Source organism: Mycobacterium paraffinicum, assembly GCF_001907675.1.
Lineage (GTDB): Bacteria > Actinomycetota > Actinomycetes > Mycobacteriales > Mycobacteriaceae > Mycobacterium > Mycobacterium paraffinicum_A.
In genome coordinates this window covers 56,289-167,329 of record NZ_MPNT01000002.1, presented here as the reverse complement: position 1 = coordinate 167,329, position 111,041 = coordinate 56,289, and the positions used below count along the sequence as shown (strand labels likewise).

General features: G+C 67.6%; 116 protein-coding genes, 1 tRNA gene and 3 pseudogenes (2 of these 120 cut by a window edge). 64 read left to right on the top strand and 56 right to left on the bottom strand.

Going from position 1 to position 111,041, the window contains the following annotated elements:
• Both BRW65_RS03480 and BRW65_RS03475 read left to right on the top strand, forming a co-directional pair.
• Positions 1-162: the end of an acyl-CoA dehydrogenase gene (locus BRW65_RS03480; RefSeq protein ID WP_073871340.1), read on the top strand. The gene continues 1,956 nt to the left of window position 1, outside the view; 162 of the gene's 2,118 nt are visible here — the last part of the coding sequence; its start codon lies beyond the left edge, outside the window; the stop codon is at positions 160-162.
• A gap of 142 nt (positions 163-304) precedes the next feature.
• Complete coding sequence (locus BRW65_RS03475; protein ID WP_073871336.1) at positions 305-1,180, top strand: endonuclease domain-containing protein; 876 nt, start codon at positions 305-307, stop codon at positions 1,178-1,180.
• An 89-nt stretch (positions 1,181-1,269) separates the two neighbouring features.
• Here the strand turns inward: BRW65_RS03475 and BRW65_RS03470 are convergent, their stop codons facing one another.
• Together BRW65_RS03470 and BRW65_RS03465 are read right to left on the bottom strand one after the other, a co-directional pair.
• Entirely contained in the window at positions 1,270-1,803 is a 534-nt protein-coding gene (locus tag BRW65_RS03470; protein WP_073871334.1) for a hypothetical protein, read from the bottom strand.
• A 50-nt stretch (positions 1,804-1,853) separates the two neighbouring features.
• The gene (locus BRW65_RS03465) at positions 1,854-2,936 is read right to left on the bottom strand and encodes a ferredoxin--NADP reductase (RefSeq protein ID WP_073871332.1); all 1,083 of its coding nucleotides are present in this window, start codon (positions 2,934-2,936) and stop codon (positions 1,854-1,856) included.
• Positions 2,937-3,084: 148 nt separating this feature from the next.
• Between BRW65_RS03465 and hsaA the strand changes: the two genes are divergently transcribed.
• The 4 genes from hsaA to hsaB all read left to right on the top strand — a co-directional run bounded on the left by hsaA (position 3,085) and on the right by hsaB (position 6,714).
• A complete protein-coding gene (gene hsaA / locus BRW65_RS03460; protein ID WP_073871330.1) occupies positions 3,085-4,269 on the top strand; it encodes a 3-hydroxy-9,10-secoandrosta-1,3,5(10)-triene-9,17-dione monooxygenase oxygenase subunit in 1,185 nt (394 codons plus the stop codon).
• Positions 4,270-4,370: 101 nt separating this feature from the next.
• Complete coding sequence (gene hsaD / locus BRW65_RS03455; RefSeq protein ID WP_073871328.1) at positions 4,371-5,246, top strand: 4,5:9,10-diseco-3-hydroxy-5,9,17-trioxoandrosta-1(10),2-diene-4-oate hydrolase; 876 nt, start codon at positions 4,371-4,373, stop codon at positions 5,244-5,246.
• Positions 5,246-6,148 (top strand): iron-dependent extradiol dioxygenase HsaC, encoded by a 903-nt coding sequence (gene hsaC / locus BRW65_RS03450; RefSeq protein ID WP_073871326.1) that lies wholly within the window; start codon positions 5,246-5,248, stop codon positions 6,146-6,148. The genes hsaD and hsaC overlap by 1 nt, the downstream gene beginning before the upstream one ends.
• Before the next feature lie 2 nt (positions 6,149-6,150).
• Entirely contained in the window at positions 6,151-6,714 is a 564-nt protein-coding gene (hsaB, locus tag BRW65_RS03445; protein WP_073871324.1) for a 3-hydroxy-9,10-secoandrosta-1,3,5(10)-triene-9,17-dione monooxygenase reductase subunit, read from the top strand.
• Here hsaB and BRW65_RS03440 read toward each other — a convergent pair.
• Positions 6,711-7,163: a hypothetical protein gene (locus BRW65_RS03440; protein ID WP_244167974.1), complete on the bottom strand. Its 453-nt coding sequence runs from the start codon at positions 7,161-7,163 to the stop codon at positions 6,711-6,713. The two genes, hsaB and BRW65_RS03440, sit on opposite strands and share 4 nt — an antisense overlap.
• A gap of 207 nt (positions 7,164-7,370) precedes the next feature.
• On the opposite strand from BRW65_RS03440, the gene BRW65_RS03435 reads away from it, so the two are divergent.
• Positions 7,371-7,781: a hypothetical protein gene (locus BRW65_RS03435; RefSeq protein ID WP_139272838.1), complete on the top strand. Its 411-nt coding sequence runs from the start codon at positions 7,371-7,373 to the stop codon at positions 7,779-7,781.
• On the opposite strand, the gene BRW65_RS03430 is transcribed toward BRW65_RS03435, so the two are convergent.
• The 3 genes from BRW65_RS03430 to BRW65_RS03420 all read right to left on the bottom strand — a co-directional run bounded on the left by BRW65_RS03430 (position 7,726) and on the right by BRW65_RS03420 (position 12,147).
• Complete coding sequence (locus BRW65_RS03430; protein WP_073871318.1) at positions 7,726-8,259, bottom strand: nitroreductase family deazaflavin-dependent oxidoreductase; 534 nt, start codon at positions 8,257-8,259, stop codon at positions 7,726-7,728. The genes BRW65_RS03435 and BRW65_RS03430 overlap by 56 nt on opposite strands.
• A gap of 11 nt (positions 8,260-8,270) precedes the next feature.
• Entirely contained in the window at positions 8,271-11,420 is a 3,150-nt protein-coding gene (locus BRW65_RS03425) for a serine/threonine-protein kinase (protein WP_073871316.1), read from the bottom strand.
• Between the two features lie 124 nt (positions 11,421-11,544).
• On the bottom strand, positions 11,545-12,147 hold the full coding sequence (locus BRW65_RS03420) for a disulfide bond formation protein DsbA (RefSeq protein WP_073871314.1): 603 nt from the start codon (positions 12,145-12,147) through the stop codon (positions 11,545-11,547).
• A 95-nt stretch (positions 12,148-12,242) separates the two neighbouring features.
• Here BRW65_RS03420 and BRW65_RS03415 point away from each other — a divergent pair, with 95 nt between their 5' ends.
• Entirely contained in the window at positions 12,243-13,076 is an 834-nt protein-coding gene (locus BRW65_RS03415) for an arylamine N-acetyltransferase family protein (protein ID WP_073871727.1), read from the top strand.
• Here BRW65_RS03415 and BRW65_RS03410 read toward each other — a convergent pair.
• Genes BRW65_RS03410 through fadD3 form a run of 5 tightly spaced genes read right to left on the bottom strand, consistent with a single transcriptional unit; the run spans position 13,073 to position 18,814 of the window.
• A complete protein-coding gene (locus BRW65_RS03410) occupies positions 13,073-14,230 on the bottom strand; it encodes a pyridoxal phosphate-dependent aminotransferase (RefSeq protein WP_073871312.1) in 1,158 nt (385 codons plus the stop codon). The genes BRW65_RS03415 and BRW65_RS03410 overlap by 4 nt on opposite strands.
• Complete coding sequence (ipdE2, locus tag BRW65_RS03405; RefSeq protein WP_139272837.1) at positions 14,227-15,183, bottom strand: acyl-CoA dehydrogenase IpdE2; 957 nt, start codon at positions 15,181-15,183, stop codon at positions 14,227-14,229. The genes BRW65_RS03410 and ipdE2 overlap by 4 nt, the downstream gene beginning before the upstream one ends.
• Entirely contained in the window at positions 15,180-16,127 is a 948-nt protein-coding gene (locus BRW65_RS03400) for an acyl-CoA dehydrogenase family protein (RefSeq protein ID WP_073871310.1), read from the bottom strand. Before BRW65_RS03400 ends, ipdE2 begins: the two co-directional genes overlap by 4 nt.
• Entirely contained in the window at positions 16,124-17,269 is a 1,146-nt protein-coding gene (locus tag BRW65_RS03395) for an acyl-CoA dehydrogenase family protein (RefSeq protein WP_073871308.1), read from the bottom strand. The genes BRW65_RS03400 and BRW65_RS03395 overlap by 4 nt, the downstream gene beginning before the upstream one ends.
• The gene (gene fadD3, locus BRW65_RS03390; protein ID WP_073871306.1) at positions 17,270-18,814 is read right to left on the bottom strand and encodes a 3-((3aS,4S,7aS)-7a-methyl-1,5-dioxo-octahydro-1H-inden-4-yl)propanoate--CoA ligase FadD3; all 1,545 of its coding nucleotides are present in this window, start codon (positions 18,812-18,814) and stop codon (positions 17,270-17,272) included.
• A gap of 106 nt (positions 18,815-18,920) precedes the next feature.
• On the opposite strand from fadD3, the gene ipdE1 reads away from it, so the two are divergent.
• The 4 genes from ipdE1 to fadA6 are packed head-to-tail and all read left to right on the top strand — an operon-like array spanning position 18,921 to position 22,675.
• Complete coding sequence (gene ipdE1 / locus BRW65_RS03385; RefSeq protein ID WP_073871304.1) at positions 18,921-20,081, top strand: acyl-CoA dehydrogenase IpdE1; 1,161 nt, start codon at positions 18,921-18,923, stop codon at positions 20,079-20,081.
• Complete coding sequence (gene ipdF, locus BRW65_RS03380) at positions 20,078-20,866, top strand: (5R,7aS)-5-hydroxy-7a-methyl-1-oxo-2,3,5,6,7,7a-hexahydro-1H-indene-carboxyl-CoA reductase (protein ID WP_073871302.1); 789 nt, start codon at positions 20,078-20,080, stop codon at positions 20,864-20,866. The genes ipdE1 and ipdF overlap by 4 nt, the downstream gene beginning before the upstream one ends.
• 44 nt (positions 20,867-20,910) lie before the next feature.
• Positions 20,911-21,513 (top strand): TetR family transcriptional regulator KstR2, encoded by a 603-nt coding sequence (gene kstR2, locus BRW65_RS03375; protein ID WP_139272836.1) that lies wholly within the window; start codon positions 20,911-20,913, stop codon positions 21,511-21,513.
• A 1-nt stretch (position 21,514) separates the two neighbouring features.
• A complete protein-coding gene (gene fadA6 / locus BRW65_RS03370; protein WP_073871300.1) occupies positions 21,515-22,675 on the top strand; it encodes a steroid 3-ketoacyl-CoA thiolase FadA6 in 1,161 nt (386 codons plus the stop codon).
• Between the two features lie 93 nt (positions 22,676-22,768).
• Here the strand turns inward: fadA6 and BRW65_RS03365 are convergent, their stop codons facing one another.
• From BRW65_RS03365 to echA20, 7 genes are read right to left on the bottom strand one after another with little or no spacing between them, the layout of a single operon-like run.
• Positions 22,769-23,509, bottom strand: coding sequence for a hypothetical protein (locus tag BRW65_RS03365; protein WP_073871298.1), 741 nt, complete (start codon positions 23,507-23,509; stop codon positions 22,769-22,771).
• Positions 23,506-24,153 carry a SatD family protein gene (locus tag BRW65_RS03360; protein ID WP_073871296.1) on the bottom strand — a complete coding sequence of 216 codons (648 nt, stop codon included), beginning with the start codon at positions 24,151-24,153 and terminating at the stop codon, positions 23,506-23,508. The genes BRW65_RS03365 and BRW65_RS03360 overlap by 4 nt, the downstream gene beginning before the upstream one ends.
• A 14-nt stretch (positions 24,154-24,167) precedes the next feature.
• Complete coding sequence (locus BRW65_RS03355) at positions 24,168-24,599, bottom strand: nitroreductase family deazaflavin-dependent oxidoreductase (RefSeq protein WP_084187690.1); 432 nt, start codon at positions 24,597-24,599, stop codon at positions 24,168-24,170.
• A gap of 42 nt (positions 24,600-24,641) precedes the next feature.
• Positions 24,642-25,718, bottom strand: coding sequence for a (3aS,4S,5R,7aS)-5-hydroxy-7a-methyl-1-oxo-octahydro-1H-indene-4-carboxyl-CoA dehydrogenase (ipdC, locus tag BRW65_RS03350; protein WP_073871294.1), 1,077 nt, complete (start codon positions 25,716-25,718; stop codon positions 24,642-24,644).
• On the bottom strand, positions 25,718-26,461 hold the full coding sequence (gene ipdB / locus BRW65_RS03345; RefSeq protein ID WP_073871292.1) for a cholesterol ring-cleaving hydrolase subunit IpdB: 744 nt from the start codon (positions 26,459-26,461) through the stop codon (positions 25,718-25,720). Before ipdB ends, ipdC begins: the two co-directional genes overlap by 1 nt.
• The gene (ipdA, locus tag BRW65_RS03340) at positions 26,458-27,342 is read right to left on the bottom strand and encodes a cholesterol ring-cleaving hydrolase subunit IpdA (protein ID WP_073871290.1); all 885 of its coding nucleotides are present in this window, start codon (positions 27,340-27,342) and stop codon (positions 26,458-26,460) included. Before ipdA ends, ipdB begins: the two co-directional genes overlap by 4 nt.
• Positions 27,339-28,097, bottom strand: coding sequence for a (7aS)-7a-methyl-1,5-dioxo-2,3,5,6,7,7a-hexahydro-1H-indene-carboxyl-CoA hydrolase (gene echA20, locus BRW65_RS03335; RefSeq protein WP_073871288.1), 759 nt, complete (start codon positions 28,095-28,097; stop codon positions 27,339-27,341). Before echA20 ends, ipdA begins: the two co-directional genes overlap by 4 nt.
• 86 nt (positions 28,098-28,183) lie before the next feature.
• Between echA20 and BRW65_RS03330 the strand changes: the two genes are divergently transcribed.
• Together BRW65_RS03330 and BRW65_RS03325 are read left to right on the top strand one after the other, a co-directional pair.
• On the top strand, positions 28,184-28,942 hold the full coding sequence (locus tag BRW65_RS03330; protein ID WP_073871721.1) for an SDR family oxidoreductase: 759 nt from the start codon (positions 28,184-28,186) through the stop codon (positions 28,940-28,942).
• A gap of 14 nt (positions 28,943-28,956) precedes the next feature.
• Positions 28,957-29,862 (top strand): SDR family oxidoreductase, encoded by a 906-nt coding sequence (locus BRW65_RS03325; protein WP_073871286.1) that lies wholly within the window; start codon positions 28,957-28,959, stop codon positions 29,860-29,862.
• Positions 29,863-29,912: 50 nt separating this feature from the next.
• Here BRW65_RS03325 and BRW65_RS03320 read toward each other — a convergent pair whose 3' ends face one another.
• The 4 genes from BRW65_RS03320 to BRW65_RS03300 all read right to left on the bottom strand — a co-directional run bounded on the left by BRW65_RS03320 (position 29,913) and on the right by BRW65_RS03300 (position 33,551).
• Entirely contained in the window at positions 29,913-31,103 is a 1,191-nt protein-coding gene (locus tag BRW65_RS03320) for a cytochrome P450 (RefSeq protein WP_073871284.1), read from the bottom strand.
• Between the two features lie 371 nt (positions 31,104-31,474).
• Entirely contained in the window at positions 31,475-31,927 is a 453-nt protein-coding gene (locus BRW65_RS03310) for a nitroreductase family deazaflavin-dependent oxidoreductase (protein ID WP_073871282.1), read from the bottom strand.
• A 60-nt stretch (positions 31,928-31,987) separates the two neighbouring features.
• Positions 31,988-32,380, bottom strand: coding sequence for a hypothetical protein (locus BRW65_RS03305; RefSeq protein ID WP_073871280.1), 393 nt, complete (start codon positions 32,378-32,380; stop codon positions 31,988-31,990).
• A gap of 7 nt (positions 32,381-32,387) precedes the next feature.
• Positions 32,388-33,551, bottom strand: coding sequence for a steroid 3-ketoacyl-CoA thiolase (locus BRW65_RS03300; RefSeq protein ID WP_073871278.1), 1,164 nt, complete (start codon positions 33,549-33,551; stop codon positions 32,388-32,390).
• Positions 33,552-33,685: 134 nt separating this feature from the next.
• On the opposite strand from BRW65_RS03300, the gene BRW65_RS03295 reads away from it, so the two are divergent.
• The 7 genes from BRW65_RS03295 to BRW65_RS03265 all read left to right on the top strand — a co-directional run bounded on the left by BRW65_RS03295 (position 33,686) and on the right by BRW65_RS03265 (position 40,598).
• Positions 33,686-34,936 carry a cytochrome P450 gene (locus BRW65_RS03295; RefSeq protein WP_073871275.1) on the top strand — a complete coding sequence of 417 codons (1,251 nt, stop codon included), beginning with the start codon at positions 33,686-33,688 and terminating at the stop codon, positions 34,934-34,936.
• Complete coding sequence (locus BRW65_RS03290) at positions 34,936-35,949, top strand: acyl-CoA dehydrogenase family protein (protein ID WP_073871271.1); 1,014 nt, start codon at positions 34,936-34,938, stop codon at positions 35,947-35,949. The genes BRW65_RS03295 and BRW65_RS03290 overlap by 1 nt, the downstream gene beginning before the upstream one ends.
• Complete coding sequence (gene fadE29 / locus BRW65_RS03285; protein WP_073871269.1) at positions 35,940-37,103, top strand: acyl-CoA dehydrogenase FadE29; 1,164 nt, start codon at positions 35,940-35,942, stop codon at positions 37,101-37,103. Before BRW65_RS03290 ends, fadE29 begins: the two co-directional genes overlap by 10 nt.
• Entirely contained in the window at positions 37,100-38,050 is a 951-nt protein-coding gene (locus BRW65_RS03280) for a bifunctional MaoC family dehydratase N-terminal/OB-fold nucleic acid binding domain-containing protein (RefSeq protein ID WP_073871267.1), read from the top strand. Before fadE29 ends, BRW65_RS03280 begins: the two co-directional genes overlap by 4 nt.
• A complete protein-coding gene (locus tag BRW65_RS03275) occupies positions 38,047-38,448 on the top strand; it encodes a MaoC family dehydratase (protein ID WP_073871265.1) in 402 nt (133 codons plus the stop codon). The genes BRW65_RS03280 and BRW65_RS03275 overlap by 4 nt, the downstream gene beginning before the upstream one ends.
• Positions 38,448-39,617, top strand: coding sequence for a lipid-transfer protein (locus tag BRW65_RS03270; RefSeq protein ID WP_073871263.1), 1,170 nt, complete (start codon positions 38,448-38,450; stop codon positions 39,615-39,617). Before BRW65_RS03275 ends, BRW65_RS03270 begins: the two co-directional genes overlap by 1 nt.
• A gap of 135 nt (positions 39,618-39,752) precedes the next feature.
• Entirely contained in the window at positions 39,753-40,598 is an 846-nt protein-coding gene (locus BRW65_RS03265) for an endonuclease domain-containing protein (protein WP_073871261.1), read from the top strand.
• A gap of 54 nt (positions 40,599-40,652) precedes the next feature.
• Here BRW65_RS03265 and BRW65_RS03260 read toward each other — a convergent pair whose 3' ends face one another.
• From BRW65_RS03260 to kstD, 4 genes are all read right to left on the bottom strand, one after another.
• Positions 40,653-41,558: an adenylate/guanylate cyclase domain-containing protein gene (locus BRW65_RS03260; RefSeq protein WP_244167973.1), complete on the bottom strand. Its 906-nt coding sequence runs from the start codon at positions 41,556-41,558 to the stop codon at positions 40,653-40,655.
• 195 nt (positions 41,559-41,753) lie between these two features.
• On the bottom strand, positions 41,754-43,508 hold the full coding sequence (locus tag BRW65_RS03255; RefSeq protein ID WP_073871258.1) for a patatin-like phospholipase family protein: 1,755 nt from the start codon (positions 43,506-43,508) through the stop codon (positions 41,754-41,756).
• Between the two features lie 55 nt (positions 43,509-43,563).
• Positions 43,564-44,424: a MaoC/PaaZ C-terminal domain-containing protein gene (locus tag BRW65_RS03250; RefSeq protein WP_073871256.1), complete on the bottom strand. Its 861-nt coding sequence runs from the start codon at positions 44,422-44,424 to the stop codon at positions 43,564-43,566.
• The gene (gene kstD, locus BRW65_RS03245; RefSeq protein ID WP_073871719.1) at positions 44,424-46,106 is read right to left on the bottom strand and encodes a 3-oxosteroid 1-dehydrogenase; all 1,683 of its coding nucleotides are present in this window, start codon (positions 46,104-46,106) and stop codon (positions 44,424-44,426) included. Before kstD ends, BRW65_RS03250 begins: the two co-directional genes overlap by 1 nt.
• A gap of 72 nt (positions 46,107-46,178) precedes the next feature.
• Here kstD and BRW65_RS03240 point away from each other — a divergent pair, with 72 nt between their 5' ends.
• The 8 genes and pseudogenes from BRW65_RS03240 to BRW65_RS03210 all read left to right on the top strand — a co-directional run bounded on the left by BRW65_RS03240 (position 46,179) and on the right by BRW65_RS03210 (position 52,599).
• Entirely contained in the window at positions 46,179-46,964 is a 786-nt protein-coding gene (locus BRW65_RS03240) for a 2-keto-4-pentenoate hydratase (RefSeq protein WP_073871254.1), read from the top strand.
• A gap of 52 nt (positions 46,965-47,016) precedes the next feature.
• A complete protein-coding gene (locus tag BRW65_RS03235; RefSeq protein ID WP_073871252.1) occupies positions 47,017-47,949 on the top strand; it encodes an acetaldehyde dehydrogenase (acetylating) in 933 nt (310 codons plus the stop codon).
• Entirely contained in the window at positions 47,946-49,025 is a 1,080-nt protein-coding gene (dmpG, locus tag BRW65_RS03230; protein ID WP_073871250.1) for a 4-hydroxy-2-oxovalerate aldolase, read from the top strand. The genes BRW65_RS03235 and dmpG overlap by 4 nt, the downstream gene beginning before the upstream one ends.
• 52 nt (positions 49,026-49,077) lie before the next feature.
• Positions 49,078-49,377: a hypothetical protein gene (locus BRW65_RS03225; protein WP_073871248.1), complete on the top strand. Its 300-nt coding sequence runs from the start codon at positions 49,078-49,080 to the stop codon at positions 49,375-49,377.
• Between the two features lie 88 nt (positions 49,378-49,465).
• Positions 49,466-50,593 carry a hypothetical protein gene (locus BRW65_RS03220; protein ID WP_073871246.1) on the top strand — a complete coding sequence of 376 codons (1,128 nt, stop codon included), beginning with the start codon at positions 49,466-49,468 and terminating at the stop codon, positions 50,591-50,593.
• Positions 50,594-50,595: 2 nt separating this feature from the next.
• Positions 50,596-51,378: an SDR family oxidoreductase gene (locus BRW65_RS03215; RefSeq protein WP_073871244.1), complete on the top strand. Its 783-nt coding sequence runs from the start codon at positions 50,596-50,598 to the stop codon at positions 51,376-51,378.
• Positions 51,344-51,514: pseudogene (locus BRW65_RS32860) on the top strand (hypothetical protein); the annotation flags it as partial. The gene BRW65_RS03215 and the pseudogene BRW65_RS32860, both read left to right, overlap by 35 nt.
• Entirely contained in the window at positions 51,451-52,599 is a 1,149-nt protein-coding gene (locus BRW65_RS03210) for a sulfotransferase family protein (protein WP_073871242.1), read from the top strand. The pseudogene BRW65_RS32860 and the gene BRW65_RS03210, both read left to right, overlap by 64 nt.
• A 1-nt stretch (position 52,600) precedes the next feature.
• Here BRW65_RS03210 and BRW65_RS03205 read toward each other — a convergent pair whose 3' ends face one another.
• Entirely contained in the window at positions 52,601-52,891 is a 291-nt protein-coding gene (locus BRW65_RS03205) for a hypothetical protein (protein WP_244167972.1), read from the bottom strand.
• Between the two features lie 108 nt (positions 52,892-52,999).
• Between BRW65_RS03205 and BRW65_RS03200 the strand changes: the two genes are divergently transcribed.
• Positions 53,000-53,572, top strand: coding sequence for a TetR/AcrR family transcriptional regulator (locus tag BRW65_RS03200; protein WP_244167971.1), 573 nt, complete (start codon positions 53,000-53,002; stop codon positions 53,570-53,572).
• Position 53,573: 1 nt separating this feature from the next.
• Here the strand turns inward: BRW65_RS03200 and BRW65_RS03195 are convergent, their stop codons facing one another.
• Both BRW65_RS03195 and BRW65_RS03190 read right to left on the bottom strand, forming a co-directional pair.
• Positions 53,574-54,029, bottom strand: a complete 456-nt coding sequence (locus BRW65_RS03195; protein WP_073871240.1) for a hypothetical protein — start codon at positions 54,027-54,029, stop codon at positions 53,574-53,576.
• Positions 54,030-54,033: 4 nt separating this feature from the next.
• A complete protein-coding gene (locus BRW65_RS03190) occupies positions 54,034-55,188 on the bottom strand; it encodes a Rieske 2Fe-2S domain-containing protein (protein WP_073871238.1) in 1,155 nt (384 codons plus the stop codon).
• 127 nt (positions 55,189-55,315) lie between these two features.
• On the opposite strand from BRW65_RS03190, the gene BRW65_RS03185 reads away from it, so the two are divergent.
• Positions 55,316-55,840 (top strand): gamma carbonic anhydrase family protein, encoded by a 525-nt coding sequence (locus BRW65_RS03185; RefSeq protein WP_073871236.1) that lies wholly within the window; start codon positions 55,316-55,318, stop codon positions 55,838-55,840.
• Here BRW65_RS03185 and BRW65_RS03180 read toward each other — a convergent pair.
• The 4 genes from BRW65_RS03180 to BRW65_RS03165 are packed head-to-tail and all read right to left on the bottom strand — an operon-like array spanning position 55,837 to position 59,516.
• Positions 55,837-56,244 (bottom strand): nuclear transport factor 2 family protein, encoded by a 408-nt coding sequence (locus tag BRW65_RS03180; protein WP_073871234.1) that lies wholly within the window; start codon positions 56,242-56,244, stop codon positions 55,837-55,839. The two genes, BRW65_RS03185 and BRW65_RS03180, sit on opposite strands and share 4 nt — an antisense overlap.
• Complete coding sequence (locus tag BRW65_RS03175; protein WP_073871232.1) at positions 56,241-57,440, bottom strand: thiolase domain-containing protein; 1,200 nt, start codon at positions 57,438-57,440, stop codon at positions 56,241-56,243. Before BRW65_RS03175 ends, BRW65_RS03180 begins: the two co-directional genes overlap by 4 nt.
• Positions 57,440-58,504 carry a thiolase domain-containing protein gene (locus tag BRW65_RS03170; protein ID WP_073871230.1) on the bottom strand — a complete coding sequence of 355 codons (1,065 nt, stop codon included), beginning with the start codon at positions 58,502-58,504 and terminating at the stop codon, positions 57,440-57,442. The genes BRW65_RS03175 and BRW65_RS03170 overlap by 1 nt, the downstream gene beginning before the upstream one ends.
• Before the next feature lie 16 nt (positions 58,505-58,520).
• Complete coding sequence (locus tag BRW65_RS03165) at positions 58,521-59,516, bottom strand: Zn-ribbon domain-containing OB-fold protein (protein WP_073871228.1); 996 nt, start codon at positions 59,514-59,516, stop codon at positions 58,521-58,523.
• 67 nt (positions 59,517-59,583) lie between these two features.
• Between BRW65_RS03165 and BRW65_RS03160 the strand changes: the two genes are divergently transcribed.
• The 3 genes from BRW65_RS03160 to BRW65_RS03150 all read left to right on the top strand — a co-directional run bounded on the left by BRW65_RS03160 (position 59,584) and on the right by BRW65_RS03150 (position 62,643).
• Positions 59,584-60,615 (top strand): LLM class F420-dependent oxidoreductase, encoded by a 1,032-nt coding sequence (locus BRW65_RS03160; protein ID WP_073871226.1) that lies wholly within the window; start codon positions 59,584-59,586, stop codon positions 60,613-60,615.
• Positions 60,616-60,736: 121 nt separating this feature from the next.
• Complete coding sequence (locus tag BRW65_RS03155) at positions 60,737-61,453, top strand: acetoacetate decarboxylase family protein (RefSeq protein WP_073871224.1); 717 nt, start codon at positions 60,737-60,739, stop codon at positions 61,451-61,453.
• Positions 61,454-61,455: 2 nt separating this feature from the next.
• Entirely contained in the window at positions 61,456-62,643 is a 1,188-nt protein-coding gene (locus BRW65_RS03150) for a cytochrome P450 (RefSeq protein WP_167373993.1), read from the top strand.
• A 60-nt stretch (positions 62,644-62,703) separates the two neighbouring features.
• On the opposite strand, the gene BRW65_RS03145 is transcribed toward BRW65_RS03150, so the two are convergent.
• A complete protein-coding gene (locus tag BRW65_RS03145; RefSeq protein WP_073871220.1) occupies positions 62,704-63,543 on the bottom strand; it encodes a hypothetical protein in 840 nt (279 codons plus the stop codon).
• Positions 63,544-63,648: 105 nt separating this feature from the next.
• Entirely contained in the window at positions 63,649-64,470 is an 822-nt protein-coding gene (locus BRW65_RS03140) for a crotonase/enoyl-CoA hydratase family protein (protein ID WP_073871713.1), read from the bottom strand.
• A gap of 64 nt (positions 64,471-64,534) precedes the next feature.
• Between BRW65_RS03140 and BRW65_RS03135 the strand changes: the two genes are divergently transcribed.
• From BRW65_RS03135 to BRW65_RS03120, 4 genes are read left to right on the top strand one after another with little or no spacing between them, the layout of a single operon-like run.
• Positions 64,535-66,187 (top strand): acyl-CoA synthetase, encoded by a 1,653-nt coding sequence (locus BRW65_RS03135; RefSeq protein ID WP_073871218.1) that lies wholly within the window; start codon positions 64,535-64,537, stop codon positions 66,185-66,187.
• Positions 66,184-66,951, top strand: coding sequence for a fructosamine kinase family protein (locus BRW65_RS03130; protein ID WP_073871216.1), 768 nt, complete (start codon positions 66,184-66,186; stop codon positions 66,949-66,951). Before BRW65_RS03135 ends, BRW65_RS03130 begins: the two co-directional genes overlap by 4 nt.
• A gap of 24 nt (positions 66,952-66,975) precedes the next feature.
• Complete coding sequence (locus tag BRW65_RS03125; protein ID WP_073871214.1) at positions 66,976-67,800, top strand: amidohydrolase family protein; 825 nt, start codon at positions 66,976-66,978, stop codon at positions 67,798-67,800.
• On the top strand, positions 67,797-69,347 hold the full coding sequence (locus BRW65_RS03120; protein ID WP_073871212.1) for an acetolactate synthase large subunit: 1,551 nt from the start codon (positions 67,797-67,799) through the stop codon (positions 69,345-69,347). Before BRW65_RS03125 ends, BRW65_RS03120 begins: the two co-directional genes overlap by 4 nt.
• Here BRW65_RS03120 and BRW65_RS03115 read toward each other — a convergent pair.
• The 5 genes from BRW65_RS03115 to BRW65_RS03095 all read right to left on the bottom strand — a co-directional run bounded on the left by BRW65_RS03115 (position 69,333) and on the right by BRW65_RS03095 (position 74,220).
• Positions 69,333-70,046, bottom strand: coding sequence for a serine hydrolase (locus BRW65_RS03115; RefSeq protein WP_073871210.1), 714 nt, complete (start codon positions 70,044-70,046; stop codon positions 69,333-69,335). The genes BRW65_RS03120 and BRW65_RS03115 overlap by 15 nt on opposite strands.
• Positions 70,047-70,158: 112 nt before the next feature.
• On the bottom strand, positions 70,159-70,377 hold the full coding sequence (locus tag BRW65_RS03110) for a hypothetical protein (RefSeq protein WP_073871208.1): 219 nt from the start codon (positions 70,375-70,377) through the stop codon (positions 70,159-70,161).
• Positions 70,361-71,908, bottom strand: a complete 1,548-nt coding sequence (gene fadD17, locus BRW65_RS03105; protein WP_073871205.1) for a long-chain-fatty-acid--CoA ligase FadD17 — start codon at positions 71,906-71,908, stop codon at positions 70,361-70,363. Before fadD17 ends, BRW65_RS03110 begins: the two co-directional genes overlap by 17 nt.
• Positions 71,909-71,912: 4 nt before the next feature.
• Positions 71,913-73,010: an acyl-CoA dehydrogenase family protein gene (locus BRW65_RS03100; RefSeq protein WP_073871203.1), complete on the bottom strand. Its 1,098-nt coding sequence runs from the start codon at positions 73,008-73,010 to the stop codon at positions 71,913-71,915.
• A 28-nt stretch (positions 73,011-73,038) separates the two neighbouring features.
• Positions 73,039-74,220, bottom strand: a complete 1,182-nt coding sequence (locus BRW65_RS03095) for an acyl-CoA dehydrogenase (protein ID WP_067280827.1) — start codon at positions 74,218-74,220, stop codon at positions 73,039-73,041.
• A 201-nt stretch (positions 74,221-74,421) separates the two neighbouring features.
• Between BRW65_RS03095 and BRW65_RS03090 the strand changes: the two genes are divergently transcribed.
• From BRW65_RS03090 to BRW65_RS03035, 12 genes are all read left to right on the top strand, one after another.
• Positions 74,422-74,613: a ferredoxin gene (locus BRW65_RS03090; RefSeq protein ID WP_067280870.1), complete on the top strand. Its 192-nt coding sequence runs from the start codon at positions 74,422-74,424 to the stop codon at positions 74,611-74,613.
• Positions 74,614-74,656: 43 nt separating this feature from the next.
• Positions 74,657-75,571, top strand: a complete 915-nt coding sequence (locus BRW65_RS03085; protein WP_073871201.1) for a 3-oxoacyl-ACP reductase — start codon at positions 74,657-74,659, stop codon at positions 75,569-75,571.
• Between the two features lie 237 nt (positions 75,572-75,808).
• A complete protein-coding gene (locus BRW65_RS03080; RefSeq protein ID WP_073871199.1) occupies positions 75,809-76,573 on the top strand; it encodes an MlaE family ABC transporter permease in 765 nt (254 codons plus the stop codon).
• A gap of 7 nt (positions 76,574-76,580) precedes the next feature.
• Complete coding sequence (locus BRW65_RS03075; protein WP_073871197.1) at positions 76,581-77,423, top strand: MlaE family ABC transporter permease; 843 nt, start codon at positions 76,581-76,583, stop codon at positions 77,421-77,423.
• 20 nt (positions 77,424-77,443) lie between these two features.
• On the top strand, positions 77,444-78,646 hold the full coding sequence (locus tag BRW65_RS03070; RefSeq protein ID WP_073871195.1) for an MCE family protein: 1,203 nt from the start codon (positions 77,444-77,446) through the stop codon (positions 78,644-78,646).
• Positions 78,646-79,698, top strand: coding sequence for a virulence factor Mce family protein (locus BRW65_RS03065; RefSeq protein WP_073871193.1), 1,053 nt, complete (start codon positions 78,646-78,648; stop codon positions 79,696-79,698). Before BRW65_RS03070 ends, BRW65_RS03065 begins: the two co-directional genes overlap by 1 nt.
• Entirely contained in the window at positions 79,688-80,752 is a 1,065-nt protein-coding gene (locus tag BRW65_RS03060; RefSeq protein ID WP_073871191.1) for a virulence factor Mce family protein, read from the top strand. Before BRW65_RS03065 ends, BRW65_RS03060 begins: the two co-directional genes overlap by 11 nt.
• Entirely contained in the window at positions 80,749-82,188 is a 1,440-nt protein-coding gene (locus BRW65_RS03055; protein WP_073871189.1) for a virulence factor Mce family protein, read from the top strand. Before BRW65_RS03060 ends, BRW65_RS03055 begins: the two co-directional genes overlap by 4 nt.
• Positions 82,189-83,343, top strand: a complete 1,155-nt coding sequence (locus tag BRW65_RS03050; protein WP_073871187.1) for a virulence factor Mce family protein — start codon at positions 82,189-82,191, stop codon at positions 83,341-83,343.
• Between the two features lie 12 nt (positions 83,344-83,355).
• Positions 83,356-85,080, top strand: a complete 1,725-nt coding sequence (locus BRW65_RS03045; RefSeq protein ID WP_073871185.1) for a virulence factor Mce family protein — start codon at positions 83,356-83,358, stop codon at positions 85,078-85,080.
• Positions 85,080-85,769 carry a mammalian cell entry protein gene (locus BRW65_RS03040; protein WP_073871183.1) on the top strand — a complete coding sequence of 230 codons (690 nt, stop codon included), beginning with the start codon at positions 85,080-85,082 and terminating at the stop codon, positions 85,767-85,769. The genes BRW65_RS03045 and BRW65_RS03040 overlap by 1 nt, the downstream gene beginning before the upstream one ends.
• On the top strand, positions 85,769-86,260 hold the full coding sequence (locus tag BRW65_RS03035) for a mammalian cell entry protein (RefSeq protein WP_073871181.1): 492 nt from the start codon (positions 85,769-85,771) through the stop codon (positions 86,258-86,260). The genes BRW65_RS03040 and BRW65_RS03035 overlap by 1 nt, the downstream gene beginning before the upstream one ends.
• Here the strand turns inward: BRW65_RS03035 and BRW65_RS03030 are convergent.
• The 3 genes from BRW65_RS03030 to BRW65_RS31150 form a co-directional block, all read right to left on the bottom strand.
• Positions 86,257-86,835, bottom strand: a complete 579-nt coding sequence (locus tag BRW65_RS03030) for a hypothetical protein (RefSeq protein WP_073871179.1) — start codon at positions 86,833-86,835, stop codon at positions 86,257-86,259. The genes BRW65_RS03035 and BRW65_RS03030 overlap by 4 nt on opposite strands.
• 84 nt (positions 86,836-86,919) lie before the next feature.
• Entirely contained in the window at positions 86,920-88,386 is a 1,467-nt protein-coding gene (locus BRW65_RS03025; RefSeq protein ID WP_073871177.1) for an alpha,alpha-trehalose-phosphate synthase (UDP-forming), read from the bottom strand.
• A complete protein-coding gene (locus BRW65_RS31150) occupies positions 88,387-88,551 on the bottom strand; it encodes a hypothetical protein (protein WP_102419489.1) in 165 nt (54 codons plus the stop codon).
• 144 nt (positions 88,552-88,695) lie between these two features.
• Between BRW65_RS31150 and BRW65_RS03020 the strand changes: the two genes are divergently transcribed.
• Together BRW65_RS03020 and BRW65_RS03015 are read left to right on the top strand one after the other, a co-directional pair.
• Positions 88,696-89,619: an enoyl-CoA hydratase gene (locus tag BRW65_RS03020; RefSeq protein ID WP_073871175.1), complete on the top strand. Its 924-nt coding sequence runs from the start codon at positions 88,696-88,698 to the stop codon at positions 89,617-89,619.
• A gap of 159 nt (positions 89,620-89,778) precedes the next feature.
• Positions 89,779-90,609 carry an SDR family oxidoreductase gene (locus BRW65_RS03015; protein WP_073871173.1) on the top strand — a complete coding sequence of 277 codons (831 nt, stop codon included), beginning with the start codon at positions 89,779-89,781 and terminating at the stop codon, positions 90,607-90,609.
• Here the strand turns inward: BRW65_RS03015 and BRW65_RS03010 are convergent.
• Positions 90,592-91,488, bottom strand: a complete 897-nt coding sequence (locus BRW65_RS03010; protein WP_073871171.1) for an NAD(P)-dependent oxidoreductase — start codon at positions 91,486-91,488, stop codon at positions 90,592-90,594. The genes BRW65_RS03015 and BRW65_RS03010 overlap by 18 nt on opposite strands.
• A gap of 95 nt (positions 91,489-91,583) precedes the next feature.
• Between BRW65_RS03010 and BRW65_RS03005 the strand changes: the two genes are divergently transcribed.
• The gene (locus BRW65_RS03005) at positions 91,584-92,375 is read left to right on the top strand and encodes an SDR family NAD(P)-dependent oxidoreductase (RefSeq protein WP_073871169.1); all 792 of its coding nucleotides are present in this window, start codon (positions 91,584-91,586) and stop codon (positions 92,373-92,375) included.
• A gap of 37 nt (positions 92,376-92,412) precedes the next feature.
• Here BRW65_RS03005 and BRW65_RS03000 read toward each other — a convergent pair whose 3' ends face one another.
• Together BRW65_RS03000 and BRW65_RS02995 are read right to left on the bottom strand one after the other, a co-directional pair.
• Positions 92,413-93,969 (bottom strand): LCP family protein, encoded by a 1,557-nt coding sequence (locus tag BRW65_RS03000; protein WP_073871167.1) that lies wholly within the window; start codon positions 93,967-93,969, stop codon positions 92,413-92,415.
• A 278-nt stretch (positions 93,970-94,247) separates the two neighbouring features.
• Positions 94,248-94,520 (bottom strand): hypothetical protein, encoded by a 273-nt coding sequence (locus BRW65_RS02995; protein ID WP_073871165.1) that lies wholly within the window; start codon positions 94,518-94,520, stop codon positions 94,248-94,250.
• Positions 94,521-94,583: 63 nt separating this feature from the next.
• Between BRW65_RS02995 and BRW65_RS02990 the strand changes: the two genes are divergently transcribed.
• On the top strand, positions 94,584-95,732 hold the full coding sequence (locus tag BRW65_RS02990) for a TDT family transporter (RefSeq protein ID WP_073871163.1): 1,149 nt from the start codon (positions 94,584-94,586) through the stop codon (positions 95,730-95,732).
• 248 nt (positions 95,733-95,980) lie between these two features.
• Positions 95,981-96,160: a hypothetical protein gene (locus BRW65_RS02980; RefSeq protein WP_073871159.1), complete on the top strand. Its 180-nt coding sequence runs from the start codon at positions 95,981-95,983 to the stop codon at positions 96,158-96,160.
• On the opposite strand, the gene BRW65_RS02975 is transcribed toward BRW65_RS02980, so the two are convergent.
• A complete protein-coding gene (locus BRW65_RS02975) occupies positions 96,161-97,645 on the bottom strand; it encodes an amidase (RefSeq protein WP_073871157.1) in 1,485 nt (494 codons plus the stop codon).
• 62 nt (positions 97,646-97,707) lie between these two features.
• On the opposite strand from BRW65_RS02975, the gene BRW65_RS02970 reads away from it, so the two are divergent.
• The 5 genes from BRW65_RS02970 to BRW65_RS02950 all read left to right on the top strand — a co-directional run bounded on the left by BRW65_RS02970 (position 97,708) and on the right by BRW65_RS02950 (position 101,291).
• Positions 97,708-98,574 carry an alpha/beta fold hydrolase gene (locus BRW65_RS02970; RefSeq protein ID WP_208611752.1) on the top strand — a complete coding sequence of 289 codons (867 nt, stop codon included), beginning with the start codon at positions 97,708-97,710 and terminating at the stop codon, positions 98,572-98,574.
• Between the two features lie 165 nt (positions 98,575-98,739).
• Positions 98,740-99,387 carry a trypsin gene (locus tag BRW65_RS02965; protein ID WP_073871155.1) on the top strand — a complete coding sequence of 216 codons (648 nt, stop codon included), beginning with the start codon at positions 98,740-98,742 and terminating at the stop codon, positions 99,385-99,387.
• Between the two features lie 149 nt (positions 99,388-99,536).
• A complete protein-coding gene (locus BRW65_RS02960; protein WP_073871153.1) occupies positions 99,537-100,004 on the top strand; it encodes a lipoprotein LpqH in 468 nt (155 codons plus the stop codon).
• A 40-nt stretch (positions 100,005-100,044) separates the two neighbouring features.
• Positions 100,045-101,007 (top strand): MAP_0585 family protein, encoded by a 963-nt coding sequence (locus BRW65_RS02955; protein ID WP_073871151.1) that lies wholly within the window; start codon positions 100,045-100,047, stop codon positions 101,005-101,007.
• A 44-nt stretch (positions 101,008-101,051) separates the two neighbouring features.
• Positions 101,052-101,291 (top strand): hypothetical protein, encoded by a 240-nt coding sequence (locus BRW65_RS02950; RefSeq protein ID WP_046185545.1) that lies wholly within the window; start codon positions 101,052-101,054, stop codon positions 101,289-101,291.
• 11 nt (positions 101,292-101,302) lie between these two features.
• On the opposite strand, the gene BRW65_RS02945 is transcribed toward BRW65_RS02950, so the two are convergent.
• The 5 genes and pseudogenes from BRW65_RS02945 to BRW65_RS02930 form a co-directional block, all read right to left on the bottom strand.
• A complete protein-coding gene (locus BRW65_RS02945) occupies positions 101,303-102,103 on the bottom strand; it encodes a transglycosylase SLT domain-containing protein (RefSeq protein WP_432206395.1) in 801 nt (266 codons plus the stop codon).
• Positions 102,104-102,814: 711 nt separating this feature from the next.
• Positions 102,815-102,949, bottom strand: a complete 135-nt coding sequence (locus BRW65_RS32605) for a hypothetical protein (RefSeq protein ID WP_279627619.1) — start codon at positions 102,947-102,949, stop codon at positions 102,815-102,817.
• 181 nt (positions 102,950-103,130) lie between these two features.
• Complete coding sequence (locus BRW65_RS02940) at positions 103,131-103,328, bottom strand: hypothetical protein (RefSeq protein WP_073871149.1); 198 nt, start codon at positions 103,326-103,328, stop codon at positions 103,131-103,133.
• A gap of 128 nt (positions 103,329-103,456) precedes the next feature.
• Positions 103,457-103,660 (bottom strand): annotated as a pseudogene (locus tag BRW65_RS32125) (DUF5994 family protein); the annotation flags it as partial.
• Positions 103,661-104,050: 390 nt separating this feature from the next.
• Entirely contained in the window at positions 104,051-104,254 is a 204-nt protein-coding gene (locus BRW65_RS02930) for a cold-shock protein (RefSeq protein WP_073871147.1), read from the bottom strand.
• Positions 104,255-104,629: 375 nt separating this feature from the next.
• Here BRW65_RS02930 and BRW65_RS02925 point away from each other — a divergent pair, with 375 nt between their 5' ends.
• Positions 104,630-105,412 (top strand): DUF732 domain-containing protein, encoded by a 783-nt coding sequence (locus BRW65_RS02925; protein ID WP_073871145.1) that lies wholly within the window; start codon positions 104,630-104,632, stop codon positions 105,410-105,412.
• 410 nt (positions 105,413-105,822) lie between these two features.
• On the opposite strand, the gene BRW65_RS31620 is transcribed toward BRW65_RS02925, so the two are convergent.
• The gene (locus BRW65_RS31620; RefSeq protein ID WP_167373990.1) at positions 105,823-106,545 is read right to left on the bottom strand and encodes a DUF4383 domain-containing protein; all 723 of its coding nucleotides are present in this window, start codon (positions 106,543-106,545) and stop codon (positions 105,823-105,825) included.
• Positions 106,546-107,050: 505 nt separating this feature from the next.
• Between BRW65_RS31620 and BRW65_RS02915 the strand changes: the two genes are divergently transcribed.
• Entirely contained in the window at positions 107,051-107,659 is a 609-nt protein-coding gene (locus BRW65_RS02915) for an LGFP repeat-containing protein (RefSeq protein ID WP_073871141.1), read from the top strand.
• A gap of 135 nt (positions 107,660-107,794) precedes the next feature.
• Here the strand turns inward: BRW65_RS02915 and BRW65_RS02910 are convergent.
• Both BRW65_RS02910 and BRW65_RS02905 read right to left on the bottom strand, forming a co-directional pair.
• A tRNA-Thr gene (locus tag BRW65_RS02910) sits at positions 107,795-107,866 on the bottom strand.
• A 28-nt stretch (positions 107,867-107,894) separates the two neighbouring features.
• A complete protein-coding gene (locus BRW65_RS02905) occupies positions 107,895-108,611 on the bottom strand; it encodes a hypothetical protein (RefSeq protein ID WP_073871139.1) in 717 nt (238 codons plus the stop codon).
• A gap of 156 nt (positions 108,612-108,767) precedes the next feature.
• Here BRW65_RS02905 and phoP point away from each other — a divergent pair, with 156 nt between their 5' ends.
• On the top strand, positions 108,768-109,487 hold the full coding sequence (gene phoP / locus BRW65_RS02900; protein WP_073871137.1) for a two-component system response regulator PhoP: 720 nt from the start codon (positions 108,768-108,770) through the stop codon (positions 109,485-109,487).
• 40 nt (positions 109,488-109,527) lie between these two features.
• Positions 109,528-110,986, top strand: a pseudogene (locus BRW65_RS02895) (sensor histidine kinase).
• Here BRW65_RS02895 and BRW65_RS02890 read toward each other — a convergent pair.
• A protein-coding gene (locus BRW65_RS02890) for an HIT family protein (RefSeq protein ID WP_073871133.1) crosses the window boundary here: on the bottom strand, positions 110,958-111,041 show its 3' portion. Its footprint extends 321 nt past the window's final position; only the last 84 of its 405 coding nucleotides appear in the window; the start codon falls outside the window, past its right edge; its stop codon occupies positions 110,958-110,960. The pseudogene BRW65_RS02895 and the gene BRW65_RS02890 overlap by 29 nt on opposite strands.

Here is a 111,041-nt window from a genome sequence, read left to right as displayed (position 1 = left end):
GCGCTGGCCGAGTACATGATGGACGTCTCCGAGGGCGGCGGGCTGGTCCGCAACCACGCGGTGTACGACTTCCTCAACACCCGCTGCCTCACCATCGCCGGTGGCACCGAGCAGATCCTGCTCACCGTGGCCGCCGAGCGGCTCCTCGGCCTGCCGCGCTAGGGGCTCTCGTCGAGCCTGACCGCCTTTCGCCGAGCCTGACGGGCTTTCGTCGAGCCTGTAATTTTGCAGTCCCTTACTCGCACTTTGTCTGCAGATTTACCGGCTCGCCGAGTTGTCGGTGCCCTGGGCCACCATTCGGCCCATGGGCGGGGTGTTGATCGGTAGCGAAGCCGTGGCGCGCGGAGTGGTGACGCGCCATGAACTGCGACGTTGGTATGCGCCGATCTACCCGGGCGTGTATGCCCCGAAGCGGCAACAACTTTGGCTGCGGGACAGGACCGAAGGTGCCTGGTTGTGGTCCCGGCGCAGGGCGACGATAGCGGGCGTCGCGGCTTCGGCCTTGCACGGTGCTCGGTGGGTTGACGACGACGTCCCCATCGAGTTGGTCTGGTCAAATACGCGGCCGCCGCGCGGAGTGGTCGCGCGCGAGCAGTCGCTGGCCGACGACGAGACCGCTTGTATCGCAGGGTTACCGGTGACCACCGCCGTGCGAACGGCGTACGACCTGGGCCGGTATCTGCCCCACGGGCAGGCGGTCGCCCGTCTCGACGCATTGATGCGCGCGACGCCGTACTCCACGAACGATGTGCTGCTGCTCGCCGAGCGATATCCCGCTGCTCGCGGGTTGCGCCGGCTGCGCTCGGTCCTGCCCCTTGTCGACGGCGGTGCCGCGTCGCCGAAGGAGACCTGGCTGAGGCTTCTGCTCAACGATGCCGGCTTGCCCACCGTGATCACCCAGGTACCGGTGGTCGACGGGTACCGGCCTGTGGCCATGCTCGACATGGGCTGGCCGGAGTTCGGCGTGGCCGTCGAGTATGACGGTGACCATCACCGCAGCGATCGGCGTCAATACGTCAAGGACCAGTGGCGGCTACGAAAGCTTGCGGACATCGGCTGGGTCGTTATTCGGGTGATCGCCGAGGACAAGCCACAGGACATCATCGCGCAGGTCAGGCGGGCGCTCATCGCTCGAGGTTGGCGGCTCGAAGGAGCGGCCCAAGCCCCGTTGGCGGGATGACCGCGGATGGCCGTTCATCGAGCCTGTAGTTCCGCAGCCCCTTACTCGCACTTTGTCTGCGAATTTACCGGCTCGGCGCGATGAGAAGCTCAGGAGAACGTGGTGACCGCGCAGGTGCTGGGCGAGGTGATGTTGACCCCGGGATAGACCACCTGGATGTGGGTGCAGACGATGACGTTGTTGTCGGTCTTGGGCTGACCGGTCTGCCAGTCGGTGGAGTCGATGCGCCCGGTCGTCTGGTACTTCTCCGGCGGGCCCTCGCCGAAGTAGACGGTGGTGATCTCGTCGGAGCCCATCGACTTCATCACCCGCTCGTGCTCACCGTTGGCATGCGCGTCCAGGTAGGCCAGCCGGTTCGACGAGCGGATCTCGGTGGTCTGTCGGGCCCAGAGGCCGTTCGGGAAGCCGGTCACCCCGTCGGGCGTCAGCATGTCCGCCCCGGCCGTGAAGTCGCAGTGGCCGTCGGCCTTGAAGCAGTTCAGGATGGTGCGCGTCTCGAGCTGGTTGGGCCCGTCGAGCGGGAACAACGTGGTGGCGGTGTTGCTGGCCGCTCCCGCGACCGGGGCGGCCAGGAACGTCAATGCCGATCCGATGACCGCACACCCGGTGATCAGTCGCTTCATGTTGCTCCCCTTTCGGTTCGCCAACCCTCAAGGTGAACCCAACCCCGCGACTATTCGTCGTAGGTGACTTCTACCGAATCAGATTCCGGGTGAGATTGACAGGCCAGGATCAGGCCGTCGTCGAGGTCCTGCTGCTCGAGCACATCGTTGACCTCCATGTTCACCTTCCCGCTGCGCAGGGTGCACGCGCAGGCGCCGCAGTGGCCCTCGCGGCAGGAGAACGGCGCGTCGAGGCCCTTGGCCAGCAGGACGTCGAGCAACTTGGCGTTGCGCGGCCACGACACGGTGTGGGTTTCGCCGTCGAGCTGCACCACCGCGGTGGCCGGCGGCGAGTCGCCCGGGGCGGTGTCGTCGATCTTCACCGCCGCGAACGGGTCAGAGTCCAGCGACTTGAACACCTCGATATGCACCTGCGCCGCAGGCACTTTCAGCGATTCCAGCGCCTCGCGTGCCGCGTCCATGAAGGGTCCGGGCCCGCAGATGTACACCGGCCGGCCGGTATACGGGGAGGCGAGCCTCGCCAGAGCGGCCACGCTCGGCATCCCCTGCAGCGATTCCAGCCAGTGCAGCACGGTGAGCCGGTCGGGGTACTTGGCGGACAGTTCGCGCAGCGCGTCGGCGAAGATCACCGACCTTTCGTCGCGGTTGGCGTAGAGCAGGGTCACCTGGCCGCTGCCCTCGGCGAGGGCCGACTTGGCGATCGACATGATGGGGGTGATCCCGCTGCCCGCGGCCATCAACAGGAAGTCGTCGTCGAGCGTTTTCGGCACGAAGTTGCCCGACGGGGCCAGCACGTGGATCCGCATGCCCTCCCGCGCGTGCTCGCACAGCCAGTTGGACGCGTAGCCGTCCGCGGTCCGCTTGACCGTGACGGTCAGCGCGTCGTCGGTGAATGGCGAGCTGCACAGCGAATAGCAGCGCGCGACCGACCCGGTGCGCTCGCTGGGAACGCGCAACGTCAAGAACTGGCCGGGTGCGTAGCGCAGCCGCTCGGGCGGGACGGCGGGATCGCCGGGCTCGTCGGGTACGGCGAACACCAGAGACCGCGCGTCGTCGGTTTCGGCGACGACCTTGGCGATCTGCAGTTCCAGTACGTGGTCACCGAGCGGCTCGTCGAGGTTGGCCTCGGCCAAGACCCCATCCTCCCTTTCGTTACAACTAGAACATGTTACAGAAAAGCGGATTCGTATCGCTACCAGCCGCAGGAATACCCTGCTCGACACAAATCGGAACGTGTTCTAGTCTCTGGTGTAAGCCCGCACTCTCAGGAGGCAAACTTAAGTGACGTCCATTAAACAACGTGACGCGCAGTCGGTGTTGGCCGGCATCGACGATCTGCTGCCGCAGATTCGGGAGCGTGCGCAGGCAACGGAGGATTTGCGGCGGCTGCCCGACGAGACCGTTCAGCAACTGCAGGACGTCGGGTTCTTTACCCTGCTTCAGCCCGAGCAGTGGGGCGGCCTGCAATGCGATCCGGCCCTGTTCTACGAGGCGGTGCGGCGGCTGGCCAGCGCGTGCGGGTCCACCGGCTGGGTGAGCTCGATCATCGGGGTGCACAACTGGCATCTGGCGCTGTTCGACCAGCAGGCGCAGGAGGAAGTGTGGGGCGACGACCCGAACGTGCGTGTCTCGTCGTCATACGCGCCGATGGGCGCCGGCGTGGTGACCGATGGCGGTTATCTGGTCAACGGTTCCTGGAACTGGTCGTCGGGGTGTGACCACGCCACGTGGGCGTTCCTGGGCGGCCCGGTGATCAAGGACGGCCGCCCGGTCGACTTCGGCAGCTTCTTGATCCCGCGCAGCGAGTACCGCATCGACGACGTGTGGCATGTCGTCGGCCTGCGCGGCACCGGCAGCAACACCGTGGTGGTCAAGGACGTCTTCGTGCCCCGGCACCGGTTCCTGTCCTACAAGGCGATGAACGACGGCACCGCCGGCGGGTACCAGACCAACACCGCCCCCGTCTACAAAATGCCATGGGGCACAATGCATCCCACCACCATCTCCGCGCCGATCGTCGGCATGGCCTACGGCGCGTACGACGCGCACGTGGAGCACCAGGGCAAGCGGGTGCGCGCGGCGTTCGCCGGGGAGAAGGCCAAGGACGACCCGTTCGCCAAGGTGCGCATCGCCGAGGCGGCCAGCGACATCGACGCCGCGTGGCGCCAGTTGAGCGGCAACGTCGCCGACGAGTACGCGTTGCTGTCCGCCGGCAAGGAGATCCCGTTCGAGCTGCGCGCCCGCGCCCGTCGCGACCAGGTCCGCGCGACCGGGCGGGCGATCGCATCCATCGACCGGCTGTTCGAGGCCTCGGGTGCCACCGCGCTGGGCAACGACCAACCGGTGCAACGCTTCTGGCGTGACGCGCACGCCGGCCGGGTGCACGCGGCCAACGACCCCGAGCGGGCGTACCAGATCTTCGGGAACAACGAGTTCGGGTTGCCGCCGGGCGACACGATGGTCTAGCCGTGCTCGCCGGCGACGATGCAGAGCCAGGGAGCGATGCGGGGGCACTCCCCAACTCCGCGGGGGCCCCACCCGCTTGCGGGGGAGAGGAGCGGCGCTGAATGACGGCCACAACGGGGGAGTTGACGTTCGAGTCAACCTCGCGCTTCGCCGAAGTCGACGTCGACGGGCCGCTGAAGCTGCACTATCACGAGGCCGGGGTCGGCAACGACCAGACCGTGGTGCTGCTGCACGGCGGGGGTCCCGGCGCGGCGAGCTGGACGAACTTCTCGCGCAACATCCCGGTGCTGGCGCGGCGATTTCATGTGCTGGCCGTCGATCAGCCCGGCTATGGGCTTTCGGACAAGCGCGCCGAACACGGGCAGTTCAATCACTACGCCGCGCGGGCGCTCAAGGGGCTTTTCGATCAACTCGGCCTGGGACGCGTTCCCCTGGTGGGCAATTCGCTGGGCGGGGGCACCGCGGTCCGGTTCGCCCTCGACTACCCGGACCGGGCCGGCCGGCTGGTGTTGATGGGGCCGGGCGGGCTGAGCATCAACCTGTTCGCCCCCGATCCGACCGAGGGCGTCAAGCGGCTGGGGAAGTTCTCCGTCGAACCCACCCGGGAAAACCTCGAGTCGTTCCTGCGGGTCATGGTCTACGACCAGAAGCTGATCACGCCCGAGCTGATCGACGAGCGGTTCGCGCTGGCCAGCACGCCGGAATCGCTGACCGCGACCCGGGCGATGGGAATGTCCTTCGCGGGGGCCGACTTCGAGCTCGGCATGATGTGGCGCGAGGTGCACCGGCTGCGCCAGCCCGTGTTGTTGATCTGGGGTCGCGAGGACCGGGTCAACCCGCTGGACGGCGCGCTGGTCGCGCTGAAGACCATTCCGCGTGCGCAGCTCCACGTCTTCGGGCAATGTGGGCACTGGGCGCAGGTGGAGAAGTTCGACGAGTTCAACAAGTTGACCGTTGATTTCCTGGGAGGCGCGTGATGAGCATCCGTTCGCTGGGCTATCTGCGCATCGAGGCCACCGACATGGCGGCCTGGCGTGACTACGGCCTGAAGGTGCTCGGCATGGTCGAGGGCAAAGGCAACACCGAGGGCGCGCTATACCTGCGCATGGACGATTTCCCGGCGCGGCTGGTGATCGTGCCCGGCGAGCGGGACCACCTCATGGAGGCCGGCTGGGAATGCGCCAACGCCGAAGGGCTGCAAGAGATCCGAAACCGGCTCGACGTCGAGGGCGTGCCCTACAAGGAGGCCACCGCCGCCGAACTGGCGGACCGCCGGGTGGCCGAGATGATCCGGTTCTCCGACCCGTCCGGCAACTGCCTGGAGGTGTTCCACGGCGTCGCGCTGGAGCACCGGCGCGTGGTCAGCCCGTACGGGCACAAGTTCGTCACCGGTGAGCAGGGTCTGGGACACGTGGTGTTGTCCACCCGCGACGACGACGAGGCGTTGCACTTCTACCGGGACGTGCTCGGCTTCAAGCTGCGCGACTCGATGCGGATGCCGCCGCAAGTGGTGGGCCGGCCCGCGGACGGCGCGCCCGCGTGGCTGCGGTTCTTCGGCTGCAACCCGCGTCACCACAGCCTGGCCTTCCTGCCGCTGCCGACGCCGAGTGGCATCGTGCACCTGATGATGGAGGTCGAGAACGCCGACGACGTGGGCTTGTGCCTGGACCGGGCGCTGCGCCGCAAGGTGCCGATGTCGGCCACCCTGGGCCGGCACGTCAACGACCTGATGCTGTCCTTCTACATGAAGACACCCGGTGGGTTCGACGTCGAATTCGGTTGTGAGGGAAGGCAAGTCGAGGACGACGACTGGGTCGCCCGGGAAAGCACCGCCGTGAGTTTGTGGGGCCACGACTTCACGGTCGGCGCCCGCGGGTAGTCATGTCGGCGCCGATCGATCCCCGGGCCTTCCGGCAGGTGCTGGGCCAGTTCTGCACCGGCATCACGATCATCACCACGGTGCACGACGAGGTCCCGGTCGGCTTCGCCTGCCAGTCTTTCGCCGCCCTGTCGCTGGACCCGCCGCTGGTGTTGTTCTGCCCGACCAAGGTGTCGCGATCCTGGCAGGCCATCGAGGCCAGCGGCCGGTTCTGCGTCAACGTGTTGACCGAGAAGCAGAAGCACGTTTCCGCGCGCTTCGGCTCGAAGGAGCCGGACAAGTTCGCCGGAATCGACTGGCACGCCTCCGAACTCGGCTCGCCGATCATCGACGGTTCGCTGGCCTACATCGACTGCACGGTGGCATCCGTGCACGACGGTGGCGACCATTTCGTGGTGTTCGGCGCGGTGCAGTCGTTGTCGGAGGCGCCCAAGATCAAGCCGCGCCCCCTGCTGTTCTATCGCGGGGAGTACACCGGGATCGAACCGGACAAGACGACGCCGGCGCAGTGGCGCGACGACCTGGAGGCGTTTCTCACCGCCACCACTCAAGACACCTGGCTCTAGGGCGTCCCGCGATACGTTTCCTGACGCGTGGCCTCGACGTCGGTCCTGGGGCCGTGCGTCGCCGCGGAAGTGTCGGGATCGTCGTGTTCGCCGGCCGGCTTCGCGTCGCCGGCCGGGTGCAGCTCGTCGGCGCGCTGAAGCTGCTCGTGCAGTTGTTCGCGCGATGCCGCGACCTCGCTTTGATGGTTGGCCGCCCGTTCCTGCAGGCGGGCGGCCTCGGCCGCTTTGGCCTCCGCCTCGGCCTGGGCGGCGCGGGCTTTGGCGGCCGTCTCCTGCGCGAGGGCTTCGCGGCGTTCGACCTTCGCCGTCTCCAGCTTGGCCTGTTCGCGAATCTCCTCCGCGTGCCGTTGCCGGCGCCGGCTCCTCGTCCTGCTGACCGCCAGCAGCGCGGCGACCACCAGTACTGCCGCGACGACGGCGACCACGATCCAGATAGCGCTGGTATTCATCATGGGCTCCCATCAGATCGGTTTCCGCCTGGCGCTGGCTCATAGGGGGTCCCCGTATTTGGCGCAAGTAAAACAACCGGGACGGATCGGTGGACCCCGGACCGGAGTGACCTTGTCCCCTACCCGTCGCGGCGGACGTCAGAAATCATCGGATCGCCTAATCGGATGGGCAGGCGGGCGGCAGAGCCGCTCAGATAGGTGGGGTTGATGGCGCTGTTGCGGTTCGCCTACTGGGCCGGTGCCGTGGTGGATGCCGTCATGGTGGTGCCACTTCTGGTGCCCCGCGTCGCCGCCGCGATGCTGGGTCTGCACGGGTTCGCCCCGGGCCCCGATTACCGCTACGCCGCCGCATTGGGTGCAGCCCTGATGGGCGGGTGGACGGCGCTGCTCGTATGGGCCGGCTGCGCACCGGTCGACCGGCGAGGGGTACTGCTGCTCACGGTGTTCCCGGTGCTTGCGGGTCTCGCGGCCGCGGGTGCTTACGCGATCGGCAGCGGCCTCGTGCGCGCCGGCTACATGGCGCCGGTCTTCGCGGTCCAGTTGGGCCTGACGGTGCTGTTCCTCACTGCCTACCGGCGTGCCCGTGCCCTTGCCGACGAGGCGGACCGTCAGCGGTGATCCGAAAGACCGGGTAGCTGTCGGCGATCCGCTCGAATGCTGTCAGCGGTGCGTCGCTGGCGAGGGGGATGTGGGGGCGCGCCCCGGGGGCGACCGCAACGTAGCGACGCAAGACGGGCGCACGGTCCTTGCTGGCGACCTCGACCAGTCGCACCGCTTCACGGTGCCCGCGGCGCACGACGGCCCGCCCGCCGGCAGCGCGGACATTGCGCACCCAATTCACCTCATTGCCGAGCGTCGATACGAGGTAACGCCCGCCGTCATGATCGACGACCACCACGGGGACCGACACCGTTCGTCCGGACCGCCGCCCCCGCACCTCGAGGGTCATCGCCCGCGCCGGGGACAGGACACCGGCCGAGTACTGCACCGCGGAAAGCCGATTCAACACCCGGGCCGGAAAGCCCGGTCTGCCACCGCGATACATCCACCGCTTGGCGCCGTACAAACAGCCGGCGGCCCATCGCAGGGCGCTCATGGTCTCGGTGGCTACATGAAGTCCAGCGCCTCGACCGTCGCGATCGGGCCCTCGTGGGTCGGGCGGTTCGCGCCGCCGATGCAGTAGATGGTGTTGCCGACCGTCGCCACCACCTCGGCGTGCCGCGCGGTGGGCATCGGGGGCAAGGTGCTCCACTTCGCGTCGGCGATGTCGTACATCTCGACCACGTTCAGCACCATCGTCGGTTCCTCGCCGCCGACCACCACGATGCGGCCGTCGATGTAGGTCGCGCCGTAGCTGCCGCGCGGGGTCGGCATGCCCACCAACTTGGTCCAGTTGCCCGATTGGGGATCGAACCGCTCGTTCGCCGCGGAATTCTTGTCGGCGGACAGGAACCGGCCGCCGATCGCATACACGTAGGTGCCATCCGATACGGCGGCCAGGTGTTCGCGCGGCGTCGGCATGTCGGCGGCGTCCGTCCACGAGTTGCCGTCGAAGACCTCGGTCTGCGGGACGAGCTGTTTGGCGTTCTGCCCGCCCACCGCGACGAGTTTGTCCCCCACCACCGCCGCGGCCGGCGCCGCGCGGGGGTGCGTGAGATGTGGCAGCTCAACCCAATTGCCGCCGCGCAGGGCGAACACCTTGTCGGACGCGTTGGCGAGCTGGTCGCTCGCTCCGCCGAGCACCACCACCTCGCCGCGGTAGGTCGCCGCCGCCGCGTGATGCAGCGGGATGGGCAGTGGCGGCCCGGTCTGCCAGACGCCGGTGTGCGGGTCGTAGCTCTCCACGGTCTGCAAGGCGGTGCCGTTGCGCAGACCGCCCAGGATCCAGATCTTGTCGTCCTGCACGGCCCAGGCCATCATCAGCCGGGGGGTCGGCGCGTCCGGCAGCGTGCGCCACTGCGACGCCGGCTGGATCCGGCGGGCCGGCAGCTTCAGGGCTTCGGCCGACGAGGTGAGCTGCCCGTCGCCGACGGCGGTCGACCCGCCGATGGCGTACACGGACTTCTCCACCGCGTCGACGGCCATGCCGTGCCGCGCGGTCATCATGTCGGGCAATCCGGACCACGCCTTGGTCATCAGGTCGAGCGCGGAAACGCTCTTGAGCACCTGCCCCGCGGACACCCCCCCGGCGGCGACCAGGCGCCCGTCGACGATCGCGACCCCGAGGTCGCTGCGCGGCTGGCTCAGCGGGGGCAGCGGCGACCAACCCTTCGCGGCCGGGTCGTAGGCCTCCACCGTCGGTAGGTCGGCGGTCCCATTGGTGCCACCGACCGCGTACACCAGCTTCCCGTCCGAGGCCGCCGCCAGCATCTGCCGCGGTGTCGGGATCGGCGCGCCGAGGCTCCAGGCGTTGCCGTCGAACACCTCGGTGGTGTTCAGCAGCGCGCCGGACGCGTCGACACCGCCCGTCACGACCAGGCGGTCGCCGACCACCGCCGCCGCCGCGGCCGCGCGCGGCTGCAGCAGATGCGGAAGCTCCACCCAGCGGCTGTTGATGACCCGCCAAACCTGTTCGGAGGCAACGTTTTTGCCGCCCTCGGACTTCCACCCGCCGAGCACGACGGGGTTTCCCTGCCAAGTCACCGCCATCGCGTGTGAGACCGGGACGGGGAGATCGTCGCCGCCCTTCCAGCTGTCGATGACGGGGTCGTAACCCTCCTGCAGTCCGGTGAAGGCGCCGTCGCTGCGGATCCCGCCGAAGATCCAGATCGTGCCGTCGGCCTGCGTGGTGGCCGCCGCGTCCCGCGAAATCCGGGCGTTGGTGATCGGTTTCCATTGCATGGGCGGCTGCGCGGTCGGTTGGCCGGATGCGCCTTTGGAACCGGCTTTGTTGTCGGGCGAAAGCGCGAAATAGATGCCGCCGACGACCAGGAGCAGGACCGCCGCCAGCGCGCCGGCCGTCAGCGCGATGCGGTTCCGCTTCTTGCCCGGCTCCGCGAACCACGCGGCCGCCCGTGCCCTGGGACCCCGTGGCGGGCCCTGGGCGCCGCCGTTCGGCCCCGACGGCCCGGCGGCTTGGGGTGGCCGCGCCGTAGGCTGCGTCGACGACGCTTGCGCGGCGCGCAGCAGGTTGGCCGCCGCGGGCAACTCGGCGGGCCCCTGCGGAAACGCCGCTGTCTGCAGCGCGTGTTCGCTCGCGATGGGGGCGCTGATCGCGGAGGTCGGGTCGTCGTGCCCGGCCGGTCCCCGCGTCGGTGGGGGCATGCTCGCGGTGTGCAAGCCGGACGGCCGCGCCACCTCACTGTGTCCCCCGGTGGGTGCGGCATAGGGCGCGTCGGTCGCGACGGCCGACGGGCGCCCGGTGATGGCCATCGCGTCGGGCTTCAGACCGTTGGCGCGCTGGGCGGCCTGCAGCTCGCGGCCGAACTCCTCGGCCGAGGCGGGCCGCTCGGCCGGGTCGATGGACATGGCCCTCTCGATCGCCGTGCACACCGCGTCCGGGATGCCGTCGGGACGCATGTCGGGGATCCCCGTGGTGCTGATCCGCAGATACTGGGCGATCAGGTCCTCGCCCTTCTTGCGCTCGTGCGCGGCGTTGCCGGCGATGAGCGCGTAGAGCGTGGCGCCCAGTGAATACATGTCGGAGGCCACCGTGGCGGGATTGCCCGTCATCACCTCGGGCGCGGTGAAGTCGATGGTGCCGGAGAAGAACCCGGTCGCCGTCTCGTATCCGCCTTCGATGTGGGCGATGCCGAAATCACTGAGCTGCGGCTCGCCGTAATCGTTCACGAGGATGTTCGCGGGCTTGATGTCGCGGTGCAGCGTGCCGGTCCGGTGCGCGGTTTCCAGCGCGCCGCAAAGCTTTACGCCGATGTGCAACGCCTCGGGCCAGGACACCGGACCCTCCCGGCGCAGCCGGACGGCCAGCGAATCCGCTGAGTGGTAAGGCATCACGATGTAAGGTTTGCCGGTCGGGGTGACGCCGACCCGCAGGATGTTGACGATGTTCGGGTGCCCGGAGAGTCCGCCCATCGCATAGCCCTCGCGAAGGAACCGCTCGCGGCTGTCCTCGTCGATGTGCGACGGCAGCACCTTCACCGCCACGCTTCGCCCGAGAGCTGTCTCGTAGCAGCAGTAAATGACCCCGGCCCCGCCGCGGGCCACTTGCCGGGCATCCTCGAATCCCGCGGCCGCCAGCTCCGCGGCGATGCCGCTCGGTACCGGTGCGACACTGTCGGGCCGGGGCTCTTCAGGCATTTGCTGGCGCTCAACCCTCCGCGAATATGATCTTGGCGAGCTCAGATTAGCGCTCAGAACCTCACGGATGTGCTTTTCCGGAAACCTTCGTTCGCCCGGTGGTGATCCGGGGCGATGGCCGCGATCAGGCCTCGATGGTCGGGGGGCCTTCATACGGCCGTTGCAGCGCGGCGAATTCGGGAACGGCGGCCATGGTGAGCACGGCCTCGAGCAGCCGAACCCCGGCTGGGGTCTTGAGCGTTCGGGTCAGGACCGGTCCGGAGAACGCGCGGCCGTCGACCGCGATGATCGGGCTGCCGGCCTCGTCGCCCAGGGCGTCCTGGCTGGCTTCGTGCGCCTGCTTGACCGCCTGGTCAAAGCCGGCGTCGTCCTGCGCTTCGGCGAGTCCTTGCGCCAGGCCGTTCTCGGCCAGGGCTGCGCGGACCGCGGATGCGGTCAGGTCGTCGCCGTCCACGTGGATGCGCCGGCCGATCGAGGCGTAGAGGGCCGCGAACGCTTCCGGCCCCCGCTCGTCGACGGCGGCGGCGAACAGGCGTCCCAGCCGCGTCGACCGCTCCATCATGCGCCGCTGTTTCCCGTCGGTGTCCTGGCCCTCGTTGAGGACCGCCAGGCTCATCTGCCGCAGGGTGACGGGCGTGCCCGTCGCCTCCCCGGCGTCCAGCAACCAGCGCGCGGTCACCCAGGAGAACGGACAGACAGGGTCGAGGTAAAGGTCGACATCGGCCATGAGCTCCTCCTTCGGTCCCGGGCTTGGGCTACCGGGCGGCATACCCGCTGCCGGCCGTCGCACGCCTGCCGATGACGTGGCCGCAGAATGGCCGTATGACGCTGAACCTGGGCGAGTACTTCGAACGGATCGGTTACCGCGGAGCCACGGCACCGGACCTCCAGGTCCTGCAGGGATTGGTGAGCGCGCACACCCAAGCGATTCCCTTCGAGAACCTCGATCCGGTGATGGGGGTGCCGGTCGACGACCTCGGCCCGCAGGCCCTCGCCCGCAAGCTGGTTCAGCGGGGCCGCGGCGGCTTTTGCTACGAGCACAACGGCCTGATGGGCTACGTGCTGACCGAGCTCGGCTTTCGGGTGCGCCGCCTGGCCGGCCGGGTGGTGTGGATGCGGCCGCGCGACGCGCCGTCACCGCCGCCGCAGACACACACCGTGTTGGCGGTGACGTTCCCCGGCTCCCGCGGTTCATACCTGGTCGACGTCGGCTTCGGCGGGCAGACACCCACCTCGCCGCTGCGGATCGAGACCGGCACCATGCAGCAGACGACGCACGAGCCCTACCGGCTGGAGGACCGCGGCGACGGGCTGGTCCTGCAGGCCCAGGTTCGCGGGGAGTGGCAGCCGCTCTACGAATTCAGCACCCGGACCGCGCCGGACATCGACCTGGCGGTGGGCAGCTGGTACGTCTCGACGCACCCCTCGTCGCATTTCGTCACCGGACTGACGGCCGCGCGCGTCACCGACGACGCCCGGCTGAACCTGGCCGGCCGGAACCTGGCCGTGCACCGCGCCGACGTCAGCGAGAAGATCCGCCTCGACGACGCCGCCGCGGTGGTGGACACCCTCAGGGACCGGTTCGGCATCAACGTGTCCGACGTCGCCGATCGCGGCGCGCTCGAGGCTCGCCTCGACAAGATCCTGGACGCTTAGATCCAGGACCCGATGCGACGCAGGGCCTCTTCGATGTCGTTCGTAGGCCCGGCGAACGACAGCCGGACGAACGAATCGCCGTGTGTGGTGTCGAAATCGATACCCGGCGCGATGGCAACGCCGGTGTCGCTCAACAGTTTCGAGCAGAACGCGGTCGAGTCGGTGGTGAGTTCGGAGACGTCGGCGTACACGTAGAACGCTCCGTCGGTGGGCGCGAGCCGGTCGATGCCGATCCGGCGCAGCCCGTCGAGCAGCAGTGTCCGATTGGTCGCGTAGTGGTGCAGGTTGCCGTCGGCCTCGGCCGTCGACTCCGGTGTGAAGGCCGCGACCGCGGCGAGCTGTGACAGCACCGGCGGGCAAATGGTGAAGTTGCCGGTCAGGCGATCCACGGCGCGCAGCAGTGCGGGCGGTACCAGCATCCAGCCCAGCCGCCAGCCCGTCATCGCGTAGTACTTGGAAAAGCTGTTGACCACCACCGCGTCTCGCGACGTCTGCCAGGCGCAGCTGGTCTGCGGCGCCCCCTCGTAGACCAGGCCGTGGTAAACCTCGTCGCTGATCAGCCGAACCCCGGACGCCTCGCACCACGAGGCGATCGCGGCCAGCTCGGCCGGCGCTATCACGGTCCCGGTGGGATTGGCCGGGCTGGCGACGATCACGCCGTGGGGCGGCGGGTCGAGTCCTTCGAGCATCTGCACGGTGGGCTGGAAGCGGGTCTGCGGTCCACACGGGATCTCGACCACCTCGCAGCCCAAGGCGGACAAGATGTTTCGATAGCACGGGTAGCCGGGGCTGGCCAATGCCACCCGGTCGCCGGCGTCGAAGCATGCCAGGAACGCGAGCAGGAACCCGCCGGACGAGCCGGTGGTCAACACGACCTCGTCGGCTGTGACCCGAAGCCCGTGCTGGCGTTGGTAGTCCGCGGCGATCGCCGCGCGCAGCTGCGGAATGCCCAGCGTGACGGTGTAACCGAGCTCGTTGGAATGCAGGGCGGCGGCCGCCGCCGCACGCACCGGCTCGGGCGCCCCGACGCTCGGCTGGCCGGCCGACAGGTTCACCAGGTCGCCGTGGCTGCGCTGGCGCTCGGCGGCGGCCAGCCACACGTCCATCACATAGAACGGCGGGATGGCGGCGCGCCGGGCGACATGGTCGTTCACGACGGTTCGAGCACCTCGGATTCCAGTCGCCCGAGGATTTCCTGCGTCGTGCTCAGCAGGTGGGCGCTGCCGTGGGCGCGCTTGAAGTACAGGTGCATGTCGTGTTCCCAGGTGATCGCGATGCCGCCGTGCAATTGGATGCCCTCGGCGGCCGCGCTGCACAGCGCCTCGGTGGCGGCGAGCCGCGCGGTGGCCGCATTCGTCGGGGTGGGGTCGTCGCAGGCCTCGGCTACCACCGCCTTCGCCGCGGCGATCATGACGTACAGATCGGCCATCCGGTGTTTGAGCGCCTGGAAACTGCCGATGGGCCGGCCGAATTGCACTCTGTTCTTGGCGTATTCGACGGTCAGCTCGAGGCAGCGTTCGGCGGCGCCGATCTGCTCGGCCGCGAGCAGGATGGCCGCCGTGTCGGCGAGACCGGGGTCGGCGCCGACCGTCGCGGTGCCCTCGGGCGTGACCCGCGCGAGCCGCCGGGTCGGGTCCATGGTGACGGCCGGCTCCGCGGTGAAGCCGGTCCACCGGGCCAGCTGGCCGTCGGTGGTGGCGACGACGACGTCGGCGGTGTCCCCGTTGACGACGTAGTCGGCGTCGAAAACCAACGCGCCGATCGAGGTGCCGTCGGCGAGGCCGCCCAGCGTCTCGGCATCGGGCTCGGGCGCGCTGAGCAGTGCCAGCTCCGCCAGCGTGGTGCCCAGCAGCGGGGAGGGCACCAGCGCCCGGCCCAGCTCCTGCAAAACCGTTGCGGCGTCAGCTAATTCGCCACCCGCGCCGCCCAGCTCCTCGGGGATGACCAGGGCGGCGGCCCCCACCTGCTCACACAGCAGCTTCCAGAGCGACTCGTCGTAGCCGCGCTCGGAGTCCATCGCGGCGCGCACCGCGGCCGGGTTGGCGTGCTTGGCCACCAGGGCCGCGACGGTCTCCCGCAGCATCTCCCGCTCTTCGTTCACGGTCATAGCGCCTCCAGCACCCGCCGCCGGTGAGCCTCGGGAGTACCCCAGGCCGAACGCAATGCTTGCACGCGCAGCAACCAAAGCGACAAGTCATTTTCCTGGGTGAAGCCGATCGCGCCATGGGTCTGCAGCGCGGACCGCGCCGCCAGCAGGCCCGCCTCCGAGGCCGCCGCCTTGGCCGCGCTGACGTCGCGAGGCTCCAGCGACAGCGCCGCGCCGTACAGCAGCGGCCGGGCGAGTTCGATCGCGATGTGCACGTCGGCGAGCTTGTGCTTGATCGCCTGATACGAACCGATCACCCGGCCGAATTGTGCGCGCTGCTTGGCGTAGTCGACGGTGTCGCGCACGAGGGCCTCGGCGGCGCCGACCAACTGCGCGGCGGTGGCCAGCGCGCCGAACTCGAAGGCGCGGCCGACGTCCGCCCGCCAGGGTTGGCCGGTGGGGGCCACGTCGTAGAGGGGCCGGCTCGGATCGACCGACTCGTGTCGGTCACCGGACCCCCCAACCAGCTCGGCCTCGGCGACGCCGTCGTCGGTGACCAGCAGCACCAGCCCGGCCGAGTCGGCGTCCACCGCGCGCGGCGCATGCGGCGGGAACGCGACGGTGGCGACCAGCTCACCGGAGGCCAGCGCCGCGCACCGTTCGTCGGCGGCGAGCAAAACCGGTGCGACGGCAATGGATTCGGCGACCGGCCCCGGCACACACCAGCGTCCCAGGCGTTCGAGCGCGACCACCAGGTCCACCGGGTGCGCCTCGATGCCGTCGAACTTTTCGGGAACCGCCAGGGCGGTGACGCCGAGATCGGTCAGCTGCTCCCACACTTTGCGGCCGGGCCCGGTGTCGCCCGCGGACCAGGCGCGGATCGCGCCGGGCAGGTCGGCCGCGCCGAGCGCGGCGTCGATGCTGGCCGCGAAGTCGCGTTGCTGTTCGTCTAGCGCAAATTTCATTTCTTGCCCCCGGACTTCTCGCGGGGCAGGCCCAACAGCCGCTCCGAGATGATGTTGCGCTGAATCTCGTTGGTGCCGGCGTAGATCGGGCCGCCCAGGGCGAACAGCAGGCCATCCGTCCAGCTGCCGGCGAGCTCGCCGTCGGCGGCGAGGATGTCCAGCGCGGTCTGGTGCAGGTCCACGTCGAGGTCGGACCAGAACACCTTCGTCACCGACGATTCGGCGCCCAGCTCGCCGCCGTCGGCCAGCCGGGTCACCGTGCCGAAGGTCTGCAGGCGGTAGGCCTGCGCCTTGATCCAGCCGTCGGCCACCCGGTCGGCGAACGCGGGGGGTGAGCCGCTGTCCTGCCACAGTCGCACCAGTCGCTCGGCGGTCGCCAGGAACCGGGCCGGGCTGCGCAGCGACATGCCCCGCTCATTGCTCGACGTGCTCATGGCCGCCCGCCAACCCTCGTTCGGGGTGCCGATCACGTCGTGGTCGGGCACGAAGACGTCGTCGAGGAAGATCTCACCGAATCCGGTATCGCCGCCCAACTGCACGATGGGCCGCACGGTGACGCCCTTGGCCTTCAGGTCGAACATGAAGTACGTCAGGCCGTTGTGCCGCTCGGCTTGTGGGTCCGACCGGAAGAGCCCGAAGCCCATCTCGGCGAACGGCGCCCGCGAACTCCAGATCTTCTGCCCGTTGAGCAGCCAGCCGCCGTCGGTCTTGGTCGCGGTGGACCGCAGCGAGGCCAGGTCGCTGCCGGATTCCGGCTCCGACCATGCCTGTGCCCAGATCTGTTCGCCGCTGGCCATTTTCGGCAGGATGCGGTCCAGCTGTTCTTGGGTGCCGTGCGCGAACAACGTGGGCGCCAGCATCGAGGTGCCGTTGGCGCTGGCCCGGCCCGGCGCGCCGGCGCGAAAATACTCCTCCTCGAACACCACCCAGTGCAACAGCGGCGCGTCGCGGCCACCGTATTTCTTCGGCCAGGTGATCACCGACAACCCGGCGTCGAAGAGCACCCGGTCCCACCGCCGGTGCTGCGCGAAACCTTCGGCGTTGTCGTAGGACTTCGTCGGGATCGACTCGCCGTTGGCGGACAAGAATTCACGGACCTCGGCCGCAAACGCCAGGGTCTCCTCGTCTAACTCCAGATCCATTCAGGCCAGCTCTCGCAGTTGTGGTTTGACCACCTTGCCGCCCGGATTGCGCGGCAACGCGTCGACGAACCGCACCGAACGCGGTGCCTTGAAGTTCGCCAAATGTTCACGGGTATAAGCGATCACGGACTCCTCGTCGAGGTCCGCGCCGGGCCTGGTCACCACGAACGCCCGGCCGACCTCGCCGAGGCGCTCGTCGGGGACCCCGATCACCGCGGCGTCGGCGATCCCGGCCATTCGCGCGAGCACCTGTTCGACCTCGGCGGGGTAGACGTTGAACCCGCCGCAGATGTACATGTCCTTGAGCCGGTCGGTGATGCGCAGGTTGCCAGCCGCGTCGACGGCGCCGATGTCACCGGTGTGCAGCCAACCGTCGGCGTCGATGGCCGCCGCCGTGGCCTCCGGGTCGTCGAGGTAGCCCAGCATGACGTTCGGCCCGCGCAGCAACACCTCGCCGGCATCGCCCGGAGCGCTTGCGTCGATCCGCAATTCGAAGTCGGCGAACGGGCGCCCGCAGGTGGTGGCGACGGTGACGGCGTCGTCCTCGGCCCGGCACATCGTGCCCATCCCGTTGGCCTCCGTGAGTCCGTACGCCGTCAGCACGATGTCGATGTCGAGTTCGGACTGCATGCGCTCCACCAGCACGACGGGCACGGTGGCCGCCCCGGTCACCGCGAACCGCAGCGAACTCAGGTCGTAGTCGTCGCGCCGCGGATGGTCGAGCAGGGTCTGGTAGATGGTGGGCGGTCCCGGCAACACGGTGATGCGGTGCCGTTCGATCGCCTGCAGCGCGCGCAGCGGGTCGAACGTCAGGTGCGGGATCAGCGTCGCGCCGGTCTGCAGGCAGGCCAGGATGCCCGCCTTGTAGCCGAAGTTGTGGAAGAACGGGTTGATGCACAGGTAGCGGTCGTCGCTGGTGATCTTGCCGTTGGCCGCCCACGACGCCGACGCCGACAACGACTGCCGATGCGCGCAGAGCACGCCTTTGCTGCGGCCGGTGGTGCCCGAGGTGAACAGGATGTCGCTGACGTCGTCGGGCGTGACGGCGGCGGCGCGGGCGCCGACCGCCTCCAGGTCGGAGCCGCGCGCGACGAAGTCGTCCCACGTCCCTTGAACAGGATCGTCCGCCTCGATCGGGATGCGCACGATGTGGCGCAGCGCCGGCAAGGCATCCCGATTCAAGTCGGCGACGCGGTCGTGGCCGAGGAACTTGCCCATCCCGAACAGCACGGGCGCCCCGGTGCGGGCCAGGATGTCGCCGGCTTCTTCGGCGGTGTAGCGGGTGTTCAGGGGCACCATCGCCGCGCCGGCGTGGTGAATGGCCAGGCAGGCGACCACCCAGTGCCAGGTGTTGGGCGACCAGATGGCCACCCGGTCGCCCGCCCGCACGCCGAGGGCGATCAGCGCGGCCGCCCCGCGGTGCACCTCCCCGCGCAGCGCGGCCGCCGTGAACGACCGCTCGTCGGTGATCAAGGCGTCGTGGTCGGGAAACCGACTCGCAAAACGGTCCAGCGCCGCGGGAATGGTGCGGACATCGCCGGTCATCGAGACTGCTCCTACCTGGATTGCTCGGCTGCTCCTCACGCCGCTGCGCGGGGCGCATCGTCACCGAGCCGACAAAGCAAGTGCTTGGTAGGTTAGCCTACAGGGCATGCAGGACGTCGAGGAGTTCCGGGCGGAGGTCCGGCAGTGGCTCGCCGACAATCTGGTCGGCGAATTCGCAGCTCTCAAGGGTCTTGGCGGACCGGGTCGCGAGCACGAGGCGTTCGAAGAGCGCCGGGCGTGGAACCAGCATCTCGCCAAGGCCGGTCTCACCTGCCTGGGCTGGCCCGTCGAGCACGGCGGGCGCGGGCTCTCGACCGCGCACCGGGTGGCGTTCTACGAGGAGTACGCGAAAGCCGACGCGCCGGACAAGGTCAACCACTTCGGCGAGGAGCTGCTCGGCCCGACGCTGATCGCCTTCGGGACGCCCGAGCAACAACAGCGGTTCCTGCCCAAGATCCTCGACGTCACCGAACTGTGGTGCCAGGGCTATTCCGAACCCGGCGCCGGCAGCGACCTGGCCAACGTGTCCACCACCGCCGAGCTGGACGGCGACCAGTGGGTGATCAACGGTCAGAAGGTGTGGACCTCGTTGGCGCACTGGGCGCAGTGGTGCTTCGTGGTCGCGCGCACGGAGAAGGGCTCCAAGCGGCACGCCGGGCTCTCCTACCTGCTGGTGCCGCTGGACCAGCCCGGGGTGCAGGTCCGCCCGATCATCCAGCTGACCGGCGACTCGGAATTCAACGAGGTCTTCTTCGACGACGCCCGCACCGACGCCAACCTGGTGGTCGGCCAGCCCGGCGACGGCTGGCGGGTCGCGATGGGAACGCTGACCTTCGAGCGCGGGGTTTCGACGCTTGGCCAGCAGATCCGTTACGCCCGTGAGCTTTCCAATCTCGCCGAAGTGGCGCGCCGCAACGGCGCCGCCGACGACCCCTTCATCCGCGAGCGGCTGACCCGCGCGTGGACCGGGTTGCGCGCGATGCGCAGCTACGCGCTGGCCACGATGGATGTCGAGGGAGGCGGCCAGGCCGCCGGGAAAGATAACGTGTCGAAGTTGTTGTGGGCGAACTGGCATCGTGCGCTGGGGGAGCTGGCGATGGACGTGATCGGCAAACCGGGGCTGACCCTGTCCGACGGCGAATTCGACGAATGGCAGCGGCTGTTCCTGTTCACCCGCGCCGACACCATCTACGGCGGATCCAACGAGATCCAGCGCAACATCATCGCCGAGCGCGTGCTCGGCCTGCCCAGGGAGGTAAAGGGATGAGCCTGTCCGAAGCTCCGAAAGAGGTTGCCGGGCATGGGCTTTTGCAGGGTAAGGTCGTTGTCGTCACGGCGGCGGCGGGGACCGGAATCGGTTCGGCGACCGCCAAGCGCGCGCTGGCCGAGGGTGCCGACGTGGTGGTGTCCGACCACCACGAACGCCGGCTGGGCGAGACCGCCGAGGAGCTGTCCGCGCTGGGGTTGGGCCGGGTCGAGAGCGTGCTGTGTGACGTGACGTCCACCGCGCAGGTGGACGCGCTCATCGCGTCCACCACGGCCCGGATGGGCCGGCTCGACGTGCTGGTCAACAACGCCGGACTGGGCGGCCAGACCCCGGTGGTGGACATGACCGACGACGAGTGGGACCGCGTGCTGGACGTGACCCTGTCGTCGGTGTTCCGGGCCACCCGGGCGGCGCTGCGGTACTTCCGCGAGGCCGCGCACGGGGGGGTGATCGTCAACAACGCAAGCGTTTTGGGTTGGCGCGCACAGCACTCGCAGTCGCACTACGCGGCCGCCAAGGCGGGCGTGATGGCGTTAACCCGCTGCAGCGCAATCGAAGCCGTCGAATACGGGGTGCGGATCAACGCGGTGTCGCCGAGCATTGCCCGGCACAAATTCCTCGACAAGACCACCTCGCCCGACTTGCTCGACCGGCTGTCCGCCGGTGAGGCGTTCGGGCGGGCCGCCGAGCCGTGGGAGGTGGCGGCCACGATCGCTTTCCTGGCCAGTGACTACTCCAGCTACCTCACCGGCGAGGTCATCTCGGTGTCCAGCCAGCACCCATGAGCGCATAGCTGGCCAAGCAAGCGCTTGGTTGATATCCTGGCCGAGTGGATCGAGTGGCCGGTCAGGCGAACAGTCGCCGCGACGAGTTGTTGGACCTCGCCGCGACGATGTTCGCCGAGCGGGGCCTGCGCGCCACCACCGTGCGCGACATCGCCGACAGCGCCGGCATCCTGTCGGGCAGCCTCTATCACCACTTCTCCTCCAAAGAGGAGATGGTCGACGAGCTGCTGCGCAGCTTCCTGGACTGGTTGTTCGCCCGGTACCGCGAGATCGTGGACAGCGAGGCCAATCCGCTCGAGCGGCTCAAGGGGCTGTTCATGGCCTCGTTCGAGGCGATCGAACATCGGCACGCGCAGGTCGTCATCTATCAGGACGAGGCCCAACGGTTGTTGTCACAGCCCCGGTTCTCCTACATCGAGGACATGAACCGACAGCAGCGCAAGATGTGGGTCGAGGTGATCAACCAGGGCATCGACGAGGGCTATTTCCAGCCCGACCTCAACGTCGACCTCGTCTACCGTTTTATCCGTGACACCACCTGGGTGTCGGTGCGCTGGTATCAGCCCGGTGGACCGCTGACGGCTCAGCAGGTGGGCCAGCAATATCTCGCCATCGTTCTTGGTGGGATTACCAAAGAAGGAGTCTGAAATGGCTGAGGCGTACGTCATCGACGCTGTGCGCACCGCGATTGGCAAGCGGGGCGGGGCGCTGTCCGGCATACACCCCGTGGACCTCGGCGCGCTGGGATGGCGCGGACTGCTCGACCGGGTCGACGTCGACCCCGCCGCCGTCGAGGACGTGATCGCCGGCTGCGTCGACGCGATCGGCGCGCAGGCGGGCAACATCGCCCGGCTCTCGTGGCTGGCGGCGGGCTATCCCGAGGAGGTTCCCGGTGTCACCGTGGACCGGCAGTGCGGTTCTAGCCAGCAGGCGATTTCCTTTGGCGCACAGGCGATCATGGCCGGCACCGCTGACCTCATCGTGGCTGGCGGCGTGCAGAACATGAGCCAGATCCCGATCTCGTCGGCCATGACGGTCGGCGAGCAGTTCGGGTTCACCTCGCCCACCAACGAGTCCAAGCAGTGGCTGCACCGGTACGGCGACCAGGAGATCTCCCAGTTCCGCGGCTCGGAGCTGATCGCCGAGAAGTGGAACCTGTCGCGTGAGGAGATGGAGCGGTACGCGCTGACCAGCCACGAGCGCGCGTTCGCCGCGATCCACGCCGGTCACTTCGACAACGAAATCATCACCGTCGAAACGGAATCCGGGCCGTTCCGGGTTGATGAGGGCCCCCGCGAGTCGTCGCTGGAGAAGATGGCCGGCCTCAAGACGCTCGTCGAGGGCGGCCGATTGACGGCGGCGATGGCCAGCCAGATCTCCGACGGCGCCAGCGCGGTGCTGCTGGCCTCCGAGCAGGCCGTCAAGGACCACAACCTGACGCCGCGGGCCCGCATCCACCACATCAGTGCCCGCGCCGCGGACCCGGTGTTCATGTTGACCGGGCCCATCCCGGCCACCCGCTACGCGCTGGAGAAGACCGGGCTCTCCATCGACGACATCGACACCGTCGAGATCAACGAGGCGTTCGCGCCGGTGGTTTTGGCTTGGCTCAAGGAGATCAAGGCCGACCCGGAAAAGGTCAACCCCAACGGTGGTGCGATCGCGCTCGGTCACCCGCTGGGGGCCACCGGCGCCAAGCTGTTCGCCACCATGCTCAATGAACTCGAGCGCGTCGGCGGCCGCTATGGCCTGCAGACGATGTGTGAGGGCGGGGGCACCGCGAACGTCACCATCATCGAGCGGCTGTAGCTCTTCTACTCTTCGCGCCGCCTGTCGCGACACTGAAACTACGCACACGACACGCCGATTCGGGTGTGCATAGTTTCAGTCTCGGCGCGGCGGCTACGGCGTCGCGAGCACCAGCGCGATACCGCCGAGGGCCAGCAGCCAGCTGGTGAAGCTGCCCACCAGGAAATACTCGGTGACCTCGTCGATGCCGACGTCGCCGTTGCTGTTCTTCTGGGCGCTCAACTCCGGAAACCGGATGATGCCCTTGGCGGCGATGACGGCGCTGGCCGCGGCCACCTGTCCGCCGACGCCCAGGCTCAGGATCAGCAGGCGCTCCATGGGACCCAGCAGCCGTCCGCCTTTGAGCCGGTCGGATGGCTGTGGCTCGCCCAGCGGACGCACGGCTCCCACCGCCCGAAGTATCAGGCGCACAAGCTGATTCGCGGTGGCGAACTGCACCAGTACCACGCCGACGACCATCAGCAGCCGCGTCGGGGTGATGTGGCTGAGAGGCAGCTGCACCCAGCCCGACCACCGGCCGACGAGGCCATGGACAGCCGAAGACCACCCGGACGACACGATCAATAGCGTCAGCGCGGCCACGAACACGGCCAGGGGCGCGGCCTGCCGCCCGCCCCGCAGCTCGCTGCGCCGACACAACCACTCCCAGGCGACCGACGCCGCGGCCGCGATCACGAGGAGGGCGATGTCCCCGGCACGCCACAGCCTCGCCAGCGCCGCGCACACCACCACGACGAGGGGGCCGATCGCCAGCGCGGGCCACGCCGCGCGCACCGCGTGCCGGCACAGGTCGGCGACGCCGAGCGCTATCAGCAGGACCGCCACGGCGCTCACGGCAGGCTCCGAAGGTACTGGCTGGCAAGAACAATCAGGTCCAGGCCGTCGCGGGCCGCCCGCTGGGACACCGCCGACGGGCTGATGCCTTCGCCCGCAGCAAGCTCCTTTTTGGTCCGGCCAGTCATCAAGCCCTCCAGAATCCGCAACGATCTTTCATCCAGCGATCCAAGCAGATGGTCCCGACAAATCAGGGCAGCGTTGACGGCGGCGACGTCGGTACGGGTGCCCTCGGCCGCCGCAAACGTCGTGCGGATCAGGGCGAGGCCGGGCTGGCGCTGTGCCCGGGCGGTCTGCTGGATCGCCTCGCGCGCGGCCCACCAGCCGGGGCCGTCCTGGATTCGCGTCTCGGGGTCGAGGATGGTGACCTGTCCCCAGCCGATGCCGAACCGGACATCGATTTCGGGGCCGACGGCAAGCCGGAGCGTGAGGGCGGCGTCGATCGCGGCCCCGACGGTCGGATAGCTGCCTTGGAATTCGTCGCCGACGGTGAAGGCCGGCGGCTCCAGCGCGTCCGAGTCGACCTGGCGCAACGCAGCGGCAACGCGCCGATGCAGGGCGGCGCGGTCGCTGGCCCGCCTTGAGCCCACCACGTCACCGATCAGCGTCGCGCACAGTGAAGGTAAAGCCTTCACTCTAGCCATGTAAAGATAATAGCTTAATTATCTGATAATGTAGCCGATAGCTTCACTCGCAGGAACTTTTCGATTCCGGCGCGTTGGAAGGTGCGGCGGCGCGGGGCCGACAGCAGCGGAACGACCGACTCGGCGTCGACGATATCCGGCCGCACCACGTCGAAAGTTTCGCCGTGGACCGAAATGTTCGCTCGCCCGGCGGCCAGGATGTTCTGCAACCAGTCAACTTTTGTGCCGTAGGGCAACGGTATGACGAAGCCGTCGTCGATGCGCTCGGCGACGACCGGTGCGGTGTACGCCTTGCCCGACCGCCGCCCGGTGTGCTCGATCGCCGCCGCATACCAGTTCTTGCGGCCGGCCAGCCGCAGCATGAGGGGGTTGAGCAGGTATCGGTTCGAGGTGCGAACCGCGTTCAAAAGCGGAGCGGGCCAGGTCCCGGGCGCCAGCGTCATCATTCATCCAGGGTGACGCGGCGCCGTGGGCCGCGGCCAGGGTCCTTAGTCGTCGGATTCGACGAGCGCGGACGCGGCCTTCAGGTGCGCGATCGCATCGCGCACGACCGAGTCGATCAGCTCGGCGCACGACGGCAGGTCCTCGAGGATGCCGGCCACCTGGCCGGAGGCGAGCACCCCGGCGTCGGTGTTGCCCTCGACCAGGCCGGCCTTCAGCAGCATCGGGGTGTTGGCGGCCATCACCACCTGGGACCAGGTCAGCTCCTTGCCGTGGCGCATCGCCAGGCCGTCGCGGATCATCGACCGCCAGGTCATCTGCGACATGTGCTTGAACTTCGCCGCATTGCGCACGGCCGCGGTGAGACCCCTGACCGGGGAACCGCTTTCGAGCCTCTCGACCAGGCCGGTGCGCAGCACCCGGTGCGGCATGCCGTCGACGCGCGTGGTGACCACGGTGCCGTCGAGCGCGGCCTCCAGATAGCGCCGCTTGACCGAATCGGGCACGGTCGAGTCGGAGGTCAGCAGAAAACGCGTGCCCATCGCCACGCCGGCGGCCCCGTAGCTCAGCGCGGCCGCGAGCCCGCGTCCGTCGAAGAAGCCCCCCGCCGCGATCACCGGAATCCCGGTGCCCTGCACGGCATCCAGAACCGACGGCAGCAGCAGCGTCGTGGCCACGGGTCCGGTGTGTCCGCCGCCCTCGCCGCCCTGCACGATCATCGCGTCGGCCCCCCAGGCCGCCACCTTTTTGGCGTGCTTGGCGGCGCCGATCGACGGAATCACCACCGCGCCCGCCTCTTTCAGCCGGGCGATCAGCTCCTGTTTGGGCGCCAGGGCGAAGGACGCCACCTTCACGCCCTCGCGGATCATCAGGTCGACGCGGTCGCCGGCGTCCGCGGCGTCGGCGCGGATGTTCACGCCGAACGGCTTGTCGGTGGCCGCCTTGACCTTGCCGATGGCCGTCGCCAATTCGTCCAGCGTCATGGTGGCCGACGCCAGGATGCCCAGCCCGCCCGCGTTGGCCGTGGCGGCCACCAGGCGCGCGCCGGCCACCCACCCCATCCCGGTCTGCACCACCGGGTGCTCGACGCCGACCAGCTCGGTCAGCGGCGTGCGCAGCTTCATCAACGTATCTCCTTGTCGCGCAGCGACTTCGGATCGATGACCTCGCGAATCAGGCGGAGCTCCTCGTCCGTCGGCAGCCGGGTCTCGCCGGCCTCGTCCACGCCATGCACCTCGAACGATGTGGCCTCGCGGACGTCGTCGGGGGATACGCCGGGATGCAGGGAGACCGCGCGCATGGTGTGGTCCGGGCCGCCGAAGTCGAACACTCCGAGGTTGGACACGACCCGGTGCGTGTTGGCGAAGCGGAACGCCGGGTTGCCCGGGTCCACCTTGTCCCAGCCGATGCCGCAGACCACGTCGACCGCCTCGCAGAACACCCGCTTCGAATGGTTGCCCACCCAATAACTGGTCGCGTGGTTGATCGCGTTGCCGGGCGCGCCCCGCAGCCCGAACATCTGGCGGGTCGGGTGTTGCAGCGGACCGAACGCCGAGATGTTCTGATTGCCGAAGCGGTCAACCTGATTGGCGCCCATTACCACATGCCGCCGGCCCCAGGCCAGCGTCTCGAACACCCGGCCGAACGGCATCCAGCCCTCGACGGGTCCGGTCTTGCCCAGGGCCGGGGTGTCCGCCAGCAGTTGCGCCTCGCCGTCGGTCAGCACGATGTCCGGTGAGAAGGTCAATCGGGCCAGCCGCGCGCCGACCGATGCCATGTTCGTCATCGGGCTGACCATGATTTCGCCTGCGTCCCTGAAGAGTTCGGCGCACGCGACTGCGCACACTTCGGCGCGGGTGGTGCTCACTTGGCCGCCTCCTCTGCGAATGCGCGAACCGCCGCCTGGTAATCGTCCTCGCTGCCCGATAGGTAGGTCTGGACGAAGGTCTGCCACCCCTCTTCGGTTGAGGCGGCCTCGGCGTAATGCCGCTGGAATCTCTCATCGCGACCGTAATCCGGTGCGGCGGTGGTGAAGTGGGCGCCGCCGGGAGCTTCCACCACGGAGTCGACCATCATCCGGTTCACCAGCAGCGCCTGCGGGGGAACGGATTTCACCAGCTCCTCGGTGGACACGACGCGCTCCACCGACAGGAAGCGCTTGTCGGCGGCCATCAGGAACAGGTCGTCGAAGTACGGATCGATGCCGGTGTAGGCCGCATTGCCCCGGCTGTCACCGAGATTGAGGTGCACGAAGGCGGCGTCCAGGCGCAGCGCCGGCATGGCGATCAGCGTCTCGTGCCCGCCCTCCGGGGCGGGGTACGGGCTGGTCACCGTCCGCAACTCGCCCTCCCAAAAGTCGGGGACCGAGCTGCCGAGCCCGGCGCGGATGGGCAGGAACGGGAGGCGCTGCGAGGCGGCTTGCAGGCCGCAGCGCAGCATGCCCTCATCCATTTCCCGGGCCTCGATGGCGCCGCTGGTGCGGGCCTTGGCGAACCAGGGGTCGTAGAACGGCGGGGAGTCCAGGGAGACGAAGCCGTAGTAGACGCGCTTGACCTTGCCGGCCGAGCACAGCAACCCCAGGTCGGGTCCGCCGTAGGTGACCACCGTGAGATCCGTGACGTCGGAGCGCAGCATCGCGCGCACGAACGCCATCGGCTTGCGCCGCGAGCCCCAGCCGCCGATGCCGATCGTCATGCCGCTGCGCAGCTGCGCGACGGCGTCGTCCAAAGTCGTTCTCTTGTCGGTCACTTGTCCTTGCCCTTCGCCGTACCGGCGAACGCGTCGCGGTGCTCATCGGCGACTCCGGCCAGGTTGAGCTCGAACGTAAAACCTTGTTCCATGCGGTAGCTCGAGTTGACCCGCTGCACGTCGATCAGGTTGAGCGCCTCCTTGGCCGCGCGGATGACCCGGGTGTCCTTGGCGGCGATGTCGCGGGCCACCTTCAACGCGGCTTCATCCAGCTGATCGCGCGGCACCACCTCGTGCACCGACCCGAAGTGGTGCAGGGTGGCCGCGTCCACGGTGGCGGCGGTGAAGAACAGCCGCCGCATCATGTGCTGCGGAACCAGCCGGGACAGGTGGGTGGCCGCGCCGAGTGCTCCGCGCTCCACCTCGGGCAGCCCGAAGGTGGCGTCCTCGGAGGCCACGATGACGTCGGAGTTGCCGACCAGGCCGATTCCGCCGCCGACGCAGAAGCCGTTCACGGCGGCGACGACGGGCACCGCGCACTCATAGACCGCGCGGAAGGCGGCGAAGCAACCGCGGTTGGCGTCGATCAGCGCGGTGAATCCTTCGGTGCGCTGCATCTCCTTGATGTCGACCCCGGCGTTGAAGCCGCGGCCCTCCGCCCGCAGGATGACCACGTGGGTCTCGGGGTCATGGCCGGCGGCCGTGATGACGTCGGCCAGTTCGAACCAGCCGCGTGACGGGATGGCGTTGACCGGGGGGAAGTCGACGGTAACCGCGACGATGCCCGGTTCGGTGGTGGTGGATGTGATGGGCACGGTGCCACTTCCTTGTGGGGTAACTACCTAAGCAAGCACTTGCTTGGTACGCTAGCACAGTGACTCGCGCCGAAGCACCCGACGTCGTGCACTTGGGGCTGGCCGGGCGGGTGGTTCTGGTCACCGGCGGCGTCCGCGGAGTGGGCGCCGGTATCAGCTCGGTGTTCGCCGGGCAGGGCGCGACCGTCATCACCTGCGCACGGCGGCCCGTCGAGGGCCTGCCCTATGAATTCCATTCCTGCGACGTCCGCGAGGACGACGCGGTCAAGGCGCTCATCGACGGCATCGTCGACAGCCACGGCCGGCTCGACGTCGTGGTCAACAATGCCGGCGGTTCGCCGTACGTGCTGACCGCGGAGTCCAGCGCCAAGTTCAATCGCAAGATCATCGAACTCAATCTCATTGGCGCGCTGTCAGTTTCGCAACACGCGAACGACAAGATGCAGCAGCAGGACCGCGGTGGGTCGATCATCAACATCTGCAGTCTGTCCGGTCGACGGCCATCGCCCGGCACCGGCGCGTACGGGGCGGCGAAGGCCGGCCTGGAAAGCCTCACGCAGACGCTCGCGGTGGAATGGGGGCCGAAGGTCCGGGTGAACGCCTGCGTCGTCGGCATGGTGGAGACCGAGCAATCCGAGCTGTTCTACGGCGACGCCGAGTCCATCGCCGCCATCTCGAAAAACGTGCCACTGGGCCGACTTGCCAAGCCCGACGACGTCGGCTGGGCCGCAGCGTTTTTGGCCTCGGACGCGGCGTCCTACATCAGCGGCGCCTCGCTAGAGGTGCACGGCGGCGGCGAGCCGCCGCACTATCTGTCCACAACGACCGCCAGCTCGGTCAAGTAGAGGAGACAACGACTATGGGAGTGGTTGACGGCCGCGTCGTCATCGTCACCGGAGCGGGCGGCGGCATCGGTCGCGCGCATGCGCTGGCCTTCGCGGCCGAAGGCGCGCGCGTGGTGGTCAACGACATCGGCGTGGGCCTGGACGGTTCGCCGGCCGGTGGCGGCAGCGCCGCCCAGGGCGTGGTCGACGAAATCACCGCCGCCGGTGGAAAAGCCGTTGCTAACGGATCCAACGTCGCCGACTGGGACGAGGCGGCCGCCCTGATCCAGACCGCCGTCGACCATTTCGGTGGGCTGGACGTTCTGGTCAACAACGCCGGCATCGTCCGCGACAGGATGATGGCCAACACCAGCGAGGAGGAGTTCGACGCCGTCATCGCCGTGCACCTCAAGGGCCACTTCGCCACGATGCGGCACGCCGCGTCGTACTGGCGGGGGCTGTCCAAGGAGGGCACAGCCGTCGACGCGCGAATCATCAACACCAGTTCGGCTGCCGGGCTACAGGGCAGCGTCGGGCAGGGCAACTACAGCGCGGCCAAGGCCGGCATCGCGGCGATGACGCTCGTCGGCGCCGCGGAAATGGGCCGCTACGGCGTCACCGTCAACGCCATCGCGCCGTCGGCCCGCACCCGCATGACCGAGACGGTCTTCGCCGAGATGATGGCAACGCAGGACCAGGATTTCGACGCCATGGCGCCCGAGAACGTCTCGCCGCTGGTGGTGTGGCTGGGCAGCGCCGAATCCAGCGACGTCACCGGGAAGGTGTTCGAGGTCGAGGGCGGCAAGATCCGGGTCGCGGAGGGCTGGGCCCACGGGCCGCAGATCGACAAGGGCGCAAGGTGGGACCCCGCGGAACTGGGACCCGTGGTCGCCGACCTGCTGGCCAAGGCGCGCCCGCCGGTCCCGGTCTACGGTGCCTGATTCAGAAATACAGCACCCGGCGTGACAACCGAATTCTGTTGGGCCGCACTCTATGCGGGAACCAGCTTGAGCGGCAGGGCTTCGTGACGGCGGATGATGTTGTTAATCGCCCATTTCGGTGTGCCGGTGACCTCGATGCGGTCGACGCGCTCAATCAGCGCCCGCAGCATGGCTGCCGTTTCCAAGCGCGCCAGACCTTGGCCGGCGCAGGCATGCGCACCCTGCCCGAAGCCGATTTGACGGCTGGCGTCGCGGCGGATATCGAAGACCTCGGGTTCCTCCCACTCGCGTTCGTCTCGGTTGGCCGAGGCGTACATCACGAGGACGCGAGCACCGGACGGCAGTGCCGCGCAGGAAATTTCAGTATGCCGGCCCACCCAGCGCGCGAATGCACGCAGCGGTGATTCGTACCGGACCACCTCATTGACGGCGTTCGTCATGAGGGCCGGGTCCTCTTTCAGGAGCCGCCATTGCTCGGGATGGCTGGCGAACAGATGCAACGCATTGGAGATGGCGCTCATGGTGGTGTCGATCGACGGCGCGAGATAGTCGACCATTAGCGGTGGACACTCGCGGTGCGACAGCTTGCCTTCGTCGGCGGCGATCAGAAGCTCGTCTGCCATGCTGCCGTCGAGAACGGCGCGCCGGCGAACCACGCGGCGCGCGAACCCCAGCATTCGCAATGCTCGGGGCGTCGATTTAATCGCTTGCCAGTTCAGCGGACCGAGGACATCGAAAGTGGCTCCGCCCCACTCGATGAGGTGATCACGATGATCCCGCGGCCAACCGATGAGGTCAGGCACCACGGCCAGTGGCAGGGCGGCTGCCAGGCTGGTCACGCCATCGACCGCACCCTCGGCGAGCGCGGCATCGACGACCGCCGCGGCGGTAGCGTCCACGTTGTCGCTGATGGCACGCAGCACGCGGGGCAACAGCCGGTGCGCGACCAGCTTGCGTCGCCGGTCGTGCTCGTCGCCGTCGCTGTTGAGGGTCGTGCCTCGCGATAAGCGATTGGCGAGCGGATTCAGGGAGACGCCCCTGCCCGAAAGGAACGTCTTGTCGTCACGCAACACCGCCTTGCTCTCTGCGTACCGAGGGAGCGCGTACGCCTTCTGCTTGGCCAGCCAGACGACCGGGCCGAGGGCGCGCAAGCGCCGGTAATGCGGATAAGGATCGACGATTGCGTCGGTGGAGTAGATGTCCGGCTTGTATACCGGGACACCGGCCGGTGTGCGACGCATCGTTCTCCTCACAGCGCGCTGCCCTAGGCGCACGCTTTCTGACGAAATCGTCACATACGTCGATATGCTCAGTCAAGGCTTGACTGACGGGCCACCACCATTGATCGGCATTGTGAATCGGAGCGAGTGGCTGTGCCCGGGTGGAAAACGACGGGTCTTCGTCGCGCCCGCCGAGAGAAGCCGGCAGGACCACCCTTTCGCCGTCGCGCAGGTACAGCGTCGCGGTGCTCCGCGGACTGGTCCGACTTGCGGCCCGTGGTCGTCAGCAGCTCGGCGGGGAAGCGCAGCGGGGCCCGATCCTGGCGTTGGTTCGGCGGTACACCGAAACGTGCCCGCGCGCGAAGTATTCGAGCGGCGGCGCGGGGAGGACGTTATGGATCGCAGATGACGATCGGAATGACCCGATCCGTCCACGATCGGTAGTCGCCGAACGACGGGTACATGGCGTCCAGCTTTGGCCAGTACTCCGCACGCTCGGCCTCGGTGGCGTCACGGGCCTGCAAGTTCAGCACCTCGTCCTTGATCTGTACGGAGACTTTGGGGTTGGCTTTGAGGTTGAGGTACCACAGCGGGTGCTTGTCGCTGCCGCCCTTCGATGCGACCAATACCACCCGGTTCCCTTCGCGTAGGTAGAGCAGCGGGCTCACCCGCGGTTCACCGGTCTTGCGGCCCGTAGTGGTGAGCAGCGCGACGGGGGCGTTGCCGAAGGTGCCGCCGAATCTTCCGTTGCTGCGTCGGTAGATCCACGAGTTGCCCTTGGCCATCCACTTGATGATGAAGCCGACCCAGGGCGCATTCAAAGAGCGTGGCTTCGGTTTGGGCATGTTTTTCCCCTGTGCTGGATCTAGCCGGCGCCTCCGCACCCCGCTTTGCGGGCTGCGTCGTTACCGGCGCTGCTGGATGAACGGTTGGAAGCGAACCTTGATGTGGTGAATTTCGGCCTTGCCGCTTGAGCTTTCGCCCGGAATCACGAACGTCTCGTTGACTCGTGCGGCCAGCCGACGGGCGCCGAAAGCCGCCTTGGTCAGCACGGTGTAGGCCGCATGCACCAGATCCCCGTCGACCCGGTAATCCGGCGGCGTCGTGTCCACCAAAAATCGGTACTGCGGACCGCGATTCATGCTGCGGCGCAGGTGGTTTCCGGAGAACCCGTTCTTGATCCCTTGCTCGACGCGGGTGCACCGGGCGGCGAACGGAACGGAGTCGCCGTCATGGCTGACGAGCGCGTCGATGTAGGACTGCGCCGCGGCGATGCGGCTCTCTTCGGGGACGAGCACCGAGGGGCTAGATGCGTTCGATGATGGTGCCGGTGGACAGGGCACCACCGGCGCACATGGTGATCAACGCGGTGCTCTGGTCGGTGCGCTCCAGTTCGTGCAGCGCCGTGGTGATCAGGCGGCTGCCGGTGCTGCCGACGGGGTGGCCCAACGCGATCGCCCCACCGTTGACGTTCACCTTGTCCATGTCCGGGTTGTGCACTCGCGCCCAGGACAGCACCACCGACGCGAAGGCCTCGTTGATCTCGGTGATGTCGATGTCGCCCATCTTCATGCCAGCCTTCTCCAGCACCTTGGCGGTGGACTGCACGGGGCCGTCGAGGTGGTAGTACGGCTCGGCGCCGACCAGCGCCTGGCTGACGATGCGGGCCCGCGGCCTAAGCCCGAGCGCCTTGGCCTTGTCCTCATCCATCCAGAGCACTGCCGCGGCCCCATCGGAGATCTGCGACGACGTTCCCGCCGTGTGGATCCCGCCCTCGAGGACCGGCTTCAGGGAGCTCAGCCCCGAAAGGCTGGTTTCGCGCAGGCCCTGGTCGCGGGAGATGGTGACCCGCTCGGACGTCGGTTGCTTGTTCTCGTCCAGCGCCGGCGCCTCGATCGGGGAGATCTCGCGGTCGAAGCGTCCTTCCTCCCAGGCCCGCTTGGCCTTGGCCTGCGACTGATAGCCGAACTGGTCGATGTCGTCGCGGGTGATGCCCCGCCGCTTGGCGATCCGCTCGGCCGCGGTGAACTGGTCGGGCAGATCGATGTCCCACGACGCGGGACGCAGGATGCTGCGGTCGGGGCCCGCGTTGGCGCCGAGCCCGACGCGGCTCATGGCCTCGATTCCGCAGGCGATCCCGACGTCGATGGCGCCCGCCGCGATCAACCCGGCCACCAGACCGTTGGCCTGCTGACTGCTGCCGCACTGGCAGTCCACGGTCACGGCGCCGACATGCTCCGGCAACCCGGCCACCAGCCAGCTGACCCGCGTGATGTTGTTGGACTGTTCGCCGTACTGCGTCACACAGCCGCCGATGACCTGTTCGACATCGCCGGCGTCGATCCCGGCCTTCTCCACCAGTGCCCGCTGCACCGCACCGAGCAGCTCGGTGGCGTGCAGCCCTGACAGCCATCCATTGCGCTTGCCGATCGGGCTGCGGGTGGCTTCGACGATTACCGGGTTACCCATTCCGTCAGGCTAGAACACGTTTCATTAGTCTGACAAGCGACGATGATGACCTGCCTTTTATCTGCGTAGGAGCCGTGTTTTACTGGAACTAGAACACGTTGCAATTGTTCGTGCAATCAAGGAGCGCACCCTACATGGCACCCCCAAGCATTCCCGCCGACTTCGACTTTCTCGACCCGGACGTCAACCTCGCGGGGTTGCCCGTCGCGGAACTCGCCGAGCTGCGCAAGGCGGAGCCGATCCACTGGGTCGACATCCCCAACGGTGCGGGCGGGTTCGAGGACCACGGTTATTGGCTCGTCACCAAGCACGCCGACGTCAAGGAGGTGTCCAAGCGCAGCGACATCTTCTCGAGCTGGATGAACGGCGCCATCCCGACCTGGCCGCCGGAGATGAAGCGCGAGCAGGTCGAACTGCAGCGCAGCGTCATGCTCAACATGGACGCTCCGCATCACACTCGGCTACGCAAGATCATCTCCCGCGGGTTCACGCCGCGGGCCATCGGACGGCTGGAGGCCGAACTGGCCCAGCGCGCCCAGAACATCGCCAAGACCGCGGCGACCGAGGGTAGCGGCGACTTCGTCGAGCAGGTCTCGTGCGAACTGCCGCTGCAAGCCATCGCCGGCCTGCTCGGCGTTCCGCAGGAGGACCGCGACAAGCTCTTCCGCTGGTCCAACGAGATGACCGGTGGCACCGACCCCGAGTACGCCCACGTCGATCCTGCGCAGTCGTCGATGGAACTGATCACCTACGCGATGGCGATGGCCGCGGAGCGGAGCAAGAACCCCACCGACGACATCGTCACCACGCTCGTCCAGGCCGACATCGACGGCGAGAAGCTCTCCGACGACGAGTTCGGTTTCTTCGTGGTGATGCTCGCGGTGGCGGGCAACGAGACCACCCGCAACTCGATCACCCACGGCATGATCGCGATGGCGAACAACCCCGAGCAATGGGAGCTGTTCAAGAAGGAGCGGCCGTCGACCGCCGCCGACGAGATCATCCGGTGGGCCACCCCGGTCTCGGCGTTCCAGCGGACCGCCAACGAGGACACCGAGTTGTCCGGCGTGCTGATCAAGAAGGGCCAGCGGGTGGTGATGTCCTACCGGTCGGCCAACTTCGACGAAGAGGTCTTCGAGGACCCGCACACCTTCAACATCCTGCGCGACCCGAACCCCCATGTCGGCTTCGGCGGTACGGGCGCCCACTACTGCATCGGCGCGAACCTGGCCCGCATGACCATCAACCTGATCTTCAACGCGGTCGCCGATCACATGCCGGATCTCAAGCCGATCGGTGAGCCCGAGCGGCTGCGGTCGGGCTGGCTCAACGGAATCAAGCATTGGCAGGTGGACTACACCGGCAAGACCGCGGTGACGTCCTGATGGACTTCAATCTCACTGCGACGCAACAAGCCGTCGCGGATGTGGTGACGTCCGTTCTGGATCGGGACCTCGGCTGGGACGCGATGGTCAGCGGCGGCGTGACGGCGCTGCCGGTGCCCGAACGCCTCGGCGGCGACGGTGTGGGCCTGCCCGAGGTCGCCACGGTGCTCACCGAGATCGGCCGCCGCGGCGCCATCACGCCGGCGCTGGCCAGCCTCGGTTTCGGCGTGGTGCCGCTGCTTGACCTGGCGTCCGACGAACAGCAGGACCGGTTCCTGGCTGGCTCGATCAAGGGCGGCATCTTGACCGCGGCACTCAACGAGCCCGGTGCCGCGCTGCCGGACCGGCCGTCGACCACCTTCGTCAATGGCCGGCTGTCGGGGACCAAAGTGGCTGTGCCGTATGCCGGATCGGCCGACTGGATCGTCGTGACCGCCGACAGCGCGGTGGTGGTGGTGTCGCCGAAGGCCGACGGCGTGGCCGTGGTTGCGACGCCGACGTCGAACGGCTCGGACGAGTACACGGTGACGTTCGCCGACGTGGCGGTCGGTGACTCCGACGTGCTTGCGGGCGCGACGGCGCATCGGGTCAATCAGCTGGCGCTGGCGATGGTCGGCGCCTACGCCGACGGGCTGGTCGCCGGCGCGCTGCGCCTGACCGCGGATTACGTGGCCAACCGCAAGCAGTTCGGCAAGCCGCTGTCGACGTTTCAGACCGTGGCCGCGCAGCTCGCCGAGGTGTACATCGCCTCGCGCACCATCGATTTGGCGGCGAAGTCGGTCACCTGGCGGTTATCCGAGGGACGGGATGCCGACGATGACTTGGATGTCCTCGGCTACTGGGTCACCTCGCAGGCGCCGCCGGTGATGCAGCTCTGCCATCACCTGCACGGCGGCATGGGGATGGACATCACCTACCCGATGCACCGGTACTACTCCACGATCAAAGATCTGTCCCGACTGCTGGGCGGTTCTTCTCATCGGCTCGACTTGGTGGGAGCGCAATGTTCATAGACCTGACTCCGGAGCAGCGCCAGCTGCAAGCGGAACTGCGGGAGTACTTTTCGAACCTGATCTCGTCGGACGAGATGAAGGCGATGGAGCAGGACCGGCACAACGAGGCCTACCGCGCGGTGATCCGGCGGATGGGCCGCGACGGCAAGCTCGGGGTCGGGTGGCCAAAGGAGTTCGGCGGCTTGGGCTTTGGTCCCATCGAGCAGTCGATCTTCGTCAACGAGGCGCATCGGGCCGACGTTCCGCTACCCGCGGTCACGCTGCAGACCGTCGGTCCGACGCTGCAGCAGTTCGGCAGCGAGGCGCAGAAGAAGAAGTTCCTGCCGGCGATCCTGGCCGGCGAGGTGCACTTCGCGATCGGCTACACGGAGCCCGAAGCGGGGACCGACCTGGCCTCCCTGCGGACGAGCGCCGTCCGTCACGGTGACGAGTACATCGTCAACGGGCAGAAGATCTTTACCACCGGCGCGCACGACGCGGACTACATCTGGCTGGCCTGCCGCACCGATCCCGAAGCCGTGAAGCACAAGGGCATCTCGATCCTGATCGTCGACACCAAGGATCCCGGCTACTCGTGGACGCCGATCATCCTGTCCGACGGCGCGCACCACACCAACGCCACCTACTACAACGACGTGCGGGTGCCCGCCGACATGCTGGTCGGCGAGGAGAACGGCGGCTGGCGGCTGATCACCACCCAGCTCAACAACGAGCGGGTAATGCTGGGCCCCGCTGGCCGCACGGCCGGCATCTACGACCGCTTGCACGCCTGGGCATCCAAGCCGGGCAGCGACGGCGTCACCCCGATCGACCACCAGGACGTCAAGCGGGCGCTCGGCGAGATCCACGCGATGTGGCGGATCAACGAGCTGCTCAACTGGCAGGTGGCAGCGGCCGGTGAAGACATCAACATGGCCGATGCCGCGGCCACGAAAGTCTTTGGCACCGAGCGCATTCAGTACATCGGCCGGCTCGCAGAGGAAATCGTCGGCAAATACGGCAACCCGGCCGACTCGGACACCGCCGAGCTGCTGCGTTGGCTGGACTCGCAAACCAAGCGCAACCTGGTCATCACCTTCGGTGGAGGCGTCAACGAAGTCATGCGGGAAATGATCGCGGCGGCGGGTCTCAAAGTGCCGAGGGTGCCCCGATGACCGACATCCACGAAGCCGTCGCTGAGATCAAGGCGGCCGGCGGTCCCAAGCCGCGCGCCGGCCGCGACCCGGTGAACCAGCCGATGGTCAACAACTGGGTGGAGGCCATCGGCGACCGAAACCCGATCTACGTCGACGAGGCCGCGGCGCGGGCCGCCGGCCATCCGGGAATCGTGGCCCCGCCGGCCATGATTCAGGTCTGGACCATGTTCGGCCTGAGTGGGGAGCGTCCGAAGGACGACCCCATGGGCCCCATCATGGAGCTGTTCGACAACGCCGGCTACATCGGCGTCGTCGCCACCAACTGCGAACAGACCTATCACCGCTACCTGAGGCCCGGCGAGCAGGTCAGCATCACCTCGGAGATGGGTGACGTGATCGGGCCCAAGCAGACCGGCTTGGGTGAGGGTTACTTCATCAACCAGCACATCATCTGGCGGGTCGGGGACGAGGACGTCGCCGAGATGAACTGGCGCATCCTGAAATTCAAGCCGCGGGAGGCCGCATCCGGGCCTGCGGTGCCCGAGGACCTGGATCCCGACGCCATGATGCGCCCCGCGTCGTCGCGGGACACCGCCTTCTTCTGGGAGGGCGTCAAGGCGCACGAGCTGCGGATCCAGCGGCGGCCCGACGGCAGCCTGCAGCACCCGCCGGTGCCCGCGGTGTGGCAGGACAAGGCCGCGCCCATCGATTACGTGGTGGCCAGTGGCCGCGGTGAGGTGTTCAGCTTCGTCGTGCACCATGCGCCAAAGGTGCCGGGCCGCACGCTGCCCTTCGTCATCGCCCTGGTCGAGCTCGAGGAGGGCGTGCGGATGCTGGGCGAGCTGCGCGGGGCGGACCCAGCCGAGGTGAGGATCGGAATGCCCGTGCGCGCAACGTATATCGACTTCCCCGCCAGTGACACCGGCCCTGAGTGGACCCTCTACGCCTGGGAGCCTGACGCATGAGCGCCCCGACCGTGGAAGTGGGTACGACGCTGCCCGAGCTCAAGCTCTACGGCGACCCCACCTTCATCATCTCGACCGCCATCGCCACCCGCGACTTCCAAGACGTCCACCATGACCGTGACTTGGCGCAGGCCAAAGGGTCGAAGGATATCTTCGTCAACATCCTCACCGACACCGGTCTGGTGCAGCGCTACGTCACCGACTGGGCCGGCCCGTCGGCGCTGATCAAGTCCATCGGTCTGCGGCTCGGGGTGCCGTGGTACGCGTACGACACCGTGACCTTCTCCGGTGAGGTGACCGCCGTACAGGCCGGTCTGATCACCGTGAAGGTGTTCGGCCGCAACAGCCTTGGCGATCACGTCATCGCGACCGTGACGCTGACGATGGGAGACTCTTGATGTTGTCGGGTAAGGCTGCGATCGTCGGCATCGGCGCCACCGACTTCTCGAAGGACTCCGGCCGAAGTGAATTACGGTTGGCAGCCGAGGCGGTGCTGGACGCGTTGAACGATGCGGGCCTTTCGCCGTCGGACGTCGACGGGCTGACCACCTTCACGATGGACACCAACAACGAGACGGCGGTGGCCCGAGCGGTCGGGATCGGTGAGCTGAAGTTCTTCTCGCAGATCGGCTACGGCGGCGGCGCCGCGTGCGCGACCGTCCAACAAGCCGCGATGGCCGTCGCCACCGGGGTGGCCGATGTCGTGGTCGCGTACCGGGCGTTCAACGAGCGGTCAGGCATGCGGTTCGGTCAGGTGCAGACCCGGTTGGCGGGAGACGCTCGCGCGCAGGCGGATTCGACGGCCGCCGACAATTCGTTCTCCTACCCGCATGGCCTTTCCACACCGGCCGCGCAGGTCGCGATGATCGCTCAGCGCTACATGCACCTGTCCGGTGCGACGAGTCGCGACTTCGGAGTCATCTCGGTGGCTGACCGCAAGCACGCCGCCAAAAACCCGAAGGCGTACTTCTACGAGAAGCCGATAACCATTGAAGACCACCAGAATTCGCGGTGGATCGCCGAGCCGCTGCGGCTGCTGGACTGCTGCCAGGAGACCGACGGCGCGGTGGCGATCGTCGTGACCTCGCCCGAGCGCGCCCGGGACCTCAAGCAGCGACCGGCCGTCATCGAGGCCGCGTCACAGGGTTCGAGCCCCGACCAGTACACGATGGTCAGCTACTACCGGCCCGAGCTCGGCCTGCCCGAGATGGGCGTGGTGGGGCAGCAACTGTGGCAGCAGTCCGGCCTTTCGCCGTCGGATATCCAGACCGCCATCCTGTACGACCACTTCACCCCCTTCACGCTGATTCAGTTGGAGGAGTTGGGATTCTGCGGTAAGGGTGAGGCCAAGGACTTCATCGCCGACGGCGCGATCGAGGTCGGTGGCCGGCTGCCCATCAACACGCACGGCGGCCAGCTCGGCGAGGCCTACATCCACGGAATGAACGGCATCGCGGAGGGTGTGCGGCAATTGCGTGGGACCTCGGTCAACCCGGTCCCCGACGTCGAGCATGTGCTCGTCACCGCGGGAACCGGCGTCCCCACGTCGGGTTTGATCCTGGGCTAACCAAACCCCCTTCCCTGTCTGCCGAGCGTGCGGCTGGCCGCACGTTCGCGTACGAGTGTGCGGCCAGCCGCACGTTCGGCGAACTGTGGATAGCCGACGTGACGGCAACGGCGCCCTGTGCGAAGCTGCGGGGCCATGATGGAGCCGATCATTGGCAGCGAGGCCATCTCGGCGGGGGTGATGTCTAAGTCGCAGCTGGCTACTCGCTTTCGTCCATTGTTCCCGGACGTCTACGTGGAGCGTGACGTCGGCATCACTGCCGAACTACGTGCCAAAGCCGGGTGGCTGTGGAGCGGGCGCCGAGGTGTTGTCGCAGGGTTCGCCGCGTCCGCTCTGCACGGCAGCAGATGGGTCGATGATTCGCATGTCGTGGAGTTGCTTCACGACAATCGGCGCAGTCCACCGGGGATCCAGGCACACGGGGACCGTTTCGAGGAGGACGAGATCGAGCTGGTGGCCGGTATGCGGGTCACCTCGCCGGTCAGGACGGCACTGGACTTCGGCTGTTGGTACCCGACCATGACCGCCGTGGCGGGGATCGACGCCCTCGCCAGGGCAACGGAAATCAAAGCGGCTGACGTCGAGCTGCTGGCCCGGAGATACGTCGGACGCAGAGGCATCGCGCGAGCACGCCTAGCGGTAAGCCTGTTCGATCCGGGTGCACAGTCGCCCAAGGAGTCCTGGTTGCGCGTCGTCCTGATCCAGGCGGGCCTGCAGAGACCGCAGACACAGATTCCGGTGCGTGACGAGGTCGGCAATGTCTTCGCTTACCTCGATATGGGGTGGGAGGACGTCAAGGTCGCCGTCGAATACGACGGCGACCAGCACCGCAGCGATCGCCGGCAATACGGCTGGGACGTCAGGCGATTGGAAAGGCTACAGCGTTGTGGCTGGTTCGTCGTCCGAGTGGTGTCGGGCGACCGGCGCGCTGAGATCGTCGACCGTGTTCGCGCGGCATTGGCCCGGCGAACGTGCGGCTAGCCGCACAGTCGAGCCCGAACGTGCAGCCAGCCGCACGCTCGGCGCAGGGGAGAGCTACTTGCGTGCGACAACCGGGAAGACGGTCTCCATCCCGCGCCGGCCCTTGATCTCCACCTGCTCCGAGTCGCCCCAAACGTATTGCGTCTCGGCGGCGGTGTGAACGCTGGTGCTGACCATCACGGCCGGGCGCCCGGCGCGCCCGGCGATGCCGGCCAGCCGGAACGCCACGTTGGTCGCGTCGCCGATCACGGCCGTGACCGTTCTCGTCATCGCGGCGATCGCGGCCCGGCCCTGCACCACCCCCCAGCCCATGCGGATCGGCGAGCCGTCCGGGCTGCGTAGCGGGAGGGTGGGCCCGAGCTCCTCGACCCTGCGGTTCGCGGCGAGCGCGAAGTCGATCGCGAGCTCGTTGGCCTGTGGAATCGTCCGCAGCTCCCAGACGGCATACAGCGCATCGCCGGCGTAATGGTTGAGCGTGCCGCGATGGGCGCGCAGCACCTGGTTGAGGTCGTGCCACAGATAGTTCAGGCTCTGGGCGATCACCCGGTTGTCGGTGACCTCCGAGATCGTCGAGTAGTTGGTGATATCGCCGACGACCATCACCATGGTCTCCTCGGCGATCCGGGTCAGGGTCGGGCTGGTGTTGGTAAACCCCGCGGCATTGAACCGGTCCGACCGGAAGATCAGCACGACGTCGCCGATCGAGATCTGGTCGTCGGGCTTGATGGGGACCTGCACGGCGCGTTCCAGCGGCATGCCGTTGAGCAACGTTCCGTTGGTGCTGGTGTCGATGAGGTAGGCCCGGTCGGTGACGACGTCCAGACGGATCTCGAGGTGGTTACGGGAGATGTTCGGGTCCGGGATAACCAGCCGGCGCGCTTCGTCGATGCCCGCGCACTGACGGCCGACGAATAGTTGATCGAAGATCGGCACGAGCTTCTCGCCGCCGTTCAAGTGCATGACCAGATTGGCAAGCGGCCTGTTCAACCAATCGGAGCGCATGGCCTAACGACCTCGCCGCACTCGAACGGCCGGGTGTGCGAGCGAGACCCGTCGTTGTCTGTCCCGCCCGCCCTGACCACTCTGTGCACACACTAAGCGTCTGCCATCTGAAGATGCTGGGCTGTTAGCTGCAGGGGTAATCGTATCCGACGCTCAGCGAACGAGCGCCGGCTGCGCTTCGAGAGCCGCCCGGGCCGCTTTGCGCCCGGCTTGCAGGGCGGCGTCGATGTTTTTGAAGTCCAACGGACCGATCGCCGAGACGTCCGGCTCGATGATCGCCGTGACCCGAGGGAGCTCGCGCAGGTTCCACTTGGGGGCCGCGAGTTCGACGCTGCGAAGCAACGTGTCTTGCAGCGGAGGCAGGGCCACGTCCGTGCCGGTCACCAACCGCCGGACGAACGCGGGAGGCTGAAGCTTCGCCGGCAGCGGGCCAAAACCCTTCGACGGCACCCACGTCGTGCGCAGATCGACGCATATCACTTCGCCGTCGGGGTCGGCACACATCACGTCGGCCGGGAGGATGTTCATCAGTCCGCCGTCGACGAGGAGCCGCTCGTGATGTTGCACCGGCGGCAGAAGCCCGGGTATCGAGATCGATGCGCGCACGGCGACCCACAGCAGCCCGCGGCGATGGATGATCTGATCGCCCGTGATGATGTCGGTGGAGACGGAGAAGAACTCCCTTGGCAGGTGCTCGATCAGGGTGGTGCTGCCGAAGAATCCCTCGATCAGACGGTCGACACGGCGACCTCGCGTGAGGGCTATCGCAGGGATGGTGTAGTCGCTGACCGGCCTGGTCTCCGCAATGTACTTTCGTGCCGCCGCGGTGCAATCCCGCGCGTCCAGGCCCAGCGCGAAGGTGGCGGCGGCGAGGGCACCGGAACTGGTTCCGCCGAACCGGTCGATGACGACGCCCGCCCGGGTGAGCTCTTCGTAGACGCCGTAATGCGCGAGGCCCCGCGCGCCCCCGCCCCCCAGCACGAGACCGAGGGATCGCCCCGTGATTCTGCGGGCCAGCGCGCCGATGCCGTCGTCGTCGGCGGGGTGATGCGAGACCGGATGCAGCAGATCCCACCAGCTGGGGTCCGGCACGACGCCGCAAGTGACCAGGTGGACCGGCCCTTGGGTCACGGGTGGCTCGAGCGTGTCCGGCGGATGGGTTTGATCGGCAAGGACCACGACGCGGTCGCTTTGCGCGGTGACATAGCGTCGCCAGTTGTCGCCCGAGCCCCGATCGGCCACCAGCAAGACCCAATCGTTGCTCCGCTCGACGCGGTCGAGGGTCTCGCTGAACGCTTCGACGAGCTCGCCGTAATGGTTGGCCGCCGCCGTCGTTTCGACGCGCGGCGCGACGACGGCGGCCCGACCGTGCGATCTCAGCCGGGTGGCGATCGCCTCGATGATCGGCATGGCGACCGCATCCCCGGTCGACACCACGCCGACGACCCGGCGACCGCGGGAGACGGTGGCGGCTCGTGACTCGCGAAGCATTACCGCCATCGCGCGGAACATCGCCGATTGCAGTTGCGGCGCCTTGGCGAGCACCTCGCTGAACGTGTCGGCGGCGATCCTCCAGACGACGCCGTCGCGAAGTGCTCGTACTCCGGCCGAGCGAGCGGCGCCGGTGATCACGCCCAGGTCTCCGATCGAGTCACCGGACGCCATCTCACGAAGCACCTGTCCGTCGAGGCCGATGGCCGCGAATCGTCCCGAGGCGATTACATAGATGGCGTCCGACGGGTCCCCCAGGTGAAAGAGCCACTCGTTGGCGGGGACGTGCTGGCGACCTACGGTCTTCGTGAGCAGGTCGAGTTGTTCGTCGTCGATCTCGGCGAATATCGGAATGCTCCGCAGTGCGGTTCGCTCGTCGGCCGCACGCGGCTCGGGCGACTGCCCTTCAGCGACCATGAGAGGACGAAAGCACATTGCGCCGCTTAGCGGTAGTCCGCACGGCGCAAAGCCGCTACGCGGGGACCAGCTCGACGCCGCTCAGCACGACGGCGTTGTCGCGCGACGGCGCGACAACGCTGGCCACGAAACGGCCATCCTCTTTCCACACGTTCACGCGCAGCGTCTCGCCGGGGAACGCCACGCCCGCGAAGCGGGCGCCATAGGCGGCAACGGCCGATGCGTCGCCGTCCAGCAGCGTGTCGACGATGGCCTTGCAGGTCATCCCGTAGGTGCACAGGCCGTGCAGGATGGGCTGCGAAAACCCCGCGGCCGCAGCGAATTCCGGGTCGGAGTGCAGCGGGTTACGGTCGCCGCACAGCCGGTAGAGCAGCGCCTGCTGCGGCAGGATTGGCACCGCCACCTCCACATCGGGCGCCCGGTCGGGCGCCGCGTCCGACGTCGATGGCCCACGCTCCCCGCCGAATCCGCCCTCACCGCGAGCGAAGATCGACCGCCGCTGCGTCCACAGCAGCGTGCCGTCGGGCGCGCTGACGGTCGTCTCACTCCAGATCACCGCGGCCTTGCCCTTGTCCCAGATGTCGGTGAACCGGGTGACGGCGCGGGCCGAACCCGACGGCGGCAGCGGACCGGGCACCTCCACCCGCTCGCTGGCGTGCAGCACCTTGCCCAGCTCGATATCGATGCCGGGGAATTGCACGGCAGGCGGCTTGGTCATGTGGAAGGACGCCGCCACATTGGCGAACGTCGGCAAGACCTGCGGTGTGTCGTCAACCAGGTAGCGCAGCTCGCGTGGATCCATCGGATCCTTGCCGGCGCCCAACGCCAGGTGGTAGAGCTGCACATCGCTGCTCGTCCACGAGAAATCGATGGGGTCAAGCTCGGCGGCCAGTGCGACGTCTACATCGATGGGCATCAGCGTTCCCCCGCAATGTGCAGTGCGGCCAGGTATCCGAAGGTCATCGCCGGGCCGATGGTGCCGCCCGGACCGGGGTAGGTGTGGCCCATCACCGGGGCGCTGACATTGCCTGCGGCGTAAAGGCCTTCGATGATCGAGCCGTCGTCGCGCAGCGCACGGCCGTGGACGTCGGTGCGGACGCCGCCCTTGGTGCCCAGGTCGCCGGGCACCATCTTGGCGGCGTAGTACGGCGCGTGCGCGAGCTCGCCCAGGTTGGGGTTCGGCTTGTTGGTCGGGTCGCCGTAGTAGCGGTCGTACGCGCTCTCGCCCCGGTGGAAATCCTGGTCGACGCCCGACCGGGCGAAGCCGTTGAACCGCGCCACCGTCGCGGTGAAGTCCGCAACCGGCAGGCCGGCTTTCTGGGCCAGCTCTTCGAGCGTGTCGGCGGAGATGATGACACCGGACTCGAGCCACTTGCGGGGAATGCGTTGTCCCGGCTGCAATCCCGCGAAGATGTAGCGGTCGCGGTATTGCTGGTCGAACACCAGCCACGCCGGAATGTTCTCGCCCGGCCCGGGACCCTGGCCGAATTCTCCGCCGTACATGTGGTGACAGGCCTCGACGTAGGGCATCGACTCGTTCATGAACCGCTTGCCCGACATGTTGACGATGATCGACCCCGGCGAATTGCGCTCCGACAACGCGAACCACGGCGCACCTACCAGCGGCACGGTCGGCCCCCACCAGGCGTCTTCCATCAGTTCGAGTGCGGCGCCGAGCTTTTCGGCGGCGACGATGCCGTCGCCGGTGTTGGCCTTGGCGCCGACGGTCCACTCGGTGGTGATCGGTGCGCGCTGATACTTCACCCGCATCTGTTCGTTGTGTTCGAAACCGCCCGAGGCCAGGATCACCCCGCGCCGGGCCCGGATCAGCCGCGGCTCGGAAGACTCCGACGCGCCGCTGTCGCGCACGTAGACGCCGCGCACCACGCCGTCCTCGACGTACAGGTCGGTCAGCGCGGTGTTGAGCAGCACCGGGACGCCGGCCTGCTGCAGCCCGATCCGCAGCGGGCCGATCAACGCCCGGCCCATGCCGACGAGATTCTTGCCGGTCGCCTTCGCCCACATGGTGCGGGCGCCGACCTTCAGGCTGCGGGCCACGCCCCGCGGGTGCCGCTTCAGCTGGTTCAGCCGCACGTAGTCCTGTTGCATCACAACGACGTTGAGCGGCACCTTGCCGTATGCCGGTTCGAGCCCGGGCATGTCGGCGCCCAGCTTGCGCGCGTCGAATGGCTTCGGCTCGATCGAACGCCCTTCGGCGCGACCGCCCGGCGCCTCCGGGTAGTAGTCGGAGTAGCGCGGAACCCAGCACATCTTCAGCGGGGTGTGCTTCAGCACGAACGAGAGCATCTCGGGTCCGCGGTCGAGGTAGGTGTCGATGCGTTCGGGGTCGACGACGTTGCCGACGATGCCGTGCAGGTAGGTCCGGGCCGCCTCGGGGTCATCCCGGACGCCGTCACGCTTGAGCACCTCGTTGTTGGGAATCCAGACGCCCCCACCCGACCGCGCTGTCGAACCGCCGAAGTGCGCAGCCTTCTCGATGACTACTGTGGCAAGGCCCCGGTGAGCGGCCGTCAGGGCAGCCACCATGCCGGCTCCGCCGCTCCCGACCACGACGACGTCGAGCTCCTGTGCTGTCATGTAGAACACGTTATAGAATTGCCCGGGCCGGGCGCTACTGGGCCGGTCACACGAACGAGGGGACTTCTGCAGATGCTCAGTGTTGCGACACGAGACGAGCTTGCTGCCGACTTGGCGCAGGCTGAGCGGAGCCGCTCACCGATCGCTCCGCTGACCACCGCTCACCCGGACATCGACGTCGTAGACGCCTATGAGATCCAGCTGATCAACATCCGCCAGCGGGTAGCCGAGGGAGCGCGTGTGCTGGGCCACAAGGTGGGCCTGTCATCGAAGGCGATCCAGCAGATGATGGGGGTGGACGAGCCGGACTACGGGCATTTGCTCGACGAGATGCAATTGTTCGAAGACACCCCCGTGAAGGCGAGCCGCTACCTGTGGCCGCGGGTCGAGGTCGAGGTCGGTTTCATCCTCAACGACGACCTGCCGGGAGCCGACTGCACGGAGGACGACGTAATGGCGGCCACCGAGGCGCTGGTGCCGTCGATCGAGTTGATCGACACCCGGATCACCGACTGGAAGATCGAGTTGTGCGACACCATCGCCGACAATGCGTCGTCGGCGGGCTTCGTGCTGGGGAAGGCGCGCGTCTCCCCGCGCGACGTCGACATCAAAGGCATCGATGCGGTGCTGAGCTGCAACGGTGAGGTCGTCGCCAAGGGCCGCACCGACGCGGTGCTGGGCAACCCACTGACCGCGGTGGCCTGGCTGGCCCGCAAGGTGGAGGGCTTCGGTGTGCGGTTACGCAAAGGCGACTTGGTACTTCCGGGGTCCTGCACGCGCGCGATCGACGCGCACGCCGGCGACGATTTCGTCGCCGACTTCACGGGCCTGGGATCTGTTCATTTGTCATTCGAATAGTCTCGAATTAAATCGTCGGACTTAAATAGCGAGCTTCGCGAAGGAGCGTCACATGCCGGCTAAGGCGAGTGTGGCCATTGTCGGGTCGGGAAACATCAGCACTGACCTGCTCTACAAGTTGCTGCGGTCGGAGTGGCTGGAGCCGCGCTGGATGGTGGGCATCGACCCGGATAGTGAGGGCTTGGCGCGGGCCCGCAAGCTGGGCTTGGAGACCACGCACGAGGGTGTCGACTGGTTGCTGGCCCAGTCGGAGAAGCCCGACCTGGTGTTCGAGGCCACCAGCGCCTACGTGCACAGGGACGCGGCGCCGAAATACGAAGCCGCCGGGATTCGGGCCATTGACCTGACCCCGGCCGCCGTCGGTCCGGCGGTCATCCCCCCGGCCAATTTGCGCCAGCACCTGGATGCGCCGAACGTCAACATGATCACCTGTGGCGGGCAGGCCACCATTCCGATCGTCTACGCGGTGAGTCGCGCCTTGGTCGAAAAAGGGGGAGTGCCCTACGCCGAGATCGTCGCGTCAGTGGCATCGGTATCGGCCGGGCCGGGCACGCGCGCCAACATCGACGAGTTCACCAAGACCACCAGCAAGGGCGTGGAAACGATCGGCGGCGCCAAGCGGGGCAAGGCGATCATCATCCTCAACCCGGCCGATCCGCCGATGATCATGCGCGACACCATCTTCTGCGCCATCCCCGAAGATGCCGACCGCGACGCGATCGCGAAGTCCATCCAGGACGTGGTGGCCGAGGTGCAGACCTACGTGCCGGGCTACCGGCTGCTCAACGAGCCGCAGTTCGACGAGCCGTCACTCAACTCCGGTGGCCAGGCGGTGGTCACCACGTTCGTCGAAGTCGAGGGCGCCGGCGATTACCTGCCGCCGTATGCGGGCAACCTGGACATCATGACCGCCGCGGCCACCAAGGTGGGCGAGGAAATCGCAAAGGAATCCCTATCCGCGACGGCGCCAGGAGCGCAAGCATGAGTACCGACATCTTCTTCGACCCGATCTGGGACGTGCGGTTGACCGACACGTCATTGCGCGACGGCTCGCACCACAAACGCCACCAATTCACCAAAGAAGAGGTCGGCGCGATCGTGGCCGCCCTGGACACCGCCGGGGTTCCGGTCATCGAGGTCACCCACGGGGACGGCCTGGGTGGCTCCAGCTTCAACTACGGGTTCTCCAAGACGCCCGAGCAGGAACTGATCAAGCTGGCCGCCCAGACGGCCAAGGAAGCCAAGATCGCCTTCCTGATGCTGCCCGGGGTGGGCACCAAGGAGGACATCAAGGAGGCCCAGAACAACGGCGGATCGATCTGCCGGATCGCCACCCACTGCACCGAAGCCGACGTGTCCATCCAGCACTTCGGGCTGGCCCGCGAGCTCGGCCTGGAGACCGTCGGCTTCCTGATGATGAGCCACACCGTTCCGCCGGAGAAGCTGGCCGCCCAGGCCCGCATCATGGCCGACGCGGGTTGCCAGTGCGTCTACGTGGTCGACTCGGCCGGCGCGCTGGTCCTCGAAGGGGTGCGCGACCGGGTGGCGGCGCTGGTCGCCGAGCTCGGCGACGACGCCCAGGTCGGTTTCCACGGGCACGAGAATCTCGGGTTGGGCGTCGCCAACTCCGTCGAGGCCGTCCGCGCGGGCGCCAAGCAGATCGACGGCTCGTGTCGGCGATTCGGCGCCGGGGCCGGCAACGCCCCCGTCGAGGCCCTGATCGGGGTCTTCGACAAGATCGGTGTCAAGACCGGCATCGACTTCTTCGACATCGCCGACGCCGCCGAAGAAGTGGTCGCCCCGGCCATGCCCGCCGAGTGCCTGCTGGACCGCAACGCCCTGATCATGGGCTACTCCGGGGTCTACTCGAGCTTCCTCAAGCACGCCATCCGCCAGTCCGAGCGCTACGGCGTGCCCGCCCACCAGCTGCTGCACCGCGCCGGTCAGCGCAAACTCATCGGCGGTCAAGAGGACCAACTCATCGACATCGCACTGGAGATCAAGCGCGAGCAGGGGGCACCTCCCGCTCGCGGGGGAGAGAGCGCTGCCGCCGCCCAGTAACCGGCGTCGCGCGCACAGGCTAAACAAAGCTACCCGGAGTAACCTGGCGCGCATGAGCGTGACACCCAGGAAAACTCGTGGCCGCGGACTGCACGGCGTGCTCGCCGGGAGTTTGCTGGCCGCCACCGCCGCGACGGTGATCGCCCTCCCGGTCGCCGGCGCCGCGCCTCAGTGCGATCAGACCGTGGGCAACTCCATCGACCAGTACCTGCAGCGGCATCCCGACCTGCATGCGCAGCTGCAGGCCAAGTCGGAGGCGGAAGGCGGCGGCCCCAACGTCATCGACTATCTGAACCGGCATCCGGACGTGCGGCAGCATCTGATCGACCTGTCGCAGCAGTGCGCACCCTAGTGAGTCGGCCTCGTCGGTGAACGCCCCGGCGGACGCGCGGGAATGTTCGCCATTGACGAAAAAGTAGAACACGTTCTAGCGTCTATGCGTGTTCACAGATCCCCTCACCGCCGCGATCGCCGAAGCCGAGAAACTGGTTACCGACGCCCCCTTCATCGAGACCGAGGCAGACCTGCTCGAAGGGCTGCAGTACCTGGCGGGCTGCGTTTCGGCCTGTATCCACCTCGCCTTCGACTACGAGCGGGACCACCCGTTCCTGCAATCCGGAACCGGGCCCTTCACCAAGATGGGCCTGGACAACCCCGACACCCTCTACTTCGGTACCCGGGTGCACGCCAACCACGACTACGTCGTCACCGGCCGGCGCGGCACCACGACCGACCTGAGCTTCCAGTTGCTCGGCGGTGAATACACCGACGACAACGTGCCGGCCAGCCAGGCGGCGTTCGACGACCGCGAACTCGAGATCGCGGCCGACGGCAGCTTCGAGTGGCGGGTGCGGCCCACCAGCAACGGGCAGCTGGTCATCCGCGAGGTCTACGGCGACTGGGCGGCACAGCGCGGCACGCTGACGATTTCGCGGCTGGACACCGCGGGCACCGCACCCCCACCGCTGACCCGCGAGACCATCGAAAAGCGTTACGCCACAGCGGGAAAGCAGCTCGTCAACCGGGTGAAGACGTGGCTGCAGTTCCCCCAGTGGTTCTATCTCGACCTTCCGGTCAACACCATGGTCGCGCCCCGGCTCACGCCGGGCGGACTCGCGACCCAGTATTCGTCGGTCGGCCACTACGACCTGCGGCCCGATCAGGCGCTGGTGATCACCATCCCGGTTTCGGACGCGCCCTACCTCGGCTTCCAGCTGGGCAGCCTGTGGTACATCTCGCTGGACTACATCAACCACCAAACATCGCTGAACAACACTCAGGCGCAAGCGGATCCGGATGGCAAGGTGCGCATCGTCGTCGCCGAGGAGAATCCGGGAGTGACAAACTGGGTGGAGACGCTGGCGCATCGGCGCGGCTTCCTGCAGTTCCGTTGGCAGCGGGTGTCGCGTCAGCTCACCGAGGCGGACGGCCCCACCGTCGAGTTGGTCGACTTCGACGCCGTACCCGCCGCGTTGCCCTACTTCGAGCACAATAAGATCTCCGACGACGAATGGCGTGCGCGAATAGCTCTGCGCCAACAACAAATTGCGGCCAGGATGCTGGGGTGACGATGTCAGGCTTGCTCAACGAAAAGGTCGTCGTCATCAGCGGCGTCGGGCCGGGGCTCGGTACCACCCTCGCGCACCGATGCTCCCAGGACGGCGCCGACCTGGTGCTGGCGGCGCGGACGGTGGAACGGCTGGAAAGCGTCGCCAAACAGGTCAACGACACCGGGCACAAGGCGTTGGCGGTGCGCGCCGACATCACCGACGACGACGAGGTGAACTACCTCGTCGAGACCACCATGGCGACCTACGGCAAGGTCGACGTGCTGATCAACAACGCATTCCGCGTGCCATCCATGAAGCCCTTGGCCGGCACGAGCTTTCAGCACATCCGCGACGCGATCGAGCTCAGCGCGCTGGGCGCGTTGCGTCTCATCCAGGCTTTCACGCCCGCACTGGAGAAATCGCACGGATCGATCGTGAACGTCAACTCGATGGTGTTGCGCCACTCCCAGGCCAAGTACGGCGCCTACAAGATGGCCAAGTCGGCGCTGCTGTCGATGTCGCAATCCCTGGCCACCGAGCTCGGCGAGAAGGGGATCCGCGTCAATTCCGTTGCCCCGGGCTATATCTGGGGCGACACCCTGCAGGCCTACTTCGAGCACCAGGCGGTCAAATACGGCACCACGGTGGACCAGATCTATGCCGCCACCGCGGCGAACTCCGACCTGAAGCGCCTGCCCACCGAAGACGAGGTGGCCTCGGCGATCCTTTTCCTGGCCAGCGACTTGTCCAGCGGCATCACCGGGCAGACGCTGGACGTCAACTGCGGGGAGTACCACACGTAATGCCGCCATCGACGATGCAGTGGGGGTGCCGCCCGCTTGCGGGGGACGAAGCGATGAGGAGGAGATGGCGACATGGGAGCTGATCGCACCGATATCGGCACCGTCGACGAGCTGCACGCCTCGGCAACCAAGCTGACCGGGCTCGACGACTTCGGCGCCAACGACGACAACTATCTCGAGGCGCTGGAGGTGCTGCTGGACTCCTACCGGCGAGAGGCCGGCCTTACGGTGTTGGGCAGCAAGATGAATCGCTTCTTCCTGCGGGGTGCCCTGGTGGCCCGGCTGCTGTCCGAGGCGTCGTGGAAGCAGTACCCGCAACACGCCGACGTCGTGATCGAACGCCCGATCTTCGTCACCGGGCTGGTGCGCACCGGCACCACCGCGCTGCACCGGCTGCTGGGCGCCGACCCCGCGCATCAGGGCCTGCACATGTGGCTGGCCGAGTTTCCGCAGCCGCGTCCGCCGCGCGAAACCTGGGAGTCGCATCCTCTCTACCGCCAGCTCGACGAGCAATTCAATCGGCACCACCGAGAGAATCCCGGCTACACGGGCCTGCACTTCATGGCCGCATACGAGCTCGAGGAGTGCTGGCAGCTGCTTAGGCAGTCGCTGCACTCGGTGTCCTACGAGACCCTGGCGCACCTACCCAGTTACGCGCAATGGCTGTCGGAGCAGGACTGGACGCCGTCCTACCGGCGGCACCGCAAGAACCTTCAGCTGATCGGGCTCAACGACGCCGAAAAGCGTTGGGTGCTCAAGAATCCCAGTCACCTGTTTGCGCTGGACGCCTTGATGGCGACCTACCCCGACGCGCTGGTGATTCAGACCCACCGGCCCGTCGAGACGATCATGGCCTCGATGTGCTCGCTGGCCCAGCACACCGCCGAGGCATGGTCCACGACGTTCGACGGCGCCCAGATCGGCGCCGACGCGATGGATACCTGGTCGCGTGGGCTGGAGCGCTTCAACAGCGCCCGTGCCAAGTATTCGCCGGCCCAGTTCTACGACGTCGACTACAAGGAACTGATCGCCGACCCGATCGGCACGGTGGCCGACATCTATCGGCAGTTCGGGCTGACGCTGACCGACGACGCACGGGCGGCGATGGAGAAGGCGCACGCCGACAGCCAGTCCGGCGAGCGGGCGCCGAAACACCGTTACTCGCTGGCCGATTACGGCCTGACCGTCGAAACCGTCAAGGAGCGCTTCGCCGGGCTGTAGATCAGTCGTCGACCCGCCGCGGCCCTAACCACACACCGTCTGGAGGCCCGATGGCGCCTGCTCGTTCGCGCGCCGAGGCAAGCTCCGCCGATGCCGCGAACCGTCTCGCGGCAACGATATTCGCCATTTCCATGACCACAATGACGGTGTTGGATTCGTCGCCGTCGATGTAGGTTCCCGTCACCACCAAGCCATGGTGGCGGCGGATTGCGTCGAGTTTCGGGTCGCGAAATACGGCGTTCCATTGGTCGACGCTGACGACTCGCTGTTTGACAAGCATGACTCCGGCCATGGCGACCTCCGCTCTGCTCCCATTATGTCTACATGTGTGGACATAATGGCCAGCCTAGCGGCGCCGCGGCAGATATGTCTACAGTTGTGGACGATGCGAAGGAGTGACATGAACACCGTGACGCCCCGGCGCCGCGACGCGGGCGCCACCCGGGCCCGCCTGCTGGGAGCGGCTCGCGAGCTCTTTCTTGCCAGGGGATATAGCGCGATCGGTCTACGCGAGGTGGCATCGAAGGCCGGTGTGGACGTCACGCTGGTTCGCCGCTACTTCGGTTCCAAGGAACGGCTTTTCGCGGAGGCGACGGAGGTTTCAGAGAACGTAGCGGAGGTGCTGGACGCCGCCGACGACGCGCTGGGACAGCGGTTGATTGCCCGCGTCCTGGGCGCCCGTCGCGACGTCGATGCGCCGCTATTTGCGCTCTTGCGGTCCAGTGGCGACCCCGCGGTGGTGGCGCGCCTCAATGCCCAGCTTGACGCGGGCCTCACGCGCAACCTGGCGAAGCGGATAACCGCGGACCGCCCCAGGATTCGCGCGGACATGGTCACCGCCCTGCTGTTGGGCATCGGCGTGCAGCGCGTCCTCTTACGGAAGAAGCCGATGGCCAGCGCTCGCGACGGTGACATCGCCGAGGTGTTCCTCGAGGCGTTCGAGGCGATAACCAAGCTGCCCCAAGGGCTGTGATTCAGTCGGCGTCCGGATCGTCGGGCTCACCCAGATAGCCCTCCGCGACGGCGTGCTCGATGCTGTCGCTCAATTTGGGGCACGACCGGGTGCGCGCGGTATCGCCACCGGAGTTACGTACCTCGGTGAAGTGCGCACAGCGCTGCCATGCTTCGGTGTTCCATTGCACGGCGGTGTGACCCGGGCCCAGCCTTCGGACGGTGACCGTGACGTGGCAGAACCGGCAGTCCACCGGAAGGAGTCCCGAGCTGAGGTAGCGCTCCCGGTCCGCGCGACTGGCCTCGGCGACGGCGGCGGCGCGTTGCGGATCGTTGGCGAAATCCCTTGACTTCGACCAGGATCCCGAGCCGCCGTTGCGGGCGGGCGCGTCGTCGTGGTCGTGATGGTCGCCGTGCAGCATCAGCATCGACCGGGCGAGCCGGTCGACGTCGGGGACCGCCGGTTGATCCTGGGTCATGGAGTCAGTGTTGCTCCGCGGGCACTTCGTCGCCGGCCGCCTTGAGGTTCTCCTCCACCTCGGCGTTCCAGTACTCGTTGGCGCGTGTGGTGTCCACCTCGATCTCGAAGCGCTCCACCATTTCCGGCTGGATGTCGGCCACGTCGACGTAGAACTGCTGATACCAGCGGCGCAGCTGATAGACGGCGCCGTCCTCCTCGACCAGCAGCGGGTTGTCGATGCGCGTCTTGTGCTTCCAGATCTCGACGTCCTGCAGGAAGCCCTTGCTGACACCCTCGGTGAACACTCGCGAGAGCTTGTCGGTCATCGCTTCGTCCATGCCCTTGGGCTTTTCGACGATGACGCCCCACTGCAACATGAACGAGTTCTGGGTCACCGGGTAGTGGCAGTTGATCAGGATCGACTCGGCCTTGTAGCCGCCGTAGCTGTTGTGTAGCCAGTTGATCATGAACGACGGCCCGAAGTACGACGCCTCCGAGTCGAGGTGCGCCTCGCCGTACGAGGTGCCCAGGTCGTTGACGTCCGGCCGGCCCACGTTGTGCAGGTACTGGGATGCGATGTGGCCCTCGAACACGTTCTTGAAGTACGTCGGCAACCCGAAATGGATGTAGAAGAAGTGCGCCATGTCGGTGACGTTGTCGATGATGTCGCGGCAGTTCGAGCCCTCGATGAGGATGCGGTTCCACCGCCATTCGGTCCACTCGTCGCTGGCGGCTTCCGGGATGTCGGGGATCCGGACCGCGGGGTCGGGTGGGTTCTGTTCGTGGTCGTGCCAGACAAACAACAGGCCGCCGCGCACATCGGTCGTCCACGAACGGGTGCGCGCCGTCTTGGGTGTGCGCTTGGCGTAGGGAACCAGCTTGCAGCGGCCATCACCGCCCCAGCGCCAGTCGTGGAACGGGCAGGCCACCTCGTCGCCCTTGATGGTGCCCTCCGAGAGGTCGCCGCCCATGTGCCGGCAGTAGCCGTCCAGCACCTTCAGGTCGCCCTGTGAGTCGGCGAAGACCACCAGCTTGGTGCCGAACGCCTCGATCGAGTGCGGCTTGCCGTCCTGGAAGTCCTTTGCGACGCCCAGGCAATGCCAGCCTCGGGCGTACCTGGTCGGCAAAGCGCCGGGATCGATCTCCCGGATGCCGACCGCCTTGGTGTCGGTAGCCACCTGTCACCTCCAACTCACTGGCCCTCTAACTAGAACACGTTACAGTTTTGCGGTGGCGGCGCGCAACGACGGCGAGTCTGGCCACGGGATATCCGCGGCGGATGCCCGCGCGGGGTATATCTAGACGATGCCGCTGTTTGCTTTCGAGGGCCGGGCGCCACGGGTCGATCCCACCGCGTTTGTGGCCCCGACCGCCACCCTGATCGGCGACGTCGTCGTCGAGGCCGGTGCATCGGTGTGGTTCAACACCGTGCTGCGCGGCGACTACGGACCGATCGTGGTGCGCGAGGGCGCGAACGTGCAGGACGGGTCGGTGCTGCACGCGCCGCCCGGCATCCCGGTCGACATCGGCCCCGGCGCCACGGTGGCGCACATGTGCTGCATCCACGGGGTGCACGTGGGGTCCGAGGCCCTGATCGCCAACCACGTCACCGTGCTCGACGGCGCGGTCATCGGCGCGCGCAGCCTGATCGCGGCCCATTCGCTGGTGACGGCCGGCACCCAGATTCCGGCCGGCATGCTGGCGGTGGGCGCGCCGGCGCAGATCAAGGGGCCGGTCGCCGGAACGGGCGCGGAGATGTGGGTCAAGGCGAATCCGCAGGCCTACCGCGAACTGGCTCAGCGGCACCTGGCCGGGCTCGAGCCGCTCTAGACCTTCCGGGCCGACGCGGCCGCGCGGTCCATCTCCCAATAAGCGCGCAGCGCGGTCATCTGGCCCTCGTCGTTCGCCTTGTACGTGAAGACGCCCTCCGCGGTCACCTGGTAGTCGCCATGGGTGATCAGGATGTGGCCGACGTTGGCTTCCTCGTTGCCGCATTGGTAGGTGTCGCGGAAGACGAACTCGATCCTGGTGGTGGGGGCGATGGCCTTGTCCCAGAAGGCCGAGATCGCATCCCGGCCGCGGTGGCCCTTGCCTTCCGGGTCGAAGGCCGACGGTCCGATCGGATCCTCGACGATGGCGTCGTCGGCGAACACCGCCAGCCACGCCTCTTTGTCCCTGGCGATGACCGCCTCGCGCGAGCGGCGGCCGGCCTCGTGGGCGGGGTTGTCGCTCACGAGGCGACTTTTTCCGGCGCGGGTTTGTCCGCGCCGACGACCCACATGGAGTAGTACTGCGAGCCGCCACCGTAGGCGTGCCCCAAAGCCTTACGCGCGCCCGGAACTTGGTGATCCCCGCCTTTGCCCATCACCTGGATCGCCGCCTCGGCGAACCGGATCAGGCCCGAGGCGCCGATCGGGTTCGACGACAGCACGCCTCCCGAGGGGTTGACCGGTAGCCGCCCCCCGATCGCCGTCTCGCCGGCTTCGGTGAGCTTCCAGCCCTCGCCTTCGGGCACAAAACCAAGGTTTTCCAACCACATCGGCTCGAACCACGAGAACGGCACGTAGATTTCCGCGGCGTCGATCTCGTCGATCGGGCTCGTGATGCCTGCCGCCTTCCACAGCGCTGCGGCGGCGTCGCGCCCGGCCTGCGGGCTGACCTGGTCGCGTCCGGAGAACTGCAGCGGCTCGGTGCGCAGCGCGGTCGCGTGGATCCACGCCACCGGCTGCCCCTGTGCCAGACGGGCGTCGGCGGCCTCCTCGTTGCCGATCACCACCGCGGCGGCACCGTCCGACGACGGGCAGGTCTCGTCGTAGCGGATCGGGTCCCACAACATCGGCGACTCCATCACCTTCTCGACGGTGATGTCGGGCTGATGCAGGTGCGCCAGCGGATTGCGGGCTCCGTTGAGCCGGTCCTTGACCGCGACGATGGCCCCGATGTTCAACGGTGCGCCCGACCGCCGGATGTAGGACCGCACGTGCGGGGCGAAATAACCGCCCGCGCCGGCGCCGACCGGCTTGATGAACGGGACCGGAATGGACAACGCCCACATGGCATTCGATTCCGATTGCTTCTCCCACGCCATCGCCAGCACGCGCCGGTACTTGCCGGATTGCACCAGGCTGGCGGCCACCACCGCGGTGGACCCACCGACCGAACCCGCCGTGTGCACCCGGATCAGAGGCTTGCCGGTGGCGCCCACGGCGTCGGCCATGAACAGCTCGGGCATCATGACGCCCTCGAAGAAGTCGGGTGCCTTGCCGACGACGACGGCGTCGATGTCGGCAAACGTCGAACCGGAGTCTTCCAGCGCGCGGTCGATCGCCTCGCGCACCAGGCCGTTCATCGAAACGTCCTTGCGCTTGGCCACATACTTGGTTTGCCCGGTGCCCAGCACCGCGGCGAGGTGTGCTCCCGCTCCGGCCATCAGTTCTTCCCTTCCATGACCGCGACCAGGTTCTGTTGCAATGCGGGCCCGCTGGTGGCGTGGGCGAGCACCCGCTTCGCTGAACCGTCCCAGATGTGTTGCGCGGCAAAGCCGATACGCTCGAGGCCGGCGACGAACATGGGGTTGGCGGCCAGCGCGCCGCCGGACGGGTTGACCCTGGTCGGACCCGGTATCCGAATCGCCTCCGCGAGGATCAGGTACTGGTGGGTGAAAGGCGCGCAAATCTCGGCCACGTCGAGGTTGTCGGTCCGGCCACCGGTGGCCACTCGGGCCGCCGCCGTCGTCGAAACGGATTCGGTGAGGTCACGCGCTCCCAAGACGGGGGTTTCGATGCGGTGCTCGATTCCCGTGATCCAGGCGGGGTTCTCGCGCAGCTCGCGCGCCCGATCGTCGGCCGCGAGCACGATCGCCGCGGCACCGTCGGTGATGGGCGCGATGTCGTGGCGCCGCAACGGCTCTGCGAAGAACGGCCGTTCGAGCAACTCGGCCACGCTGATCGACCCCTCCACGTTGTCGACCCGACGCGCATTGGTGAACGAGTCGAACGCCACGCGCGCCATCTGCTCTTCGGTCCACTTTCCGTTGTCGAGCCCCATGCGGGCCTGCAGCCCCGCCATCGAGATCGAGTCCGGCCACAGCGGCGCGACGGTGTACGGGTCGGTCTGCCGCGACAGTATCTGGCGCAGTATCCCGGCCGAGGACTTGCCGAACCCGTACACCAGTGCGGTGTCGACCTCGCCGGTCAGGATCTTGATGTAGGCCTCGTAGAGGGCCCAGGCCGCGTCCATCTCGACGTGCGATTCGTTGATCGGCGGTACGGCGCCGATCGAATCGATCGCCGAGATGAACGAGAAAGCCCGTCCCGCAAGGTAATCGGACGATCCCGAGCACCAGAAGCCGATGTCGGCCTTGGTGATGCCGAGGTCCTCGTAGAGCTGGGCGAAGCACGGCATCAACATCTCGACGCCGTTGGTGGTGCCGTCGGTGCGGCGTACGTGTGGGGCGTGGGCGAAGCCGACGACCGCAACATTGCGAGCGCTCATGTGGTTGGTGTGCCCTTTACAGGTGGTGCTTGTAGGTGTCGTATTCGGCGTCGGGCTCGCCCGTCGGCCGGAAGTACTCGATGTTGTCGATGCCAAAGCCCCACTCCTCGCGGGGTTTCCACACCGCTTCGACGCGCATGCCCATCCGCACCTCGTGCGCGTCGATGTCGGCGACCAGATGCAGGAAGGGAATGTCGGCGCCGTCGAGCAGCACGTAGGCCGCCACATAGGGCGGTTTGATGCGCTGTCCCTGGAACGGGATGTTGATGATCGCGAAGGTCGTGACCGTGCCCTTGTCGGGCAGCTCGACGAACTCGGTGGTGGGTTGGCCGGTGGCCGGATCCGCGCCGTGCGGCGGGAAATACACCTTTCCTTCCGCGCCGGTGCGCGCGCCCAGCAGCTTGCCTTCGGCGATGGCGCGCAGGTAGGCGCTCTCCTCGTGTGAGGCGGTGTGCTGAATCGTCAGCGAGATCGGCGTGACGATCATCGTCACCGGATCCTGTTCGCCCGCCGGCTGTTCGGACACCGGTTCGGCTTCCTCACCGAGTGCGAAGTAGGCGATGTCGGTGATGGCGCCCACCGGCTCGTCGACCCAGTGCACGTGCACCCGGGAACCGGTCTTGATGGCCGAGGGCTCACCCGCATCCACCGCGTGCAGCATGGGGGTGTCCGCGCCGTCGAGCTTGATCAGTGCCCAGGCGAACGGACGGTCCAGCGGCTGACCCTCCACCGGGTCCGGTTGCCACGTCCAGGAAACGACGGTGCCGACGCTGGACACCGGTACCATCTCGCCCAGCGGCTCGTAGGTAACCGGGTCATATTCCGCCGGCGGCACGTGTACCCGGCCGTCGGACCCGCGCACCCCTAGGACGTGGCGCTCACGCAGTGCGGTGAAGAACTTGCTCAGCGTGGGGCCGACCGAACGGGTGTAGTCGAAAGACAACGTCAGCGGCGCGGAGAGCGGTGGCTCAGTGGGATCCGTCAAGGTCGGGCTGCTCGAACTGGCTGTCACGCCATCGAGTAGAACAGGTTCTAAGAACGGTTTCAACATCGGGTCGGTAGGAAAGGTTTGAGTAGCTATGAAGCTGGGATTGCAGCTCGGGTATTGGGGCGCTCAGCCGCCGGAGAACCACGCGCAGCTCGTCGCCGCCGCCGAGGCAACCGGATTCGACGCCGTCTTCACGGCCGAGGCGTGGGGATCGGACGCCTACACGCCGCTGGCCTGGTTGGGCTCCTCGACACACCGGCTGCGCCTGGGCACCTCGGTGATCCAACTGTCCGCGCGTACCCCGACGGCGACCGCCATGGCCGCGCTGACCCTCGACCACCTGTCCGGGGGCCGGCACATCCTCGGCCTCGGCGTCTCCGGCCCGCAAGTGGTGGAGGGCTGGTACGGCCGGCCGTTCCCCAAGCCGCTGGCGCGAACCCGTGAGTACATCGACATCATGAGGCAGGTGTGGGCCCGCGAGAAGCCGGTCACCAGCGACGGCCCGCACTATCCGCTGCCGCTGACGGGCGAGCAGACGACCGGCCTGGGCAAGCCGCTCAAGCCCATCACCCACCCGCTACGTCCCGACATCCCGATCATGCTGGGCGCCGAGGGGCCGAAGAACGTCGCGCTGGCCGCCGAGATCTGCGACGGCTGGCTGCCGATCTTCTACACGCCGCGCATGGCGGACACCTACAACGAATGGCTCGACGAGGGGTTCGCGCGCCCCGGGGCGCGGCGCCGCCGCGAGGACTTCGAGATCTGCGCCACCGCCAACATCGTCATCACCGACGACCGCCCCGCGGCATTCGCGGCCATGAAGCCCTACATCGCGCTCTACATGGGCGGGATGGGGGCCGAGGACACCAACTTCCACGCCGACGTCTACCGGCGGATGGGCTACGCCGAGGTGGTCGACGACGTCACCAAGCTGTTCCGCAGCAACCAGAAGGACAAGGCCGCCGAGATCATCCCCGACGAGGTGATCGACGACGCCGCGATCGTCGGAGACATCAACTACGTCCGTGAGCAGGTCAAGGTCTGGGAAGCCGCCGGCGTCACCATGATGGTGGTCAGCGGACGCAATGAGGCGCAGATCAGGGAGCTCGCCACGCTGACCTGACCCGGTATTGCCCAACGAATAGAACGCGTTCTAGATTGGCGATCACAGGCGCCGCGAAGCCGGCCGCTGGGGGTGCCCCCGCGAAGCTGGGGGACGGGTGGCCACGAGGACAGGAGACCCGATGACAGCCTCGCAGCACACCATCGCGGGCACGGTACTCACCATGCCGGTGCAGATCCGCAAGGCAAATCAGCACATGGCGATGTTCTCCGTCGACGCCGATGCCGCCCAGCAGATGATCGACTACAGCGGCCTGCAGGTCTGCCGCTACCTTCCCGGCCGCGCCATCGTGGTCCTGATGTTGATGCACTACATCGACGGCGACCTGGGCCAGTATCACGAGTTCGGCACCAGCGTGATGGTCAATCCGCCCGGCTCCAAGGCGAGTGGGCTTGGTGCCCTGCAGTCCGCCGGCGCGTTCATCCATCATCTCCCCGTCGATCAGGCGTTCACCTTGGAGGCAGGGACCAAGATCTGGGGTTATCCCAAGGTGATGGGCGACTTCGCCGTTTCCGAAGGGCGCCGGTTCGCCTTCGATCTCACCATCGACGGCCAGCCGGTGATCGGCATGGAATTTCGTCGCGGCCTGCCGTTCCGGCTGACCCCGCGCCAGCAGTCGCAACGCACCTACTCGCACCGCGACGGAGTCACCCGCGAAACCGCGTTCGAACACACGCTGGACGGCGTTCGCACCCGATTCGGCGGGGTGAGCATCCGGCTCGGTGAGCACCCGTATTCGAAAGAACTTGCGTCGCTTGGCCTTCCGAAGCGCGCGTTGGTGTCCAGCTCTGTCGACCACGTACAAATGTCCTTCGGTGATGCCCAGGAGATCTCATGACGATGACCAGACCCGATGTGGATCTGACCGACGGTGCCTTCTACGCGGGCGATTCGCGGTCCGTCTACCGCTGGATGCGTGAGCACGAGCCGGTCTTCCGGGACCGCAACGGATTAGCCGCCGCCTCCACGTATCAGGCGGTGATCGAGGCCGAGCGCAACCCCGAGCTGTTCTCCAACGCGGGCGGCATCCGGCCCGATCAAGACGGCGTCGAGATGATGATCGAAATGGACGATCCGCAACATCTGTTGCGCCGCAAGCTCGTCAACTCCGGCTTCACCCGCAAGCGTGTCAAAGACCTTGAGACGAAGATTGTTTCGCTGTGTGACACGCTGATCGACGCGGTGTGTGAACGCGGCGAGTGTGACTTCGTCTGGGACCTCGCGGCGCCCCTGCCGATGGCCGTGATCGGCGACATGCTCGGCGTGCGTCCCGAAGAGCGCAAGATGTTCCTCAAGTGGTCCGACGACCTGGTCAGCTTTTTGAGCAGCACCGCCGCTGAGTCCGATTTCCAGGTCACCATGGACGCGTTCGCGGCCTACAGCCAGTACATGATGGGCATGATCGAGGCCCGCAAGTCCGAACCGACCGACGACCTGGTCAGCGTCCTCGTGCACGCGGAGGTCGAGGGCTCGCGGCTCGAGGACCACCAGATCGTCACCGAGGTCCTGCTGCTGTTGATCGGCGGCGACGAGACCACGCGCCACACGCTGTCCGGCGGGACGCGGCAGCTGCTGCTGCATCCCGATCAGCACCGCCGCCTGGCGACCGACCTGAGCCTGCTGCCCAACGCGATCGAGGAGATGCTGCGCTGGACCGCGCCGGTGAAGAACATGGCACGCACGATCACCGCGGACACCGAGTTCCACGGCGCCCAACTGCGCCAGGGCGAGAAGATGATCCTGCTGTTCGAATCGGCGAACTTCGACGAGAAGGTCTTCGACGACCCGGAAACCTTCAACATCGAGCGCTACCCGAACAACCACCTGGCCTTCGGCTTCGGGACGCACTTCTGCCTCGGCAACCAGCTCGCCCGGTTGGAGCTGTCCATCATGCAGAGCCGGCTGCTGCAACGTCTGCCGGACATGCGGCTGGCGTCGGACACCGACCTGCCCCTGCGGCCGGCCAACTTCGTCTCCGGGCTGGAGAAGATGCCGGTGGCGTTCACGCCGAGCGCGCCGCTGGGCTAGGCCCCTCATGCGCCGAACGTGATCTGATGGCGGAAATCCGGCCGGAAAACCGCCCTGAGTTCACGTTCGGCGTGCCCAAGCGGCGGCCACCCGGGCGATGATGCCGCCCGGGGTGTCTTCGGCCGTGACCCGGATGGCGGTCCACCCCAGGCCGGCCAGCGCGTCGAAGCGGGCGATATCCCTGCGAAATTGCCTGCGGTCGGTGCGGTGATGATCGCCTTCGTACTCGAGCGCGATTTTGGCGTCCTCCCACCCCATATCGAGGACGGCGATCAGCTCGCCGTATTCGCCGTAGACCGGGATCTGTGTCCGAGGCCGCGGATAGCCGGCCTCGATGAGCAGCAGCCGCAGCCACGTCTCGCGCGGTGACTCGGCGCCGGCGTCGACGAGCGTCAACGCCCGCCTCGCGCGCCGAACGCCCCGGCGGCCGCGGTAACGATCGGCGAGCAATTCGACGTCCGCGATCTTGAGGTTGGTGGCCCGGGCGAGTGCGTCGATGGCGGCGACCGCCGTGCCGGTGGGGTTGCGGCAGGCCAAGTCGAAAGCGGTGCGTGCGGGCGTGGTGGTGACAATGCCGCCGACCAGCTGGGTCTCATCCAAGGAGACTTGATCCGACCAGGTGCGAATCCCGATCGGTGGCCGACGGTGCTCGTACAGCAATTGAGCAGGCGTCCGGCCTTCGACCCACTTGGCGCCGTGCAGCGCCGACGCGGAATGCCCGGCGACGACGCCCCGGCGCCGCGACCAGAGCCAGGCGGCATGGGCGCGCGTCGTAGCGCTCAGTTCCACGCCGCATGGGACGTAGACGTCGGGATAGATTGCGGCGAATCGGGTTCGCAGCCGGTGCCGAGTCAGCCACCCGGATGCGAGTGCTTCGCTGCCGACAAAAGGTTCCGACACGCGGGCAGTGTGTCTCGGGCTACCGACAGCCGCGCCCAACGTGAAGCCAGGGCGGAAATCCGGCCGGAAAACCGCCCTGAGTTCACGCGCGGCGCGACGGTGCGGTCAGCGGTTCTGGAAGTTGGGCTTGCGCTTCTCGGCGAACGCCCGGGGGCCTTCCTTGGCGTCGTCGGACAGGAAGACCTTGATGCCGATCTGGGTGTCGATCTTGAACGCCTCGTTCTCGGGCATGCCCTCGGTCGCGCGGATCGCCCGCAGGATCGCCTGCACGGCTAAAGGCCCGTTATTGGCGATCACCTCTGCGATCTCGAGCGCCTTGGACAACGCCTGCCCGTCGGGCACCACATACCCGATCAGGCCCATCTCCTTGGCCTCGGCGGCGGTGATGTGCCGGCCGGTCAGCAGCAGGTCGCAGGCGACCGTGTAGGGGATCTGCCGCACCAGCCGCACGGCCGACCCGCCCATCGGGTACAGGCTCCACTTGGCCTCCGAGATGCCGAACTTGGCGCTCTCGCCGGCGATGCGGATGTCGGTGCCCTGCAGGATCTCGGTGCCGCCGGCGATCGCTGGGCCCTCGACTGCCGCGATGAGCGGCTTGGTGAGCCGGCGACCCTTCAGCAGGGCGTCGATCCGCGACGGGTCGTAGCTGCCGTCCTTGAACGAGTCGCCCGGCGGCCTCTTGGTTGCTGTCTTGAGGTCCATGCCCGCGCAGAAGTATCCGCCGGCGCCGGTCAGGATGCAGCAGCGGATGTCGTCGTCGTTGTCGACGCGGTCCCAGGCCTGCACCATGATTTCCATCATTTCGGTGCTCAGCGCGTTGCGCGCGTGCGGTCGGTTCAACGTGACGATGAGGGTGTGACCGCGCTGTTCCACTAGCGCATCTGCTTCAGAGAGCCCGGTCTGTTCGTTTGCTGGAGCCTCCGCCACGGCTACCGCCTTTCCCTCGACAATGAGCATCAGCTTGTCAAGAAATGTAACACGTTCTAATTTGGTGGCCGTGGCCCTGAATATTGCCGATCTCGCAGAGCACGCCATCGACGCCGTGCCGGACCGTGTCGCCCTGATCTGCGGCGACGAGAAGCTGACGTACGCGCAACTAGAGGAGAAGGCCAACCGCCTCGCCCACTACCTGATCGACCAGGGGGTGAAAAAGGACGACAAGGTCGGGCTGTACTGCCGCAACCGCATCGAGATCGTCATCGCGATGCTCGGCATCGTCAAGGCGGGCGCCATCCTGGTCAACGTCAACTACCGCTACGTCGAGGGCGAGCTGCGCTACCTGTTCGACAACTCCGACATGGTCGCCCTGGTTCACGAGCGCCAGTACTCGGACCGGGTGGCCAACGTGCTCCCGGACACGCCCAACGTCAAGACGATCCTGGTCATCGAGGACGGTTCCGACAACGACTACCAGCGCTACGGCGGGGTCGAGTTCTACTCGGCGATCGCGCAGGGTTCCCCCGAGCGCGACTTCGGCGAACGCAGCGCCGACGACATCTACCTGCTGTATACCGGTGGCACGACGGGCTTTCCCAAGGGCGTGATGTGGCGTCATGAGGACATCTACCGGGTGCTCTTCGGCGGAACCGACTTCGCGACAGGCCAATTCGTCGAGGACGAGCACGACCTGGCCAAGGCGGCGGCCGCCAACCCGCCGATGGTCCGCTACCCGATCCCGCCGATGATCCACGGCGCCACCCAGTCGGCCACCTGGATGTCGATCTTCTCGGGTCAAACCACCGTGCTCGCACCGGAATTCAACGCCGACGAGGTCTGGCGCACGATCCACGAGCACAAGGTCAACCTGCTGTTCTTCACCGGGGACGCGATGGCGCGGCCCTTACTCGACGCGCTGCTGGCCCACCAGGAGCAGGGGAACCAATACGACCTGTCGTCGCTGTTCCTGCTCGCCAGCACGGCGGCGCTGTTCTCGCCGAGCATCAAGGAGAAGCTCCTCGAGTTGTTGCCCAACCGGGTCATCACCGACTCCATCGGCTCCTCGGAGACCGGATTCGGTGGCACCAGCGTCGTCGCGAAAGACGCCCCGCACAGCGGCGGCCCGCGCGTGACCATCGACCACCGCACGGTCGTGCTCGACGAGGACGGCAACGAGGTCAAGCCCGGCTCCGGGGTGCGCGGCTTCATCGCCAAGAAGGGCAACATCCCGGTCGGTTACTACAAGGACGAAAAGAAGACCGCGGAGACGTTCAAGACCATCAACGGTGTCCGCTATGCGATTCCGGGTGACTGGGCGCTCGTCGAGGAGGACGGCACCGTCACGATGCTGGGCCGCGGCTCGGTGTCGATCAACAGCGGCGGCGAGAAGATCTACCCCGAGGAGGTCGAGGCGGCGCTCAAGGGCCATCCCGACGTCTTCGACGCCCTGGTGGTCGGCGTGCCCGACCCCCGGTACGGGCAGCACGTGGCCGCCGTCGTGCAGGCGCGGCCGGGGACCCGGCCCACGCTCGCCGAACTGGACCGCTTCGTGCGCTCCGAGATCGCGGGATACAAAGTGCCGCGTAGCCTTTGGCTGGTCGACGAGGTCAAGCGCTCACCGGCCGGCAAACCCGACTACCGCTGGGCCAAGGAGCAGACCGAGGCGCGGCCCGCCGACGACGTGCACGCCGCGCACGTAACCGCTTGACCCACTTCGTCAAACAAGACCCCGCCGCCCCCAGTGGCTACTTCGGGTGGGAAGCCGCCGGGCTGCGGTGGCTGGCCGGCGTCGATGGCGGCGTGCCGTGCGCCCAAGTGGTTTCCGTCGACGCGACGAGCCTGACCCTGGGGCGGCTGGACTCGGTGACGCCGACGCGCGAGGCGGCGCGGGCGTTCGGTGGCCGGTTGGCCGTCACGCACGATGCCGGCGCCCCGGCGTTCGGCGCCGGGCCCGAAGGATGGGACGGGCCCGGGTTCTTCGGGCCGCTTTCCCAGCCGCTGCCGATGTCGCTGCGGCGGCACCCCCGGTGGGGCGAGTTTTACGCCGAGGAGCGGCTGGCGCCGATGGCCGAACTGGCCGCGGCGCGGCTCGAGGCCGCCACCCGCGGCGCGATCGACGCCGTCATCCAGCGGTGCCGCGCCGGCGACTTCGACGACGACGACCGGCCCGCCCGGCTGCACGGCGACCTGTGGGGCGGCAACGTGATGTGGACGCCCGACGGGGTGGTGCTGATCGACCCGGCGGCGCACGCCGGCCACCGCGAGAGCGATCTGGCGATGCTCGCGCTGTTCGGCTGCCCGCACTACGACACCATCGTCGACGGCTACGAGCAGGTGAGGCCGTTGCGCGCCGGCTGGCGCAACCGCATCGGGCTGCACCAGCTGTTCCCTCTGCTGGCGCACGTCGTGCTGTTCGGCGGCGGGCACGCCCAGCGGACGCACGCCTGCGCCCGCGCCGCGCTGGCCCTGTAGCCGCGGCGTCTACTGTTGATCGCGATGACGGTCGATGTGTGGATGCAGCACCCCACCGCACGGTTCCTGCGCAGCGACATGCTGGCGTCGCTGCGGCGCTGGACCGGCGACTCAATACCGGACGCCGACGTCCCGATCGAGGCGAGCGTCGCGACGATGGACGCCGCCGGCGTCCGCTTCGGGCTGCTCAGCGCGTGGCGCGGCCCCGGGGGGCAGGATCTGATCTCCAACGACGAGGTCGCCGAGTGGATCAGCCTGCACCCGAACCGGTTTGGCGGGCTGGCCGCGGTCGACCTCGACCGCCCGATGGAAGCGGTCCGCGACCTGCGCCGCCGAGTTCGGGAGGGATTCCTGGGCCTTCGGGTGGTGCCGTGGTTGTGGAACGCGCCGCCCACCGACCGCCGCTACTACCCGCTGTTCGCCGAATGCGTGGAGCTGGGGGTGCCGTTCTGCACCCAGGTGGGTCATACCGGTCCGCTGCGGCCCTCGGAGACGGGCCGGCCCATTCCTTACATCGACCAAATCGCCCTCGACTTTCCCGAGCTGGTGATCGTGTGCGGACACGTCGGCTATCCATGGACCGAGGAGATGGTCGCGGTCGCCCGTAAACACGAGAACGTCTACATCGATACCTCGGCCTACACGATCAAACGACTTCCGGACGAGCTGATCCGGTTCATGAAAACCGGTACCGGACAACGCAAAGTCCTGTTCGGCACCAACTATCCGATGATCACCCACGCGCACGCCCTGGCTGGGCTGGCGGACCTCGACCTGTCCGACGAGTGCCGCCGAGACTTCTTGCACGGCAACGCCGAGCGCGTTTTCGAACTGGAGGCAGTCACGTGAACGGTGCCCAGGCCCTGATCAACACCCTGGTCGACGGCGGCGTCGACGTGTGCTTCGCCAACCCGGGCACCTCGGAGATGCATTTCGTGGCCGCGTTGGACGCCGTCCCCCAAATGCGCGGCGTGCTGGCCCTGTTCGAGGGTGTCGCCACCGGGGCGGCGGATGGCTACGCGCGAATCGCCGGCCGGCCGGCGGCGGTGCTGTTGCACCTGGGCCCCGGCCTGGGCAACGGCCTGGCCAACCTGCACAACGCCCGACGCGCTCAGGTGCCGATGGTGGTGGTCGTCGGCGACCACGCCACCTATCACAAAAAGTACGACGCCCCACTGGAATCCGACATCGACGCGCTCGCCGGAACCGTCTCGGGGTGGGTGCGTCGCACCGAACGCACCGCGGACGTCGCGTCCGACGCCGCGGAGGCGATCGCCGCGAGCTGCGCGGGCTCGCTGATCTCGACGCTCATTCTGCCCGCCGACGCGTCATGGTCGGACGGGGCGCAGCCCGTCGGGACGACACCCGCGGGGCCGGCGGGGGCTGAACCGCGATTGGCGTTCGAGGTGATCGAGGTGCTGCGCTCGGGGGAACCCACGGTCATCATGATCGGCGGCGACGCCACCCGCGGACCGGGCCTTGCCGCGGCCGCGCGGATCGCGCAGGCGACCGGCGCGCGGGTGCTGTGCGAGACGTTCCCCACCCGGCTGGAGCGCGGCGCGGGCGTTCCGGCCGTCGAGCGGCTGGCCTACTTCGCCGAGGCCGCCACCGCCCAGCTGGACGGTGCCAAGCATCTGGTGTTGGCGGGCGCCAAGTCGCCGGTGTCCTTCTTCGCCTACCCGGGCATGCCCAGCGACCTCGTCCCGGCCGGCTGTGAGGTGCATCTGCTCGCCGGGCACAGCGGTGCCGCCGAGGCGCTCGCCGCGGTGGCCGACGAGCTGGCGCCCGGAACCGTTGCGCCCGTTGCCGTTGCGGCGCGGCCCCAGCTGCCGGGGGGTGCCCTGACGTCCGCATCGGCGGCCGACGTGATCGGGGCGCTGCTGCCGGAGGGCGCGATCGTCGTCGACGAGTCGAACACCTCCGGCCTGCTGCTCGCCCAGGCCACCGCGGGCGCGCCGGCCCATGACTGGCTGACGTTGACCGGCGGGGCGATCGGGTACGGCATCCCGGCCGCCGTGGGCGCCGCGGTCGCCGCCCCCGATCGGCCGGTGCTCTGCCTGGAATCCGACGGATCCGCGATGTACACGATCTCCGGGTTGTGGACCCAGGCGCGGGAACACCTCGACGTGACCACCGTGATCTACGACAACAGCGCCTACGACATCCTGCGGATCGAGTTGGCGCGGGTGGGGGCCGGATCGGCACCCGGGCCCAAGGCGCTCGACCTACTCGACTTATCCCGTCCCACAATGGATTTCGTCAAGATCAGCGAAGGGCTGGGCGTGCCGGCCCGCCGCGTCACCACCGCCGAAGAACTCGCCGACGCGCTGCGCCACGCTTTCGGCGAACCCGGGCCGCACCTGATCGACGCCGTGGTGCCGTCAATAACGGGCTAAGCCCGGGAGTCGGCTGAGCACCCACTCCGACATCGTGTCGAGGACATCGACGCCTGTCTCCAGCACCCCGTCATCGACCCTGGCGGCCAGGGCTACGCCCCACTGCCCCGACGGCGTGGGCACGATCCCGAACTGCCGCACCAGGTAGTCGCCGTTTGTCCCCGGTCCCCAACCGCCTTTGGCCGCAAAGCCTTTGGCGGCCAGCCCCCAGCGATGACCGGTGCTGAGGCGGTGCATCAGGTCGATGACGTCGGACGAATCGCGGATCGACGGCAACTCGGCCGCGAACCGGGCTTGCCGCTGCAGGGTCCACTGTGTCTGACCGAACGCGGTATAGCCGCGCCGGAGCCGACGCGATTCCACGACCGTGGCGGTGTCACCGCCCTCGGCGATCACGCCCTGCACCCGGCGCGCCGCTTCCTCGGGATCGCCCAAGTGCGACCACAATTGCTCCGACGCGTGGTTGTCGGACTCGGTGATGGCCTTGACGGCCAGGTCCTTCGCCCGCAACCAATCGCAGCGCAGCGCCGCGATCGCCAACGGCACCTTGATCGTCGACCACGCGACACCCGACCACCATCGACCCAGTGAGTAGGTGCGGTCCGGCCGGGCGATCGCGACGCCGACCTCCGCGGGCACCGCGGCGGACAGCTGCTCGAAGCTCGCTTCGAGCGCGGTCTCCAGGGGCCGGGAAGTCATGCGCGGATCGGACCAACCATCGCGTCTCCTTCGATCCCGACGTGTCTGTGCAGTCAAGCATTATCGCCGACGGTCCTATCCCACCGCGCGCCGCGGGGGACGGGCAGTACAGCTAGCCCGGCGGCAGCGGGAGGCCCGGTTCCTGCGGCGGCGGTTCCCACGGGGCACGTTCCGGCGTCTGCGGCGCGTAGACCAGCGGCGGCGGCGGAGGCAGGGGAGGAGGCGGCGGCACCGGATCGCCGGCGGCGCACCCGGCGCCGAAACCGAGCGCCGCGCCGCCGAGCGACGCGAGCAGGGCCGACCCGGCAATCAAGTCACGAATTTTCGGCATGAGCCGACGTTCCCCTTCCCGTTTGCGGCTGGATCCGCACTACAGGATCGTCGCAGTCGACGCCCTGCGCCGCCAACTGGCGCTTGAGCACCTTGAAGGTGACCGTGCGGGGCAGTTCCGCGCTGACCCGGACGTAGGACGGCCATTGCTTGGGTCCCAAGTCGGGCTGCTCGGCGAGGAAGGCGCGGAACCTCTCGGCGTCGAGCTCGGCTTCCGGAGCCAGCACCAGCGCGGCCATCACCTGGTCACCGACCACCGGGTCGGGCACCGCGTACACGGCCACCTCGGTCACGTCGGGGTGCCGCAGCAGCACCCGCTCGATCGGAGCGGCGCCGAGGTTTTCACCGTCGACGCGCATCCAGTCGCCCAGCCGCCCCGCGAAGTACGCGTAGCCGGCGTCGTCGCGGTAAGCGAGGTCGCCGCTGTGATAGACCCCGCCCGCCATCCGCTCGGCCTCGGCGGCCTCGTCGTTGTAGTAACCCTCGAACCGGCCCGCGCCGGCGGTGTTGACCAGCTCACCGACCACGCCAACGGGGCAGGGCTCACCCGTATCGGGGTCGACTATGTCGACGCCCTCGGGAAGCGGGCCCAACGCACCGTCCGGGGTGTCCGGGGTGCGCGCGATCGCCACACCGCCTTCGGTGGAACCGAATCCGTCCTGCACGACGCACCCGAACCGGCGCGCGAAGCGTTCGACATCGCGGGGCACGCCCTCGTTGCCGTACACCGCTCGCAGCGGGTTGTCCGCATCGTCGGGCCGCTCGGGTGTGGCCAGCACATAGGAGAGGGGCTTGCCGACGTAGTTGGCGTAGGTCGCGCCGAAGCGACGGACGTCCACCAGGAAGTTGGAGGCGGAGAACTTGCGCCGCAACGCCAATGAGCCCTGGCACGCGACTGCCACCGCCCAGCCGACCAACACCGCGTTGGAATGAAACAGCGGCATCGACACATAACAGACGTCGTCGTGGCCGAGGCCGAATCGCTGGCTCATCGTCACGCCAGCGATCGCGACCTTGCCGTGGCTGCACTTCACCGCCTTGGGTTCACCGCTGGTGCCCGAGGTGAAGATCAGCATGAACAGGTCTGCGGCCGTTGCGGATTGGAAGTGCGGTTCGGCATCGCGATGTGCGGCCACCTCGTCGGCCCACTCGGCGGAGTCCACGTTCACGTGGTCGATGTCGCCCAGTGCGGCGGCAGAACCGGAGTCGGCCAGCACCACCTGGCAGTCGGCGTGCGCGATGTCGCGGGCCAGCGCGTCACCGCGGCGCACCGGGTTGAGCCCCACCGGCACTATCCCGGACATGCCGCCCGCCGTCAGCATCGCCGAGAAGAACGGGGTGTTCTCCAACAGCACGCCCACGTGCGGCGGCTTCGCCGGGTCGAGGCGGTTCCGCAGGGCCGCCGCGATGGCCGCGCCGTGACGCAGGTGATCCCGCCAGGTGGTGTACGTGTCTTCGAAGTAGACGCCCCGGTCATCGATTTCTAACAACGGCGCCAGGAGTCTGGTGACCGTCGGATCCGGAGGAAGCACGAAGTCAGGCAGGGGTTTCCGCCAGCTCGCGGCCGATCCGGCGCAGCTGACCGGTGGCGCCGCCCAATGCGAACTCGGCCTCCTTGGCCGCCAGGAAGTAGCGGTGCACCGGGTGATCGGTGTCGACGCCGACGCCGCCGTGCACGTGCACGATGGTGTGCGCCACCCGGTGCCCGGCGTCGGCGGCCCAGAACGCGGCGCTGGCCACGTCGAGCTCGGCGGGAACATCCTCGGAGACGCGCCAGGCTGCTTGGGTGAGGGTGAGCCGCAAGCCCTTGATGTCGATGTACCCATCGGCCAGCCGCTGCGACACCGCCTGGAAGCTGCCGATCGGGCGATCGAATTGCTCTCGCTCCCTGGCGTATTCGGCGGTGAGCTGCAGCCCCCGTTCGAGCACACCCAGCTGGTAGGCGCTGCGGCCCAGAGCCGCGAGCGTGTCGAGCCAAGCGACGACCTCGGCGCCGCCGATCATCCGGGCGCCGTCCACCTGCGCGCCGTCCAGCGCGAGGTGACCGACGCTGCCCAGTCCGGTGGTCTCCAGCGCGCTCACCGAAACACCCGAATCACCGGCGGCGAGGAGGAAAACGCCGGTGCCGGAATCGATCTCGGCGGGAACGAGAAACGCGTCAGCCACCGGCCCGAACCCGACCTGGGTACGGGTGCCGGTGAGGCGGTAGCCGTCACCGGCGCGGGTGGCCCGTACCGGCCCCTCACCCATTTCGCCCAGGAGTGCGACGGTGAGGATCTTCTCGCCGCCGACCGCCGGAGCGCCCCAATCCTGTTGCAGCGCTTCGGTGCCGAACCGCGCCAAAGCGCCGGCGCCCAGCATCACCGATTCCAGGTACGGCACGGCCGCCAACTGGTGACCCAGCGCCACCAGGATGGCGACCTGCTCGAGCACCCCGAATCCGTCGCCGCCCACCGAGGTGGCCGAGGCGCTGGTCAGGATGCCGGCGTCGATGAGTTTGCCCCACAGCGCTCGGTCGAACCGTTGGTCGAGCTCGTCGAGTTCGCGATGGTGCTCGGGCGTGCATACCGAGTTCACGATCGTGTCGACCAGTCCGCCGAGATCGGTCGCCGCTTCGGTTGTCGAAAAGTCCATGGTTGTTCGTCCTTCGGGGAAGTGGGGCTCAGCGGTTTCGGGGCAGACCCAGCGCGACCATGCCGATGATGTCGCGCTGCACTTCGTTGGTGCCGCCGCCGAAGGTCAGGATCAAGCACGCGCGGTGCATGCGCTCGACCCGGCCGCGCAGCAGCGCCCCCGGCGAGTTCTGGCGCACGGTGGCCGCGGTCCCCAGCACCTCCATCAGCAGCCGGTAGGCCTCGGTGGCCAACTCGGTGCCGTACACCTTGGCCGCCGACGCGTCCGCCGGGTTGAGCGATTCGCCGTCCGACGACGCCAACTCCCAGTTGATCAGCTTGAGCACCTCGGCCTTGGCGTGCACCCGGGCCAGGTTGATCTGCACCCACTCCGAGTCGATCAGCCGGGCGCCGCTGGAATCCTTCGTGTTCTGGGCCCACTCGCGAACCTCTTGCAGCGCGAGGAAGATCGGTTGCGCCGACACCAGGGCGACGCGTTCGTGGTTGAGCTGGTTGGTGACCAGCTTCCAGCCGCCGTTCTCCTCACCGATGAGGTTGGTCACCGGGACCCGCACGTCGGAGTAATAGGTGGCGCTGGTGTCCACACCGGCCATGGTGTGCACCGGCGTCCACGAGAAGCCTTCGGCGGTCGTCGGCACGGTCAGCATCGAGATGCCGCGGTGCTTCTTTGCCTCGGGGTTGGTGCGCACCGCGAGCCAGACCCAGTCGGCGTACGCGATCAGGCTGGTCCACATCTTCTGGCCGTTGATCACATAGTCGTCGCCGTCGCGGACGGCGGTGGTGCGCAGGTTGGCCAGGTCCGTGCCGGCGCCCGGCTCCGAGTAGCCGATGGAGAAGTGCAGTTCGCCGGCGGCGATCTTGGGCAGGAAGAACTTCTTCTGTTCCTCGGTGCCGAACGCCATGATCGTCGGCGCCACGCTGTTGATGGTCAGGAACGGCACCGGCACGCCGGCGATCGCGGCCTCGTCGGTGAAGATCAGCGAATCCATCGGGGAGCGGTCCTGGCCGCCGTACTCCTTAGGCCAGTTCAGCGTCAGCCAGCCGTCCTTGCCCATCTGCGCGACGGTGTCGCGGTACGCGGTGCCGGTCCCGACCTCGCCGCCGCCCGAGGAGGTCAGCGCCTCGCGGCGCTCCGGCGTCATGAGCTTGGTGAAGTACGACCGCAATTCGCGACGCAGCTCCTCCTGTTCGGGGGTGTAACTGATGCGCATCTCAGCCGTCCTTTGTTAACGTGATTCGCCTCGATTAGCCGACGTTACTCGGCCGACGACTACCCATTCGTCTTCCCGGTTGTAACACGTTCTAGTCTGAGATTCCAGCGACCGTTTCCCTAGCGGTATCCGGACCCTATGGTGGTCCTACATACTGATGGGGCATGTCCTCAGGTGAAGGCCAGGTGCAAGGAGGGTGCTGTGCGGGTGATCGTCGACCACGACCGGTGTGAAGGTAACGCTGTGTGCTTGGGAATCGCGCCGGATATCTTCGACCTGGACGACGAGGATTACGCCGTCGTAAAGCTGGATCCGATCCCGGCCGATCAGGAGCAGTTGGCCGAGCAGGCGATCGCCGAATGCCCGCGTGCCGCGCTGTTGCGCGGTGACTAGCCCGGACCCGAATGCGTCCTGAGAAACTAGAGGTATTCATAAATTGACTAGCAGCACGAACGCGACCGATCTGTCCGGGAAGGTCGCGGTAGTGACCGGCGCCGCGGCGGGGCTGGGTAGGGCGGAGGCAGTTGGCCTGGCCCGGCTCGGCGCGACCGTCGTCGTCAACGACATCGCCACCGCCCTGGACGCCTCCGATGTCATCGACGAGATCAACTCGGCCGGCTCGAAGGCCGTCGCGGTGGCCGGCGACATCAGCGAACGCGCAACCGCCGACGAGTTGGTCGCCCAGGCCGACGGACTCGGTGGGCTCGACATCGTCGTCAACAACGCGGGCATCACCCGCGACCGGATGCTGTTCAACATGTCCGACGAGGAGTGGGATCTGGTCATCGCGGTGCACCTGCGCGGCCACTTCCTGCTGACCCGCAACGCCGCCACCTACTGGCGGTCGAAGGCGAAGGACGCGGGGGGAACGGTGTTCGGCCGCCTGGTCAACACCGCGTCCGAGGCGGGGTTGGTCGGCCCGGTGGGGCAAGCCAACTACGGCGCGGCCAAAGCCGGCATCATTTCGCTCACCCTGACGGCCGCGCGGGCGCTGGGCCGCTACGGCGTGTGCGCCAACGCGATCTGTCCGCGCGCGCGCACCGCGATGACGGCCGACGTCTTCGGTGCAGCGCCCGAAGGGGAGGCCGGCAACATCGACCCGCTGTCGCCCGAACACGTCGTCAGCCTGGTCAAGTTCCTGTCATCCCCGGCGGCCGCAGAAGTCAACGGGCAGGTGTTCATCGTCTACGGTCCTCAGGTGACACTGGTTGCCGCGCCCACAGCGGAGCATCGATTCAGCGCCGAGGGCGAAGCCTGGGAGCCCGAGCGACTGAGCGCGACGTTACAAGAGTACTTTGCTGGGCGGGATCCCGAGCGCAACTTTTCGGCGGTCGGGTTGATGGAGCAATAACTGTGTGAGGTTAGTTCCTGGGGGGGAAATGAGCAGGTAGAACGTGTGTCAATTTTGACAAATATAACGGTGTCTGACCAGGGTAATTAACGTTTAAGACAAAGAAATGCTGTTCATTGACACCTTTATCTTGTTCTGGGTTAATATGATCCGGCTCACATCGAGCCGCATGCGACGGAAGACACCGCTAAGGCGACGCAGAGACTTCGCCGCGAGCAGCCGAGGGGGGTAGCCAAGTTGAGAGAACAACTTGCGGTTCCCGCCCGCGCCGTCGGCGGGTTCTTCGAAATGATGATCGACACCGGCCGGCAGAGTTTTCGCCGGCCGTTCCAAATGGGCGAGTTCTTGGAACAGACCTGGATGATCGCGCGGGTGTCGCTGGTGCCCACCCTTCTGGTGTCCATCCCGTTCACCGTGCTGGTGGCGTTCACGCTCAACATCCTGCTGCGCGAGATCGGGGCGGCCGACCTGTCCGGCGCCGGGACGGCGTTCGGCACCATCACCCAGCTGGGGCCCGTGGTGACGGTGCTCGTGGTGGCGGGTGCCGGCGCGACCGCGATCTGTGCCGATCTTGGCGCGCGGACCATCCGCGAAGAGATCGACGCGATGCGAGTGCTCGGCATCGACCCGATCCAGCGGCTCGTCGTCCCCCGGGTGCTGGCGTCCACCGTGGTGGCGTTGCTGCTCAACGGGCTGGTGTGCGCCATCGGCCTGTCCGGTGGCTACGTGTTCTCCGTCTTCCTGCAAGGCGTCAACCCGGGCGCGTTCATCAACGGGTTGACCGTGCTGACCGGGCTGCGCGAGCTGGTACTCGCCGAGGTCAAGGCGTTGCTGTTCGGCGTGATGGCCGGGCTGGTCGGTTGTTACCGCGGCCTGACCGTCAAGGGCGGGCCCAAGGGCGTGGGCAATGCCGTCAACGAGACGGTCGTGTACGCGTTCATCTGTCTGTTCGTCATCAACGTGGTGATGACCGCCATCGGCGTGCGGATCTCGGCGAAGTGAGCACTCGATGAGCTACGACGTCACCTATCGGCTGCGCACTCTCGCCTCCCGGTTGCAGGAGCCGATCGACGACTTCGGTGAGCAGGCCTTGTTCTACGGCCAGACGGTGCGGCACATCCCCCACGCGATCACCAAATACCGCAAAGAGACCGTCCGGCTGATCGCCGAAATGACAATGGGCGCCGGGGCGCTCGTCATGATCGGCGGCACGGTGGGTGTTGCCGCCTTCCTGACACTGGCCTCCGGCGGGGTGATCGCCGTGCAGGGTTACTCCTCGCTGGGCAACATCGGCATCGAGGCGCTGACCGGCTTCCTGTCGGCCTTCCTCAACGTCCGCGTCGTTGCGCCTGTCATCGCCGGCATCGCGCTGGCGGCCACCATCGGCGCCGGCGCCACCGCACAGTTGGGCGCCATGCGAGTGTCCGAGGAGATCGACGCCGTGGAATGCATGGCGGTGGAATCGGTGTCCTACCTGGTGTCCACCCGGCTGATCGCCGGCCTCATCGCGATCATTCCGCTGTATTCACTGTCGGTACTGGCCGCGTTCTTCGCCGCCCGCTTCACCACCGTGTACATCAACGGGCAGTCCAAGGGCCTCTACGACCACTACTTCAACACGTTCCTCATCCCGTCGGATCTGCTGTGGTCGTTCCTCCAGGCGATCGTGATGTCCATCGCGGTGATGCTGGTCCACACCTATTACGGCTACAACGCGCACGGCGGTCCGGTCGGCGTCGGCATCGCGGTCGGCCAGGCCGTGCGAACCTCGCTGATCGTCGTCGTCGTCATCACGTTGTGCATCTCACTCGCCGTCTACGGCGCGTCCGGTAACTTCAACCTCTCCGGGTAAGAGGACCGCTTAAAAGGGATATGGCAGAAACAGATACGCGACGTACCTCCGTCCGGTTGGCAGCCGCGGTGCTTGCCAGCCTGTTGGTGGCGTTCGCCCTCGTCACCTACCTGTCCTACTCGGCGGCTTTCGCTTCGATCGACACGGTGACGGTCTCGGCGCCCCGCGCCGGGCTGGTGATGGAGAAGGGCGCCAAGGTCAAGTACCGCGGCATCCAGATCGGCAAGGTCGAGGCCATCGACTACGCCGACGACCAGGCGCGGTTGACGCTCGGCATCAACAGCGACGACCTGCATTTCATCCCGTCCAACGCGATGGTGCACATCGCGGGGAACACCATCTTTGGCGCCAAGGCGGTGGAATTCCTTCCGCCGCAGAACCCTTCGCCGACCTCGTTGCGCCCGAACGCGCACGTCGCGGCCTCGGCGGTGCAGCTGGAAGTCAACACCTTGTTCCAGTCGCTGATCGACCTGCTGCACAAGATCGACCCGGTCGAACTCAACGGGACGCTGAGCGCGCTGTCCGAGGGCCTGCGCGGTCACGGCGACGACTTCGGCGGCATCTTGTCGGGCCTGAATACGCTGACGCGCCAGACCAACCCGAAGCTGCCGGCACTGCAGGAGGACTTCCGTAAGGCCGCGGTGGTTGCAAACACCTACGCCGACGCCGCCCCGGATCTCAACACCGTCTTCGACAACCTGCCGACGATCAACAAAACCGTCGTCGACCAGCAGAACAATCTCAACGACACGTTGTTGGCCACGATAGGTCTGGCCAACAACGCCTACGAGACGCTGGCGCCGGCCGAACAGAACTTCATCGACGCGATCAACCGGCTGCGGGCCCCGCTGAAGGTGGCGGCCGACTATTCACCGGAATTCGGCTGTCTGTTCGCCGGCATCGACCGCGGTATCAAGGAATTCGCCCCGCTGATCGGTGTTCGCAAGGCGGGTCTGTTCACGTCCTCGAGCTTCGTCCTCGGCGCGCCGGCGTACACGTTCCCGGAGTCCCTGCCGATCGTCAACGCGTCCGGGGGACCGAACTGCCGCGGGCTGCCGGACATTCCGACCAAGCAGACCGGCGGGTCGTTCTACCGGGCCCCGTTCCTGGTCACCGACAACGCCAACATCCCGTACGAGCCGTTCACGGAACTGCAGTTCGACGCGCCCTCGACACTGCAGTTCCTTTTCCACGGCGCCTTCGCGGAACGGGACGACTTCTAATGCCGGCCGGGGCCATGCCCACGCACCGCTCGATGATGATCAAGGTCAGCATCTTCGCGGTGGCCATGCTGCTCGTCTCCGCGGGACTGGTGGTGGTCTTCGGCGACTTCCGGTTCGGCCCCGAAAGCACCTACCACGCAACGTTCACCGATGTGTCGCGCCTGAAGGCGGGCCAGAAGGTGCGCATCGCCGGCGTGCCGGTCGGTGCCGTGTCCGGCGTGAAACTGAACCAAGACAACACCATCGACGTCGCGTTCGGAATCGACAAGCGCTATACGCTCTACTCCTCCACGCGCGCGGTGATCCGCTACGAAAACCTGGTCGGGGACCGGTATTTGGAGATCACCTCCGGTCCGGGCGAGCTGCGAAAGCTGCCGCCGGGCGGGACGATCAACACCCAACACACCCAGCCCGCGTTGGATCTCGACGCGCTGCTCGGCGGGCTGCGGCCCGTGCTCAAGGGGCTGGACGCTGACAAGGTCAACACGATCAGCAGCGCCGTCATCGAGCTGCTGCAGGGGCAGGGCGGCGCGTTGTCCAACGTGCTGGCCGACACCAGTGCCTTCTCTTCGGCGCTGGGTCAGCGCGACCAACTCATCGGCGACGTGATCGACAACCTCAACACGGTCCTCAAGACCGTCGATCAGCGCAGCGCCCAGTTCTCGGCCAGTGTCGACCAGTTGCAGCAATTGATCAGCGGACTGGCCAAGAACAAGGACGACATCGCGGGCGCCATCCCGCCGCTGGCGTCGACGACGACGGATCTGACCGAGCTGCTCAAGAATTCACGGCGGCCGCTGCAGGGCATCATCGAAAACACCCGGCCGCTGGCGACCGAACTGGACAACCGCAAGGCGGAAGTCAACAACGACATCGAGCAGTTGGGCGAGGACTATCTGCGGCTGGCCGCGCTGGGTGCCTACGGGTCGTTCTTCAACATCTACTTCTGCTCCGTGACGATCAAGATCAACGGCCCGGCCGGCGGCGACATCTTGATACCGTTCGGCGGCCCGGTCGATCCCAGCAAGGGGAGGTGCGCTTTTGTCAAGTAACGCAAACGGCGAGCGCGACCCGCTTCGCACCGGCATCTTCGGCGTGGTGCTGGTCGTGTGCGTCGTGCTGATCGCATTCGGTTACGCGGGATTGCCGTTCTGGCCCCAGGGCAAGATCTACGACGCCTATTTCTCCGACGCCGGTGGCATCAACCCGGGCAACGCGGTGTACGTCTCCGGCTTCAAGGTCGGCAAGGTGACCTCGGTCGGCCTCGCCGGCGACAGCGCGAAGATCAGTTTCAGCGTGGATCGCCATGTCGCCGTTGGCGATCAGTCGCTGGCCGCCATCCGAACCGACACCATCCTCGGCGAGCGCTCCATCGCGGTGACCCCGGCCGGCAGCGGCAAGGCGACCACGATCCCGCTCAGCCGCACGACCACGCCCTACACGCTGGCCGGCGCGCTCGAGGATCTGGGGCAGAACGCCAACAACCTGAACAAGCCCCAGTTCGAGCAGGCGTTGAACGTGCTGACCGACACGCTGCACGACGCGACCCCCCAGCTGCGCGGCGCGCTCGACGGTGTGACGACGCTGTCTCGCACCTTGAACCGCCGTGACGAGGCACTGCAAAGCCTTCTGGCGCACGCGAAGTCGGTGACTGGCGTGCTGTCCCAGCGCGCCGACCAAGTCAACAAGCTGATCGACGACGGCAACGAATTGTTCGCCGCGCTCGACGAGCGGCGGGCCGCCCTCGGCCAGCTCATCTCGGGGATCCAGGGCCTGTCGGCGCAGATCTCGGGGTTCGTCACCGACAACCGCAAGGAATTCGGTCCGGCGCTGAGCAAGCTCAACGACGTGCTCAGCAACCTCAACGAGCGCCGCGACTACATCACCGAGGCCATCAAACGGTTACCCACCTACGCCACTGAGCTCGGCGAGGTCGTCGGGTCCGGCCCGGGATTCAACGTCAACGTCTACGGCGTGATCCCCGCGCCATTGATCGCGACGATGTTCGACTTCTTCTACCAGCCGGGCAAGATGCCGGCCAGCCTCGCCGACTACCTGCGCGGCCTCATCCAGGAGCGCTGGATCATCAGGCCGAAGTCACCATGATCAAGCGCCTCGCCGGCAGCCGGGGGCTGCGCTACACCACCGCCATCGCGCTCATCGCGGCGTTGGTGGGTGGCGTGTACGTGCTGTCGTCGACCGGTAATACGCGAAGCGTCGTCGGCTACTTCACGTCCGCCGTCGGGCTCTACCCGGGAGACCAGGTCCGCGTCCTCGGTGTCCCGGTGGGTCAGGTCGACACGATCGAGCCCCGGCCCTCCGACGTCAAGATCACCATGTCGGTCTCCAAGGGCATCAAGATCCCGAAGGACGCACAGGCCATCATCATGTCGCCGAACCTGGTGTCGGCCCGCTTCATTCAGCTGACGCCGGCCTACACCGGCGGGGCGGTGCTGCCCGACGGCGGGAGCATCGGCCTGAGTCGCACCGGGGTCCCGGTGGAGTGGGACGAGGTCAAGGAGTCGCTGACCAAACTGGCCGTGCAACTCGGGCCGACCACGGGATCGATGCAGGGTCCGTTGGGCCGGGCGATCAACCAGGCGGCGGACACGTTCAACGGCAACGGCGAGTCGTTCCACAACGCCCTGCGTGAACTCTCGCAAGCCGCTGGGCGGCTGGGGGATTCGCGCAGCGACATCTTCGGGACGGTCAAGAATCTGCAGATTCTGGTCAACGCGCTGTCGGCCAGCAACGAACAGATCGTGCAGTTCGCCGGAAACGTCGCCTCGGTGTCTCAGGTGCTCGCAGACAGCTCGCGTCACCTCGACACCACTCTGGGCACGCTCAACAAGGCGCTGTCCGACATCCGGGGATTCCTGCACGAGAACAACTCCACCATCATCGATACGGTCAATAATCTCAACGACTTTGCCAAGACGCTGAGCGACCAGAGCGACAACATCGAGCAGGTGCTGCACGTCGCGGGCCCCGGCATCGCGAACTTCTACAACATCTACGACCCGGCGCAGGGCACGCTGAACGGCTTGTTGTCGATCCCGGAATTCGCCAACCCGGTGCAGTTCATCTGCGGTGGGTCCTTCGAAACGGCCGCCGGCCCGCGCGCTCCCGACTACTTCCGGCGCGCCGAGCTCTGCCGCGAGCGGCTCGGCCCGGTGCTGCGCCGGCTCACGGTGAATTACCCGCCGATCATGTTCCATCCGCTCAACACGATCACCGCCTACAAGGGCCAGATCATCTACGACACCCCGGAAACCCAGGCCAAGTCGGCCACCCCGGTGCCCGAGCTGACCTGGATCCCGGCCAACGGTGCCAAGACCCCGCCCGCCGCCCAGGACCCGGCGGACCTGCAGGCCTTGCTGGTTCCGACGGCGCCGCAGGCGGGACCGGCCCCGGCTCCCGGCCCGGCCTTGGGCAACGCCGGACCCGCGCCCGGCCCCGCTCCCGGGAGCGCCTTCGGGCCCCTTCCCGGACCGCCGCCGAGCCAGGCGACCCCGCCGCAGGGTAGCCAGGGGGGCGGCTAGATGAACCGAATGTGGTTGCGCGGCGGCGCTTTGGCGGCGGGCAGCGCGCTGCTGGCCGGCTGCCAGTTCAACGGGCTGAACTCGATATCGATGCCAGGCACCGCCGGGCACGGTGGCGGCGCGTACTCGATCACCGTGGATCTGCCCGACGTCGCGACGCTACCGCAGAACTCGCCGGTCATGGTCGACGACGTCACCGTTGGCAGTGTGTCCGGGATCGAGGCTGTGCAGCGCCCGGACGGTTCCTTCTATGCGGCAGTGAAATTGGCGCTGGACAAGAATGTCGTGCTGCCGGCCAACTCGACGGCGACAATCGCGCAGACGTCGCTGTTGGGTTCGATGCACGTCGACCTGGCGCGCCCGAAGGACAAGCCGGCGGTGGGCCGGCTGAAGGACGGGTCCAAGATCTCCGAGTCCAACACCGGCCGCTATCCGACCACCGAAGAGGTGCTGTCGGCACTAGGTGTGGTGGTGAACAAGGGCAATGTCGGTGCCCTCGAAGAGATCACCGACGAGACCTATCAGGCCGTCGCGGGCAGGCAGGACCAATTCGTCGACCTGGTGCCCCGGCTGGCGGAACTGACCGCCGGGCTCAACCGGCAGGTCAACGACATCATCGACGCGGTCGACGGCCTGAACCGATTCTCGGCGAGCCTGGCCCGCGACAAGGACAACCTGGGCCGCGCACTGGACACGTTGCCCGACGCGATCCGGGTGCTCAACAAGAACCGCGACCACATCGTCCAGGCGTTCTCCGCGCTCCACAAGTTGGCGAACGTCACCTCACACATACTCGCCGAGACGAAGGTGGACTTCGCCGCGGACCTCAAGGACCTGTATGCGGCCGCCAAGGCGCTGAACGACAATCGGAAGAACTTCGTCACCTCGCTGCAACTGCTGCTGACGTTCCCCTTCCCCAACTTCGGCATCAAGAACGCGGTGCGTGGTGACTACCTCAACGTGTTCACCACCTTCGACCTCACACTGCGCCGGATCGGTGAAACGTTCTTCACCACGGCATATTTCGACCCGAACATGGCCCACATGAACGAGATCCTCAATCCGCCGGACTTCTTGGTCGGCGAGATGGCCAACCTGTCCGGACAGGCGGCCGATCCGTTCAAGATTCCGCCCGGCACGGCTTCAGGACAGTAGGGGCGGACGCAGATGCATGACAAACTGACCAGGATCCAGCTGTGGATCTTCGCGCTGATCACGGCCATCACGTTGACGGTGATGGCGGTGTTCTACCTGAGATTGCCGTCGACGTTCGGCCTCGGAACGTATGCGGGCACGGCCGATTTCGTCGCCGGCGGCGGCCTGTACAAGAACGCCAACGTCACGTATCGCGGCGTCGCCGTCGGCCGGGTGGAGTCGGTGGGGCTCAACCCCAACGGCGTCACCGCTGGGATGCGGCTGAACAGCGGGACGCCCATCCCGTCGAACGTCACCGCCACCGTCAAGAGCGTGTCGGCCGTCGGTGAGCAGTACATCGACCTGGTGCCACCGGGTACGCCCGCAACGACCAAGCTGCGCAACGGCTTCCGCATCGAGCGGCAGAACACCCGGATCGGCCAGGACGTCGCCGACCTGCTGAAGCGGGCGGAGGCGTTGACCAACAGCCTGGGCGACACGAGGCTGCGCGAGCTGCTGCACGAGACGTTCACCGCCACCAACGGGTCGGGACCCGAGCTGGCCCGCCTGTTCGAGTCCGCCCGGTTGTTGGTGGACGAGGCCAACGCCAACTACCCGCAAGCGTCGCAGTTGATCGACCAGGCCGGCCCGTTCCTGCAGGCGCAGATTCGCGCCGGGGCCGACATCAAGTCGCTGTCCGACGGGCTGGCGCGGTTCACCTCCGAGGTGCGGCAGGCCGACCCGGAGTTGCGTTCGACGCTGGCCACCGCGCCGGGGGCGACCGACGAGGCCAGCACGGCGTTCTCCGGTATCCGGCCGTCCTTCCCGGCGTTGGCGGCCAGCCTGGCCAACCTGGGCCGGGTGGGCGTCATCTACCACAAGTCGATCGAGCAGCTGCTGGTGGTGCTGCCGGCGTTGTTCGCCGCGATCACTACGGCCGCCGGCGGTGCGCCCCAGGACGAGGGCGCCAAGCTCGACTTCAAGCTCGACCTCAACGACCCGCCGCCGTGCGCCGTCGGCTTCCTCCCGCCCCCGTTGATGCGCACGCCGGCCGATGAGACGGTGCGCGAGTTGCCAAGGGACATGTATTGCAAGGTCGCCCAGAACGACCCGAGCACGGTGCGCGGCGCGCGTAACTACCCATGCCAGGAGTTCCCGGGCAAGCGGGCGCCGACCGTGCAGCTCTGCCGTGACCCGAATGGCTACGTGCCCATCGGCCGCAACCCCTGGCGCGGTCCGCCGGTGCCGTACGACACCCCGGTGACCAACGGACTGAATGTCTTGCCGCCCAACAAGTTCCCGTACATCCCGCCCGGCGCTGAGCCGGATCCCGGGACGCCCATCGTCGGGCCGCCCCCACCGGGTGTGGTTCCCGGGCCGGGGCCGTTGCCCAACAAGCAACCGGCCTTCGACCCGCCACCGCCCAACGACAACGGGCCGCCACCGCCCTTCACGTCCTGGCAGCCGCCCGGGGTACCGCCCGTGCCGCCGCAGTTGCCGTATCCCAAGTGGCTGCCACCGCCGGCACCACCGGAAGGCATCAACCCGCCCCCGGCGGGCCCGGGACCGGAAAAACCGTGGGGGCCGCCGCCCGGCGGTCAACCGCAGGCCAGCGGGCCGGCGTATGCCACCTACGACGAAAAGACCGGCGCATTCAAGGACCCCGCCGGAGGCACTGGTATTTTCGCGGCCGGTGCTAGCGGCGCGTCGAGCGCCGAGAATTGGGTGGACTTGATGCTTGATCCGAGGCCGATGTAGTGGCAGACGAGCCAACGGCAACCGCGCGTGCGCGTCGTCGAGCCTCCCGTGCGGCCGGCCCCGCGAAGGCCGAGTCGACCGCGGCGGCGACGGTGCAGGTCGAGGCCGCGCCGGCGCAGCCGGCCAAGCCGGTCAAGACCTTCAAGTCCCTCAAGCCGCCGCAGCGGCGGCAGCCGCACCGCGCGCTGGTGGCATGGATCTCGTTCGCGGCCGCGCTGCTGGCCATCGGCGCGCTGGCCGGTTGCCTGGCCGTGCTCGTCGTCCAGCAACGGCACGCCAACGTCCAGCAGGCGCGCGACCAACGGTTCGTCGACACCGCGACGCAGACGGTGGTCAACATGTTCAGCTACAAGCAGGACAACATCGACGAGAGCGTGAACCGCTTCTACAACGGCACCAGCGGCCCGCTGCGCGGAATGCTGGGCGCCAACAACAACATCGAGAACCTCAAGGGCATATTCCGCTCCACCAGCGCGACGTCGGAGGCCGTCATCAACGGCGCGGCACTGGAGGGCATCGACAACGTCACCGACAACGCGTCGGTGCTGGTGTCGGTGCGGGTCACCGTCGCCGACATCGACGGCGTTAACAAGCCGTCCATGCCATATCGCCTGCGGGTCATCGTGCACGAGGACGAGCAGGGACGGATGACGGGTTACGACCTGAAGTATCCCAACGGGGGCAATTAATGCGGTGGCGGCGCCGGCTGCTCGTCGTCGCGGGCTACCTCCTGATCGTGGTGTTCGTCGGGTTGTCCGCGGCGGCCGGCTGGTTCTACTGGGGGCGGGTGCAGACGCGCGGCGAGGAGGCGGCGCGGGCCGTGCTGCCCGGCTTGGCCACCAAGGAGATACCCGAGGTCTTCGCCTACGACTATCAGACGGTGGAACGCAGCCTCAGCGACGCGTATCCGCTGCTCACCCCGGACTATCGCCAGGAATTCCGGAAAAGCGCCAACGCGCAGATCATTCCGGAGGCCAAGAAGCGTGAGGTGGTCGTCCAGGCCAGCGTCGTGGGAGTGGGCGTCATGTCCGCCAAACGCGAATCGGCATCGCTGATGGTCTACATGAACCGCACCGTGACCGACAAATCACGCCAGCCGCTCTACGACGGGAGCCGGTTGCGAGTGGACTTCAAGAAGGTCGGCAAGCAATGGCTGATCGCCTACATCACGCCGATCTAGTAGCACATCGCAATGCCGTTGCAGTACAACGGATAACGTTCGATGGGGCTGGGTGGCGGACCGGCCAGGGCCAGTGAGAACGGCGTCTTCGTCATTTCCGGCTGCATGCCGCAGACGGCGCCGTGCATGCTGGTGTGGGTGCCGCTCATGTTCTCGTCGCTGAAGGCATAGGTTTCGGTGGACGGCGCCGTGCCGCCGCCCGGACACGAAACGCCGTCTGATTTCTGGACTTTGAATGTCCACAACATACTGGTCATCCGGGCCCTGCCGCTGAAGTTCTGCAACTTGTCCGCGGTGCTGATCTGTTCGGCCGTCGAACTCACGATGTTCAGCGCGCAGTTCATCGCAAACACGATCGGGTCGTTGTAGTCGTTCATGTTTCGGGTTCCGGACGGCTGATCGCACAACGCCGTGATCGTCCAGGTCACCCCGGACACCCCCGCCTCGTTGTAGTTGTACTTACCATCCGGCGGCGGCCCCACCGCGTGTGCCGGGTCACCGGACTCCAGCGCGATTCCGATGGCGACTGCCGAGACGATGCCGGCGCCGGCGGCCAGTCCGCGACGGAGCTTCACGATGCCCTCCCTTCCCGACCTTCCCCTGCACCGATCATTCGAGTATCACAGCGTTTGCGCGGCCACACCATGGGTTCGCGCCGCTCACTCGGCCTCGCGCGGGTTCGCCAACGCGTCGAGGAACGACCGCGCCCAGCGGTCGACGTCGTGGGCCAGCACCTGGCGCCGCATGGACCGCATCCGGCGTCTGCCCTCCTCGGCGTTCTGGTTGAGCGCCGCTTCGATCGCGTCCTTGACACCGTCGAGGTCGTGCGGATTGACCAGGTAGGCCTGCCGGAGCTCGGCCGCCGCGCCGGTGAACTCCGACAGCACCAGCGCACCGCCGAGGTCGCTGCGGCAGGCGACGTACTCCTTGGCCACCAGGTTCATGCCATCGCGCAAAGGGGTGACCAGCATGACGTCGGCAGCCACGAAGAAGGCGATCAGCTCGTTCCGAGGGACCGGGCGGTGCAAGTAGTGCACCACCGGGTGGCCGACCTCCGCGTATTCGCCGTTGATGTGGCCCACCTGGCGTTCGATGTCGTTGCGCAGGATCTGGTAGCTCTCCACGCGTTCGCGGCTCGGCGTCGCCAGCTGGACCAGCACGGTGTCGTCGCGTTTCGCGCGGCCTTCCGCGAGCAGCTCGGAAAAAGCCTTGAGCCGCACGTCGATGCCCTTGGTGTAGTCGAGGCGGTCGACCCCCAGCAGCACCTTGCGGGGGTTACCCAGCTCGGCCCGGATCTCGCGGGCGCGGCGCCTGACCTCGCGGTCGCGGGCGGCCTGGTCGAGCGAGCCGGAATCGATGGAGATGGGGAAGGCCCCCACCCGGACGACGCGGGAACCGAGGTCGACCTCACCGAACCGCGATCGCACGCCGACCGAGCCGCGGGAGGTGTTGGCGCCGATCAACCGCCGGGACAGAATCAGGAAGTTCTGGGCGCCCCCGGCCAGGTGGAAGCCCACCAGGTCGGCGCCGAGCAAGCCCTCGACGATCTCGGTGCGCCACGGCAACTGCATGAACAGCTCCACCGGCGGGAAGGGGATGTGCAGGAAGAAGCCGATCGTCAGGTCCGGCCGCAGCTGCCGCAGCATCTTGGGGACCAGTTGCAGCTGGTAGTCCTGCACCCAGACGGTCGCGCCCTGGGCGGCGGCGCGGGAGGTGGCTTCGGCGAAGCGCCGGTTGACCTCGACGTAGCGTTCCCACCATTCGCGGTGGTAGATCGGCTTGACGATGACGTCGTGGTACAGCGGCCACAGCGTGGCGTTCGAGAATCCCTCGTAGTACTGGGCGATGTCGTCGGCGCTCAGCCGCACCGGTCGCAGCTCCAGGTCCTCCTGGACGATGGGCTCGTCGTCGAAGTCGGTCTCCTCCTCGGCGACGCCCGACCAGCCGACCCACGCGCCCCGCCTGCGGCGCAGCAGCGGCTCCAGTGCGGTCACCAGGCCGCCGGGGCTGCGTTTCCACGCCCGGGTGCCGTCGGGAAGCCGCTCCTGGTCTACCGGCAGCCGATTGGCGACCACCACGAAGTCGGAATTCCCGAAGGTTGAGTCGTGCCGGGCCCCGGGAGCCATCTACGCGTCGAGTTTTGCGGGCCCAATGCCGAGCATGGACAGGAAGACGCGGCACTCGTCGGCGTCGTTCGCGTACGCCGCGACGACTCGCCTGGCCTGGCTGGCGGTGCTGTCGGCGACCGGTTCGACGTCGCCGATCTCGCCAGGGTCAGATTTCGTAGCCATGACTTAACTGTAGGTGATGGGAGGATGAGCAGGTGGGCGAGGACTTGATGTTGGGATTCCCAGGTCCCACCCAGCCGGGGCGCGCTTACACACTGGCCGTAATGTGTAACGACGTCGAACCTGACAACGAGTGAGGTGGGCCAAATGACACTCTCAGAGCAAGCCGGTTCCCAGACGGGCAACTCCGATGCTGACGAGTTGGTGAGCTACGAAACCCTCGACGAGGGCCGCATCGCCCGGATCTGGCTCAACCGGCCCGAGGCGCACAACGCGCAAAACCGCGGCCTGCTGATCCAACTCGATGAGGCGTTTCTGCGCGCCGAGGCCGACGACACCGTGCGCGTGGTGATTTTGGCGGCGCGTGGTCGCAACTTCTCCGCGGGCCACGACCTGGGCTCCGAGTTGGCGATCGCCGAACGTAGCCAGTTGCCCAGCTTCCGCATCAACGGCGGGACGCGGGAACCGATCGTGGAGAAGATCTACCTGCAGGAGTGGCACTACTTCTTCCAGAACACCTGCCGCTGGCGCGACTTGCGCAAGATCACCATCGCTCAGGTGCAGGGCAACGCGATCTCCGCGGGCCTGATGCTGATCTGGGCGTGCGACCTGATCGTGGCCGCCGACAACGCCAAGTTCAGCGATGTGGTCGCGGTCCGGTTGGGCATGCCGGGCGTCGAATACTACGCCCACCCTTGGGAATTCGGTGCCCGCAAGGCCAAAGAGCTGCTGCTGACCGGCGATTCGCTGGACGCGGACGAGGCCTACCGGCTCGGCATGGTCTCCAAGGTGTTCCCCGTAGACGAGTTGGCCGAGAAGACACTGGAATTCGCCCGGCGCATCGCCGACCGGCCCACGATGGCGGCGTTGCTGGTGAAGGACTCGGTCAACGCCGCCTCCGACGCCATGGGATTCACCGAGGCGCTGCGACACGCGTTCCACATCCACGAGCTGGGGCATGCGCACTGGGCGGCCCACAACGAGAACCGGTACGCGGTCGGCCTGCCGCCCGACGTCGAGGACTGGCGCAACGCCAAGCCGACGCAGGTCGCCCGCCGCGACACGCCGTAGCGTCCGTCGTTCCGCCGGAGCGCCCGGTTGTCGCGCGGAGGCGGGCGATCGTCCATCGCTCGGGCGCCACGGTGGCCCATGTGGCGAGCACCCGTCGCCACGGCGAGTTTTCCGCATGGTTCGATATTTAGAACCTGTTCCAGTTCGAGAGGGCGTCGCGTGCAGCTTTCATTCGAAAACCGGACGTATCTGGTCACCGGCGGTGGCAGCGGGATCGGCAAGGGCGTGGCCGCCGGCCTGGTCGCGTCGGGCGCCTCGGTCATGATCGTCGGCCGCAACCCCGACCGGCTGGCCGGGGCCGTGAGCGAGATCGAAGCGCTGGGGGGCAGCGGTTCGATCCGCTACGAACCCACCGACGTCACCAACGAGGAGGAGGCGGCCCGCGCGGTGGACGCCGCGACGGCCTGGCACGGTCAACTGCACGGGGCGGTGCATTGCGCGGGGGGCTCGGAGACGATCGGGCCGATCACCCAGATCGACTCGGAGGGCTGGCGGCGCACCGTCGACCTCAACGTCAACGGCACCATGTACGTGCTCAAGCACGTCGCGCGCGAGCTGGTCCGCGGTGGCGGCGGTTCGTTCGTCGGCATCTCCTCGATCGCGGCCAGCAATACGCACCGCTGGTTCGGCGCCTACGGGGTCAGCAAGTCGGCGGTGGACCACATGATGCAGTTGGCCGCCGACGAGCTCGGCCCGTCCTGGGTGCGGGTCAACAGCGTTCGGCCTGGCCTGATCCGCACCGACCTGGTGGCGCCGGTGTTCGCCCTTCCGGAGGTGAGCGAGGACTACCGCCTGTGCACGCCGCTGCCCCGTCCCGGCGAGGTCGAGGACGTCGCCAACTTGGCGATGTTCCTGCTCAGCGACGCCGCCTGTTACATCACCGGGCAGGTCATCAACGTGGACGGCGGGCTGATGCTGCGCCGCGGACCGGACTATTCGGCGATGCTGGAACCCGCGTTCGGGGCCGACGGGTTACGCGGGGTCGTCTGACATCAGGCCGGCGTCCCGGTCGGCGAGCGTGGCGAGCGCCGACCAGTCCAAGTGCCCGCCGCCCGTGGCCACCAACGTGAGGAAGCGGTCGCGCAGCAGGCTGGCCAGCGGCAGCGGCACTTGCAGCTGTTCGCCGGCGGCCAGGGCCAGGCGAATGTCCTTGAGGCCCAGCTGGGCGGCGAAACCGGCCGGTTCGAATTGCCGCCGCGCGATCAACCCGCCGTAGGTGTGATACGCAGGCGCGGAGAACAGCGTCGACGTGAGGATGTCCACGTACTGCTGCCTGTCCACCCCGGCCTTGGTGACCAGCGCGACGGCTTCGCTGAGGCTCTCGATCACCGAAGCGATCAAGAAGTTGCCGCTCAGCTTCACCAGGTTGGCGGTGTGCGGCTCCTCGGACACCACGAAGGTCCGCTGCCCGATCGCGTCGAACAACGGCGTCAGCGGCTGCAGCACCTGCGGCTCGCCCGCCGCGACCAGGAAAAGCTTTGCGGCCGCAGCCGCTTCGGGCCGGCCGAACACCGGCGCCGCCGCATACCGCTGGCCGGCGTCGGCGTGCGCGGCCGCCAGGCGCCCGGAGAGGGCGACGCTGATGGTGCTCGACGAAACGTGCGTGGTGCCCGGTGCCAGCGACGCGACGATGCCGGCCTCGCCGAAGGCCACGCTCTCGACAGCTCGGTCGTCGGCCAGCATGGTGAACACGACCTCGGCGCTGTCGCACGCCTCGGCGACGGTGCCCGCGGCCGTGGCGCCCTGCTGCGCGAGTGCCTCGGCCTTTTCCGGGGAGCGGTTGTAGACGGTGACGCGGTGGCCCGCCTGCAAGAGGTTGGTGGCCATGCCGTGGCCCATGTTGCCCAGGCCGATGAATCCGATGTCCATGCCTCCACTGTGCCCTTTCCGTGGAACGGCCCTTTCTGGGGAGCGGTATGGGCCGCTCCTTACGATGAGGGCACGCCTAGTGACGGGAGCGGCAAATGAAGCGACTCGAGGGCAAACGGGTCCTGGTGACCGGCGCCGGGTCGGGCATCGGGCAGGCGACCGCGTTGCGGTTGCTCGACGAGGGCGCCACCGTGGTGGCCTCCGACGTCGCGGAGGCCGGCCTGGACGCGACCAGGTCCCGGGCGGACGCGGCCGCCACCGCCGGCCGCCTCACCACCCTGCCGATGGACGTGGGCAACGAGGACTCGGTGATCGACGGGGTGTGCCTGGCCGTCGAGACGCTCGGCGGCCTGGATTCGTTGGTCAACGCCGCCGGCATCCTGCGCGCGGCGCACACCCATGAGACCACCCTGGATCTTTGGAACCAGATCATCGGTGTGAACCTGACGGGCACGTTTCTCGTTGTCCGGGAAGCGCTTCCGTCGCTGCTGGGGAACTCGCGCAGCGCGATCGTCAACTTCAGTTCAACCTCGGCCTCGTTCGCCCACCCCTACATGGCGGCATACGCGGCGAGTAAGGGCGGAATTCAGGCCTTCACCCATTCACTGGCGCTCGAATACGCCCGCGACGGGTTGCGCGCGGTGTGCGTGGCACCGGGCAGCATCAAGTCCGGGATCACCGACGCGACCGGCGGGTACATCCCGAAAGATGCTGACTGGGCGCTCTTTTCTAGGCTGATGCCGATCCTGCCGACCACCGTCGAGTCCAGCGGCACCGGGATGGCCGATCCGGGCGTGGTCGCCGGGGTTATCGCCATGCTGGTGTCCGAGGACGGCGCGTTCATCACCGGAACCGAGATCCGCATCGACGGTGGAACCCACGCTTGAGTGATGGCGGCGACCTGTCCCCCAGCTCGCAGACCGTCTAGTTAACGCACGGCACGCCGCCGCCGTCGATCGGCTTCCCCTGATCGGGCGTCGGGTAGGTCGTGGTGGTGCCGTTGTAGTAGTACGGCTTGGCCTTGCTGGACGTTGTGGTGCTGGACGTTTCGTCGGTCGTGCCATCGTCCACCGTCGACACCGAGAAGTTGGTGTCGACGGTCACCCGGATGTGTCCGGGCTGCAGGTTGGGATCGGGCTGGCTTGGCGCGTCGAGGCCGAGCAGCTTGGCCACGTTGCGCGCGTCGGTCTCCGCGCCCGCGCCGTAGGCGACCGTGCTCGCGGTCGGTTCGCCCGAGTTGCGGTCGCGAGTCTGACCGGTGGTGTAGCCGTGGTTCTGCAACGCGTGGGACACCTCGGTCGCGAGCCCGCTCATGCTGCCGGCGTTGACCACATCGACGACGGTCGACGGGCTCGGCTTGGCGGCCGTGGTGGCGGGCGCGGAGGTGGGAGGCGAGGCGCCGATGGCCGTCGCCACCTCGGCCTTGATCGCGGCCGGGTCGACGATGTTGACGTCCTGGCCGTCGATGTTGTCGTACCGCACCACCGGCAGCGTCCGGAACTCAACCTGGCCGCTGGAGGCAAGCGAGCCCAGCCGCTGGATCATCTCCTCGTCCCAACCGGCCGACAGCACCACATCCTTGCGCGCCACCGCCATCAGGCTCTTGAGCTTGTCCAGATCGGTGAAGGTGCCCGCGGCCTGCAGCTCCTGCATCACCGACGAGATGAACGCCTGCTGGCGATGAGTGCGGTCCAGGTCCCCGTTTTCCAGGCCGTGTCGTTGCCGCACGAAGGACAGGGCCTCGGAGGCATCCAGCGTCTGCCGCCCGGCCGGGAAGTCGGCGCCGGAGTAGGAGTCGTAGACGGGATGGTTGAGGCAGACCTCCACCCCGCCGAGCGTCTGGGCCAGGTCGTAGAACCCGGCCAGGTTGACCTCGGCGAAGTAGTCGATGGGAACGCCGGTCAGGCTGCGCACTGCGCGTAGCGTCGCGGCCCGCCCGGCTTCACGGCCCTTGGTCTCGAGTTCCTTCTGGCTGCTGGTGCCCTGATTGGCGAGCTTGTTCGCGACGTACTGCTTGGTGAGGCCGTACGCCTCCTTGATCTTGATGTGGTTGTATCCGGGCACCCCGTTGAACGCCACCCAGTCGTCGCGGGGGATCGAGAACGCGACGACTTTGTTGTCGGCGCTGACGTGCACGAGGATCAGTGTGTTGGTGTTGTAGCCGCCGTCGTCGGAATCGCCGGCGTGTAGATGCTTCAAGATCGACCAGGGCAGGTCGTTGCCGTCCTGGTCCTTACGGGAGTCCAGCCCGATCAACAGGATGTTCATGTCGTCGCCGGTGGACCGCGGGTCGTCCGGCTGCAGGGCGTTCGAAACGGTGATGCCGCCCAGCGCGCCGTGGGCGACGTAGTAACCCGCCCCGGTCAGCCCGATCGCGGCCACCGAGATCAGCGCGCCCAGGGTGCGCGTCAGCCCTTTGCGGAAACGGGAGGGCTGACGGACGGCTCGGTGGCGGTGATGGGCACCGCCCGAGCGGGCCATCACAAACCTCTGCCCACACCCAGCGCATCGCCAGGCACCGCACCGGCGGTTTGCGGCGATGTCGCTTCGAGCATGGTGTCAAGTATGCGTTAGCTTGCTGTGAAGGCCCCAATCGAGAACGCCCTCAAACCCGGCCCCGGCCGGCGCTCCGGGCGAGAATTTTTCGCCCGAATCCGCGTCTGACCAGCATCTTTTGGCTGGAGCGTCGCGCCGTGGTCTCGACTAGGTCACAGCGCCGACGAGACCGACCCGAAGTCGTTACCGAGCCGGTACGACGGCTAGCGGGCTTTGACGAGGTCGTCGCCGGATTCGTAGAAGATGGTGATGTTGGTGCCGGCCATGACCTCGGCGAGGTACACGCCCAGCGGCTCCACCTCGTAGTAGTAGTGAATGTTGCCTTGGGGGTCCACCGCCGTCGCGCACGAGAGGCCCGGCGCCCCGCATCGTTGTTTGATGGGTGCGGCCAGAACGGCGAGCACCACCAGGGCGGCTATCCCGACCCTCACCGCGGCCCTGTTGAGGCCTTGCTTCGCTGCGGGTGCCGGATGCATCACCGTTGGAGTGTAAGCGGCATGCCTGCCCGGGCCGGCCAGGCGCAGTAGGGTTTCTCAGCTATGGCCACTGCAAACCCGGATGGCGCGCCGGCGCCGCAGACCCGGGTCGAGGTACTGGGCAACATCGGACCCAACTGGTTCGCCTCGGTGATGGGTACCGGCATCGTGGCCATCGCCGGTGCCACCCTGCCGATCCACGTGGTCGGGTTGCGCGCATTCGCCCAAGTGGTCTGGGTGATCGCGGCCGTCCTGCTCGTGGCGCTGATCGTCCTGGTGGGTGGCCACTGGCTGCGTCACCCCACCGTGGCGCGCACCCACGCGCGCAACCCGCAGATGGCGCACTTCTACGGCGCCGCGCCCATGGCCCTGATGACAGTCGGAGGGGGAGCGGTGCTGGTCGGAAGGGACCTGATCGGTGAGCGCGTCGCTGTCGACCTGGATTGGGTGCTCTGGACGGGGGGCACGCTGGGTGGGTTGTTCACCGCGGTCAGCATTCCGTACCTGATGTTCACCCAGCACAACGTCGAGCCCGACGCGGCGTTCGGGGGCTGGCTGATGCCGGTGGTTCCGCCCATGGTGACCGCGGCCATGGGCGCGCTGCTGCTCCCACATATGGCGGCGGGCACCGGGCGCGAGACCATGCTGTTCGGCTGCTACGCGATGTTCGGGCTGTCGTTGCTGGCTTCCCTGAACATCATCGCGATGATCTGGGCGCGCCTGACGTTATATGGCACGTCGGGCTCCGCGCGCGTCCCCACACTGTGGATCGTGTTAGGCCCGCTCGGGCAATCCATCACGGCCGCAGGTCTTTTGGGGGCCAACGCCGGCCTGGCCGTGGACCGGGAGCTGGCCGAGGACCTGAACGCTTTCGCGATCCTCTACGGAGTTCCGGTGTGGGGGTTCGCGGTGTTGTGGATCGCGCTGGCCACCGCACTGACCGTGCGCACACTGCGGCGCGGGATGCCGTTCGCCCTGACGTGGTGGAGTCTGACTTTCCCGGTCGGAACGTTCGTCACGGGCACAGCCCAGCTCGCCGGCCACACCCATCTGCCCGCCTTCCGGGTGGCCGGGGCCATCGCGTACGCCGGGCTGCTGTTCACCTGGCTGTTGGTGGCTGCGCGCACCGCGCGAGGGAGTTTGCGCGGCAACTTGCTGAAACTGCCGCCGAGCACCGTGCCGGTCAAAGCCAGCAAGGAGCCGGTGTCCTGAGAAGGGCCGTACGCGTTTTGACCCCCCGGGTCGGCGGGTAGGCCTTCATGAGCCGATCGGAGGGCTCGATGTTGGACACCAGCGAGCCGCCGGAGCGTGGCACTCCCAGTGAGACGCCCGAGCGGTTCACACCGACCGAAACACCTGAACGGCTCAAACCGGCCGAGTCGCCGGAACGTTTGACGCCGTCGGAGCCGCCCGAGCGCCAAGGGCGGAGACACAAAGCTTGATGAGGACTGGAGGCAAGGATGCGCGCTGAGGAAGGCGACGAAACCGTCAACGACTACGCCGAGGAAGGGAAACAGGCTCTCGGCAGGATCAAGGCTTCCCAACGGTCGGGCAACCTGCTTGGCGACGTGGCCAAGCGGTTCGCCAGGCTTTGGCGGGGCGACCGCGCGCCGGGAGACGGCGCCGACACGTCGGGCTAGTCAGGCGGGAGCCGGATGCCGGTGAGCCCACGGCCTCGCCTCTTCGAGCTGGGCTGCCAACTGGAGAAGGTCACCGTCCGCGCCGAGCCGCCCCACCAACTGCACACCGAGGGGTAGCCCGGCGTGCGTCCAATGCAGCGGAACGCTGATCGCGGGGCGCCCGGTGATGTTGGCGAGCTGCGTGTAGGGCACCCAACCCAGGCTCTCCTCGATCAGTTGATCAAGAATTCCGCTGCGCGCCATGACCTTTCCCGCGCGCAGCGTGCTGGCCACGCGGGCCGCCCGTTGCAGAAGCCGCGGCGTCGCGGTAGCCCCGATGCTCAGCGGCGGCGTAGCCAAGGTCGGGGTCAGCAAGCAGTCGAAGCTCTCGTGGAACGTCGCCAGGGACCGGATGTGGTCGTTCCGATTTTCCAGCGCGAAGATCGGCGCCAAAACACCGGTGGCTCTTGCGAGTTCGCTCACTGCCAAGGTATCGGCCTCAAAATCGCGATCACGGGCGCCGGTGCGTTGCCGGGCGTCCTCGACGTGGTGATAGAGCTGCGCGAACCAGATGGTGAGGAAGTCACGGGCGAGGGCGGCGTCGTCGTACGGGGGCGCCACCTCCTCGACCCGATGCCCCAGATCGCTCAGCAGACTCGCCGCCCTTTCCACCGCCGCAACGGATTCTCGGTCGGGTCGCGGGTTGATCGCCGAGGACCATGAGTACCCGATCCGCAGCGCGCCCGGGGGACGTTTGATGTGGTCGGCGAAAGTGCCTCGCGGAAGGGCGACTTCGTAGGCGGCATGCGGATCGCGGCCCACGATCGAGTCGCACAGCGCGGCGCTGTCCCGCACGGTCCGTGAAACGACGCCCTGGGTCACCATTCCGAACATCGGCTCCCCGGTCTGCGGGCCATAGGGGGACAGCCCCCGGCTCAGCTTGAGGCCGACGAGCCCGTTGCAGCCGGCGGGGATGCGGATCGACCCGCCTCCGTCGTTGGCCCCCGCGGCCGGAACGATCCCCGCCGCGACCGCGGCCCCGGACCCGCCCGATGAGCCGCCGGGAGTGTGCGCGGTGTTCCACGGGTTACGCGCCGGGCCCCAATAATCGGATTCCGTCACGCCCTTGGCCCCGAACTCGGGGGTGTTGGTCATCGCGAAAATCACCAGTCCCGCGTCCAGGAACCGCTGAGTGACCAGCGCGTGCCGATCGGCCACGTCGCTGGCGAGCGACCGGGAACCGCTCGAGGTCGGAAAACCGCGGTACTCCTGCGCGAGGTCTTTGATCACGAAGGGCACGCCGGCGAACGGCCCGCTCAGGTCGGGATCGGCGGCCCGCCTGTCCGCGACATCGCCGAGTCGGCGGACGATCGCGTTCAACCGCGGATTGACCTCGTCCGCTCGTTGCCGCGCCAACGCCAGAAGTTCGGGCGGCGTGACCTGCTTGGCCGCTACCAGTTCGGCCAATGCGGTCGCGTCCAGGGACATGTACTCGTCAAGGTTCATCGGTTTCTCCTCCGGACGCCACGCTGAATCGTATGGGAGCGGCTTAGTATCACCTGATGCCGATGGCAGTCGAACCGTTTTCGATCCAGGGGCCCGGTGGCGTCCGCATCGTCGCCGACCGGCTGGGTGATCCTGACGCGCGGGCCGTGGTGTTCCTGCACGGCGGCGGACAGACCCGCCGCTCGTGGGGCAAGGTCGCTGCCGCCGTCGCCCAGCGTGGCTGGCAAGCCGTCACCGTCGATCTGCGCGGCCACGGCGAATCCGATTGGTCCGACGAGGGCGACTACCGCGTCGTCAGCTTCGCCGGTGACGTCCAGGAGGTGCTGAGCACGCTGCCGCCGCAGCCGGTATTGGTCGGCGCCTCGTTGGGCGGGTTCACCTCGATGCTGCTGGCGGGCGAGCTCGCGCCGGGCATCGTCAGCGCGGTCGTGTTGGTCGACATCGTCCCGAACATGGACCAGTCCGGCGCCAACCGGATACATGCCTTCATGTCCGAGCGGGTGGAATCGGGCTTCGCCTCGCTCGACGAGGTCGCCGACGCGATCGCCGAGTACAACCCGCACCGGCCGAGGCCGACCGACCTGGATGGGCTGACCACGAACCTGCGCCGCCGCGGCGATCGCTGGTATTGGCACTGGGATCCCCAGTTCATCAGCGGGACCGCAGCCTTTCCGCCGTTCGAGGTCACCGACCCCGATCGGATGCATGCGGCGGTCGACGCGATCCTGCGCGGCGGCGTGCCGATGCTCTTGATTCGGGGCCAGATGAGTGACCTCGTCAGCCAGGAACGCGCCGACGAATTTCTGAAGCGCTTCCCGCAGGTCGAGTTCACCGATGTCCGCGGTGCGGGACACATGGTCGCCGGCGATCGCAACGACATCTTCGCCGACGCCGTGCTGGGCTTCCTTACGCGGCATGTCGGCGGCTGACCCGTCGGTGCCGGAACGAAAATCGTTGCCCCACAAAAGTTCACCGAATTTTTGTCGTCCACGTCAATACTGGTGCCGCGCCGACGCCGGTCTTGGCGGAGCAGCCAGGGGGCCGAAACCCGCTGGCGCTGTTAACATGCTGCCCGACACTTCAAGAGAGGCGGCGTGGCCATGCGGTGGTTGCGAGGGTTGGGCTTGGTCGGTGTTGTAGTCGTCGCCGCGACGACGCTGGCGGACCCGGCGCAAGCGGATGACGGCGTGACGCCGGGCATCAAGGTCGAGGATGAAAACAGCTCGTGCACAGCGGGTTTCGCTGCCCAGGGCGACGACGGCAGTTACTACCTGATGACCAGCGGCCACTGCGACGCCCACGACGGTTCGTTGTGGACATACGGGAGTGACGTTCCGCTCGGGAAGATCACCGCCAGCGAGAAGGAAGGCGAAACAAGGGACGCCGCGATCATCCTCCTCGACCCGAGTGTGGGTGCGCCGTCGGGCGATGTCGGCGGCAGGTATGTGGTTCGGGATGTGTTGAATCAGCAGCAAATTCGTCAGGGTATGCCATTCTGCAAGATCGGCGCCGTTACCGGCGAGACCTGTGGTTTCGTCAAGCACGTAGAGGATGGTGTGGTAACGGCCAGCGTGTTCAGCCTCAACGGCGACAGCGGCAGCCCGGGTTTCGTGAAGAACCCTGACGGCACCGTAAGTGCGGTGGGCCTGCTGATGTCTTCACCCGACGGTGACGACTATACGACCGACTTCACGATCGTCGATCCACTGCTGGGCAGGTGGGGATTACGCGTTCTCCCTTGAGAGCGGCTGCATCCGTGCGCATTTAACACAGCGTTTACGACTGGCCGGTACCGGGTATCCCGCGTCCCGCGGCTGCGGTGCGGGCTCGCTACGTTGACGAAGCCAACGAGTTGTGCAGTGCGACACCAGCGACACGAAGGAGAGCAGTAGTGAAGCGTGGGATTGTCGTCGGCGTGGCGGGCGTGGCTGTGGTGGCCGCGGCATGCGCCGGCTGTTCGAGCAACAAGTCAAGCACCGGATCGTCGGGCTCGTCGACGCCCGCGGCCTCCGGCCCACAGGTCATCGTCGACGGTCAGACACAAAACGTCAGCGGCCAGGTCACGTGCACCCCGGCGGGGGACAACACCAACATCGGCATCGGCGACCCGACGGCGGGCGTCGGCGCCGTGGTCAGCAACGCCAACCCCCCCATCGTTCACTCGGTCGGGCTCGGCAGCGTCAACGGCATCACGCTGGGTTTCTCCGACGCGGCTCCCAACCAAGGGGGCAACGCGGGGGCCGCGGTGAACGGGAAGGCCTACGCGATCAAGGGCACCGCGACCGGGCTCGACATGAGCAACCCGCAGCAACCGCAGCAGGTGACCAAGTCGTTCGAGTTGGACGTGACATGCCCGTAGTGCAGGCGATCGACACCCAAGGGGGGACGCAGCTATGTCTATGAAACGTGTCGTCGGTGCGGCGGCGGTCGCGGCGGGGTTGAGCCTGTCCACCGTCACTTTGAACGCGGGTTCGGCCTTCGCGGCCCCGCTCGACCCCCCGCCGCCGTGCCCCGGTTGCCATGGCGGTGGCGGCGGGGGAAATCCCGGCGGCGGTGGTGGCGGAAACCCCGGCGGCCCCGGCGGGCAGCAGGGCGGACCCGGGGGAGCGCCGGGCGGGAAGCAGAGCGGACCCGGTGGCCCCAGCGGGCAGCAGGGCGGACCCGGGGGAGCGCCCGGCGGGCAGAGCGGACCCGGTGGCCCCGGCGGGCCGCAGAGCGGACCCGGCGGAGCGCCCGGCGGGCAGAACAATCCGCCCCCGGGCGGACATGGACAGAATCCGCCGCAGGGTGGGCCGAACAACCCGCCGCAGGGTGGGCCGAATAACCCGCCGCAGGGCGGCCCCGGCAACCCGCAGCAGGGTGGCCCCGGCGACCAAGGCCAGAACGGCCCCGGCGGACAACCCAACGCGCCGGCGAACGAGCACAATCCGCCGCCGCAGGGCAGACAGGCCCTCAACCCGCCGAGCACCCAGCCGCCGCACCAGCCCTACGTGCCACGCGGGACGTACGTCAGCGGCAACGCTCAAATAGGTGGACCCGGCGACGCGCGGGCGGGCTTCAGCATCGTCGACCACGGGGCACCGCCCCCGCCGCCGCCGCGCGGTCACGGCTGGAACGACGGCCCGGCGCCCGGCCACCCACCGCCACACTGGGTGGGCGCGCCCCCGCCCGGGGGCTGGGACGGTCCGCCGCCTCCGGGCGGCTGGAACCGCCCGTGGGCCGGACCGCCGCGTGACGTCGCCGTCGCGCAGGTCGATTTCGGGCCTTTCCAGTACGACAGCTACACCGCCATCCCCGTCTTCAACTGGCAGTTCGGTGGTTGGGGCTTCTGGTACATGGGAGTTTGGGTGCCGCTCTACTGACGATCCGACGGGCGGCGGCCCGGAGGTCATGGCAGGCTCCGGGGATGGATGTGCGAGAGAACGTCCGCCGCGCCATCGACGTGATGACGGCGTGGACGTCGGACAGCGGCAACGAATTCGCGTGGAGCCGCCTCGTCGAGAACGTCATCGACGAGCCCGACGGCGAAATCATGCTGCTGATGGGTTTCGTCAACCTCGCGGGCGAGCTGGGGATCAAGTTGGAGAAGGCCACGGGTCAAGACGTGCGGTCACACCTGCAGGACATCGCCCTGAAGTACCTGTAGATCGACGCGGGTTACTGCGGGTGGGTCGCCAGGTAGTCCTCGACCGGGATCGGGGACGGTGCCTCGTATCCGATCGGTAGCAACACGTCCCCGGCGGTGGTGACGTAATAGACGTCCCACCGATAGTAGGTGGGGAAGGCCGCGGGGTCGTTCGCGATCAGTGCGGCGTATTGGTCGACCGCCCGAACGTATTCGTGGGCATGGTTGTAGCCGAAGATCGCGCGGGCGGGGTCGTTGGCGAAGCCGTTGGCAGCCAGAAAGCGGCCCGCCGCCAGGATGCTGTCGCGCGGGGAGTGGACATCACCGCCCTGGCCGTAGGTGGCGAATGTCGACGGCAGGAACTGCATGGGCCCCTGCGCGCCCGCGGTGCTCACGCCGTTGATGCTGCCGAATCGGGTCTCGACCAGGTTGATCGCGGCCAGGTAGTTCCAGCCGACCCCCGTCTCCGCTTCCGCCGCGTGGTAATCGCTCATCAGTTCGTCGGCGGGAACGGGAGGCTCGATCCGCCAGGCGGGCAGCGTGCCCTTCGCGGGCGTCATCGCCTGGAGTTGGCGGCGGGCATCGAGGTTGCGGTCGTAGACGTCGGCTAGCTCCGCCGGGATGCGCGGACGAATGACCGAGTCCCATTCTGGGTGCCGCCCGATGGCGCGATAGGCAGCTTGCTCGCGGTGCGCCGCGGCCACCAATGCCGGCTCTGGCGCCGACGGGTCCCGCAGGGCGCGCTCGTCGGCGACGAGGCCGTCGGCCAGTTGAGCCGGGTCCGATGGCAGTTGGGGTTGCGCGCCAAGGGGTGGATTTGGTGCTGCCGCAATGGTTCTCGAGGCGACCGGTGCCGCGGCCGGCGTTGTTGCCGAAGTGGCGACCGGCTTCGCCGTCGACACCGAGCAGCCGACGAGTGCAAACACGATCGCACCCAGCGGCGCCGCCGCGGACGCAGCGACTACCCGGTTCAAGTTCACAATGGTCACTTCCGTCGATTGCCCTGACCAGTCTTGCGCATCGCACCGCGTGACATCAATGCGCGTTCGGCGCGCGGGGTGAGCCCGCGAATTGGCCGAAAACGGCTTCAAGTTGCGCCCAGCGGCCGGCCATTTCACACTTGAGGATCGGCTTCCCAGCAGAGTGGAAAAGTTGCATGCCTGACGCACCGGCTGAATCAGTCGCCAGACGAACCGGCCGAGCTTCGGGCCGGGCAGTGACGGCGTTCGTCCTTCGCCTCATGGCTCCGGCGATGATCGCGGCAACCATGGTGGCACTGATCGCCGCGCCCGATTCGCCCCCGCAGCTGCCGCCGGGATGCTCCATCGGATGGACGATGGTAGGCGGCGTGTTGATTTACGTCCCCGATTGCTCGCATCGGTCGCCGCCTCCACCACCCCCGCCGGACGGACCACCGCCCGGTCCCGTTCCGCCCCCGCCTGAATAGCCGGCCTAGGGCATGCGGCCACAGCGCGGCGTCGAAAGACGCCGAAATCGCTGTGCGAGAACGAGACTGACCGGGTGGTGCGTCCAGGACGGGTCGATCAGGATTGCGTCGTAGAGGCGGAATCCTTCTTGGGTCCGTCGGAGAAAATCGGGTTCTGCACCGGTTCCGAATCGGCGGCGTGTGACACGACCTCGGGCTCGTAGCGGTGCGAAAAGAGATCGGACGATGTCATAAAGCGGGTCCTCTTGGTTTTGCCTTCGGCCCCACGTGCGTGGACTGAAGGGGATCGATCGTAGATTGCGCTCATCTGCACAAGAAAATTGCTAGGGGGGCAGTGCGAACACGAACTGCTGCCATCCAATCTACACGCCGGCATCGGCAAAGACGGCGCGCGGAGCGCCTTGGGGCGTCGCTTAGCCCCAGAAACCGCGCCTCTTGATCCGCTTCCGGTCGCCCACCACGTCCGTCCAGTCGCCGGGACCGTAGCTGTAGGTCTGCTTGGCGCCGCATCGAAAAACTTCTAATCTGCCGTCGTTGTGCTCGACGTACGCGTCACCGAACCGCATGTACTTGTCGCTTCCCCCGCCGGGCAGCGTCACCGTCACCGTCATGCGCGAGACCTCCGTACGCGCCGACGGAATGCGGGCCGGTACGGCGCGCCCGGCGGTTCCGGGCGGCCGTGACTGATCCCGAGTATGTCGGCGATGGTGCAAGCATTGCCCGGCGCCGCCGCTGTCATCATCACCCGCTCGATGGAGCCGAGCCCCACCGACAACACCGCCAGCAGGTCAGGCAGTTCGCTCGTCAGGTCGTCGCCGTGTGGCCACCAAGCTCCGTCGACGTGCCCGGTCGTTCGCGCCTTGGGCTTCATGCGCAACCGGGGCGTGTTCTCGGGTCCTGTGTGGGGGCCGCTGGAAACCGTCTCGCGTCCGTGTCGTGTCATAGCGGCAATCCCGTCTTGGCCGCGAACCGGCCAATTCTCGATCGAATCGGTGACGACGCGATCTCAGATGGTCGCGCGCGACATATCACCGACCCGATGCAGACCGCATCTCGAACGGCCGAAAGCCCAGCCAAATCTGTTGTGTTACAGCGCTTCTAGCGGAAGAACACTTGAGGAGCGCGCCAAGGCTTTGGCGCTCGCAGCGCGGAGACCTCTCGGACTTTTCGTCGCTTGCCGGGGAGAATGATCGGCAATAGAACCCCGTGATATCGGGGCCTGCGTGGTCCCAATGACCTGATCGTACGCCCGCCGGGCGCGGGGCGGGATGCCCCTTAACGTGCTGTGGGCTGGCGGGAAATCACCCACCAGCCCACTTGGGTAGAGCTCGCACTAAACGGCAGTTACTCCCACTGCCTGCGGGCCCTTGGTCCCCTGCTCGATATTGAACTCAACTCTCTGGTTTTCCTCGAGGGACCGGTAGCCGTTCCCCTGGATCTCGGAGTAGTGGACGAACACATCTGCTGCGCCGCCGTCCGGAGCGATAAAACCGAAGCCTTTTTCGCTGTTAAACCATTTCACAGTTCCCTGTGTCATACCTTCAACTTCTCTCATTTTCGAACGGATGCCGACGGGCATCCCGCGCAAGCGTAGCATGCCCTGTTGGCACAATATGTAATGTCTTGTAGCAGAGAGATTTTCATAACCCACACGGCGCTGACGAGCAGCGATCGGTCGTGCAGTCTCCGGCTGGCTTGCCGAAAGCATGCGCCCGCGGATCTGAAGCCCGCACACCCCGGGTCCTCGATTCGTGCCTACGGCGGCAGTCGCCTCCAGCCGCCCGGCGGGGCGGGGCGTGGCTCGCCCATGCCGGCGGACGTTCGAGGGTGGTGACGGCGGCCTCGCCGGTGCTTGGTTTGTCGCCCGGTTCCGGGACTTGTGCCATTGTCGTGACACTCTCAGACTGTTGATATGCGCGACCGCGAGACGATCGATTCAGAATTGCGGCGCATCGCCCTTGGGCGCCGATCGGTCGGCGAGCGCGGCGGTCAGCCGTCATCCCGAGAGATCGACGAATTGCTCGACGAGCTGCTCGCGCATAGCGCGGGGACGCCTGCCCCCAACGCGGGAAAGGTGCGTGACGGCGAGATCGTCGCCGACGCCCGGGGCGCCCACAGGTCCGGCACCGCGCTCCGCGCGCGCATGGGTGTTCGGCGCCGATTGGGTCTCCTCGCGGCGTTGCCGCTTTCTCTGGCCGCCGTCGCCGCCGCGGTGGTGGTGATGTTCGCGGTCCACCAACGGGATTCATCGGAGCAGCCCGCCGACAGCCCGCCGTCGGCGGCGCCGCCGCCCAGTCGCATCGCGCCGGTGGCACCCGCCCCGCGGATCGAGATCGCCGACATGGCGTTCATCGCCGCGTTGAAGCATGAAGGCGTACCGTTTCCCAGCCAGGAATACGTGATGGCCCAGGGGCACGCGGTCTGTGACTTCCTGGCGCACCAACCCAATTTCGCCGATGCGGTGGCGTTCGTTCAGCGGTCGTCGATATGGGATGCCAACCAAAGCGCGGAAGTCACCGCCGGCGCCATCGTCGCGTACTGCCCCAAGTCTCAACCCGCAACGCCGGACGAGATGCAGCCGGCCTACCAGAGTGTCCTCTCCGATCTGCAGGCGATCGAAGGAAAGTTGCAAGGGATCCAAGGGGATCTGCAAGGCATCCAGGGCGATCTCGGGGGCAGCCCAGGCCACCCCTGACCCGGTCATGGCCTTCCCCGGAGCGGGCACGCGTGCATGGCGGGCAGGACCGTTCGGCGTGCGGCGCGAAGGCGGGCTGTCACCTGAGTCGGCTTGCAAAAAATGATGCTTCGACCCCTTTCGCAGCAACGCCGCCAGGCTTACGAATTGCCTGCACGGAGACTTGTGGTGCTCAGCTTGGCTAACCGGTTGGTACTCTCTGGCCCGGCCACACTCGCGCTGGTTTGTCATCGCGACGGCGTTGTCGCCGCCATCACCGCCGCCGCCGTGGGGTGGTTATTACGGCCCCAGGCCCTACATTTCGGCCAGCATCTGCGCGCCGATCCCGGTCGTCCACATCTGCGCCGGAATCTGACAGCGGCCGACCATATCCAGCGACGCCCACCGGGCGCAGGATCACGCCGAGGCAGTCAGCGGCGGCGTAACCACACGATGACGCCGACGGCAGCCGCCAGGACCATCGCCGCCGGCACAACGCCGCGGGAGAGGACCACACCCGTCGCCCGAGCATGGAAGTGGTTCGTCGGTGTCGAGTTTTCGACGTGACGGGCCACGGGCTCGTCCGTTCCTTTGCTGCTCGACGGTGGAGGGGTTGCCTCTGCCGGCGAACGCTGGGAGGGGATCTGCTGCGCGGGCGCCGCTGCCGCTGGCGGTGAAGCCTCTGCCTTGCGGTCCGCTCGGCGGGCCTGCCCCCGATCGCGGTCACGTCGCGGCACCCAGATCTCGTCTCCCAGCTCGTCGGGAATCAGCCACATCAGCAGGGCGAAGTTGACCGCCGCCAGGACACCGTGCAGGACGATGTCGGCCGCGTGGAACCCCAACGGCGTGGGCCGTGCACGCGCGGTGGCGACACTGCCGAAGAACAGCAACAGCGTGTAGGCCACCGCGCTCACCGCGGTGACGGTGATCGCGGCGCGGCGACGACCGGCGGCCGCGATGCCCGCCACCACCCCCAGTCCCAGCAGTATGGCGCTTTGCGCCGGCGTTGCTGCCAGGCCCAGAATCGGCGCGCCGGTCGGGCCGGCGTGCGGATGAAGGGCGGCCGAAACCAGCCCCGCTATCCCGAACGCGGACACCAGCACGCCCTCGGCGCGTAGGAACCAACGCCCGCTACGAAACCGTCCCGGGTCCATCGGAACTCTGCGCAAACCCGACGTCGCCCCGGGGACTGGCCCCGCCGTAACCGGCATCGCGCGACCTCCAGCCTCAACGGCAACTGCTATGACGTCGGCTACCCACTGCCGCCGGTAGTACTCCAGCGGTCTTTGCCGCGAGCACAGCTTCGATGCCGGCCGAGCCGAGGGTCCCTGGCGCGGCAACGGCGGCTCAGCACCGAGGGTGCGTCCAGAACGGCCGATGCGGGGCGCCGCGCCGAGCCCCCGACCCCCGCCAGCCGCGCCGCCCGTGCTCAGCCGGCGGTAACAACGGTTAAACCTGTTGCGCTGCAAATAATTTCGCAAGGCGGTGTTCGCTCTCCAGAATTCAGGATCTGATCCCGGTGTTTTTTCGGCCCATTGCGCGCGGGCATCGCCGGCGTCCAGCGCCGATGATCTTGACGTGGGGCCTCTGGCTCGCCGTCCGTGTCCGCGTCGTAAGTTCGTTCGGGGTCGGCGGGAACACGCGAATAGGGGGAAGCGCATGACAACGATCGGACACCGCCACGCGTCAGTCGTCGGCCTGGTCGCCGTCGCACTGATCACGGTCGGATGCAGCAATGGCAAGGGCGTCCACGCGTCGCCACCGCCTCAGGAAGGGGCGAACACCGTCTCCACGTCCTCAGCCCCAGCGCCGCCCACCGAGGTCAAGCTCATCGGCGAGAGAGATGTCGAGGTGACGTTGACCGGGCCGATCGCCGCCAAGTACTCGTCGGCAACCGCGGACCAGAAGAACGCTCTGGGCAAGCCGCTGACGGGTGACCGTAACGCGGGCACACGGGATAGCGGAGTGGTATTCCAGCAGTTCCAGGGCGGCGCGATCACCGCCAAGAACGGCGCGGCAGGCACGCCCGCATACATCATCCTGGGCAAGATCCGGGACGCCTGGAATGTCCCACGCGACCCCGACGGCGTGCCCGCGGTCACCGGCACCAACGGTTCGGCAGGTCCGCTGGGCGTTCCCACCAGCGACGTGAACGCTGTCGGCGATCTGCTCGTGTCGAACTTCGAGCACGGCAAGATCCAATACAGCCCGACGACCGGGCAGGTCGAGGTGACGGTGAACGGCAAGGTCGTACCATCCGGGCTGTAACGGCGCTGCAACGTAACCCGCTTCGCGCGAGCGTCGCCCGGGTTTGCTCGGCGACCCGGGTCCCGAAATCGTCCCGGTGGGACCGGCGCGCGATTGCCGCCGCCCATCACAGCCGACGTCGGACATTTGGCGCAGAGCCCCCTGTCAGGATTGAACTGACGACCGCTCGCTTACAAGGCGAGTGCTCTACCACTGAGCTAAGGAGGCGGGATCAAACCGGTCCAAGCCTAAACGGTCACTCGCCGCTGTCGATCACGCGCGTGGAGCGCACCGACCGGGAGGAGGGACGCCGGCGGCCCGGCAGCGGGATGCGGTCGGCGATGTTGCTCAACGGGTTGACCACCATGGTCAGCGCGACAACGGCGTCCTGCAGCGTGGCGATCGCGGGCTCGAGTGCTTCCATCCCGGGCGTCAGCCGCGCCAGGGTGTCGGCGACGTCCGTGAGCTGGTCCAGCGGCCCATTTTTCGCCGTCAGTTTGTCGACCAGGCCGCCCTCGCTGAGCAGCCGATCGGCCAGGCCATCCTCGGCCAGCAGCCGCTCGATCAACCCGTCCTCGGCGACGAGCTGATCGGCAAGACCACCCGGCTGCAGCGTGCGGTGCAGCCCTCCGCCCTCCGCGGTCAGGCGGTCGAGCAGGCCGCCCTCCGACGTCAGCATGTCGACCACGCCGCCCGGGCGCAGCAACCGGTCGATCGGCCCGTCTGGCGCCACCGCCCGCCCAAGGGGCGCGTCGTCGTCCAGCAGCCGGGCGAGCCGGTTGGCGCGAACGATCGCATCGTCGATCCCCCACATCGACGTCATGGCGGTCGATCCGGCGGTCCCGCCGTCGCCCAATGCCCGTTTCGCCACACCCACTGCGGCGCTCGCGACGGTCAGGCTAGCGTCGGCGGCGGCAAGTCCGACGCGTGCCGGGGCGGTCGCGGTCGCGACGATCCGTGCGGCGAGATTCATCCCACGAGTCTATTCGCGACGCGACCGCGCCATCCGGCGCAGGTCCAAGCCAACGCGATGATTCCTGGCAGACTACTATCAGAGTGTTGGCACTGAGCTTCCAGCAAATACACAGGCTTCACATAGGTAACGTTCAACTAGGGGGCGAACAACCTGATGACCGCGGCATCCCCAAGCGAAACGAAACCGGAGGCTCGCGTCCTCGTGGTCGACGACGAGGCCAACATCGTCGAGTTGCTCTCGGTCAGTCTGAAGTTCCAGGGCTTCGAGGTCTACACCGCGAGCAACGGAGCCCAGGCGCTGGATCGGGCGCGCGAGGCCCGTCCCGACGCGGTGATCCTCGACGTGATGATGCCCGGCATGGACGGGTTCGGGGTCTTGCGGCGCCTGCGCGCCGACGGTATCGACGCCCCGGCGCTGTTCCTGACGGCGCGGGATTCGTTGCAGGACAAGATCGCCGGTCTGACCCTCGGCGGCGACGACTACGTGACCAAGCCGTTCAGCCTCGAAGAGGTGGTCGCCCGGTTGCGCGTCATCCTCCGGCGCGCCGGCAAGGGTGGCGCCGAGCCCCGAAGCGCCCGCCTGACGTTCGCCGACATCGAGCTCGACGAGGAGACCCACGAAGTGTGGAAGGCCGGCGAACCGGTCTCGCTGTCGCCGACCGAATTCACGCTGCTGCGCTACTTTGTGATCAACGCGGGCACCGTCTTGAGCAAGCCCAAGATCCTCGATCACGTCTGGCGGTACGACTTCGGAGGTGACGTGAATGTCGTCGAGTCCTACGTGTCGTACCTGCGGCGCAAGATCGACACCGGAGAGAAGCGGCTGCTGCATACGTTGCGCGGAGTCGGTTATGTGCTGCGGGAACCGCGCTGAGCCCGCGCTCGGTCACCAGCGCTAGCGAAGAATGACGCACATGTCCACACAGCATCGACGTGGGTTGCCGCTGCGGGTAGGGCTGGTCGCCGCCACCCTGGTACTGGTGGCCTGCGGCCTGGCGGTCTCGGGCATCGCGGTCACCTCGATCCTGCGGCACAGCCTGGTCACCCGGATCGATCAGACTTTGCTCGACGCGTCCCGGGGCTGGGCGCAGGCCCCGCGGCGACAGTCTCCGCCGCCCTACGAGGGCCCGGATCCGGCACGCCCGCCGTCGAAGTTCTACGTGCGCGGTATCGGCACCGACGGCACCCCGTTCACCGCGATCAACGACCGCAACGCCGAACCGGCGCTGCCGCCCAACAACGACGTGGGGCCCAACCCGACCACGCTGCCCTCGGTCAACGGGTCCGACATCCAGTGGCGCGCGGTATCGGTGCGTGGCCCGCACGGCCTGACGACCGTCGCGATCGACCTCTCCGACGTCCAACACACGGTCACCTCCCTCGTCTGGTTGCAGATCGGCATCGGGGTCGCGGTGCTGGTCGTGGTCGGCATCGCCGGCTTCGCCGTGGTGCAGCGCAGCCTGCGGCCGCTGTCCGAGGTCGAGCAAACCGCCGCGGCGATCGCCGCCGGCCAGCTGGACCGCCGTGTGCCCGAACGAGACCCGCGCACCGAGGTGGGCCGCCTGTCGCAGGCCCTGAACGGGATGCTCGCGCAGATCCAGGAGGCCCTTGCGTCGTCGGAATCGTCGGCAGAGAAGGCCCGGAGCTCCGAGGAGCGGATGCGACGGTTCATCACCGACGCCAGTCACGAGCTGCGGACCCCGCTGACGACCATCCGGGGCTTCGCGGAGTTGTATCGCCAGGGCGCCGCGCGGGACGTCGCCATGTTGCTGTCCCGGATCGAAAGCGAAGCCCGCCGAATGGGTCTGCTGGTCGAGGACCTGCTGCTGTTGGCCCGCCTCGATGTGCAGCGGCCGCTCGAGCACAACCGGGTCGACTTGCTCGCGTTGGCGAGCGACGCCGTCCACGACGCGCAGGCGATGGATCCGCAACGGACCATCACCATGGAGGTGCTCGACGGCCCGGGCACCCCGGAGGTGCTCGGCGACGAACCGCGGATCCGGCAGGTGCTGAGCAATTTGGTCGCCAACGCCTTGCAGCACACCCCGGAGAACGCCGACGTCACCGTTCGCGTCGGCACCGTGGGCGCCGACGCGGTGCTCGAAGTGGCCGACAAGGGGCCCGGCATGACCGAGCAGGATGCCTCACGGGTGTTCGAGCGGTTCTATCGCACCGACTCGTCGCGGGCACGCGCCAGCGGAGGCACCGGGCTGGGGCTGTCGATCGTCGACTCACTGGTGCGCGCGCACGGCGGCAACGTCAAGGTGACGACCTCGCCCGGCGAGGGCTGCTGTTTCCGCGTCACGCTGCCGCGCGTCAGCGAGGTGCCGGCCCAGGAGCCGGTTCACGCCAATTGAGCCAGCGCCGCCTTGATCTTGGCCTGAGCCTCGTCCAGGGACTCCGGTGAAGGGTTGCGGTCGACGTTGGC

Bases quoted from the DNA above. Each gene is read 5' to 3' on its own strand.
- BRW65_RS03475 (WP_073871336.1), top strand. From the start codon at position 305: ATGGGCGGGGTGTTGATCGGTAGCGAAGCCGTGGCGCGCGGAGTGGTG.
- BRW65_RS03470 (WP_073871334.1), bottom strand. From the start codon at position 1,803: ATGAAGCGACTGATCACCGGGTGTGCGGTCATCGGATCGGCATTGACG.
- hsaD (WP_073871328.1), top strand. From the start codon at position 4,371: ATGACGGCCACAACGGGGGAGTTGACGTTCGAGTCAACCTCGCGCTTC.
- hsaC (WP_073871326.1), top strand. From the start codon at position 5,246: ATGAGCATCCGTTCGCTGGGCTATCTGCGCATCGAGGCCACCGACATG.
- hsaB (WP_073871324.1), top strand. From the start codon at position 6,151: ATGTCGGCGCCGATCGATCCCCGGGCCTTCCGGCAGGTGCTGGGCCAG.
- BRW65_RS03440 (WP_244167974.1), bottom strand. From the start codon at position 7,163: ATGAATACCAGCGCTATCTGGATCGTGGTCGCCGTCGTCGCGGCAGTA.
- BRW65_RS03435 (WP_139272838.1), top strand. From the start codon at position 7,371: ATGGCGCTGTTGCGGTTCGCCTACTGGGCCGGTGCCGTGGTGGATGCC.
- BRW65_RS03430 (WP_073871318.1), bottom strand. From the start codon at position 8,259: ATGAGCGCCCTGCGATGGGCCGCCGGCTGTTTGTACGGCGCCAAGCGG.
- BRW65_RS03425 (WP_073871316.1), bottom strand. From the start codon at position 11,420: ATGCCTGAAGAGCCCCGGCCCGACAGTGTCGCACCGGTACCGAGCGGC.
- BRW65_RS03420 (WP_073871314.1), bottom strand. From the start codon at position 12,147: ATGGCCGATGTCGACCTTTACCTCGACCCTGTCTGTCCGTTCTCCTGG.
- BRW65_RS03415 (WP_073871727.1), top strand. From the start codon at position 12,243: ATGACGCTGAACCTGGGCGAGTACTTCGAACGGATCGGTTACCGCGGA.
- ipdE2 (WP_139272837.1), bottom strand. From the start codon at position 15,183: ATGACCGTGAACGAAGAGCGGGAGATGCTGCGGGAGACCGTCGCGGCC.
- BRW65_RS03400 (WP_073871310.1), bottom strand. From the start codon at position 16,127: ATGAAATTTGCGCTAGACGAACAGCAACGCGACTTCGCGGCCAGCATC.
- BRW65_RS03395 (WP_073871308.1), bottom strand. From the start codon at position 17,269: ATGGATCTGGAGTTAGACGAGGAGACCCTGGCGTTTGCGGCCGAGGTC.
- fadD3 (WP_073871306.1), bottom strand. From the start codon at position 18,814: ATGACCGGCGATGTCCGCACCATTCCCGCGGCGCTGGACCGTTTTGCG.
- ipdE1 (WP_073871304.1), top strand. From the start codon at position 18,921: ATGCAGGACGTCGAGGAGTTCCGGGCGGAGGTCCGGCAGTGGCTCGCC.
- ipdF (WP_073871302.1), top strand. From the start codon at position 20,078: ATGAGCCTGTCCGAAGCTCCGAAAGAGGTTGCCGGGCATGGGCTTTTG.
- fadA6 (WP_073871300.1), top strand. From the start codon at position 21,515: ATGGCTGAGGCGTACGTCATCGACGCTGTGCGCACCGCGATTGGCAAG.
- BRW65_RS03360 (WP_073871296.1), bottom strand. From the start codon at position 24,153: ATGGCTAGAGTGAAGGCTTTACCTTCACTGTGCGCGACGCTGATCGGT.
- BRW65_RS03355 (WP_084187690.1), bottom strand. From the start codon at position 24,599: ATGATGACGCTGGCGCCCGGGACCTGGCCCGCTCCGCTTTTGAACGCG.
- ipdC (WP_073871294.1), bottom strand. From the start codon at position 25,718: ATGAAGCTGCGCACGCCGCTGACCGAGCTGGTCGGCGTCGAGCACCCG.
- BRW65_RS03325 (WP_073871286.1), top strand. From the start codon at position 28,957: ATGGGAGTGGTTGACGGCCGCGTCGTCATCGTCACCGGAGCGGGCGGC.
- BRW65_RS03320 (WP_073871284.1), bottom strand. From the start codon at position 31,103: ATGCGTCGCACACCGGCCGGTGTCCCGGTATACAAGCCGGACATCTAC.
- BRW65_RS03310 (WP_073871282.1), bottom strand. From the start codon at position 31,927: ATGCCCAAACCGAAGCCACGCTCTTTGAATGCGCCCTGGGTCGGCTTC.
- BRW65_RS03300 (WP_073871278.1), bottom strand. From the start codon at position 33,551: ATGGGTAACCCGGTAATCGTCGAAGCCACCCGCAGCCCGATCGGCAAG.
- BRW65_RS03295 (WP_073871275.1), top strand. From the start codon at position 33,686: ATGGCACCCCCAAGCATTCCCGCCGACTTCGACTTTCTCGACCCGGAC.
- BRW65_RS03290 (WP_073871271.1), top strand. From the start codon at position 34,936: ATGGACTTCAATCTCACTGCGACGCAACAAGCCGTCGCGGATGTGGTG.
- fadE29 (WP_073871269.1), top strand. From the start codon at position 35,940: ATGTTCATAGACCTGACTCCGGAGCAGCGCCAGCTGCAAGCGGAACTG.
- BRW65_RS03280 (WP_073871267.1), top strand. From the start codon at position 37,100: ATGACCGACATCCACGAAGCCGTCGCTGAGATCAAGGCGGCCGGCGGT.
- BRW65_RS03275 (WP_073871265.1), top strand. From the start codon at position 38,047: ATGAGCGCCCCGACCGTGGAAGTGGGTACGACGCTGCCCGAGCTCAAG.
- BRW65_RS03270 (WP_073871263.1), top strand. From the start codon at position 38,448: ATGTTGTCGGGTAAGGCTGCGATCGTCGGCATCGGCGCCACCGACTTC.
- BRW65_RS03265 (WP_073871261.1), top strand. From the start codon at position 39,753: ATGATGGAGCCGATCATTGGCAGCGAGGCCATCTCGGCGGGGGTGATG.
- BRW65_RS03260 (WP_244167973.1), bottom strand. From the start codon at position 41,558: ATGCACTTGAACGGCGGCGAGAAGCTCGTGCCGATCTTCGATCAACTA.
- BRW65_RS03255 (WP_073871258.1), bottom strand. From the start codon at position 43,508: ATGGTCGCTGAAGGGCAGTCGCCCGAGCCGCGTGCGGCCGACGAGCGA.
- BRW65_RS03250 (WP_073871256.1), bottom strand. From the start codon at position 44,424: ATGCCCATCGATGTAGACGTCGCACTGGCCGCCGAGCTTGACCCCATC.
- kstD (WP_073871719.1), bottom strand. From the start codon at position 46,106: ATGACAGCACAGGAGCTCGACGTCGTCGTGGTCGGGAGCGGCGGAGCC.
- BRW65_RS03240 (WP_073871254.1), top strand. From the start codon at position 46,179: ATGCTCAGTGTTGCGACACGAGACGAGCTTGCTGCCGACTTGGCGCAG.
- BRW65_RS03235 (WP_073871252.1), top strand. From the start codon at position 47,017: ATGCCGGCTAAGGCGAGTGTGGCCATTGTCGGGTCGGGAAACATCAGC.
- dmpG (WP_073871250.1), top strand. From the start codon at position 47,946: ATGAGTACCGACATCTTCTTCGACCCGATCTGGGACGTGCGGTTGACC.
- BRW65_RS03225 (WP_073871248.1), top strand. From the start codon at position 49,078: ATGAGCGTGACACCCAGGAAAACTCGTGGCCGCGGACTGCACGGCGTG.
- BRW65_RS03215 (WP_073871244.1), top strand. From the start codon at position 50,596: ATGTCAGGCTTGCTCAACGAAAAGGTCGTCGTCATCAGCGGCGTCGGG.
- BRW65_RS03210 (WP_073871242.1), top strand. From the start codon at position 51,451: ATGGGAGCTGATCGCACCGATATCGGCACCGTCGACGAGCTGCACGCC.
- BRW65_RS03205 (WP_244167972.1), bottom strand. From the start codon at position 52,891: ATGGCCGGAGTCATGCTTGTCAAACAGCGAGTCGTCAGCGTCGACCAA.
- BRW65_RS03200 (WP_244167971.1), top strand. From the start codon at position 53,000: ATGAACACCGTGACGCCCCGGCGCCGCGACGCGGGCGCCACCCGGGCC.
- BRW65_RS03195 (WP_073871240.1), bottom strand. From the start codon at position 54,029: ATGACCCAGGATCAACCGGCGGTCCCCGACGTCGACCGGCTCGCCCGG.
- BRW65_RS03185 (WP_073871236.1), top strand. From the start codon at position 55,316: ATGCCGCTGTTTGCTTTCGAGGGCCGGGCGCCACGGGTCGATCCCACC.
- BRW65_RS03175 (WP_073871232.1), bottom strand. From the start codon at position 57,440: ATGGCCGGAGCGGGAGCACACCTCGCCGCGGTGCTGGGCACCGGGCAA.
- BRW65_RS03170 (WP_073871230.1), bottom strand. From the start codon at position 58,504: ATGAGCGCTCGCAATGTTGCGGTCGTCGGCTTCGCCCACGCCCCACAC.
- BRW65_RS03160 (WP_073871226.1), top strand. From the start codon at position 59,584: ATGAAGCTGGGATTGCAGCTCGGGTATTGGGGCGCTCAGCCGCCGGAG.
- BRW65_RS03155 (WP_073871224.1), top strand. From the start codon at position 60,737: ATGACAGCCTCGCAGCACACCATCGCGGGCACGGTACTCACCATGCCG.
- BRW65_RS03150 (WP_167373993.1), top strand. From the start codon at position 61,456: ATGACCAGACCCGATGTGGATCTGACCGACGGTGCCTTCTACGCGGGC.
- BRW65_RS03125 (WP_073871214.1), top strand. From the start codon at position 66,976: ATGACGGTCGATGTGTGGATGCAGCACCCCACCGCACGGTTCCTGCGC.
- BRW65_RS03115 (WP_073871210.1), bottom strand. From the start codon at position 70,046: ATGACTTCCCGGCCCCTGGAGACCGCGCTCGAAGCGAGCTTCGAGCAG.
- BRW65_RS03110 (WP_073871208.1), bottom strand. From the start codon at position 70,377: ATGCCGAAAATTCGTGACTTGATTGCCGGGTCGGCCCTGCTCGCGTCG.
- BRW65_RS03100 (WP_073871203.1), bottom strand. From the start codon at position 73,010: ATGGACTTTTCGACAACCGAAGCGGCGACCGATCTCGGCGGACTGGTC.
- BRW65_RS03095 (WP_067280827.1), bottom strand. From the start codon at position 74,220: ATGCGCATCAGTTACACCCCCGAACAGGAGGAGCTGCGTCGCGAATTG.
- BRW65_RS03075 (WP_073871197.1), top strand. From the start codon at position 76,581: ATGAGCTACGACGTCACCTATCGGCTGCGCACTCTCGCCTCCCGGTTG.
- BRW65_RS03070 (WP_073871195.1), top strand. From the start codon at position 77,444: ATGGCAGAAACAGATACGCGACGTACCTCCGTCCGGTTGGCAGCCGCG.
- BRW65_RS03065 (WP_073871193.1), top strand. From the start codon at position 78,646: ATGCCGGCCGGGGCCATGCCCACGCACCGCTCGATGATGATCAAGGTC.
- BRW65_RS03055 (WP_073871189.1), top strand. From the start codon at position 80,749: ATGATCAAGCGCCTCGCCGGCAGCCGGGGGCTGCGCTACACCACCGCC.
- BRW65_RS03050 (WP_073871187.1), top strand. From the start codon at position 82,189: ATGAACCGAATGTGGTTGCGCGGCGGCGCTTTGGCGGCGGGCAGCGCG.
- BRW65_RS03045 (WP_073871185.1), top strand. From the start codon at position 83,356: ATGCATGACAAACTGACCAGGATCCAGCTGTGGATCTTCGCGCTGATC.
- BRW65_RS03035 (WP_073871181.1), top strand. From the start codon at position 85,769: ATGCGGTGGCGGCGCCGGCTGCTCGTCGTCGCGGGCTACCTCCTGATC.
- BRW65_RS03025 (WP_073871177.1), bottom strand. From the start codon at position 88,386: ATGGCTCCCGGGGCCCGGCACGACTCAACCTTCGGGAATTCCGACTTC.
- BRW65_RS31150 (WP_102419489.1), bottom strand. From the start codon at position 88,551: ATGGCTACGAAATCTGACCCTGGCGAGATCGGCGACGTCGAACCGGTC.
- BRW65_RS03020 (WP_073871175.1), top strand. From the start codon at position 88,696: ATGACACTCTCAGAGCAAGCCGGTTCCCAGACGGGCAACTCCGATGCT.
- BRW65_RS03010 (WP_073871171.1), bottom strand. From the start codon at position 91,488: ATGGACATCGGATTCATCGGCCTGGGCAACATGGGCCACGGCATGGCC.
- BRW65_RS03005 (WP_073871169.1), top strand. From the start codon at position 91,584: ATGAAGCGACTCGAGGGCAAACGGGTCCTGGTGACCGGCGCCGGGTCG.
- BRW65_RS03000 (WP_073871167.1), bottom strand. From the start codon at position 93,969: ATGGCCCGCTCGGGCGGTGCCCATCACCGCCACCGAGCCGTCCGTCAG.
- BRW65_RS02995 (WP_073871165.1), bottom strand. From the start codon at position 94,520: ATGCATCCGGCACCCGCAGCGAAGCAAGGCCTCAACAGGGCCGCGGTG.
- BRW65_RS02990 (WP_073871163.1), top strand. From the start codon at position 94,584: ATGGCCACTGCAAACCCGGATGGCGCGCCGGCGCCGCAGACCCGGGTC.
- BRW65_RS02980 (WP_073871159.1), top strand. From the start codon at position 95,981: ATGCGCGCTGAGGAAGGCGACGAAACCGTCAACGACTACGCCGAGGAA.
- BRW65_RS02975 (WP_073871157.1), bottom strand. From the start codon at position 97,645: ATGAACCTTGACGAGTACATGTCCCTGGACGCGACCGCATTGGCCGAA.
- BRW65_RS02970 (WP_208611752.1), top strand. From the start codon at position 97,708: ATGGCAGTCGAACCGTTTTCGATCCAGGGGCCCGGTGGCGTCCGCATC.
- BRW65_RS02955 (WP_073871151.1), top strand. From the start codon at position 100,045: ATGAAACGTGTCGTCGGTGCGGCGGCGGTCGCGGCGGGGTTGAGCCTG.
- BRW65_RS02950 (WP_046185545.1), top strand. From the start codon at position 101,052: ATGGATGTGCGAGAGAACGTCCGCCGCGCCATCGACGTGATGACGGCG.
- BRW65_RS32605 (WP_279627619.1), bottom strand. From the start codon at position 102,949: ATGACATCGTCCGATCTCTTTTCGCACCGCTACGAGCCCGAGGTCGTG.
- BRW65_RS02940 (WP_073871149.1), bottom strand. From the start codon at position 103,328: ATGACGGTGACGGTGACGCTGCCCGGCGGGGGAAGCGACAAGTACATG.
- BRW65_RS02930 (WP_073871147.1), bottom strand. From the start codon at position 104,254: ATGACACAGGGAACTGTGAAATGGTTTAACAGCGAAAAAGGCTTCGGT.
- BRW65_RS02925 (WP_073871145.1), top strand. From the start codon at position 104,630: ATGCGCGACCGCGAGACGATCGATTCAGAATTGCGGCGCATCGCCCTT.
- BRW65_RS31620 (WP_167373990.1), bottom strand. From the start codon at position 106,545: ATGGACCCGGGACGGTTTCGTAGCGGGCGTTGGTTCCTACGCGCCGAG.
- BRW65_RS02915 (WP_073871141.1), top strand. From the start codon at position 107,051: ATGACAACGATCGGACACCGCCACGCGTCAGTCGTCGGCCTGGTCGCC.
- BRW65_RS02905 (WP_073871139.1), bottom strand. From the start codon at position 108,611: ATGAATCTCGCCGCACGGATCGTCGCGACCGCGACCGCCCCGGCACGC.
- phoP (WP_073871137.1), top strand. From the start codon at position 108,768: ATGACCGCGGCATCCCCAAGCGAAACGAAACCGGAGGCTCGCGTCCTC.